Below are 115,343 nucleotides of genomic sequence, written 5' to 3'. Positions count from 1 at the left end.
AGCCAAACCTAGATAATCTATATTTCAAAATGATAATTCCCGATGCATTTGCCCCTAAAATTACTATTTTACCAAAATATCATGACATTTGATAAGATAAAAGATTTTTCTTATAGCAAGGGCAGTAAACGCTGTGAACGGGAGATGTTATATTCAGGACATCAGATCTTAGGAATCAGGCATAATTAATGTATTGGAAAAACTCCATAGATCATTTCTATCTGTTAGTTTCTTACAGTGTTACAGTGCCCTCAGCAATCTCCAAATTCTGGCTATATAATTCTGGCTATATTTTGATCTGTTCTCTTTTCACTCCTTCATTATTCCTCACTAATTGAAAGACAATTTGCAAGACCACTCTTCTGCGTCTAGCATGAAAATGGCCCCGTTCAAGCCCCGAAGTTTCACTTCTTTTTTGTAAACACCATCCTTGACCCCTCTTTCAGGTCCAGGATCCTGAATACTTCAAGCCCGTAATCCCCCAGCATCCCGATATATTCATTGAAAGGAACGCTGTTTTCAAAGCAGTATCCAGTACCTCCTTTCTTTGTGTCTTCAAAGGTCCAGAGGTTCCAGTCCAGGCTGAAGAGAGGGTCAAATTCGGTATTTTCGTCAGGGACCTGCAGGGTTACGAAAAAACCCCCCTCGTTCAGGGCTGAAGCGATTTTCGGAATAAGTTCGGGAGCCTTGCCGCCAGGGTTAAAGGACGAGAAGACCATGTCGTACCCGGTACCGAGTTCGTCCTTAAAGAAGTCTCCGGGAATTACGTCCACATTGGAAGCCCCGTATTTTTCAATATACTGCTTCGTTTTTATGGTTACAGGGGGAAGGTCGAATACAAAGGCTTCTAACTGCTCGTTCATTTTTGCAAAAGCAATGGAATAAAGTCCGTGTCCTCCTCCCATGTCCAGGAGTCTTCTGACCTTTCCCAGATCAACGCTTTCCATAACCGTACATACAGCTTCCTGGAGCAGGCCACAACGGGTGTTTTCAGCCATGCAACTTATAATCCCCCAGAAAAAAGGACCTTTATCTACAACTACCGGCCCCTGCTTAATAAGCTCAGGCAAACGGGTCCAGAGGGCAGCATTTCTGGACATTTCGGAAAGATATTGATGCTGAGAAAAAGGACTTTCCTTTAGGAGATAAGTAGCGGTAAGTTCCGAATTCACATACCGGGGCAAAACCGGGCTTTTTCCGGCTTTTTCCTCGCCCTCTTTTTCCTTCCCCTCTTCCTCAGCTACCTCCTCAACCCTGTCCAGCATCCCGAGCCTGACAAGAGCTTCACAGAAATGAGGGACTAACACCGGATCAAAACCCATTTTTTCGGCAAGTTCCCCTGCCCGAAGGGGGGTTTTCAGAGCTTCAAAAACTTCAAGTTCAAGAGCCGTACCGATCAACCTGTACTCTTTCAGTCCCCTGGTCGAGTTTTCCATGGTCTTGACGAGACGGTCCGAATCCACAGCTGGAGTTTCCATTAATTCGTTCTTTACTTTCATGTTCAATCTCCTTTTACACTTTCTTTTTTACGCTTTCTTTTCGTCTTTTCATTGAATGTAATTGCTAGCATGTAACTGCCAGATATGAAAGAATCAATTGGAAATCAATCGGAAACCGATGGTAGCAAATCGGAAATCAATTGGAAACTAATCGGAAATCAATTGGAGATTACCTGAAATCAATTATTTTTCCCTCTTCCATAACCGCGATCTCATCGCTCATCCACTTTACAACTTCCATATCATGTGAGATAAAAAGGAAACTGATCCCGTAGTTTTCCTGAAGGCTTTTCAGCAGGGAAAGGATCTGGGCCTGGACAAGCGGGTCAAGCATGGATGTGGGTTCATCCGCAACTATGAACTCAGGTTTCATGCCAAGGACTCTGGCTATTGCAATTCTCTGGAGCTGACCTCCGCTCAACTCCCGGGGATAGCGGAAAAGCAGTTCTTCACTCAGGGAAACTGCTTCGATAAGCTCCTGCACCCGTCCTTTTTCTTCGTCCCTTTCACAAAGCCTGTGAAGCCGCAGGGGTTCTGCAATGGCCTCATAGACCTTCATCCTCGGGTTCAGGCAGGATTCCGAGTTCTGAAAAATAATCTGCATTCTGATCCCCAGATTTTTCAGGGCACTGCCTTTAAAGCCCGAGATATCCTGCCCTTCGAAAAGGACTCGCCCCGAAGTAGGCTCAAGCAGCCTTAAAACCGTTCTCCCGAGCGTAGATTTTCCGCAGCCGCTCTTTCCGACAAGCCCTAGAGTTTCTCCTCTTTCGAGCTCAAAACTGACCCCGTCAACTGCCTTATGGACCTCTTTTTTGAACAATCCTGAATAATAGTACTTTTTCAGGTCCTCTACCTTCAACAGTTTCATGCTTCCTCCTCCACATACGAGGGAGCAGATTGTTCGGTAAGGGAAGACCGGGGAGCAGTTTCCTTTCTCCTGCCCATTTCGGAGAGAAAGCAACGGGTAAGGTGCTCATCACAAAATCCTCGAAGTGCCGGGTGGACCTGTGAACAGACCTCAAGCCGGAAGCTGCAACGGGGATGATACCTGCATCCCTGAGGAAGAGAAAGGAGACCCGGAGCCTGCCCTGAAACGGTCCTGAACCCCTTTCCGGGAAGCGAATGCAGCAGGTCAAGGGTATAGGGATGTTTGGGGTTGGAAATTACCTCAGCTGCCTTTCCGACTTCAACAATTTCTCCGGCATACATGACTGCAATTCTATCAACAAAGCTGCCGGCAAGCTCCAGGTCATGCGTGATAAGGAGCATGGAAGCATTTTCCCGCCGTATAAGCCCGTCAATAAGCTCTGCAATCTGCACCTTCGTGTCCGTGTCGAGTCCCTTTGTAGGTTCATCTGCTATCAGGAGTCCGGGCCTGAGGGCAAGTCCTATTGCAACCATAACTCTCTGCAGCATCCCGCCGCTGAACTGGTGCGGGTAGTCATGCCCTCTCAAAGAGTTTATTCCCACAAGCTCAAGCATTTCTCCGGCTTTCTCTTCTGCTTCTTTTTTTCCCACGCCTTCATGGTAGCGGTAAATTTCTGCAATCTGCCTTCCTGTAGAAAGGACAGGGTTGAGACAGGCTGAAGGGTTCTGGAACATGATTCCGATTTCCTTTCCCCTGAAAAGTCTCATTTTTTTTTCGGGGAGGGAAAGAAGATCCGTGTCCCTGTAAACTATTTTTCCTTCAATTTTCGCGTTACCTGAGAGCAGCCTCAAAATGGCCTTTCCCAGAGTGGTTTTTCCACACCCTGTCTCCCCGATAAGCCCCAGGGTCTCCCCCTCCCTTATCTCAAGGGAAATACCCTCATTGGCTTTTAGAGGTCCTTTTGAGGTTTTAAAAGTAACATTCAGGTACTCTATTGAAAGAAGAGGAGAACTCACCTTGCCAGCACCTCCTGATCTGCAGGCTGTCCAAGTCTTTCCCTCAAACCGTCCCCTGCAAAATTGAACGCAAAGACCGTGAAAATGATCATCAAGCCCGGGAAAAATGTGAGATGGGGAGCTGTGAATAGGTATGGGATCCCGGCTTTGAGCATGGAGCCCCATTCCGGAACAGGAGGCTGGATTCCCAGTCCGAGAAAACTCAGGGCCGAAGCAAAGATAATAACGTGCGCAATTTCAAGGGTTCCAAGCACGATTACGGGATCCATGCAGTTCGGGAGGATATGTTTTCTCATTATGTAGAAGCTTGAAGGTCTCAAAGCCCTTGCAGCCTCCACAAAAGCCCTCTTCCTGAGAGACAGCACCTGTCCGCGCACGAGCCTGGCGTAAGCAGGCCACTGGGTAAAAACAAGGGCTAGGACTACACTTGAAAAGCCAGGACCCATCAGCCCTGCAATCACAAGGGCAAGGATGATGTTGGGAAAAGCCATCACGATATCTACTCCTCTCATTATGGCTTCATCCAGCATGCCACCCCTGTACCCGGAAAGCAGCCCCAGGGATGTGCCTGCAATGGATGTTACCGCAACTACAAGAAGACCGATACCCAGAGAAATGCGTGTGCCGTAGATAACCCTTGAAAAAATGCAGCGCCCCAATTCATCGGTCCCGAAAGGATATTCCAGAGAAGGAGAAAGAAGCCTGCTGTCAAGTCTCTGGGCAAGGGGGTCGTGCGGAGCAAGGTTTGGGGCAAATAGGGCCAGAACGCAGAGGACGGTGATAAGCAGGATACCCGAGACTGCAAGTCTGTTCTTCCTGAATTCCCCGAAACTCAACCTTTTTTCAGCCAGGTATGCCTTTTCAGTTCTCACGGTTCTTTCAATCAGATCGGTCATATCTTATCCTCGGGTCAAGCACTGCATACAGGATATCGACTACAAGGCTGGAGAGGGAAAAGAGCACGGCAATAAAGAGGACACAGCCCTGGACCATGGAAAAGTCCCTCGCAAAAATCGAGTCGACAAGAAGTTTTCCAATGCCTGGCCAGGAAAAGATGCTTTCCACAATCACGGCCCCCCCCAGAAGGTATCCGAACTGCATTCCTGCAAATGTAATAACCGGGAGCAAAGCATTTTTCAGGGCATGCCGGAAAAGGACGGTGCGCTCGTCAAAGCCCCTGGCCCGGGCAGCCAGGATGTAATCCTGCCCCAGTACTTCCAGCAGGCTTGCCCGGGTGAGCCTTGCAGTAACCGCAGCCATTGAGCTGCCAAGGGTGAGAGCAGGAAGTACAAAGTGTTCCAGGCCTCCGTACCCGAAACTTGGGAAGAGGTGGAGGGTCAGGGCAAAAAGCCAGATCAGAAGAAGCCCAAGCCAGAAGTTCGGAACGGAAACCCCTACCAGAGAAACAAACATACAGCCGCTGTCAAGCAGGGTGTTTTTTCTGAGTGCGCCCAGGACTCCAGTGGGCAGGGCGATCAGCAGGGAAACCAGCAGGCTGACAATTGCAAGTTCTGCAGTTGCAGGTAGTTTCTGGAGGATTTCAGTAAGGACATCTTCGGAAGTCACAAGCGATTTTCCGAAGTCCAGCCGGAGCAGGTGCCCCATCCATATGAGGTACTGCATATGCACGGGAGCATCAAGCCCTTCTGCATCGCTCAGGGTTTCAATCTGGCTGGCACTCAGGTCGTCTCCGTACCTTGCAAGGGCGATAACCTCGGCAGGGTCGCCGGGAGCAAGGTACATCGCAGAAAAAGCTACAAGCGTAACTCCTGCGATTACGACGGAAACCATTGCCAGACGTTTTGCTATGTACTTCCACATGGGCATCTTCCGGGCTTTGCACCTTACGTTCTTTCCAGGTAGACCCCTGAAAGGTTCAGCCAGGGGTCTTCGGAACTTATGACATACCCGTTTACCGCAGGTCCGGTTGCAACGATCTTTTCCTCATGTACAAGGTAAAAAGCCGGAACTTCATCGATCACAAAAACCTGCAGGGAATGATAGAGCTCTTCCTGCTCCTGCGAATCAAGGGTCATATCGGCTTCGTCGACGAGCTGGTCATAGGTCTCATTGTTGTAATGCGAATAGGGGTTTCCGGAATGGTGTACGAAGAAATGCCTCGGGTAAGGTCCCCAGACGAAATAACCGCTCCTGAGTATCATATCAAAGTCTCCAGCGCTTTCGAGTTTGCTTATGGCTCCGTCATCAAGCACCTGGATTTCCACATCCATTCCTATTTCCTTAAGGGCGCCCTGCACAACCTGAGCCATGGGGTTATGCCTGGCTGCCCAGACCCCTTTACTTACTACAAGGGTCACATGCAGGGGTTCTCCATCCTTTTCTGCAATCCCGTCCCCATCAGCATCTTTCCATCCGGCTTCCTCAAGGAGAGCCTTTGCCTTATCAAGGTCCGGGGTATATGTCTCAAGGTCAGGGTCCGAGTACATCATTACAGGGGAATAGGCCCTTCCGCCTGCCGGCTCCCCGATACCTTCAAGCACTTCGTTTACGAGAGTCTCGGTATCGATTGTATAAGCAACACTCTGGCGTACCCTCGTATCATCGAAGGGGGACTTTTCGCAGTTGAACTGCAGGAAGTCCGTAAAGGTCGTGAGTTTCCTGTGTATCCGGATTCCCTCTTCAGCTTCGAGCCTTGCGACATCGTACTCAGGAACCTTGATGATCATGTCCACCTCTCCGGTCTCAAGGGCAATTACCCGCGTAGCGGCCTCCGGGATTACTTTGAACGTAACCTTATCAAGCAACGGCTTTTCTCCCCAGTAGGCTTCGTTTTTTGTGAGCACTATTTCCTGGTCCTTTGCCTGCGATTCAAACTCGAAAGGCCCGGTCCCAACGGGTTTGACAAAATTCCCTTCGGCATCAAGGCAGCTCGGACCCATTACAGGCCAGGCTACGTGGGTCAGGTAAAAAGGCAGAGGCATGGGTTTTGCCAGGACGAATTGCACGGTATGGTCGTCAAGAGCTTCCACACTCTGGACCGGTCTTAAAACGGCCTGCCTTACATAGGACTGGTTGGAGTAAGAGAAAACAACCGAATCCGCATTAAAAGGAGTCCCGTCATGGAAAGTCACATTTTCACGCAGGTGGAAGATCCAGGTTTTGCCGTCATCAGAACTTTCCCAGGACTCCGCAAGCCCGGGGATAACGTTCAGGTCCGAATCAAGCCTCACAAGGGTTTCATAGACCTGAGCCCAGACAAAACGTGCGTCTCCCGATGCAAACATATCAAGGTACCAGCTGTTGACATCCGTACCTACACCCACCACAAGGTCCTGAGAGCCTTCTCCGGACTCCGCACCTTCTGCAGTCCCTTCCGTTTCTTTATCTGTACAGGCGCTTGCTCCGATTACAACAAGCAGCATAAAAATGACCAAAATGAACTTAAAAACCCGATTCATAGACAATCCTCATTTTTTGTGGGAATAATTCAACAAACCGGAGGAATTCAAGCCATTAAAAAGACTCCAGATGCCCCGGTTAACCGTGCTCAAGCTACCTTGCAGCTCGTTTATTTCAACCTGCTAATTCTCTATGCATTTACATGTTTATTATTATTTTTTTAGAAAATTATAACATTTGATATGATAAAAGATTTTTCTTATAGCAAAACAGGTAAACACTGTGAACAGAAGGTGTTACACCAGAAAAATAAGACAGTAGTAATTAGGCGGTAGAAATCAGTTGTTAAAAATCATGCATTAGAAGAGATGTGTTAGAGGAGAATTGAACCGGCAACGAACCAGGTATGATTATGAATACGAACGTTGTGAGATATGCAATATATTCCTCGCCTGTGAACCATTGACAGGAAAAAGAATGGTTAAAATTATTGAAAGAAAAAACAAGGGTCGTCAATTGTTATATGGTTGATGTTTTGCAACCTTAAATGTCAGAAGGTCGCGCAGTTTCCACTTTGAACCAGTAATTCCACATTCTCTTGCAGGTGTATTGTTACATTTAACACCTCTTTCATCTTCATACGTTAATCTCCCATGCTCTCTACAGAAGTTAAAATACGTACAACCCATCTGTGACAAAAAGAGGGATTTTGTTCGAAATGCATCTGGTAACTAATCGGACTAATTTCATCTGCAACATACTGTTTTCTTGGGCGCCTCTGCTTTCATATGTTCCATTACCAATAACATTATCTTGACCTTTAAGCCCATAGAGGTCGCAATGTTCATTTTTTGATTCTACAATCTGCCAGGACATGAATGGTTCAGTATAACAAATGAGGTTGCATGGGATCAGAGATTCAAGGGATTTTTCTTTCCTGTATCAGAAACAGCTTTATAATCAGCCCTCCAAGAATGAATAAGAGTCTTAAAATCTAAACTGTCAGAATGGTTTATATTGACTTAAAAGTCTTAAAACCTGAACATAATTAGAAGTTAAATTTCTCAAAGGTTTAAAATGCTATGCAGGTCAGACTTACTCGAATATTTATAATAGTTTTGCCTCCGGAATATTCTTAATGTTTGGGTGGGTCCAGGAGTTTATCCAGATGTATGAACTGAAAATCGCTTTGAGGCAGGTACTATCCAGAAAAAAGCAGACCCTTTTTGCCATACTTGCCGTTGCTCTGGCGGTTGCAGTGATCACAGTGATGATGGCAATGCTTTCGGGCTTTCAGGATGAACTTATAAGCTCAAGCATAGAAAATAATCCACATATTGTCATCACTCCTCAGGATGAGAACGAAGAGTTCATACATCTCTACAGGCATACATCTGCCCGAATTGCCGAGAAAGAAGGAATTATAGCCGTATCCCCTAAATACCTGGGCCAGGTGGCACTGGAATACAGGGACAATGCTGAAGGGGTTTCTCTTCAGGGAGTTGACCCTGTGGCTGAAGAGAATGTGATGAGAGTGAGCAAGGATGTTGTAGAGGGGGATTTTATGACCCTTGTCCACACAAGGGACGGGATTCTGCTCGGGGATAAGCTTGCGGAAAACCTTGAGGTCCGTGTGGGGGATAGGGTGGATGCCGTTTTTCCGGGCTCGAAAACAACTTCATTTAAGGTTATCGGGCTAACCCATACCGGTACTTCTGCGGACGAGGTAACAACCTATGCAAGGCTCGATTCGGTACAGGAATTTTTTGACGAGCCCGGCGTTGTGAGCACCATCGGAGTCCGGGTTGCAGACCCCTACCAGGCTGAAGCCATTGCGGCCTCAATTGAAGAAGAAACAGGGCTTGATGCCGTAAGCTGGAGCGAAGCAAATGCTGATATTCTCAACCTCCTTGACACCCAGATGATCTTTGTGAATATCTTCTATCTTCTGATCTACGGGATTGCAGGCTTCGGGATTGCAAATACCCTTATCACCATCGTTGCTCAGAGGACAAGGGAAATCGGTATCCTGAAAGCGATGGGAGCTTCCCAAAAAAGCATAATGGTTGTCTTTCTTTTCCAGTCCCTGGTCCTCGGAGCCATAGGTCTGGTGCTCGGCATCATTCTCGGGTACATTGTGACCATTGCCCTGCAGAATTATGAAATCGAAGTCCCTCAGGAAATGTATTTCGGACTTCAGACCCTTCCTCTTGAGGTAAAGCCCCTTAATTTTTTATATGCTGCCTTTTTTGCTTTCATAGTAAACATAATTTCAGGTATCTACCCTGCAAGAAAAGCTGCAAAACTCGACCCTGTAAAAGCTATTGAAAGTGCCTGAATTCAAATAACTCCTATCATTTCCAGCCCTACGTAGACCATAAGAAGTACAAAAAGGTGTTTTAAATATTCCGGGTTTACCAGATGGCCAACTTCTGCTCCTGTTCTTGCCGCAAGAAGCCCGGGGACTACAAGTAATATCCAGTTCAGGAGATTGATATAGCCAAGAGAATAAGGAGGAAGCCCGGCCTGTCCCCAGCCATTGAGAATATATCCGGCTGACCCTCCGAAAGAGGTAAAGAGCATAATTGCCGCCGAGGTCCCGACAGCTTTTCTCATATCGAAATGCAGAAAAATCAACATGACCGGAATTCCGACTACTCCTCCCCCAATCCCGAGGAGACCTGAAAAAAAGCCTATGAAGAGACCGCCAAAGATATAAAATACCTGATTGGTGCGAATTTTCTCTTTTTTCTTTACAGCCGGGGTGGTATAAGTTTTCAGGGCTCCAATTATGATCACGACCCCGAAAATTGTACTCAGGGTTGAGGCCGGCAGGTAAGAAGCTACTGCTGCCCCTGCGAAACTGGCAATCGAACCGGAAATTCCCATAATCAGAGCCGGTTTCCAGAGCACTGCATGGTTTTTGTGATATTTCTGGGTAACAATTATAGCGTTTATCAGGATCACAAAGAGGCTTGTTCCGAGAGCCGCCCTTATGGCCAGATCCGGGTCCATCCCGGTTTCCTGCAAAAGCCAGTACTGGACAGGAGACATAATAAAGCCTCCCCCTATACCCAGAAGCCCTGAGATAATGCCTGCAAAGGCACCTGTAAAAATAAGAACGCCAAAATAAAGGGGGTCTGTAGGAGTCATTTCCATTTTGTTATTTTGTTTTTATTTCCTGATTTTTCCTGATTTAAACGTATATTTCCGGCTGTTTTCTACATGAAACTTTGGGTTTATTTAAGTTAACAGTATCGTACTGAAAATATGCAGGACTGCCACTAATGTTTAAATGGAAAAATCCGGAACTTGCAGAAAAGTTGTACTTGAAAGGATAAATCATGATTTAAAAGGGTAACTGTTTTTCTTAAATAATTTGCCCCTGAGAAGACTTTTAAGTTCCTATATTATCATCCACGATTGTTCTGTGTATAGGCCCTAATCTTTACAAAGAAAAATTGAAAGTTTTAACTGTGATATATTCAATATACAAAGTTTGCCTTTTAATTGGAATTCAATTCTTTTATTTTTGAAATTTGAATTTATTACAACATATTAAAATATCTTCCATTTCAAAACTTCTTGACTACATCAAAAAAATTAGAATGGAACTTCTTGACCGGTTCCGGGTTAAAGGAAAAATTTTTAATCGATACTTCAACAATCTTTCCTTCACCTCCGGTTTCAGGCATTACATTTGAATCCGGCACCGTTGCAGGTTCTTCAACTGGGATTGGAGGCGTTTCGGTTGGAGTTGCAGATATTTGAGTGTTATTGCCCATGTTGCTTGTACATCCTATTGCCATAAAGACGCTAAATAAAACTAGCAAAAGAACAAATTTTCTTCTCATCGTCTCCCCACTTAAATATCAGATCTATCAGATGTTTATAAATAATAGTTTGATTTGATAATAATTCCTACCAGGTTCTAAACATAATAACAAAAGACTCTAAAAATAAGGCTATTTAAGGTGTTCGGCAACTTGACAAAACGAAAAAGCATAAGCATAGCTCAACTGATATAAAGATGAGATATTTAAAAAGACATATTTAAAAATAATCGATCTACATAACCATTCAATATTAGATGGACTGAATAAAGGAATCCATGGAAGTTTTTTTCAAGAAACAGATCTTAAATGTTTCTTATTCTGTTTATCAGACTAAAATGCTGTAATTACGCCTTCATTTGTTTTCGAAAACCCTTATTCATCCATATTGAAATATTATCATATTTAATACTGCAAACTGTTTAGAATCAAAAGCAGAGTTTTGAACTGCCGCATCCATCATTTATTTGGTAGGAGTTACCTGGATTACTCCGGTCCTTTCTGTTGCGGTTTCAGTTTCATTATCTTCTTCCTCTGCAGCTGTCATTTCCTCTCCAGCTAGAATTTCCTCTTCTTCTGCGCCTCCTACGTCACTTACATTCATTTCTTCTGTCTCGTTCATCATCTCTTCGGTTGCAGTCATCTCTTCGGTTGCAGTCATCTCTTCGGTTGCAGTCATCTCTTCGGTTGCAGCCATTTCTTCGGTTGCAGTCATCTCCTCGGTTGCAGCCATTTCTTCGGTTGCAGTCATTTTTTCGGTTGCAGCCATTTCTTCAGTTTCAGTTATCTTTTCAGTTGGAGTTCCTGTTTCATTCGGTTGTTCGGTACCTGTACATCCTATTGCCAGGAATACGCCAAAAATAACCATTAAAACAAGCAATGCTTTTCTCATATTTTCCCCCCATTTATTGAGTGCTCTATAATTAATATTTCTGGTTTTATAACTATTACTGCCAGCTTCTGAACATAGTTTCGTTATTTAGTTCATTTTTTACTTGGCCAGATGACATGGAAGTTCATTCCGGAAACAGGAACTTCAAGATAATTTTGATCACATTTTCCTTTTAAGAGTTTTACCTGTCCTTAAATTCTAATAGCGGGAATTTCAATATTACTAAAAGACTCTTTTTAGGGGGGAGGTCATGAAAATCAAATCTATTAATCCTTATACTGAAGAAGTAAACTGGATTTTCGATGCATTATCTTTCGGAGACTGCGAAGAGCAGATCAAAAAGTCCAGAGCTACTTTTTCAGGCTGGAGCTCGCTTTCGGTTGAGGAAAGAACCAGGTATATTGCACGGGCAGCTGAGGTACTCCGACAGAACAAAAGGGCGTACGCCGAAATTATCACAAAAGAAATGGGAAAGCCTATCAGGCAAGCTCTTGGAGAGGTTGATAATTGCGCATGTCTCTGTGACTATTACGCGGAAAATTCAGCAGAGTTTCTGAAAGATGAAGTTGTGGAAACGGAAGCCGAAAAGAGCTATGTCACCTTTGAGCCTCTGGGAATTATTCTCGGGATCGCGCCCTGGGACTTCCCTTTCTGGCAGGCTTTCAGGTTTGCAGTTCCCGCACTGACTGCCGGAAACGTGTGCCTGCTGAAGCATGCAGGAAACGTGCCAATGTCGGCTCTTGGGATTGAAAAAGTTTTTACCGAAGCCGGACTGCCTGAAAATGTGTTTAAGACCCTGCTGATCAACTCTAAAACTGCCATGGAAATCATAGATGAGGATCTTGTTGATGGGGTTTCGATCACCGGGAGCCAGGTAGCCGGATCTGAAGTCGGAGAGCTTGCCGGAAGGTTGGTCAAGCCTTTCGTGCTGGAACTTGGAGGGTCCGACCCCTTCATTGTGCTTGAAGATGCGGATATAGACCGGGCTTCACAGTTTGCGATAGAATCCCGTTTCCTCAATGCAGGGCAGAGCTGTATTGCAGCCAAGAGGTTCATCGTCATTGAAGATGTTGTCGTGGATTTCATTGAGGCCTTCGAACTGTATATTCAGGAACTGAAAATAGGGGACCCCATGGATGAGGAAACTGACATCGGGCCGGTGGCAAAAAAGGAGTGTGTAGGCATCCTTGAAAAGATCCTGAAGGATGCAAAAAGAAAAGGTTCAGAACCTCATGTGTACGGAGAAGAACATGCGAAAGGTTTTTTCTTCAGACCGGCGCTTATCCCTGCTGCCAGTGCGGACATGAAGGCCTGCAATTTTGAGGTCTGCGGACCTATCGCACCCGTAATCATAGCAAAGGATGAAGATGAAGCTGTGGAAATTGCAAACTCCACGGAATTTGGATTTGGAGCTGAAGTCTGGTCTACAGACCTGGAGAGAGCTGAGCGGCTGGCAAAAAGAATAAGGGCGGGTTTTGTGACCATCAACGGAATGGTAAAGTCCGATCCAAGGCTGCCTTTTGGAGGAGTCAAAAAATCCGGGATAGGAAGAGAGCTTTCATATTACGGGCTTAAGCAATTTGTAAACATAAAAACCGTCGTGGTTAACAAATGAGAATAAATAAGCAGAAAACCCGGTTTTCAGGTTGTATAAGTTCAGCAATACCATATGCATTTAGCAGCAGCGATATGTGAATTCAACAAAAACGATATGAGTTCAGCAGCGGCAATCCAGGTTCAGCGATATCCGGATCGAAATGGATAACAGGGTAAAAGTTGATATTAAAAGTTGAATAATATTTTGGATAGATTAATAAATTGGGGTTTTTTATGAAAGCTTCGGACCTTTTTGTTGCCCAGCTAAAAGAAGAAGGCGTGGAATATATTTTCGGACTCCCGGGAGAAGAAAACCTTGACCTTCTCGAATCTCTTCGAAACTCGAATATCAAACTGATTATAACAAGGCATGAACAGGCTGCCGCATTCATGGCTGCAGCTTACGGAAGGCTGAAAGGAAGAGCCGGGGTCTGTTTTTCAACTCTCGGACCAGGAGCAACGAACCTTGTTACAGGCGTTGCCCAGGCGCAGCTTATAGGAGCTCCTTTAATCTCCATATCCGGACAAAAAGCACTGGTGGACAACTGGCAGGCCCGTTTCCAGCTTGTAGACGTTGTCGGGATGATGGAACCGCTCTGCAAAAAAGCTGTATCGATTTCCGACCCGGGGATGATCCCCACAGTAATCCGAAACGCCTTCAAACACGCGGAAGCCCAAAAGCCGGGAGCTGTACACCTTGAGCTTCCTGAGGATGTGGCTGGTGAAGAAACCGATGCAGTTGTGCAGAAAAGGAGCGAGATCAAAATTCCTTCTCCTGACCCTGAAGCCGTCGAAATGGCCGCAAACATGATCCGCGAAGCTAAAAACCCCCTTATAATCGTCTCTTCCGGAGCTAACCGGAAGGAGGTCACTGAAGAGCTCGAATATTTTTCCCGAAAAACCGGCGTCTACCTTGTGCATACACAGATGGGAAAAGGGGTTGTCCCTGATGACTGCCTCTATAGCCTCTTTGCTACCGGGATTCACGCAAGAGATTACGTAAACTGCGGAATTGACGGGGCAGACCTGATAATAACCGTGGGCTACGATATCGTAGAATACCCTCCCTACCTCTGGAACAGGTATCTGGACAAGAAGATCATAAATATAGACTTTGTGGACTCCATACCTGACAGGTATTTTAATCCGGATGTAGAAGTAATAGGAGACATTGCCTCCTCAATCCGGGAGATTGCTGCGAGAATTCCGGAAAAGAGAGAGTTTCCTTTTTTTGAAAACACAAGGGCCTTCATCGAAGAAAAAATCAATTCTCCTTTCAGGAAAGGTTATCCTCCCCTCCCTCAGGAGATTGTACAGAACGTAAGAAAGGTGCTTGAGCGCGAAGATATCATTTCGCTTGATAACGGGATATACAAGCTATGGTTCTCCCGACTTTACAAGGCCTATGCTCCCAATACCGTGCTGCTGGACAATGCCCTTGCTACAATGGGAGCAGGGTTCTCGGCAGGGATTGTTGCAAAACTTCTTCACCCCGAACGCCGCGTACTTGCCGTCTGCGGAGATGGAGGCTTCATGATGAACTGCCAGGAGCTTGAAACTGCAGTCCGCTACAGGGTCCCTCTTGTTGTCCTCATACTCAACGACAATGCCTTTGGCTTCATAAAGTGGAAGCAGAAGAAGCTGCATTTTGAAGACTTTGCCCTTGACTACGGAAACCCTGACTTTGTCCGTTTTGCAGAAAGTTTCGGGGCAACAGGCCTGAAGGTCGAAGAAGGCGAAGATCTTTCAGAAGTTCTCGAAAAAGCTTTTTCCCTGAACAAATTGGTGGTTATTGAATGCCCCATTGATTATTCCGTAAACTATGAGACCTTTTCAATAGAACTAGGAAACCTTGTGTGCAAATTCTGAAAAGTGGAGAAAAATGCAAAGTAAAACAATTGAAGAAACAAAAGCAAAAGTTCGGATAAAGTAAATGAATAAAAGGTTTTTGAGGTAACCTTAATTAAGGTAACCTTTTCTTTCAAGCCAGTCTACCTGGGGTTTTGTATACTTCCATATGACATCGGCTTTTGAATCCTGAATTTCCCAGGGGTTTACGATCACAACATCGCCTTCACGGACCCACATTTTCTTTTTTTTGGAACCGGGAATTCTGCCCATTCGAACAACCCCGTCCATGCACTGCAATGTAACTCTTTTTGAGCCAAGTAAACTTGCTACCGTTGCCAGGACTTCATTTTTGTCCTTACGGGGTGTTCTGACTCTTGTTACTTCCTGATTATTTCCCGGGCTTACGGACTTATTTGATCCTGATTGTCTTTTTCGAATAATACTTCTATAATTAGCCAGATTAATTCCTCCTATGTTTCGTTTCTATAATTTTTTTGATGGCTTATCGAGCCTATTTAGTCTTCTCACTTTATCCAGTTTCACCATCAGCTTTCGCACTGCAGTATTACCCTGGACGACGTGCTGTCAACCCCCTGCATCTTCCTCTCGGAATTACCTGTAAAAGAAAATCCCTAATACCATTCAAATCGAATACAACCATTCTAACTGAATGTTAGATGCTTGATTCAGGGTAAGCTTGCAGAAGAATGAAACAAAAGCAAAGGATGAAAAACAAAAAGTGAAAAATGAATTGAGTATTATGCAAATTGAACTGCAAAAAATACTCAATCCAGCTTATATATAATTACCTGTGTTTAGGGAAGCATTCTCTGCGATTTATTTCGTCTCCGCTTTCAGCGGAGATTCATCAGTTTAAATATAAGATTGTATAGAGCTTTTTGATTAAAAACAAAAATGAGTTTTTAATAGCAGATTATACGTATCTTTATTTTCAGCTCTAACAAGACATTCAAATTATATAAAGGTTTCTATAAAAGATAAAGCCATAGAAAATAAAATTTGTACATGTGAAAGAAGAAAAAAACTCTTCCGACTCAAACATTATACTTAAAATAACGATTGAAAACCTTAAAAGATTCGTACTGGAAAAAGAATCGATCCGCCTGCCTTCACAAACAGGCAGGACGGACACACTCTATAAAAGTAAGAATTCCGAAATGAGGTTCGGATTTAGTAGCGGTTCTCTCTGGGCTTCCTGTGGTTAGGAAGGCAGTCCCTGCAGTAGACCGGTCTGTCGGGATCAGGTTTGAAAGGAACCTGAGTTTCAGCGCCACAGTCGGAACATATTGCATTGTGCATTTCCCTCGGGCCTCCGAAACCTCCCCGGTTGTTGTCTCTTCCCCGGAAGGAATTTCTGTCATTAAAAGCCATTTTCTTTTCACCTCCGCTTACAACGGATAGTCATTGCTTAAAAATAAGATTGTATAGAGCTCTTTGATTAAAAACAGAAATTAGTTTTTAATAACAGATTATACGTCTCTTTATTTTTAATGGTTCTACTATACAGTCAAATTATATAAATTTTACTCATAAAAATTAAAAACAATCATAAAAATATTTTATATCTGAAGCCTCCCGCCTCTAATCCAAGTCTTCCAGATTCCTTTACTGCAATCAAACGATTGATATTTAAATCCGCAGACATTTCAATCCCCACATTTCAAAGAATAACAGAACCTGACTTTTAATTACTCAATTTATCTTTTCAGGTAGTGCCAGAAAGCCCATATTAAGGATGGGGACACATTTATATCCAAATTATTTCACGCAAATATCCGAATTATTTCACGCAATCTCTCCCGGATTTAATGTTTTTTCAACGAACTATCCTGGTTTTAAGTAGAACCGGTAGAAAAAACCTCCCTATAGTAGGCAGTGGCACTATCTGTAAGGGAGCATAATTCATCTTAAGCCGGGTGTAATACGTGAAACAGCAAATCCTGCAAGCAGGTACAATCGCATATCAGTAAAATTGTAAAAGATAGAAACAGAAAATGAAAAGAAGAATGAGAGGTTTAACCGTTTCGCTGGTTAAAACCAACTAATATCAAGGCAGTTATTTTTTTGTTAGTCAAATAGCACAATAATTTAGTCAGTTACTTAAGGTAGCCTTTTCGCTCGAGCCACTCAATCTGAGGTCTTGTATATTTCCAGATAACATCGGCCTTGGTATCTTGGATTTCCCATGGAGTGACAATTACAACATCTCCTTCACGAATCCACATCTTCTTGTTCTTGGATCCGGGGATTCTCCCCATTCGGACAACACCGTCCATACACTGTAAATTGACCCTCTTTGAGCCTAAAAGGCTTCCTACGGTTGCCAGTACTTCATGGTTCTCCCTGCGTGGAGTGCGTACCCTTGTTACTTCCTGAGTACTGGGTGCAGCTGACCCTTCCCTTCTCTTTCTCATATTGCTTCTATAATTAGCCAGGTTGATTCCTCGTTTGTTTATTTTGCTTTTGGATTTTTGATTGATTATTCGATTCCGAATTTTTGATCCGTTTTTGGTTATAAAGTTTTGATTTTGAATCCCGGAATTATATTCCGGTTTTTATTATCGATCTTAATTTCTTCTATACATTCTGGATGGATTGAACCCTTATACAATTATCGATCCCCGATAGACTTTTGGTTTGATGGTTCATAAATGGATAGGAAGTTAAAAACCTATACAAAACATAAAAGGCCTAAATTTAACATAAATCTGAAGCCTCAGAAACTACTTCTTAGAGATCCCGCCGACCCGATCCATGATCCCCCTGAATAAAATAGGTTTAAAAACTATCCACATTATAAATATTAATAAATTTCAACTGATATATAATCTTTGATTGACGCCTGAGTGACAATTTAAAGTGATACAACGCTCAATAAATAAATTCACAATGATTGAGGATTCCGATGTCCTTCACCTGAGTATAAGGCAAAAAACATAGATTAAAAAGTGGATCGGTGTTGCTGTAAGAGCTTACAGGACAACACCTTGTATTGAGAAATTTAAATTTAGAACTTTCTGTGGTTTGGAAGGCAGTCCCTGCAGTAAACCGGTCTTCCTTCAGTTGGCTTGAAGGGGACTTCAGTTTCAACGCCGCAGTCAGAACAGACAACCTTGTGCATTTCCCTGGGGCCGCTGTTGCCGCCTCTAAAACCTCCGCGGTTACCATCCCTGCCACCACGGCCACTGTCTCTTCCTCTGTAGTTTCCTCTGTCATTAAAACCCATTTTTGTTTCACCTCCGCTTTCAGCAGTACACATATTCATAAAAATATGATTGGATATAATTTATTATTTAAACCAAAAATGGAGTTTTCAATAACAGATTATATTTCTCATTATTTTTACTAATTCTACAACCTTTTTATGATATATAAAATTAATCTGCAGAATTAAGAAAACAGGGAGCCATGTCCCTTTAAGACAGAAGTTAAATTAAAAATTTGACCCGAAAATAAATGAGTTAAGTTGGAAACCCGACCATCAGCAGGTTTCTTATATAAAGTTTGAATGGAACCTGGGTTTCTACACCGCAGTCAGAACAAACTGCTGGGTACATTTCTCTGGGACCGCTGCTACTGCCTCTGAAACCTCCACAGCTGCCGTCATCCCTGCCACCCCGATTTCTGGACCCAAGACATTATAATATATAAATATATCTTAAGAGAGAAGAATTCTGAGAAAAACCTTCCATGACCTATAATTTATACCTTAATTTTATGATTCATGCTCGAGATCCGGTATATTTTTATATTCCAGTATACTTCCTAAAATAAATACTATGTATAAAGAACCAGGGAACTGATTAATAAATGGAAGTAAAATAATTCGTTGATGAACTACTATTACTTGCTGTTACTGGCAATAGCATTTGAAGTATGTGGGACTACCTGCATGAAACTATCCGAGGGTTTTACAAAACTGCTCCCTTCTGTTTTGATTTTCGTGTTCTATGCGATCAGTTTCTCTCTCTTCACGCTTGCCCTTAAAGGAATAGATGTAAGCATTGCATACGCAATATGGGCTGGCTTCGGGACTGCTCTTATCACCATTGTAGGGATTTTATGGTTCAGGGAACCTGCCACAGCCCTCAAAATGATTTCTCTTATCGTTGTAATTGCAGGAGTTATCGGGCTTCACCTGAGCGATAGAGTCACATAAAGGGCAGAATACCAATAGCTATAACACCAATATACTTGAATACCCAAACACTTTTCAAAAGGGGATTGTGCAAGCAAAAATCAGGTTTTGTAACCGAAGGAAAGTATACGGAAGCCCGAGTTCAAAGCTTTTTAGCCACAACTACAAACCCATTAACTACGTTGCCGACCATGGTTTTGAGTTTTTCAACTCTGAAATAGTCAATCTCAAACCCACAGTCTACCAGCAGGAAAACAAGTTCTTTTTCGGAAAAATGGTGCGCAATAAATTCAACGTCTCCTGTGTCAGGGTTAAGAGCAAGGAAAGAACCTTCTTCTTTTGTAACCGGAAAATCCTGAAGGTAGCGCTTTCTGTAAGGCTTGAGGTGCCAGTTCTGGGCAAATTCCACAAAGTAAAGGAAAGCTCCGGGTTTGAGGACTCGGAAAGCCTCCTGAATTATCCTTTTTCTTGCCCTTGGGTCCGGGACAGTGGTCAAAAAAGCCTGCATGACTGCAAAATCGAAACTTGAGTCGTGGAAAGGAAGGTTAGAAGCATTCCCAACCTTAAAGTCAGCCCTTCCTTCTTTCTTCTGATCATGTTCCAGGCTGGTTGCAGCTATATTTGAAAACCTGATAGCTTCGGAGTTTATATCTATCCCTGTTACAGCATATCCTTTGGAAGCAAGTTCAAAGCTGATTTTTCCAAAACCGCATCCGATATCGAGGATTTTATAGCCTTCCTGAAGATACCTGTAAACTACGGGGTAAAGCTCAAGGCTTGAGGGTATTTTCTTTAAGGGAACGGTTTCCCAGTATGATTTTGGCATAGTGAACCAATAAAGGTATAGGATAAAGAAGGTTTCGAAATCAATAAAACACTTTAAGATATCCACCTCCAAATAATTATACCTATTTATTCCTGTGGACGGAGGGCCGATTTCAACTGTGCGTGAAAAGGAGAAACTAAAATTCCATTTTGAGGATTCTGAAAGGCACGAATAGAAAAAATAAGATAATGAGGCGATATAGAAAACAAAACGAGGGAGATAATATAAGAAAAAGGGTGAAAAAAATAAAAAAGGGGTTTGGGGGTAGATTATTAATTTGGAATCGTAAAGAATAAAGATATTTCAGGCAACACCTGAATCCGCCCTACAGGTGTTGCCTGAAAAATGCTTATTGTTAAGGGTTAACCCGTTAACACGTACCTTGACACCGCCTCAGTACGTTTAATCTAGGGCCTTATCCCACAGCGTCCCCGTGACAACCTGTCCAGATACGATTTTTTGTGGGATAACTCGGCAGCTTCTGTTGAGAGTTTCCGGAAGGATCGGATCGTTGACATCAATATGGGTACAACAGACGCTACCGTTTCAGGATGATATGCCCTTAACATTCAGGTTTCTCTCAATGTTCTTGGAGTACATACTTTTTGGAGATTATTTCCTTCTGTTTTTTGAGACCTTTATTCCTTCGATTTTTTAAAGACCTTTATTTCCTTCTGTTTAAAGATCTTTGAATCCCTGGAGATTGTTTTCAAAGCCTTTCACTTTGTCTGAAAAACAATTTGGGATAGTACTTCATATTGTAAAATTAGAATATAAGTATACTTTTTGCAATAGTTTTGTTACCAGGAAGAATTGATACTTTTAAAACTTGATAATACTTTATTTTCCTTGATAAAAGATCTGCGAAATTTACATCAAAGAAAAAGCAAATATTAGTCCTTTTATTGAATATAAAGTCGGTATATTCAGAATTAAAGGGATATTAACCCTTTAATCTCATTTTTTATACATTTAAATCTGTGATAATAGCCTTATTGGAAATTAAGATCAATTAAGTTCCTTAAAAGTTTATAAATCCCTATTTGATGGTTAAAAACCTTAAAGAGCATGGCAGGATAGTTATACCCGGTATAATTCGTGGAAAGTACAAAATACTTACAGAAAACTTGCGGAAGACTTGCAGGAGACTTGCGGAAGGCTTCAAAAATTATAGAATAACCCTCCAGTAAACTGCGGCTTTGCTGTTGCAACAGATTTAAAGTGAATCAGAATCAAAGCGAACCAGTATAAAAATACTCCAAATTCTGGAAGAGAATTATTATAAGGCAAAGAACCAGCATAATATCCTGTGATGGAATCGGATGCGGGAACTTCCTCTGTAGACGGGAGGGCACTTTTTCCTCTGTATACCATAACATTCATCGGAACCCTAAGATTTGGCATCATACTTACTTTTCTTGTATTTCTTGTGACAAAATACGGAGGTAACGCCCTTGTCTACGGCGCACTTGCTTCCACCGATCTGCTTTTCAGCTTATCGGAGCCCCCATTCTGGACAGGTGGTCTGGCCTGCTGGGTATTTTTGGTTACCCTTCTCCTATTCGCGCTCTTTTTTGCAAGAGCTCTTGATGGCGTTACAGGAGGAAACGTATCTGTTGCCAATGCATACCTTGCGGACCTCACCTCCGAAAAAGAAAGGAATAAAAACTACGGCAGGATAATTGGGCTTATAAAATAATGGTGCAGGATGATGAGGCATTGGAATTATAACAACCACAGCATAAGTTCGTTTACTCATTCACCAGGGTACTCAGCAATCCAACCGGGAAGAAACGCATACATCTTTACCCTTGGTCTGATACTTATTTTCCTGACTTTCAGTGCAGCATCTGCATCTCCTCTAAATTCTGCTGTTGCCTCAAACACCAGCGATCCCACAAATTCAACTGAGCTTGAAGCCTTTATGGATGGGGCTGTAAATTCACATCTCAAGGCCGATCCTGTTCCCGGAGCAACCGTAGCTGTGGTCAAGGACGGACAGATCATCTTTGCCAAAGGCTATGGTTATGCAGACATTGATAAACGCCAGCCGGTCGTTGGAAATCAAACTCTTTTCCGTGTGGGCTCTGTCAGCAAACTCTTCGTATGGACGGCAGTGATGCAGCTTGCGGAGCAGGGAAAGCTGGACCTCGATGCCGATGTTAACACTTATCTCAAGGACTTCCAGATCCCTGCTACCTATTCCAGGCCTATTACCCTCAAGAACCTTATGTCCCATACATCGGGTTTCGAAGATTTAGCTATCAGTGGACGCTTTTTTGTGCACAACTCAACTGACATTATGCCGCTCGGGGAGTACCTGGAAAAGGGAATGCCTGCTCGAGTGCGCCCTCCCGGAGAATTAACCGCCTATTCGAACTACGGCTCTGCCCTGGCTGCATATATTGTTGAGCAGGTGTCTGGAATGCCTTTTGATAGGTATGTGGAAGAGAATATCCTGCTTCCGCTGGATATGAACAATACGACATTCGACCAGCCCTTGCCAGCCATACTGGCTTCGAATATGTCCAACGGATATGTCTATTCGAATAATGCTTACACAGCCAAGCCATTTGAATACGTACAGGTCTGGCCGGCAGGTTCTATGAGTTCCACCTCTGAGGATATGGCGAAATTCATGATTGCCCATCTTCAAAACGGGAGGTATGGCGATAAGCGTATACTGCAGGAGGCTACAGCACAGCAAATGCATAGCCGCCTCTTTACGAACGCTCCAGGGGTTAACGGTGTAACTTATGGATTCCTGGAGATAAATCCGGAAAATCCGAGAGTTATAGGGCATGGAGGCGACACTATCCTGTTCCACACCCGGCTGGCGCTGATACCGGAAAGTCAACTTGGCCTTTTTGTCTCCTTGAACGGAGAGGATGGTGAATCGGCAGCCAATGAGCTACTGCAGGCTTTTTTGGATCATTACTATCCCATGTCACCTACGCCGGTTCCAGAACCCATCCCCGGCTTTGAAAAGAATGTAAGTCTTTTCGCTGGCAACTATCGCCCAACAAGGAGCGCCTACACTAACTTTGAAAAATTAACCTCTATCTCCCAGAGGATACGGATATCTCCGGGTCCGAACAGCACCCTCATAATTTCCCAGCTTACAGGGGGATCAAAAGAATGGGTTGAAGTAAAACAGCTTACCTTCAGCCCGGCCGATGGTCTGCCTTCCCGGGAAGGCCTGGTCTTTGGCAAAGATAGCCAGGGTCATATAAAGTATCTCTTCATAAAACTGGATCCCACAGCAACCTATGAGAAAGTTCCCTGGCACGATGATCTCAGCATTAACCTTTTCCTGCTGGGAAGTTGCATTCTCCTTTTCTTATCGACGCTAATCTGGCCGATAAGCCTGATCATCAAGTGCTCCCCATCAAAGCCCAAAAAACCTTCCAGCACAGCCAGATTGTTTGCAGGCGGAGCCAGTATGATTAACCTCCTGTTCCTGACAGGGTTAACATTCCTTTTCCGGGATAAAACTGCAAATGTAGAATTTATATACTCTGTCTCTACCTTCCTGATACTCCTGTTAGCAATCGCCCTGATAGCTGCGATTCTGGCGCTGGGATCTGCCGTCTTCGCAGCTCTTGCATGGAAAGATAGCTACTGGAGTTATCCCGAAAGAATTCATTACAGTCTGGTGGTCCTGGCTCTGCTGACGTTTGTCTGGTGGCTCAATAACTGGAATCTACTCGGGTTCAAATTCTGATGTGCTCTCGTATCGATGAGAATGTGATGTCAAAAATAAAGAAAGGATTACCTGAATAAGCAGTGGAAGAGATTATCACTTTCCTTAACATTTTTTGATTACACCAGAATCCATTATTTCTTGTTCAAGCTGCTAACCATCAGGAAAATGACGCAGGATGGGATAGAATCTGGTCCGGAATCGAAAAGTCATATTAAAAGCAAAAATCTTAAATTATTTAATAACATTTCAAAGTGAGGATGTATCCTGCTGGCCCGTCCCTCCTGGAATTCATAATAGATAATTTTAACACTGAAAATCTGCCCGGAAAAATAAAAAATTTACTATACTTTACAATTGGCGTGTTTGCTTCTGCAATTATCTTTTTTTTCATTTTTCGCCTGCTTGGAATAGCTTTTTGATCAAAATAACGTCAGCAGATGATGTTTATATAGAAATGGAGCATAACTTTTTTATAGTGTTTTAAGAAGGGGGGTTTACTGGATATGCTGACTTTTAAATTTCTGCTTATTTCACTGAGTCCATTTTATAATTTTTTTGCAACTCAACCGAACAAATAGAAAAATATAAATTCTATTTCATATTATGGGTGACAACGAGTATGGAACCATATCAATCAATTGGAAGATCAGTAAATGAAAAAAGCCCTAAAAATATTTACCTACACATTTTTAATTATTTCTTTACTCGTTTTTATAACTGGTCTTTTGATAGTATCCTTTCCTATTTTTCTAAATACCTATGCCCATTTATTGTTTAAGTGGAGCGGATCTGAATCTAATAACTTTGATTATCAAGTTTATTCAAAAGAAGAATTTGCAGCAAAACATTTTAATACATCGCTAACTCCACAGGACAATTTTATTTCACTTTTCAAAGCGCATTATGGGGCTAAAAACTCTGACATTCGGGTTGTTACATTTAGTAAACTAAAAAATCCTAATAATAACTCGATCTCTACGTTTTATGGAATCATTTCCCAAAATGACTCATCTAGTTTAAACTCATCTAGCTTAATGTTTCAAGGTGAGATAAACGACTCAAAAATATTTAATTTACGCACCTATTCAAATGAGGAATTTGCTTCAGACTACAATACTTCGTTAACTTCTCAAGAGGACCTGATTTCACTCTATGAGAATTACTATGGTCTTGAAGATTCTGATATCACATTTGTCGTTTACGATATTCTGCATCCTCAGGACCGATCGATTCATACGTTTTATGGAATTTTTCAGAACCAGGACTGCATCTTTACGATCACCTGGAAAGAAAATCAAATCGTTGAAAACAATAGCAGACTTCTTAAAGATGACCAATCTGCCAGTATTATCAGTCAGAGAAGTCCAAAATAGAGGTCTGAAAAATGAAAATAGAATTAAATAACCCTAATACGAGACAAAAAAAACTATTTTTTTTATATGGATACTCGTGGTTATAGGAGGAATGATGTTGTACATCATTTTTCCGGATAAAATTAATCTACTTTTCCTTAAAAACTTAGTTAAAGATCATTACCTGGCTGTTCTTATAATATATTTCCTTTTATTATCTTTTAGAGGGCTTACCATGGTTCCCTCTACTCCTCTTCTACTAGCAGGAATTATTATATTCAACCCTGTCGAGCTTTTTATATTGAACATGCTAGGAATAATGGTTTCATCTACTCTTGTATATTATTTTTCTAGGTATATAGGCTTTGATTTATATTTTGAAATCAGATATGAAAAATACGTTAAAAAAATAAGAAATGGATTCAAAGACCATGGGATTCCGATCATTGTAGCCTGGAGTTTTTTCCCTCTTGTCCCAACAGACTTAATAATTTATGTTGGATCTACCTTAAGAGTAAATATATTTAAGTGCCTATTGGGAGTTTTTGTAGGAGAAGCAATACTAAATGCCTCATACATTCTTTCAGCACGTATGATATTACAGTTGTAATGTTCTTTTGTGACTCGTATAGAGGATAACAGCTTCTTTAGAGCCGTATTTTCATAAAACAAACGCAGGCTGAGAGGGTAGATTTTCAAAGATTACAATTCTTCTTTTTTTCGAGGAAAATCGGGTATAAACTGAATCCCTTTTGTTTCGTTATTATGCTTATGCGTGAAGGTACTCTTGCCATTTACTAAGCTTGTCCTGAAGCTATAAGCAGGATCTTGACTAAGGAAGGTTATTTGATGTGCATTTTTCGCCTGCTTAGAATAGCCTTTTTATCAATATGAAATCAACATCTGTTGTTTAGAAAGGAATGGATCACAACTTTTTAATAAATTTCCTTAACCCTTCCAACCTGCCCGTTCGCTAATTGAACTTTTATCCCATGCGGATGAGTCGAAGAATTGGTCAAAATTCTCTTTACAACACCACGGGTGATTTTCCCGGTTCTCTGGTCCTGCTTTAAGACAATTCCCACTTTCAGTCCTTCTTTAATATTTGCTCTGATACTGCCGTTGTTCATGACAGCAGGTAAATTCGCTATTATATAAATCAATTGGTAACTTAATTGATGTTCATTACTTTTTTTTTTCTCTGCTTTCAAGCCTATCAATTATCCTGGGCCAGATGGAAAGGGAAATTATCATGGTGATCACAAGAACAAAGATAGAACCTGCAGCTATGTCTACCATAGTGTAGGAGGCTTCTCCCTGATGCAGGTTGACTAACAGAGTCCCAAGCAGAAAGAGGTTCATCAACACCAACGAGGTGGCGATACTTGAGATAAACACGAGTCTGGTCCTTTTGTCTTTGGATCCGAATTTAACCATATAATTCACCATCAGCTACTGAGTATTGGGAATTTCCGATAACTTAACCTTCAGCCGGTTCATTGGAAGAATATTTAAAACATACATGCAGGAAAGTTCAAGAAGATATCCCTCATGCATTTGTTTTCCGGCTTTTCTTTTATTCAAACTTGCCCCTGATTTATTCAGCTTCAAAAATATCTGCCCTGAACTTATTTAATCCTGCTTCTTTTCATCAGCAGGGAATTGGTTGTTACGGAAACCGAACTCAATGCCATGAAAGCGGCGGCCAATGCCGGTGTAATCAAAATCTGATCGAAAATGGGGTACAGGATTCCTGCTGCAATAGGGATGCCTATCGTATTGTATCCGAAGGCCCAGGTCAGATTTTGCTTGATCTTATTAATGGTAAGCCGGCTCAGCTTAAGCGCTGCGACCACATCTTTAGGATCATTTTTTATAAGCACTATTTTTGCCGATTCCATTGCCACATCCGTACCCGCCCCCATAGCGATTCCCACGTCGGACTGAATGAGGGCAGGGGCATCATTAATGCCGTCGCCTACCATACCGACGAGTTTGCCTTCCACCTGGAGCTTTTTGATTTCGTTTGCTTTGTCTTCGGGCAGCACCTCGGCAAGCACTCTCGGGATCCCGACCTCATCTGCAATTGCCCCGGCTGTGATTGCGTTATCTCCGGTTATCATAACTACTTCGATGCCCATTTTCTTCAGGGTCTCGACTGCCTCTTTAGAGTTCTCCTTCAGAGTATCGGCAACCGCAACAAGCCCTATGGCTTCGTCCCCTGAAGCTACAAGCATTGCAGTTTTCCCGTGCTCTTCAAATGTGCGCATCTCAGCTTCCAGGCCCTCAAAAGGAATCGAGCTTTCTTCCATGAGTTTGCGGGTCCCGAGCAGAATCTTCTGGTTTTCAATGTAGGCTTCGATTCCTTTTCCGGGAATCGAACGGAAGTTTTTTGCCTCGGTAAGGCTGATTTTCCTGTCCTCTGCACCTCTTACGATGGCCTCTCCCAGTGGGTGCTCGGATCCTTTTTCAGCCGTTGCGGCAATAAAAAGTACTTCGTTTTCTTCGCGGCCGGAAACTGCAAATACGTCAGTAAGTTTCGGAGTGCCTTCTGTCAGGGTCCCGGTTTTGTCAAACACGATAGTGTTGAGTTTATGAGCCTGTTCAAGGGCTTCCCCGCCTTTGATCAGAATCCCGTTTTCTGCACCTTTGCCGGTCCCGACCATAATGGCTGCAGGGGTTGCCAGTCCTACTGCACAGGGACAGGAGATTACAAGGACAGTGATAGCTATAAGCAGGGAGAAAAGGAAGGGACTTATCCCTCCGAGGTCTGCGGACTCTCCTACCCCGTAACGCCAGTAACCGATGAAAAACCAGAAGAAGAAAGCCAGAAGGGCAATTATATGGACGGCTACGATGAAGTTGCCGGCAAAAACATCTGCGATCCTCTGGATTGGAGCCTTGCTGGTCTGGGCTGCTTCTACAAGCCTGATTATCTGGGCAAGGGCTGTATCGGCTCCGACCTTTGTAGCCCTGAACCTGAAAGACCCTGTTTTGTTAAGGGTAGCCCCAATAACCGTGTCCCCCGTACCTTTTTCAACCGGAATGCTCTCCCCGGTAATCATGGACTCGTCTATTGCGGAGCTGCCTTCAACTACAATCCCGTCAACCGGTATCTTTTCCCCGGGACGGACCACAACAATGTCACCGACAACGACCTCTTCCACAGTGACCTCTTTTTCTTCGCCGTCTACAAGGATCCTGGAGGTTTTAGCCCTTAACCCCATTAGTTTTCGGATGGCTTCCGAAGTCCGACCTCTGGCTCTTGCTTCAAGGTACCTGCCAAAGACTATGAAAATTATCAGGAAAGCAACGGTGTCATAATAGAGAGAGTTGTATCCCGGCCCCAGGTCAAGGAAAGTTGACGCTACACTGATAAGATAAGCCGATCCAGTCCCGGCAGCAATCAGCAGGTTCATATCAGTTACGCCATGCTTGAAGCCCTTGAAAGTCCCGACAAAGAACTGCCTGCCCGGAAAAAGCAGGACAAGGGTAGACAGTACAAACAGTACCATCGGGTTGGAAAAGATTGGGGGCACAAACGAGAGGAAAGGAAGCATCATGCTCATGTTTCCCAGAGAGATGGGAATCCCCAGCAAAAGAGCAACTATCAGGTTATTTTTCTGTCTTCGGATCTCAGCTTCCCTTGAGACCTGTTCTCTGTCTTCGTACTCCACGGTTTCGGCCTGAGCCGAAGCCCCATACCCGATTCCCTGAACTGCAGCAATTATTTCCCGGACAGAGATGCGGGAGGAGTCAAATTCCACAAAAGCTTTTTCAAGCGGAAAATTTACGGAAACCGAAATTACGCCATCGGTTTTATTGAGAATTTTCTCAATATTTGCAGCACATGAAGCACAGCTCATGCCCTGGAGGTTCAGGGTTACTTTATCTTTTTCGACTTTATATCCTATGGATTCGATAGCCTCTCCAATTTCCTTTGGAGAGATCATGGAGGGCTCAAAGCTAACCTTTGCCCTGCCGAGTTCCAGATTAACGGCTACGGAGTCAACACCCTCTTTTTTCTTCAGGACTTTTTCAATATTCAGGGCACAGGCCGAGCAGGTCATCCCGGAAACTCCGAGAGTGATTTCTTTGGCACCTGTTTTCTGGCCCGAGATGCGGGATACTTCTTTTTCCGCTTCTTCTGCCATGGGGCCCAGGGGACATGCTTCGGTCAGGGGACACGTCTGGGAAGCTTCTTCGACTTCTTCTTCCCGGGCAGGTTCAGGAATTTCTGCCGGGGTTTCCTCTTCAGCTTCTGCTTCTGGTTCTGTAGAATACCCGGCCTTTTGGACAGCCTCCTTGATATCATCAGGGCTTACCTTCTCAGGATCAAAAATAACAGTTGCACTCCCGGCTTCGAGATTGACATCTACGGACCCCACGCCCTCAAGAGAAGAAATAGCGTCCGCTACTCTTTTCTGGCAGTGACCACAGGTCATGCCGTAAACTCCTATCGTAATTTCCATCGGATATGCCACCTATTCTGTTTTTGAGGAACTCTCGGAGCTGTATAACTCCTCCAAGCTCCAATTTTTATCTATAACCAACTAATTTATAACCAACTAATTTATAACCAGCTAATTTATAACCAGCTAATTTATAACCAGCTAATTTATAACCAACTTCTTCAAACAGAAGCTTCACCCATATAATTAGAATTTGTGCCTTTTAATATAATTAGTCTTTGAAACAGATGATATATGTAATTTACATGATAATTACAAGGGTTCGTATCCTGCTTCTCGAATAGCGGTCTTAACTTCTTTCAGCTCTGCCTTCTTTTCATCATACTCGACAATTATCTGTTTTTTCTGAAAGTTCGCATCCGCTTTCAGCACGCCTTCAAAGACTTCAATTGTTTTTTACTATAATCACGCAATCCCTGCAAGATATTCCTTCAACATTTACGGTTTATCGATTCAAAGAACGGGGATTTACAGGTATAGAGCTTTAACCTGGATGCAAAAGACTCTAATTCCCAATAATTACACAACAACCGTGCCTGTATTATTGTATTTCCTTTTCTTTATGCATCCATGATAATGGATCTTTACCGTCCTCAAACATAGCTCCAAAAGGTTCAAATTTACCTATATTGCTGGCAGTGCCGAAATGCATCCCGCGGTCGGATCCTGTCATCATCAAGGGTTTAGCCTTTTCCATATCCCACGAACCGTCTTCCTTGTTATAGATTTTATCTTCCACCTCAAGATGTACAACTTTACCAAGAATCAGTAGATAAGGGAAGCCACCGTATACTTCTTCATGTATACTATGCAGTTTGCATTCCATCCATGCATAGCATCCTTCAATTCCTGGTGCTTTTACCTTCTCTGAAGGTCTTTCCTTTAAACCGGCCAATTCAAATTCATCAACGTTGAAAGGAACATGCATGGCTGTTGGTATCACTTTATCCACCATGTCAACACCAGGCATATTAAGAACAAACTCTTCCGTACTTTTGATATTAGCATATGTGTCTCTCATTTTCGCTGAAGCAACACAAACTAAATCCAGTGGTCGTAAAACAGGCATAACACAAGAATATGGGGCTATATTTCGAATACCATCTTCACTGATAGTGGATATAAATACCACCGGCAAGGGTATCAGCGATTCTCTTTTAAAATTTTCTAATATCATATTACCACCAGTTAAAGAATAGCTTTTAAATCGTTGAAATAAGGCTATTGAAAGTTTAAAAAGAGGACTTACGCACCAGGCACAAAAGCAAATAAGTAAACGCTGCAATTTAAAACACTGCATTTAAGCGTTTAATGGTTTAAAGCCCTCAACATTTCAGTTCAACTTTGTAAGTCCTATATTTCTAAGAAATCAGTTAATAATATTCACTTATTAATAATATTCACTTATTAATAATATTCACTTATTGAAATTGTCTTCTTTCTTTCAAGATTGGGGGCCTGAAACTAAAAAATCTGAAATCGATTCGATTTCCGGAAGTTCAACGTTTAGCTCCTCTCCGGCAAATCCCGCCTGAAAAACTTCCGGGCTCGATGGAATTGAAGCCAGGAGATTAGTTTTGCCTAAAGCTTCCATCATTAACTGAATTCCCACTTCATCCACACGATTAAGAATAAAATAGAATGGCTTCCCGGCTTTTTCCGTAAGTTCTCTTATTTTTTCGGAGAGCCGAATAGATTCATAAGACGGATCAAGTACCATTAATACGATGTCGCATCCCTCTTCAACCCCTCTTCCGAAATGCTCTATCCCTGCTTCCGTATCCACAAGAATCAGGTCTTCGGATGTAGTTTCAATATTAGTCAGTAAATTTCTTGCAAGTGCGCCCATAGGACAGGCGCAACCTTCCCCGAAATCGTGAATTTTGCCGATAGCCATTACTTTTATGTTCTCTTTTTCTACAGTGTAAGCCTCAGGAATGTCGGATATTTGCCATTTATTTTCAAAAAGACTTAAAGTATCGCCTCTCTGATATGCCCCCATCAATTTTTCTCCCAGGCTTCTTTTTCCCCCCAGATAATTCATGAAATCTTCGGGCATTCCAACCCCAAGCTGCCTGTGAAGCCCGAAGTTTGACTCGTCACTGTCCACTACAAGCACATTGTAACCTCTTTTAGCCATAGATTTTGCAAGCATGGCAGTGATCGTACTCTTGCCACTGCCTCCTTTACCACATATAAGAACTTTCATCCAGTCACCTCTACAAAAAATTTTACTTTTTTGCTTTTTCAAAAGGACAAACAATAATAAAACATCTTTAAATAATAGCACTTATTATTAATAATCACAATAATTATGATAGTATTAATAATATCAAGTTTATAGTGATAAAGTAACTATGAAAAAGAATAGTAATGGGATTTGCCTGTGCCCTCTCGAAGGAATCATCACCACAATATCCAAAAAGTGGGCTATACTAATTATCAGTGCCCTCGGAGATCATGAAAGGTTGCGATTCCACGACCTCATGGGTGCTCTTGAAGGGATCAGTCCCAAGACACTCACGGATCTGCTAAAAGAACTCCAGAAAGAGGGCTTGATCCAACGGGAAGCATTTGCCGAGATACCTCCGCGGGTTGAATACTATTTGACAGAAGATGGAAAAAAGCTTTGTGAGGCAGTTATTCCTTTGATACAATGGGTCGAGAATCGGGATGATATACATCAGAAAAACACGTAGTTATCCCGGGCATTTTCTTCAATATCGTGCAAACATCAGCCTTTCAAATAGCTTCCTCAATAGCTGTAGTTTCAATAGCTGTAGTTATATCTTCAGACTGACTTTTTGAGGGTCAATTAACAATTACACCTTCTAACTCTTATTTACCCCAAAAGTATACATCTTCATGAAAAAAATAGCATCTGCTACCCTTTTATGGCAGTGGCCACGGGTCATGCTGTAAACTCCTGGCGTAATTTCCATCGGATATGCCGCCTATCCAGAGTTTTCAGACTGCCTGTACGCTTAAAAAGCTGTTACAGTTTCCCGGATATTTTTATAACCTGCTTCAAGCAGGGTCATCCTTATGACATGCGAATCGGTTATCCGGCTGTCATAGGTTACATTTACCGTCCTTTCAGGGACGTTTACGCTTACGCGAGAAACCCCGTTAATAGAGGTAATGAGCCTGGTAACCGTGTCTCTGCAATACTTGCAAATCATATCATCTACTACAAGCGTTGTCTCCCCGATGAATTCACCCCCGGACAATCAGCTGCTTTAAAATAGACGCTTTACCCATGCTATAAAAGTCTGTACCTTTTACTATATAATGAATTCCTCGAACCCAAAAAATTGAGTCTTTTGAGACTCATTATTTTGAGGGTTAAACGCCTTATTCAAGATCATACGGGCTCATACCCGGTTTCTTTTATCGCAGCTTTGATTTTCTCGACGTCGGTCTTTCCTTCGTCGAACTCAACAACAGCCTGTTTGTTCTCAAGACTCACATCTACTTTCTGTACACCCTGTAAACCTTCAATTGCCTTTTCGACTCTCATTACACAGTGCCCGCAGGACATGCCTTCGACTTTTATTGTTTCCTGAGTAATTGTTTATACCTCCACTGATTTTACTGACTGATTTGACATAATAATTTTGTGGACTACTGCATGATTAAACAGATATATGTCCGGTCTGCTGCATAATCTTTTTCCTCCTCAAGCCGGACATACAGGGAAAAGTTGTCCTCTCATTAAACATAAGAGAGTAAAAAAGTAGGAGTTTGAAAAATCAAAAGTCTGTTTGTTCACAAGGCTCATATCTACTTTCTGTACGCCCTGCATACTTTCAATTGCCTTCGTGCTTTGACCTGAAGATAACTAACTTGCTTTCGCATCCCATCTTTCCCTGGTCCAAGTTCCTCATACCTGCACCCCCGGGACCCGATATACTTCTCCGGATGTTCATCAAATTTTGAGGAAGCTGGCCTTATTCCGGGTGTTTTTTTGATTACTTTCAGCCAGTTCCACCTGATAATCATTTTGATTTTCTGCTTGCATCGGAAATAAGCATATAACCGTCAGCGGAATTCATTTAGTGTGCCTGCCGGATAAGGTGAAAGTTCCTGGCCCAGCCTAATTTCCAGAAAAGCCTTTCATGCAGTACTTACTTGAATGTTCTTGAGGGATTCCGACTCATGAACAGCTCCCGAACAAACAGGGGACTCATTTATAGTTTTTTTCAGGCATCTGAATTCAGTTTCGTATGGAGAGACATATTCCATTATTTTCTGGCAAAATCCATAGGATCTGTTATATATTTCGCATTCTCCACACGTTGATGGCGTCTTGTCCGTTATTTCGCCTCCTTATATCACTTTAAATAATGATTTTTTTAAAATCACTGTGGAATCTTCAACTGGGTGTTCCATAGTGGCAAGTTCTTATATATAGCTTTACATCACACATTATTATTATTAAATTTCTTCGTTTTTCTCCAGATATCCTGTAATCTTCAGAAAGACAGCATTGAGTAGCAGAAAAGAGATTAATACCTTAATTCGTTTATCTGTTAGTGGTGAGATCCTGACAGAGAATATCAAAGCTACCGGAGAACAAATTTCTAGCGCTGCCCTTGATAACATTTACCAGCGTCGATCAGTGCGCAACTATTCAGATAAGGAAGTGCCCGACGAAATAATCAGGGAAATTATCCGGCAGGAACATATGCACCAATCGCCGTGAATAAGCAGTCGTGGCGGTTTCTGTCCGTAATGCTAATGTCATACTGAAATGGATAAATTAAGCTCAAAATTTGTTTTCGGTTTCTAGGTAACAATTTGACAAATAGACAAAATAATTAATTACAAACTAAGAATCAAAATAGAATCAGGTATGTACTGTCCGGACAGGAAGCATCTGTCCTTTGTCCGTCCAGGTACTTGAAAATAATTTTGTATCCAAACAACCTTTAATTCCCAACGTTTCTTGCTTGCCAAGAGGAGTAATTTTTAGATACTCCTTACTCGGCCTTGATGCGTTTGATGGTTGTAGGACGCTCTTTTACCAGGATCCTGTGTCCGCAGTACGGACACCTTATACCTGTATACTCGTAGTCAATTTCCACTTTCTGTTTGCATCGAGTGCACTTATATCCCATACAACCTCACGTACCTGAAAAGTATTTGTTTACTTTGCTTCAGCAACGTTCTTCATTGTGCGCAGCAGGGTCTGACCAACGCTTGTGTAGGGTATATATGTCCCGCCTGCGAAGGTGTGTCCGCACTTGCTGCATTTCCAGATCCCTGTGCCAATCCTTGTCACTGTAGGGCGGGCACATTTAGTGCATACATGCGGAGCTCGCATGCGTTCTTCCAGGTCTGCGACAAGCTTTCTGTCTTTTCTCCCGTACCTGGGACCAAACCTGCCTGCAGATCTGGAAATTCTTCCTTTCTTAGTGAATTTCTTTGCCATCGTTATAAACTCCTTAAATGTAAATATTGAGTCTGAAGGGATAGAACCCGGAACCCTCCTGCTGGCCGGTCACCCTGAGCCTGGGTTCTTCTATCACCCGGAGACGTGTACTTAGACCGTAATACTGGCATTTAATATTTATATTTAATTAATCCTGCCCGATTTATTCACCTTTTGCAAGCCCTTCAAGGTAGAGTCCCCGGATTTCGGCTGCCTTTTCGAGTGCCAGGTCTATTGCCTCGAACAGCTCTGCCTCGGTAAGAGGGGAATTGCCCATTTTCTGCATGCCTGCTACAGACCCGTCCGAACTTGAAACTATGGTCAGTTTCGTTTCGCGAACTGCTTCTTCATCAAGGGAAGGATCAACCATCAGTTTTGAACCGATCTTGGCAATAGTTATTCCGACAGGCATCTCTTTCATTGCAAGGGGCACATCTTCACCCAGTCCCTGCTGCTCATTCGGGACCATGGTGGTCATGAGGGCGGCAATTGCTGCAAGGCAGGATGCATCAATGATATTTCCGTCATCATTCAGGACATGGACGTCTATAAAGACAATCCAGACGGATTCTCCAACCGTTATGCAAAGCTTCTTTATATCAATTGCGCCTGATTCTCTGATCCCTCTGTCAACGACCCTTGCCATTTCGATTGCTTCTTCTCTGGGTGGCCCCGGCTCGAATTCGGGAGATGCTATAGGATTAAGTTCAAGGTTGGTAATAATCACGCCTTCGTCCTGAGAGTCCGCGAACGGAGTTCCGGTCTGAAGCTTCACACCTACAAGAACCTGGGTGTTTCCAAGGGTAACTTTTGCAGAACCTTCGGCTTTGGTAATAACGTTTGTTTCGAGCTTGATATCCCTGAAATCTTTAAACCCGCGTCCGTCCTGGCGCTTATCTTTGATCATCAGGTTGTAAATATAGTCCTTCTTAAGTGTGGCTATGATTTCACTCATCTTTTTCACCTCTGTCTTCGTCTTCAGAGGGGTCTTTTACTACCTTCCAGGGACCTTCGGATTTTTCTTCTTCAGGCTCTTCTTCTGCCTCTACTGCTTCGGGAGCTTCTTCAACTTCGACTTCGGCCTCTATTTCAGGCTCAACAATTTCTTCCGGAGCGGGGCTTTCCTCGACATCGGCTTCCTCTTCAAGTCCCTCGCTTTCAGCTTCAAGCTCAATTTCTTCTTCGGCTTCTCCGGAATCAGCTTCTTCTTCAAGAGGTTCCTCTGCAAATTCTTCTCCTTCGAATTCTTCCAGATCTTCTTCTAAGTCGTCCTCTAAGTCTTCTTCGGCTTCCTCTTCTTCGGCTTCCTCTTCTTCAGCCTCTTCTTCAGCCTCTTCTTCAGCCTCTTCTTCGGCTTCCTCTTCTTCAGCTTCCTCTTCTTCGGCTTCCTCTTCTTCAGCCTCTTCTTCGGCTTCCTCTTCTTCAGCTTCCTCTTCTTCAGCCTCTTCTTCGGCTTCCTCTTCTTCAGCCTCTTCTTCGGCTTCCTCTTCTTCAGCCTCTTCTTCGGCTTCCTCTTCTTCAGCCTTTTCTTCAGCTTCCTCTTCTTCGGAGTCAGGGATTACTTCGCTGCAAAAAAGGATATCAGGTTCAGAGGTTTCTTCGAGGGCCTCTTCGAGTTCTTCAGTTTCCTCAAAAGCCTCTTCAACAGCTGCTGCCTCGGAAGCGAATTCGGTTGGGGCAAGCTTTTCGGTTTCGCCTTCAACTTCGGGTTCTTCGGCTTCTGCCGCAGGCTCCTCAACAGGAGTCTCAAACTTCTTTCTCAGAACTGCCTGCTGAAGTGCAAGGATCTCTTTGCAGCCCTTCTTTACAAGCTCAAGCCCTTTCTTGATTTCTTCAGGCGTAAGGTGCCCGTCCATCTGGATAAGAGTAATTTCTCCGTCCTGGGTCATTGCTACAGGGAAGTCAGCTTCTCCGTAGTTGTCCTCTTCCTTATTCAGGTCAAGTACAATCTGCCCGTCAACCTTCCCGAAAGCACAGGAGGTAATAAGGCCCTTCATCGGGATTCCGGCATCTGCAAGGGCAATACTGGAAGCGTTAATTGCTGCTGTCCTTGTCCCTGCATCGGCCTGAAGCACTTCTACGAAAATGTCAATTGCTGTCTTAGGGTACAGCTCAGCCAGGATCACAGGCTCGAAAGCTTCCCTGGAAACCTTTGAGATTTCAATGCTCCGCCTGCTGGGGCCCGGACGAGCGCGGTCCTCCACGGAGAATGATGCCATATTGTATTTGTAGCGGATTACTGCCGAATCTGCGCGCTGGCTGCGGCGGGGATGAGCTTCCCTGGGGCCGAACACGCCTACCAGAATCTTATTCCTTCCCCATTCTAGATAACATGAACCATCGGCCCGTGAAAGTACACCGATCTCAATTTTCATGGGCCTTATCTCATCCGCACATCTCCCGTCAAGGCGCAGCCCATCGTCAGTGATTAATATTAAATTTTCAGGTTTATTACTCATACTCTAATCTCCAAACAACTCCTAAACCAAAATACTCTAGAGAAGCTTACCTAAAATTCTTTTAACTCTATCCGGAATTCAATTCTTCGGGTCCAGCAGTACATCGATCTTCCGGTATATCTCTTCGGAATGATCTTCCTTTGTTGCAGTCACACCTTCCGTCTCTTTTTTAAAAAACTCAACAGGCTTGGACTCTTTCTGTCTAATCCGTTCATTTTTCAAAAAATTATAGATCCGGTCTGTCAATCCGGAACGCTGGGCTTCAATTTCTATTTTCCGGAGAGCCTTACTCAAAAGTTCTATGTCCTCGTCCTTCCCATCGATCCATATTCTGCCGTTCTGGCCTACGAAAATGCTGCAGTTTGTCTCTTTCTTCAGCATGGATATCATGGAACCGCCGTGTCCTATTACACGGGGGACTTTTACAGACTCAACTTTAATTATCTGACCTGTTTTGAGTTTATGAAGGCTCGGGTCCCTCAGGGCAAGCTCGACTTTCATGGAGCTGTCTACATCTTTAACCCTGAGGATTACAGAGTCGCCTACGCCCAGAATTTCAGGCATTTCCCGGGATTCGACTCTTCTCGGATACTCGGATACGTGGAGCAGACCGTCATAAGGAGCTGCAATATCAAATATCCAGTTGGATGGAGTAACCACAATAACGATCCCTATCACCACATCATTTGCTGAGGGGATATACGCTCCCGCAAGTGGGATCACTCCAACTTTATCCTCTTTGAGGTTTTCAATACCGCAAAGCGAAGAATAGATCTTGTCGTTCTTGATATACGTCCCGTATCCGGCTTTTTTCTGGTTCTCGGATAACAGGTCACCAGGGATCACTATTTTTTTATCCATCCAACATCCTCTTATAAAAGTTTAGTCTGAGCCTCTCCCTTTGTGAGATGATTTATAAGAGCGTAAAAATCAGTCTGAACTCCCGCAGGAATCCTCACTACTGCAATCCATGAGCCGTCACTCTGCCATTCTTCCTTCGTAATGGTTCCGGCCTTGGAAATATCTCCATATGCCTTCGGGGCATATTCGGGAGGGATTTTCACAGCAATATTTATTTCTTCAAAGCGTATCGGGATAAGCGGGCGAATGGCTTTCATTGTTTTGGTTACCAGCTGATCCACGCTTTTTAAAGGGTCTATATGCACTTTTGCCTCTTCCATCGCTCTTTCTATCCGTGCGGGAGGGTGTGGTGCTCTAGTCTGAGGGTTTATAGCATTTCTGGAAATGGTATAGATAACCTTTTTCTTTTTCTCTTCAAGCATTCGTTTTCTCTGTTCAGCGGTGAGTTGAAGCTCTCCGCTTTTCAGGATCACGGCAGCAATCTCAAAGGGGTCGGTTGTCTCAAAAGAGTTGAGAATTTCGGACTCTGCTGCCCGGTCCCCTCTGTTTGCATCTTCGAAGATAGTCTCAACTGCCAGAATGTCTTCGAGGTTTACTTCATCTCCTCGCTTGTAGGCCAGAGCCCCTTCGGGCTCGACCAGGACTTCGAAATGTTTGCTGCCTCTTTTAAGCCGGGCAGTCACTGCCTCGTCCAGGGACACCATTTTCGAATACCTTCTCTTAAATGTGAGTTTGAGAATCAGAAACTCTCTGATTACTCATTCTTTAAATATTTATATGTTTTATTCTTTGTTTTCGGATTCCTTGTGTTTCTCAAGGATCTGCTGAACGTAGTTCTCGACTTCCTCAGGCCCCAGTTTTCTGAATTTTTTGTCCTCAAGGGACACGACACCCACTTCAAGGGTACCGGCGTCGAACTTGCCTTCAGCTGCTTTATAAAGTGCATCCATTCCGAGGATGATAGCAGCGTCAATATCCATATCTTCCCTGTAGTCAGCCTCAAAGACCTCAACAACTGCATTTCTGCCTGCGCCAATTGCTGTTGCCTTGTACTCGAGGAGAGCGCCGCTAGGGTCAGTCTCAAAGAGCCTTGGCTTATTGTCGTCAACGCCTGCGATCAGGAGGGCTGTTCCATATGGGCGAACTCCTCCGTACTGGGTGTAGGTCTGCTTGTGGTCGCAGATTTTTTTGGAGATTACCTCCACACCTATGGGTTCGTCATAAGAAACCCTGTTTACCTGGGCTTCTACACGGGCCCTGTCGACAAGAGAGCGGGCGTCGGCAACGAGTCCTGATGTTGCAGCTCCGATATGTTCGTCAATCTGGAATATTTTTTCGATTGATTCGGCTTCAACAAGCCTGCTAGTAATCCGCTTGTCAACCAGCAGCACTACCCCATCGGCTGCCTTGATTCCTACGGCTGTTGTTCCCCTTTTGACCGCTTCGCGGGCATACTCTACCTGGAAAAGTCTTCCGTCAGGGCTGAAAACCGTAATTGCCCTGTCATAACCCATCTGTGGTGCCATCTGCATATTCCGTATCTCCTTGCCTTATTTTATGTTCTATATTGTTTCAATTTTTCCCGGCGAGAAACCGGCTGTTTTTCCTTAGGGATTTCAAATCCGCAGAATCTTCAGCTAAACTACCGCATGCCCAAAAAAGGCTTTGGTCGGTAAGCGTTATTAAACCGATGCGGATACCCCGAAAGCTCAGGAGCTTAAAGTCCCCGACCCAGCGTTCAGGTAAGGAAATCGATTTTTGATTCCCTATAACGTATTTCTTCCTTATTAGAGTTTTTAGCCATTTACGCGAGACTTTCAATCCTTAAAGAGTTTTTTCCCGATGAAACCCGTAGAAAATATCCCGGTTAAAGGGAGTTTACAACCCTGCAAAGTACGCGTTTTTCGGGCTTAACCCGGACTCCCGTACTATAGTGACTTTTTGGCAGGGTCTGAAGGTCCATTCAAATGTTAACTATGTCTTTAGTAAAGTGTATTTACTCAGTTATAATGCTTATGAGGGTCTGGAACTTTTCCGGGGCTGAATTTCCGATTCAGGGCATGTAAAGAATAATTCCCATTCTACCCTTTCTGCACCTGAAATTGAAGATGCTCCTTATTCAGACCTCACCAACTTATGCATAAACTGTAATGAGTCGCGGCAAAGCTGCTCTTCTGTCAATCAGTTCTGCTCATCAATATTATACTTTGTTACACTAATACTCATTCAGTATAGTATATATTAGACAGCTTATTAGACAATTAAGTAACTTATTTAACTGCTTATCCGACAGCTCATATTCTGTTTCCTAACTTAGCAACTGCAGGTTTCAGCCTGAAAGTTCCAGCTGATATCCGGTTTTTACTTCATATAAACAAGACGAAATATAAACAAGACCACATATAAACCCTATGACTCCTATGACTCAATTCGGAATACAAAACAGAAGCATATCAAAATCAGATTAAATCGAAAAATAAAACTAAAAATAAAAAACTTGCCGGGATAAGTGTTATCCAGCGGCAAAATTAAAGTTTGAGAGAGGGTCTGAACACCTCAGAACAGTACTTATCGAAGATCTGGTCTTCAACCTTTTCGCATAATTTCTTATAATTTTTTGACTTGGGGTCGTGTTTGCTCATAGTCTTTTTGACTTCAGCGTTCATCTTGTCAAGAGTTTTCTGGTCGAAACCTTCCGTATTCTCCATAGTAAACATATAAATCATACTCTGGAACTAACTTAGTTAGCTGCTTAAGATCTTTTGCGTTATTCATAGTTCTATATTACGTATATTACGTATACAGCATAAACTGTATAATAATATTAATTGTGTAATACACTGGTGATTAATTCCCGGCTTTTAACTATTTTGAGAATAGTTTCAATTTATAGTTAAATTATATATTATATCTCTAATATATTAGCATTTTATATATTATCGTCTAATATATTAGTTTTCCCTTTAATCCAATTACATTCTTATTTCAAATGAATAGATCAGAGGGATCTGCCAGAGAATCCGCCACTGAAGCCTCATTATTTATACAAAGAATTCATCGAAGCCTGCATAAACGGTTGTTCAAGCAAATATTAACAATAAACCTTTATCTATTACTCATATAAATATTTTACATTAGAGAGCTCCTTCAGGACAAAATCCATAAGGTCCTTTCCAGAACATAAATGTCTACGGATAAAGACCTGAATGTCTACACATTTGTACATAAAATTATGGATATATAATAATACCTGTAGTCCATAGATGTGTTCACAGAAATTTGCAGATGAATAGCAGGGGAAACTAATGCCCAACACGAATACTTTTTAAGGAAATGGTTTATTTCTGCTGAGTTACGATATGTCTTTCGCAATCGAATCCCAATACCGTTTTATAGGGTTAATTTTATTATCTCTTCAGATAACTATAGGTATAGGGAAGTATTCGAATTAGAAAAGTATTCGAGTTGATAACAAAGTGCGACCAGTTTCACAAAGAGTGAACACGAAAAAGACTCACGAAAACAATACCGAGTTCGGGAAATCCACATCCGAACTTCTTATCCTGAAACCTGAAGGATACCCCCTGAGTGGCATGATGGAGGAATACCCTGTCATTGAAAACAGGGACGTCTTTGAATTCTATGCCCGGGAACAGTGGAACGGATATGTTGCCCGCAAAGGAGATTATCTTTTTGACAGGCGGATGTTTCCTGACTTTGCATACCGTATCATAGATGTGGAACCTGCAGAATCCATGATCGGGAACTCAACAGCTATTATCGTAACCGAAGAGGAAAACGGAATTTCGTCCTCTGCAGAGATAAAAAGTGATGTCATATTTGAAGACGTAATAGGGCAGGAACTTGCAAAACAGAAGTGCAGGCTGATCGAACGCTTTCTGGAAGAGCCCGAACGTTTCGGGAAATGGGCACCGAGAAACATCCTGTTTTTCGGACCCTCGGGTACTGGAAAAACCATGCTTGCAAAAGCCCTTGCAAACAAAACCGATGTACCCATTATTCCGGTCAAGGCTACCCAGCTAATAGGGGAATATGTAGGAGACGGAGCCCGTCAGATCCACCAGCTTTATGACCGGGCAGAAGAAATGTCCCCCTGTATAATTTTCATTGACGAACTTGATGCCATAGCTCTCGACAGGCGCTTTCAGGAGCTCAGAGGAGACGTAAGCGAGATCGTAAACGCCCTTCTGACAGAAATGGACGGGATAGTCGAACGTGAAGGAGTCTGTACCATCTGTTCGACAAACCGGGTCAACGCCCTGGACTCTGCTGTAAGAAGCAGGTTCGAAGAAGAGATCGAATTTGTCCTTCCAGGAGAAGAAGAAATCGTCCATATTCTGAGATCAAATGTGAAGACCTTCCCCCTGCAGGTAGAGAAATGTGATTTCCAGGCGCTTGCAAAGAAAGCCAAAGGGCTTTCAGGCAGAGACATTGTCGAAAAAATCCTTAAAACCGCCCTGCATCAGGCAATAATCGATGACAGGGAAATCGTCACGTGGAAAGACTTTGAAAAATCACTTGCGAAATTGACCCGGGAAGATTTCACTCCGGACCCGACCCACCTTTATGTATAAACCTGAAAATATGTGTGAAACACGGATAAAGTGCTTTTTTTCCCGCGCAGAATACATTCCAGACTAATTTTCCAGTCCGGAGAAGCTATTTTCCAGACTCTTGAAATTCATAAGAAGATTTGAAGAAAACTCTCTTATTGAAGCCTCTGGGATAGTTTTATGTATAGAAATCGTTATTCTTTATCAGAAACCATATTTGGGTAAGGTCTTAACCATACCCGGAACAAGATTTAAGAGGGATTCTCATGAATGAAATACGTGAAGTCGATCGCTTTGAGTGCAGGGTTATAAGCGTAATCCAGAACCTGACCTGGAAAGGTGTGACAGTTGAAGAAAAAGATACAAAAGGGAGGGTGTACTTCGGAAGAGTAAGCGGTGAAATCGAAATCAGCCCCGGTGACACATTTTATCTTGGAGTCAGGCCTCTCTACGAAATTGAAGACAAGACTATGAGGGTTACCCTCTACGACGCTGAAGACAAAAAACTGGACTGGACCCTTGTCTGAAGATCCCCGGCTCTTATCGTATGAAGATTGTTCCTACAGATTAATTTCTGTAAAGAAATTTAACCCAATTACTAAACCCTGCTTTTGGAAAGAAAACGTTTATTCGGGTCTGCCTACTCAGGCCTGTACGGGATCTCAAGTTCCATCAGGTCTTCGGCTACAATAACATTTTCAAACACTTTTTTTGAATCATTCAGGATAGGCTCCACATCATCGGTATAACGTGAACTTATATGGGTTAGGACCAGTTTCCTGACTCCGGCTTCTTTTGCAAGGGCTGCAGCCTCGCCTGCAGTTGAATGCATGGATTCTTCAGCCCAGTCTGCCATCTCATCGGCGAAGCTGCCATCATGGATCAGGACGTCGGTGTCTCTGCTTGCCTCAAGTATGGCTTCACAGGGCCTGGTGTCTCCGCTGTACACGATTGTCCTGCCGAGCCTAGGGGTTCCCATGACTTGTTCGGGTCTTACCACCTTTCCGCCCACTTCCACAGGATTTCCCTTTTGCAGTTTTGAGAAAAGAGGGCCGGGTGGGACTCCGAGAGCGACTGCCTTTTCCCTGTTAAAACGTCCGGGCCTGGGGTTTTCAATAAGGGCATAGCCAAGACTCGGCGTGCTGTGTTCGGTCTTTAAAGCCCGGACCACATATCCGTCCCCTTCGACAACGTCTCTGGATTTCAGTTCCGTGCCCCGAATTTCGTATTTAAGGTTGAAATAGCCAAGAGCCTTGAAGAGTTCGGTAAATTCCCGGGTCCCCGCTGGCCCGTAAATCATAAGAGGCTCTTTTCTGCCCATGAAAGACATGGTCTGGATCAGGCCCGGAATTCCCAGAAAATGATCGGCATGAAAATGACTGACAAAAATCGAGGACAGGCTCATCATCCCTGTTTTTGCCCGCATCATCTGCTGCTGGGTGCCTTCGCCACAGTCAAAGAGTAGAAGCTCCCCTTCTCTATTGACCATTACTGCTGACGGATTTCGGTTGCGGGTTGGAAGAGAACCTCCAGTGCCAAGAAAAGTTATGCGAAGCATACTGAACTCAGTAATACTTTAGAGGTATTTATTGATTACCACCTGAAAAGTACCAGGAAATTTATAATGTATTCAAACCGATTAAGTTGAACCAGATTAAGTTGAACCCGACTAAGTTAAGCCTCTGTATTCAGAAAGATTTTTTTTCGGTATATTCAAGTTTCCAGTGTCCAGATCCTTCCGTAGTTGCCAGGAATATTAAGCTGAACGTCCTCCCCCGCAGAAACTCCCATTAAATTATCCTTCCCGTGAAGTTCTTCCCTGTAGTTGCCCGCGGATGGAAACTTGAAAGATACCGCCTGCGCCCGGGCTCCGAAGTTCAATGCTACCAGGCTGAAAACTCCGTTGTAAGTTCGGGAAAACAGCATAAGATTTCGGGACTGATAGAGGGCATAATCATTGCAGAAGTAATGCTCTCCTCGGGAAAACTGAGGTTTATTCCTGCGAAGCTTAACAAGTTTCCTGACAAGATTGACCAGTGACCTGCCTTCGGAAGTATAGAAATATTCCCAGCGCACGGGTCTGTACAAAAGCACTCTTCCCCACCCTTCCTTAGGAAGGAAGTAATTTTCGCCAAATTCCTGCCCCTGCCATAACATAGGAATTCCTTTTGCCGTAAGCAGGCCTATCAGGTAAGGCTGTACCCGGTACCAGAGGGCACGGTTCCCTTCTTTTAAAAGTTCATTATCACCGGGAACGGTTCCAAAAGTACAGATAAAACGGGAATGGTCATGATTTTCCAGGTACTGCAGAGTCGTTTTTGTGAGTTTATCCCCGTTGTTCTGAACTTCTGCCGGATAATCAACGAGGCCAAAAAGGAAGCCCAGGTCGGTCAACTTCCCGGGATTCCCGGCTATTTCCCTGGCTGTTGACAGTGTCCCGTTTTGCCAGGTACAGTTACTGTGAGTTTTATTCAGGATTTCTACAGGTTTTTGAAGCTGCTCGGCACATTGGATGAGGTTTACGGATTCTCCTTCAAAAAAACGTTGCCAGTGATTGGAAGAACCTTTTTTTGCTTTAACCAGCTGGTAAGTGTCCCGTACAAGTTTCGTATAACCGTTGTCCGAATTATCTAGCCAGTACCCGGGCACGTAGTCGTATCTGAAACCATCTACATGATAGCTGTCAAGCCAGTGGTTGTTGACCGTCAAAAAGAAATCCCGGACAAATTTGTGGTTGAAGTCCGTACTTATTCCTAAAGCATTTTCAGCGAAAGGGCCCATGAAGGGGTTCTCGTCCTGAGGGTATCCAAGTTCGTTGTAAACATAGTAATACGGAAAAAGATGGCTTGTATGCGCATAAACCGAATCCACTATGACTGCAATGCCTTTCTGGTGAGCCGCATCAATCAACTTTTGCATGTCTTTTCGATTTCCGAAACGCTCGTCCACCCCGAAATACCCTATCGGGGCAAATCCCCAGTCCACCCTTTTCTCAACGTTTGAAAGAGGCATCAGTTCTATACAATTAATTCCCAGGTCTGCGAGGTAATCCAGATGGGCAATCGTCCCTTCTATATCATCCGCAAACTCGCTGATCATGAGCTCATAGAGGATAATGTCATTTACGAAAGGGGTTTTCCATGCCAGCTCATGTTTGTCCCACTCATAGGGTTCGTACCCGAGGGTGAAGGCGGATAATTTCCCGATCCCGAATTCCCTGGCGAATGGATCGATAATCCAGTCAATAAGTTCTGGCTTTTTCGAGGTTTTAAGGCAATACCGATAGACATACTTTCCAGGGGTTCCCCATGCAGAATAAGGTTTGAGCTTATCTTCAGCTTTGATATTTATCGTTGCAGACCAGTAATCCCCATAATCCGGGTCCTTCGAATGTTCCATTTCAAAGTCCATTGGAGGTATATCCTGAAGGAACTGGTCTTTTTCATGAATAACCCTCACAAGGAGCTCATTTTCTCCTTCTTCCGACACACCCGGTAAAAAAAGCCCGAAATTTATTCTCCCGGAAGTCTGTTTATCTTCCCGGGCCCCAAGCTTGTGGAGCGGTAGAAGTTCAGGTTTGTTTGGCAAGTTTTCCACTCCTTAACTATTATTGAAATTATGGTTTATATTCGGAATTAAAGTTTACATTAGAGAATACGTGCGCCACGATACAGATGCTGGAGCACCTGCGAACATAAAGGATAGAGGAATAATAATAAAAATACAGACATATAATGAGCAATAAGAATCCATATAATTTGTGAAACAAGATTTAGGAAAAATGCTCCTTATGATTTACTTCAAACTTCATATTCCGGCTAATGATAACAAAAAGCTGGAAAATATTCAGGTTGTGAAAAGAGAAGGATAGAGAGATTCTGAATTTATAGAGCTGGAACACAAAGGCAAACAGGTATAACAATACAAACAACAATACAAACAGGTACAATAATGCAAACAGGTGCAACACAAATGCATCACTTTTGACTCGATTTTCAGGATATTATATATTCTAAAAACTCGTTAACCTTCTCCAGATTACACATTTCTATTCAAAAATCATAAAGGAACCGTCTTCATATGTCAGAAAATTACGGAAAAGTTTACCTTGTGGGTTCGGGTCCCGGAGACCCTGAACTTCTCACTCTGAAAGCCCGCAGGCTTATAGACAACGCAGAAGTAATCGTCTACGACCAGCTTCCGGGAAAAGCTATCCTGGGTTCCATGCCGGAAAGGGCGGAAAAAATCGATGTTGGGAAATATGCCGGGAACCACACGATGACCCAGTCCGAAATCAATGAAGTGCTTGTCCTGAAAGCAAAGGAAGGAAAGATGGTGGTCCGGCTGAAAGGCGGAGACCCTTACGTATTCGGAAGGGGAGGAGAAGAAGCCGAGGTGCTTGTAGCAGAGGGCATCGAATTCGAAATAGTTCCCGGGATCACCTCTGCAATTGCAGTACCTGCCTATGCGGGAATTCCGGTAACCCACAGGGAAAGCACGTCGATGGTCACCTTTATAACAGGGCACGAGGACCCGACAAAAGAGGAAAGCGGCCTGGACTGGGAGACCCTGGCCAAGTTCGACGGGACCATTGTAATCTTTATGGGCGTAAAGATGCTCAGGCGGAATACCGGAGAGCTCATGAAATACGGGAAGGACCCGAAAACCCCTGTTGCAGTGATCGAGAGGGGAACCCGGCCTGACCAGCGGGTAACCGTAGGCACCCTTGAAAACATCGCTGACCTGGCAGAAGAAAGAAAAGTAAAGGCTCCTGCCATCACGGTTGTAGGCGACGTTGTCAACCTGCACAAGATCCTTGGAGAACAGCTGACAGGAGTGGATTTTTAATCCGTTGAAGTGACAGGAGAAAGAAGCATGACAGAAAAAAAAATTCCCGTACTTGCAATCATGAGGCCCGAAAGCTACAGGGAAAAGTCCGAGGCAATTGCAAGGGACTATGGCTTTGAGCCCGTCTATGCCCCCATGATCCGGCTTGAAGGCTTAAAAGACGAAGGATTCGAGCCTTTCGTGCGGAGGGTCATTGACGGGACTTCGGATTACGTTGTATTTACAAGCGCAAACGGGATAACTTTCACACTGGACAAACTCACGGAACCTGATAAAGAAGCCTTCATAACAGCCCTGAAAAAGACCCGGGTAATAGCAATTGGTCCGAACACGGAAAAAGAGCTGGTAAAAATAGGGATTGAAAAGCCTTTCCTCCCCGGAGATTACAGTTCCGAAGGAATCGTAGAAGCTCTCTGCTCCGAAGTAAAAGGAAAAACGGTTGACCTTGCAAGGAGCGCTTTTGGGGCTAAGGTTTTAATAGAAGGCCTTGAACAGTGCGGAGCAACCGTCTATGAGACTCATGTGTACACTCTCAGTATCCCTGAAGGAACAGTCCAGAAAGAGCTTATAGAACGCACCCTTGCAGGAGAAGTTGATGCCTTTGCCTTTACGAGTTCTATGATGGTCAAAGGCTTCATGAAGCATGCGGAAAAGTTGGGAGCAGGAGATACAATAAAAGAGACCCTCAGCGGGGCCGTTGTAGGTGCAATCGGAACCCCCACGGGAAATACCCTGAAAAAACATGGGGTCAATGCAGACGTAATCCCTGAGGAGTTCACCTTTGAAGCCCTGATAAAGGCTATGAAAAAAGAGCTATGAAAAGAGGCTATGAAAAGCCAGCTGAAAAATTGCTCTAAAACTCATAACTCAAATCATTTTGGGAACCACACGATACGGGAATGAGCTCATAAAACAGAGTTCTTCCCATAAAATCGGTTCGAAAAAACAATACTTAAAAGCTCATTAGGTCATTTGTCGTACCACTGTACGAATTTCTGGAATGACTCAAGCTCTCTCCTAAACTTTTGATTCGTCATTAAAGGGATGAAAAATAGTCATAGACGAATTAGAATAGACATGAAATTATGGATAAAGTATATAACTTTTGAAAGTTATAGACTTTAGATAAGAAATATAATTGAAATGTAATGTAAAGGAGGATAAGCAACGGACCAGATGCCAGCAAGGTGTGGAGAATGCGATATGTACAGCAGATCCTATGGATTTTGCCTGAGGATAATGGAATACGTTTCTCCAGACGAAACGGAATTCAGATGCCTGAAAAGTAAAACCGTCTCCGGACAGGGTGCGTTTTAACATCTTAAAACAATTTTTTTGTAAGCTCTTCACCTTTTTTGAAACTCGACTTTTTTTTGATTATGCTTTTTCAGCAAAGCATACTATTCACAAGGTAAAACCATGACCGATCAAATTAACCGGTGAAATGAAAAATGGATTGAATATTTTGACGAAAGCAGGAAGGTAACAACGCCTGACACCCCTACAATGCAGGCCTCCCGGATTGATTGACCACTTTGAAATAGACGGCAAGTCGGGTACGACATTTACAGGGTTGAAGGACAGTCAGATATATCAAATTCGAAGAGGTTTTATGCCATCGGCAAATAGATAATTTTACATAATTTTACAAATCGAAAATATGCAATCGAGAATATTTTTCTCGGTTGACTTCCGGATATTCGGCTTTTCCGGTCATATCCTCAAGTCCCGGCATTCTGACCTTAGATTTATAATCGTGAATGCCATATAATCATCCCATCTCTACAAATACAAAACAATCAGAAAGCTAAGTTAAAGTAGGCAACAATATCGAGTTGTTTACTGATTTCTGGAAAACAATCTCAATTTTGACGGATCGACATGATAGGCATCTCAAAACTTTACTGCGGAACCGTGGAACCTTCTGACGCCCTTCGCTATGGAAGGGACTCAAAGCGGCTTCCATCTCACCTGCTGCAGTTTTCAAAAGATAAAAAACCGGTGGTGGTCTGGAACATGACCCGCCGATGCAATCTGAAATGCGTCCACTGTTATGCCCAGGCAAAGGACATGGAATTCAAAAACGAGCTTTCCACCGAAGAAGGAAAAGCCCTTATCGATGACCTTGCCGCTTTTGGCTCCCCTGTAATGCTTTTTTCCGGGGGTGAACCTACAATGCGAAAGGACCTCCCCGAACTTGCTGCCTACGCCCGGGAAAAAGGCATGAGAGCGGTAATTTCCACAAACGGGACTCTCATAGATAAAGACCTGGCAAAAAAGCTCAAAGCCGTGGGCCTCTCCTATGTGGGCGTTTCCCTGGACGGCGTCAGGGAGACAAATGACAAATTCAGGGGCATGAAAGGGGCTTTTGATGCTGCCCTCAGGGGCCTGCATAACTGCCAGGAAGAAGGTATAAAGGTCGGGCTCCGCTTCACCGTCAACAAGCAGAACGTCCGGGACATCCCTGCCATCTTCGATCTGCTCGAGGAAGAAAACATCCCCAGGGTCTGCTTCTACCACCTGGTCTATGCCGGCAGGGGTTCGACAATGGTGGACGAAGACCTCTCCCCTGAAGAGTCCAGAAAAGCCGTTGACCTCATAATGGAACGGACAAAAGCCCTGCACGAGAAAGGCTTCCCCGCAGAAGTCCTGACCGTGGACAACCACTGCGACGGCCCGTACATCTACCTCAAACTCCTGAAAGAAAACCCGGAAAGGGCAGCCGAAGTGTTCGAACTCCTGTCCATGAACCAGGGAAACTCTTCCGGAATAGGTATTGGCTGCGTGTCCTGGGACGGCTCGGTGCACGCCGACCAGTTCTGGAGACACTACTCCTTCGGAAACATCAGGGAACGCCCCTTCAGCGAGATCTGGACCGACCAGAGTGACGAGCTCATGGCAGGGCTTAAGCACAGGAAGCCCCTTATCCAGGCTAATGCCGACCGCTGCGCAAAATGCAAATGGTTCGACGTCTGCAACGGAAACTTCCGGGTTCGAGCCGAAGCCGTATACGGAAACATCTGGGCAGACGACCCTGCCTGCTACCTCACAAAAGAAGAAATAGGATACGACGAAGCCTGAAAACAATTCAGGCTTTTTTTACCTTTGTATAAGAAGGGCACGAATACCCCTTAAGAAGCTGTCCGACAATTCCTATCAGTAATAAACAAATAGTAATAAACAAATCTTCCTTTTTAAATTAAATGTCTTAAATACTCTCTTTTTGTCATCTTTTTACTCTATAACTGAATTGTCAGACAACTCATTTAGAGTATGTGATCACTAACAATTTGATTTATTACATAGGATTCAGCAGAATATATTTAAAAACAAATATAAAAAATGATAATTATATATTGAATTAATAATAGTATTTCAGTAACGCTGTTTGATCACCAAGAGGTGTTGTGATAAATACCATTGTGTGCCGAAAATCTCTAAGAGGAGTATTTGGGAAATTAATGTTATACCCGAGTTTGTACTGGAAATCAAGAACCCATAGATCCTGAAGGGCAAGTGTATTCTTCCTTAGCTGTTTTTATACAGATTACCTGAAGGATGTGATGAAAGATTTCAAAGGGAATCTGGCTAACCGGTTAATCTGGATATCGACAGGATCGATAAATAATAACACTGTGCTATTATTACAGTACAGCACAACAGTGCTTCACTGTGCTATTATTACAGTACAGCACAACAGTGCTTACAACAGTGCTTAACAGTGCTTTAATCTAAACAGGTTAACGGGTCGGATACTACATAACAAATTACCATAGGAGATATAAATGGACATTGAGGATGTGAGGGGAAAGTACGAGGTCAAATTGATGGATCTGCCCAATGTCAAGGGTGTTTGGACTGGTAAAAAAAATGAAAAGGATGTGATTTTCGTGGGAGTTACACATAAGGTTTTGGATTCCTCACTCTGTCCCGAAGAAAAAATACCGAAAACACTTGAAGGATATGAAGTAGAGGTCGAAGAGATTGGTGACCTGACGGCGTACACCAAGTAGTAAGGATAGTGTCATAAAGTATTGAGGACGGTGTACGCCAGGTAGTGGGGGATGGAGTACACCGGGTAGTGGATGTCAGGAACTGGAACATCGTTGAGTAGCAGTTCATAATAATTTATCAATAAAGATAGCGAAGCGACTAATATCAAATCGATTTTTATTATTAATTGAAATTATGTCGGAGTGGGGAAAAATTATGGCAAAGAAAGTGGAATCGGCAAATATATGGATGATAAAAGAGAAGGATGCGGAAGCTACTTTGGTAGCGCATAGGGCTGAAGTTGACAAATTCCTGCATCCGGATAAGATACTTCCCAACGTAGTAGGTATGGCAGTCGGTGCCAAGGTGACGGATGGAAAACCTACAGGCGAATCTGCTCTGATAGTACTGGTCACACAAAAACTTGAAAAATCAATGCTGCCTGCAGGAGCTATAATACCTGAAGAACTGGGAGGGCACAAAACAGATGTGATGGCGATAGGCATACCCATGGCAGGAGGTGAACCAAAATCGGAAGCTTTCTCACCACTGGCATTGAATAACCGCGTCCGTCCGGCTAAAGGAGGATACAGCGTGGGACATAAAGATATCACAGCAGGTACCATCGCTACAGGTGTTTACGATATCCTGCCTGGAGGTAAGGTCAGCCCGCCAGTACACGGGATTGGCATGCCGCCCAAATACTACATTCTCAGCAATAACCATGTACTTGCAGCCTCTAATGCAGGACAGATCGGAGATGCGGTGCTGCAACCCGGAGCATTTGATGGAGGGAAAGATCCGGAGGACAGAATAGGTACGCTGTTCAGATTTGTACCCATCGATTTTTCGGAGCCCAGAGAATCCCAGAACAACACTGTGGACTGCGCACTTGCGCTCGCGGAGTTCAGTAATATCGACCGGGAAATTTACTGGAGCGGAGAAGTACGGGGGTGGAAGCAGAAAAATTTCGTAAAGGTAGGGGATCTTGTGAAAAAAACCGGGCGCACCACAGCCTTTACCACAGGCAGGATCACAGCAGTCAATGCAACTGTGGATATCAATTATGGTCAAGACAAGGTTGCACGGTTTAAAGACCAGATCATAACCACCTCAATGAGCGAAGGCGGTGATTCGGGTTCACTGATAACGACGCTGGATAATGTAGCTGTTGGGCTGCTGTTTGCAGGTTCCAGTACAGTAACTATTGCTAACCAGATTGAAAATGTCCGGGCACTGCTGAAGGTAGAGGTAGCCGAGCAAGTAATCAACTAAACCGCACCTCATTGCCTGAACATGCATAAGCATGTGCAAACAAAGCAAAAAGAATAATGGTAGGATTTATGGCAGGATTTACGCGCATTAGATACAAAACCATGTTCGGCAAACACTGCAGATTAAATTTACATTTTAGGCCGTTGGGAGCTAAATGCTATTGATTTCTCAGTTCAACCGCATAAGTCCTGATTGATTTATCTTTTCTATCAGTTACCCACATTGTTGCTTCTGCTTTATAGGGTTACAACTCCATTAATTTCTTTTTCAGACATTCATTTATTCAGGTGAGATTGATATTTAGCATATTTGAGGAAGGAATCGTAAAAAAGAGGAAGTAGTAAGGAAAAGGGTCGAGGGAGAATTGAGGGAGGCAGGGCAAATACATGAAACCGATCCATTCACTTCTGATATTTTCAGTTGTATTTACAGCCTTTTCAGGCTGTGTATCCGACAGAGGAGGTACGGGAGTCTATGACAACCAGACAGAAACGCTTTCTTATCAGGGGCAGCAGTTAACTCCTATTGCACAGCAGCGCAACAACGCCATCAAGGGCACCCAGTATATTGACAGGGAGAATTGCAGGCTGCAGGTTGACGGGCTTGTGGAAAACCCCCGGAATTTTACCTATGAAGAAATAACCGGGTTACCTCAAACTTCCAAAGTCGTTGACCTTAACTGTGTGGAAGGCTGGAGCTTTAATGCAAAATGGACAGGAGTTAAGATAGCTGAGATCTTTGACGAAGTAGGGGTTATGGACAATGCAACAACGGTTATTTTTTACAGCGCAGACGGGTACTCCACTTCCCTTGATAAGGACTATCTGCTGGAAAACGATATCATACTCGCATATAAACTAAATGATGTGACCCTGCCGCCTGAAAGAGGGTTTCCCCTGCAGCTTGTGGCTGAAGACAAGTACGGGTACAAATGGGCTAAGTGGATAGTAAGAATTGAGCTCAGCAACTCACCTTACAGAGGGTACTGGGAAGAATTCGGGTACAATAACATAGCCGATGTTGGGGGACCTGCCTTTGAAAGATGAAGATAGGACTCGCAAATAACCCGTCTTTGATGAGTCTGCCAAGTTCGCGAAACTTCATCCACGTAGAAATTCCGACAGATAAAAATGTTTTTGGAGGAAATTAAGGTATTCATCATATTCACTTAGGAGGGCCTGAAATATACCATTTCGGTATGTATGTTTCAAATCCATCATACCATGTCAAAACATCCTCGGCTTGTCTGAGCATTGTACGGACTTCTTCCTGCCCGTATGGAATTGACCAGGGAATTGATGAAAGCTGGTTGCTTGCAATATATAAAGCCATTAATCTGAAAAATAAAACAGGTACGTTATGATCGAAATATCCGTTTATACGTCCCGAGGCAAATGCGGTACTTATACCTGCGCACCAGGTAATACGATCGAATTCCTCCCACGGATCACCAGAATCAAGTCTGTCAAAATCAATAATCCCAAGCTCCCCGGATTTTGTAACGATCATATTCCCGGCATGATAGTCACCATGTTGAAAACACTGGGGGCGATTTTCTAATAGATATCGATTTTGTTCGATATACCCGATGATTTTCTCTGCTCCCCTCAGATGAATTCCACAGGCTTTATAATTAGTAATATTCCTGTCTATTTTGCGGTTGAAACGTTCCGACCAGGAAAGTTGATTTTTTGCGGCAGGAATTTGATGAATCATTTTCAATATTTCTCCTGCTCTAACCCCAAACCGGTATTGTTCTTTACTGCTTAGCCCGGGAAGAACGGTTTCTGCACCTTCCCCTTCAATCCAGGTTGTTAAAAAATACACAGACTGACCACTATTACAAATTCCAAAATCAACTGGATGCGACATTAAGATGTTAATATTATCAATCTGTTTTATTTTTTGAAAATCCTGTTTCTTTCTCTCATATTGCTATATGTTTGATATTCGAAGTAAAAATTCTCTACCGTCCGCCGTTTGGACATAATATTTCTTATCATTTGACCATCCTCGATTAATTTCCTCAACTATTTGCCAATTACAGGAGTCAGGTATTTCATTATGGATTTTAATCACGCAAACACCTCTTGAAAATAAAATATCCAGATATGGGAGTATCCAGATATGGGCTCATCGAATATCCGGATGAAGATTATATAAATCTCTCAAATGACTTTATACAGTCATGTTTCACAAAAATATTTTATTGGTATATAATATAGCAACTTCTCATCGATTTCATTCGATTTTTAAGTCCTTTTTACTGAACTCTGATGTAATCCCGACATCAGGACTTCGTTCTTCCGGGAAGGTACTCACCGTTAAGTTAGATTAAGAAAGGAGAAGAGGTAAAAATCCGTATCGAAACACCAATAAAAATATAAGATACCCGGGCTATAGTATACTCTTACCAGTATTGAAGATTCAAAAAGAGGAATCAAATCCTGTCCCGGACTCTGCTTTACTATGACAGGATTTGATTATTTCTGCCTTTTATTTACTGTATTTCATGCGTTATTTTCATGAATAATTAGTATGCGATTCATGAGAGCTACACTTCATGAGTGCTACACTTCATGAGTGCTACACTTCATGAGTGCTACGCTTGCTGGCCTGTATTTCATTGCATTACTGTTAAAAGGAAGAGAAACTGAGAGGCAAAGAGTATAGTTGTTAAGATTGAGGTTGAAAAATGGGGGTAATTTGAAGTGGCAGATCGCCATGTTAATACTTTGTATCCTGGGGATCCATTCAGGGACTGGCTTGTTGAAGAAGTTGTAGGGCACCGGATTCGCGATAAAAAGTGCCGCGTGAATGTTTTCAAGCACAATTCCTCTCACACTGTCTGCAGGTATCAGTTCAAAGGGGAACACTTCAGTGTAATGGCAAAATTTTTTTCCGAACCCACGGGGAAGCTAAAGGCTTACAACGCTTACAGAGGCATGATGAATGAATACCGGAACCTGAAAAAAGCAGCTTCGATAATAAACGTTGCAAAACCTCTTGCAATAAATAAAGATTTTAATTGTGTCCTTGTAACCGAACACGTACCCGGAAAACCACTGAAATGGTACCTTAAACGCGAGGAAAACCTTTATGAAAAGCTTGCTGCAGTGGCGCATATGCTCCGGCAGCTGCATGACAATACACAGTCATGCGCTTATAATAAAGAAAATGAGTTCAGGAACTATCATGACGTGCTGGATCACCTGAAACTGGATTACGGCACACGGGATACTTTCAACAAACTCCTTGGAGAATGGTGGTACAGTTCCTGGATTGACCGGGAGTGCGGCTGTATGGTCCACAGGGATGTTACCCCTTCCAATTATATTTTCTGCAGGGGAAAACCCTATGCACTTGATTTTGAGAGCTCCTGGTATGAAGCAAATCCTGTAAGGGATCTCGGAATCCTTACTGCGGAACTGAAAAACGAGTTCGAATTGCACAAAGGAGGAGGCTGGAAAGCCGAGCCGTATATAGGAAACTTCCTCTGGGAGTACAGCCGCGGAGAAAAGGACTTTTACCACGTTACCAGAATTTTGCCTTTCTTCATGAGTATAGGGCTGCTCCGTTCGGCAAGGCTTCACCAGGGCGAATACAGGAACTACCTGATAAAGGAAGCCCTTGAATGTTTAAATGCGATTAATAGAGGAAATTAAGGGAATAACAGAGAGAACCCTAAAAGAAGAACTCTGAAAAGAATAACTCTAAAACAGAACTCTAAAAGGAAATAGGGGACCGAGGGTAACATTAAGGGGATTGAAAACAATTATTAAGGGGATATGGGAGGCAAGAACATTTCAAAGAACAATGAACCGGAAACCGAAGAGGGCACTATAATCGTTCCCGCCGATCCTATCATAGCAGGGGAAGAGACATTTGAGAGCTGCAAGGTAAAGGGCGTTATTTTTGACTGCTACCAGACGCTTATCGATATCCACACCGAAGAACACAGGATCGAGACTTATGAGACCGTAAGTGCATGGCTTTCATACCACGGGGTAAAAATAAAGCCGGAAAAGCTGTGGGATACGTACATGCTTAAAGTAGAGGAAAGGATGGACGAATCCCAGGAGATATACCCGGAAGTCAGGGTTGAAGAGATATTTGCTGAGATCTGCCGGGAAAACTCGATCTGGAAAATAGACGAAAAAAGCCTGGGAATTGAGACCTCAAGGGTCTTCAGGGCAGCTTCGATAAGGAAACTTCGCCCTTTTCCCCAGAGCATAAAGTTAATCGAGCGCTGTATAAATGTTCCCAAGTGCATAATCTCAAACGGGCAGCGGGTCTTTTCCGAACTTGAACTCCGGTTCCTCGGGATCTACGACTACTTTGATTTTGTCATTTTCTCATCCGACGTGGGGTACAAAAAGCCCGACCTCAGGCTCTTTATGACCGCACTCAAAAAGATGGAACTCGAACTCGAACCCAAGTGTGTTATGTCCCTCGGGGACTCTTACGAAAACGAGATCCTTCCGGCAAGAAAGCTCGGTATGCGGGCAATGACCATTGAGGAAGCCTGGAAACATTACGGGATAACGGACTGATTTTAGATTTGATATTAAAAACGGGCTGATATTAATAGATTAATTTTAAAAAACGAATGGGAGCCCATTAGAGGGCTCTCCCGTATCCACAAGCCTCTTCTCAGCCTTTAAGACCAGCCATTTCCGGACACTTTTTTTCCGTTCCTGCCCTCAAATACATCTCTTCTTTCCGTAAAACTCCCGCCCGAATTCTCAGGCGATGCCCTTTAACTCTTTCCTTCGAACAGCCGGGTCCCACCAGACCACAGCAGACCGATATTTTCGGACACATGGGCCGTCACCGGAATCTCTGTACAGAGCATCTCGAATTGCCTCTTCAACCTCAGGTGTGATCTCAGTATATATCGAGTAGAAAACCCTGTACATCCTGAACATATTCTCAAATGTCCTCATACTTGTATAATCGATAACTCGTACCTGAGGCACCCTTCCGTGCTCGTATAGAAGGTTGTATATCACCGGGAATTCCGAATACTGCGGAGAAGGGACATCCCCCATGATCTTTTTCCAGAGTTCGGCTTCAAACCTCTGTCCGGTGCTTATGCTCCCGACTATGCAGCAGTGTCCCTGCGTCACCTCTTCCATCCTGCGGATCTGGGCCATAATATCACGGAACATCCAGATAACGGTTGAAGTGATGGTAAGATCATACCGGTCCTGCAGCTCCGAGCTGTTCACATCCTGCCAGATCTTCGGGATAACGGAATAGTTATTCACTCCTGCTTCCGCAGCATTTTGACGGATCATACGGATCATGCCCTCCGCAGGTTCAACAGCGGTCACGTGGTCAACTCTCCGTGCAAACGGGATGACAAACGTTCCGGGGCCCGAGCCAACCTCGAGGACCCTGGCATGTGGAGGAATGGCACCATGGAGATCAAGTGCGGCATAGACTGACTCCCCAAACTCGTACTGGTTAGTTCGCCTGGATTCCGAGTAATCCTCCGCCCGTTCAGTCCAGTCATTGATCTCGTAATCTCTGCGCATCATTTTCGACCTGGAATCATAACTGTCTTCCCAGAGCCTGACCCAGTCTATACCGGATAGAACAGGGCTGTCCATCATGCTAGTTCCCACCATAAAACCCCCATCCTGCCACTGACCTGATATAACCCGTTCTTAGCCCGACTCTGTACATAGTCCCGGATAAACGCGCTGTCGCTGGCATCCAGAGGACGGTACTTCTCTACAAGCTTGCTGGTATAACTAACTGCGGAGGCGACCGACCGGCTAAGAGTGTAATCGACCACATTGACATTCGGATGTACCCCGGCATCGTTGAGAAGGTTTAATATCGTGATGAACTGGTCAAAGTCGCCTTCATCAATCCCCATAATGTCCAGCAGTTTGCTTGTCTCAGTCGGAGCTTCAAAGCCGTGGGCAAGACAGCAGTAACCCCTGGAAACTGCTTCCATACGCCGGATCTGGGGAAGAATGTCCGGAAACTGCCAGAGGGCATGACAGCAGACGACCAGATCGTAGTTCTTCGCATATGCTTCCGCATCCACCTCCTGCCAGGTCTGCGGGATTACATCGATGTTAGAAAGCCTCCTTTCCTGTGCAGATGACATAAGTGCTGCTGCCATCCTCTCTGCAGGCTCGACTGCAGTCACCCTGCACCCCCTTTCTGCAAACGGGACCGTTATCGCACCCGGCCCGGATGCAATATCGAGAACATGCCAATCTTGTTTCAGCAACCCTTCCCGTTCAAACAGGTCGAGGATATTCCGGCCGTGATTACAATCACTTGCCAGAACCATATCTGAATAATCCTCCGCCCGCCGGTTCCAGTAACTAGTATTGGAAAGCCGATTCATCTCACCGATGCCTTCAGCCCAGACTGTCTCCCAGTCGATCTGTAAAGTCATAATACCTCTTCCTGTTTCACACATTAATGAATATTCGTATTAATATATAACAATTTATTTTTCAATTGTCATAGAATATATGAAAACAAATATAAATAGTAATATCGTACACTTCGTAATTTTCGCAACAAAAGTTAAGCGAAAGTATGGAAAAAATAGATCATGAACACCATTCTTGAGGTCAAACAGCTGCATGTACACTTCCCAACATCAGGCAAAGTCGTCCGGGCTGTGGACGGTGTGGATATCAGCATCACACAGTCCGAGATACTTGCCATCATCGGAGAAAGCGGGAGCGGAAAATCAGTATTGGGCCTTGCCTTTCTCGGACTGCTACCTGCAAACTGCACCGCTACTGGAACCGTAAGATATCGCGGTGCAGACCTCCTGAGCCTCTCTGAAAGCGAACTTGAAATGATCCGCGGCAGCAAGATTGCCTGGGTTCCGCAAAATCCCGCAGGAGCAATGAATCCTTCAATGACTATAGGAGCCCAGATCGGAGAGCCTATTTCTCTTCATGTGGAAAAGAACCGGTCCGTAGTTCGAAAAAAGGTCCTTGAACTTCTTCAGTTCATCCGAATAACACCTCCCGAAGAGCGGATCGACTCATACCCTTATTCTTTCAGCGGTGGAATGCTCCAGCGGTCCCTTGTTGCTATGGGAATTGCAGGCCTCCCTGAACTGCTCATCGCTGACGAACCGACCAAAGGGATAGACATAATGAACAGGCAGGCAGTCTCTTCTCTTCTCCGGATAGTACGCGAAAAAGGAATCACCCTGCTTGTTATCACTCACGACCTCTCGTTTGCCCGAAATCTTGCTGACAGGATTGCGGTCATGTATTCCGGACGGATCATGGAAATCAGGGAAAAAAAGAGTTTTTTTGAAGGGGCTCTCCACCCTTATGCCAGAGGAATGCTCCGCTCACTCCCGGAAAACGGCCTCCACCCTATAGCAGGCAGGACCAGAGAGACGGACAAATATGATGGAGGCTGCAGATTCCGATTCCGCTGCACGCATGCAGTAGAAAAATGTAGAGTCGAACCGCCGCTCATCTCTCTTACGGACGGGGCGGCTGTCAGGTGCTGGTTGTATGATTGAAGGAAGAGGGCTAACGAAGATATTCACCTCAGGGGGGAAGAACAGGATTACGGCTGTTGACGGGGTGGACATACGGATCGATTCCGGAGAAACACTTGCTCTTGTAGGAGAAAGCGGATGCGGCAAATCCACTCTCTCCAGACTGCTCCTCCTGCTTATTCCTCCTACCCGGGGCGAGGTTTTCTTTGAAGGACAGGCCCTGATAGGGTTAAAAGAAAAAGAACTCCGCCTGATCCGGAGAAAAATACAGATCGTGCCACAACAACCGGAAAGTGCACTGAACCCCCGCTGGAAGATAGCTGACTCTATCTGCGAACCCTTTCGCATCCATCCCGATGCATTACCCCCCGGGAAGCTGCCGGAAGAGGAGCTTGAGAAACTTATCGAGCTTGTCGGGCTTGAGCCGGAGCAGACTGCCCGATACCCCCACCAGCTCAGTGGCGGAGAACTGCAGCGGGCCGTTATTGCCCGAGCTATCGCACTGGAGCCAGCCCTTGTCATCTGTGATGAACCGACATCAATGCTGGACGTGTCCACACAGGCAGCTATTGTCCGCCTTCTTCAGGCCCTTCAGCACCGGCTGGGATGCTCTCTTCTCTTCATTACCCACGACCAGGGGCTTGCTCATGCGATAGGAGACCGGACCGCTGTAATGTTTGGCGGACAGATCGTTGAAGAAGGGCAGGATGTACTGGACAGACCGCTTCACCCATTCACCCGAAAGCTCACTTCAATCCCTGATTCGGCTTCCCTGCAGTGCCCGGAACCACAGGGGAACAGGATTCCGGGATCATGCGTATACTACCGGTTCTGCCCGGAAAAGACAAAAAACTGCCTTCACAGCCCTGAACTGAAGAAATATGATGATCGGAAAGTGCGATGTCATAACATTTCATACGTTTAACGGGCATGCAGGTCTGCCAGATCTACGGGGAGGAAAGTTGGAGACATGAGACAGAAATTACAGGAAAATCACGGAATTACCATATACATTTCCTTATTCGGTTACGACATATAAATACAGAAATTTTATAAATAAGTGAATTTTTGCGGCACTTGAAGCTGATACATAATTATTGGATGTGATGAGTTAAATGAAAAAAAAAGAGGGACTTCTCTTTATTCTGCTGGCTCTCGTGGTCATGGGAACGGGCTGTGCGGAACAGGAACAGCAAGAAGAACTCCAGACACTTTCGATTTCGGGCCAATGGAGTCCAAATACAATTGATCCTCACCAGTCAGGCTACATCGCCCAGAGACTCGGATATGCCGAAACCCTTGTAGGAGTCGATTATGAGGGAAAAATCACCCCAAACCTTGCCAAATCGTGGGAAGTCTCCGATGATGGGAAAAACTGGACCTTCGTTTTGAGAGAAGACGTTCTCTTCCATGACGGAACACCCTTTACAGCCGGAGTCATGAAAACCTCTCTCGAACGGTCCTTTGTCCGGTCAGAGTCAATCTTCGAAAAAATTCCCATATCAGCCATTGAGGCTCCGGACAACCGGACTCTGGTAATCCGCCTCGAATCCCCCTTCCCCGCACTACCGGCCTATCTCTCCAAAGCAGAAAGTGTTGCCCTTGCCCCCGGATCTTATGATGAAGATGGAAATATGCTAAAGCCTATCGGGACCGGACCCTTCATCTTTGAGTCCTGGAAACCGGAAGAAGAAGTAGCTGTCGTCAAAAACCCCGATTACTGGGGGCAGACTGCTTCAGTCGATAAGGTGATATACCGGATAATGCCTGAGGCACTTACGAGAAAGATGCTCCTTGACAGTAAAGAGATCCAGATAGCAATGATCCTTTCACCTGAGATTGCTGAAGAATATACGGAAAAGGATGGATATACCGTCCTGCAGCAGCCGATTGCCCGGGTAAGAATGCTTGGGTTCAACACGGAAAAGGAGCCTTTTGACGATCAGAAAGTGCGGCAGGCTGTCAATTACGCAATAGATCGAGAAGCAATAGTGAAATATGTCCTTCACGGATACGGAACCACCGCAGCAGGACTCTTCCCTCCGGGCTTTTACTGGGCTAACAAGGAAATTGCTCCATACACGTATGATACGGAGAAGGCGAAGTCGCTTCTTGAAGAAGCCGGGTGGACCGATACGAACGGAGACGGAACCCTTGATAAAAACGGAAATCCCCTGAAAATTACACTTATCACATACCCTGAGCGTGCAGAACTGCCCTCGATCGCCGAAGTACTCCAGCAGCAGCTAAAGAACGTGGGGATTGAGACCGAACTTCAGGTCCTCAATGTCGACGCTGCGAACTCTCTCAGAAATCAGGGAGACTTTGATATCTTCCTCGTTGGGAGGGGACTGCTCTTTGTACCGGATCCTGACGAAATCATGATGACCGATTACCACTCGAGCGGTACATCAACAGACGGCTGGGGAGCGTACCGCTGGTACAACGAAAGTGTGGATGGACTGCTCGAAGAAGCCAGAACTACTTCCGACATGGCTGTCAGAAAAGAACTCTATGACGAAGCCCAGGCAATTATTGTCGAAGAAGCCCCGGTTGCATATCTTAACTATTACGTCAATATCGATGTCACAACCTCGGATATAGAAGGATACCGGCTCCATCCGACAGAGTACTCACTCCACCTTGAGAATGTATCAATTGTTTAAGGGGCATTCCATACCCTCTCCCATATACGGGGTTTGAGCAAGATGATGCATACAATCGTATTGAACCGGCTGCTTCAAATGGTCCCGGTGATGATTGGAATCTCCCTCATCACCTTTGCGGTAATCTCCCTTTCTCCCGGAGACCCGGCCGAGATAACGCTCAGAGCAACCCTTGGTACCGAAAGTCCTCCGAAAGAGGCGGTAGCCCGACTTCATGAGGAGATGGGCCTTGACGACCCCTGGCATATCAGTTATCTGAAATGGGCTTCGCGGGTCCTGCACGGCGACCTGGGGTATTCCTACCAGACAAAAAGGAGTACCGTCGAAGAAATCGCACATGCCCTACCAACAACCTTCGAGCTTGCCTTTCTGTCAATAACCATCTCAGCTGCCACAGCCATTCCACTCGGGATCCTTGCAGCACTAAGACAGAACGGACCTCTGGACCATCTCTGCAGGCTTAGTTCTATCATCAGCCTCTCCAGCCCCGAATATTTTGTTGCGATAGTCTTTATGCTCGTGGGAGGTATCTATCTGGGGATTTTTCCGGTTGCGGGAACGGGAGGGATAGAATATTTTATCCTCCCCTCCCTTACTCTTTCAGTCGGCCTCTCTGCTGTAACAATGCGTATCATGCGGACGAGTATGATTGAAACGCTAGAGCAGGATTATATAAGGACAGCGCGTGCAAAAGGGCTTAACCGCAGAATCGTGATTCAACGGCATGCGCTCAAGAACGCATTGATCCCTGTTCTGATTTATATGGGTACCCAGTTTGGATGGCTCTTTGGCGGGTCCGTTCTTATCGAAAGCATGTTTGCACTTCCGGGGCTGGGAAGGCTTCTCGTGGAATCCGTTTCCTCGATGGATATCATGGTGGTCCAGGGCTGTATACTCACCTTCGCTGCAATTATCGTCCTGATCAATCTCGGTGTTGACCTTGCCCAGCTGTATCTTGATCCGTCAATCAGGGAGCAGGGGGAATAACATGGAGTATTCGTACGTGGACAAAAAATGGGCAGTTTCCGGCATGAGCAGGACGCTGGTGCTTCTTCGAAAGAACGCAACGCTTACAATAGGGATTCTGCTTTTTACCCTCATCACCATGCTGGCTGTAACAGCTTCGACTATTTCACCAAATGACCCTGCAGAAATGCATTTTGAAGAACGATTATCTCCCCCTTCGGTATCTTTTCCCCTCGGAACCGACCAGTTTGGCAGATGCATCTTCAGCCGCATATTATACGGGGCCCGGACCTCGCTCTCAATCGCAATTATTTCAACTCTGATCGTTGCTACCATAGGGATTATCGTAGGTATGTATGCAGGTTATTTCAGCAGATACGATGCATTCCTGATGCGAGTAACCGACATTCTGCTCGCTTTTCCCAATATAGTCCTTGCAATTGCTATTGTTGGGGTTGTGGGCCCCAGTCCTGCAGGTATTATCCTTTCCTTTTCCATTTCAGGCTGGGCAAAGTACGCGCGAATGATCCGGGGTTCTACCCTCTCGCTAAAAAATAGCGGATTCGTCGAGGCGGCCAGAGCACTTGGGGCATCTGATAAATACATTCTCTTCCGCCATATTCTTCCTAACAGCTGCGGACCCATCATTGAGATAGCAACACTCGGACTGGGATCCAGGATTGTTGCAATCTCCGGGCTTGGATTCCTGGGACTAGGGATTCATCCCCCCACACCGGAACTGGGAGCAATCCTGAAAGACGGAGTGGTATATCTTCAGACCGCCCCGATGATGGCCTTATCTGCAGGCGGAATGATCATGCTCTTCGTCCTTGCGACAAATCTCATAGGTTCCGAACTGAGGTCAATCGCCGATCCCAGGTCTGATACTATCGAGCTTTAACTGGCAGGAATACACTTTACGAGCAACTTTTTCTATTACTTTTTTCGCCAGAAAGCCAGGGTACCTTCGGAATGGTGAAACCTATCATTTTCAAGAATTTAGCCCTGAGTATAGACCTGAAGCAAAATATATAGATATAGAGAAATACCTTCAAAAAATTGAATCTAATAGGAGTATTTGCGAAATGAATATATATTTGAAGAATAGTATTTAGATTGTGAGAAGAAAGAGATAGATAAATTGAAAATACCAAAAAAATAAATGGAGAATTCCTATGCTCCAGAACGGAAAAATTAAAGGTTTAATCTTTGACTGTTATAAAACGCTCGTCGATATCAAAACAGATGAAGGAGGCCGGGAAACAAACGAAAGGGTAAGCAAATGGTTACTCTATCAGGGGGTGAGGATAGAGCCCGACCGGCTCCGGGAAGAATACAGATGGAAAGTTATAGGCAGGCTTGGAAACTCAGGCCAGCAGCACCCTGATATCCGCATAGAAGAGATTTTTTCCGAAATCTGCGCCGAAAACGCCTTCAGGGAAATCGACCCCTTCTGGCTTGGAATTGAAACGGCCAAGGTTTTCAGAACGGCGTCTTTAAAGAAACTGGAAGCTTACCCTCAGAGCCTGCGCCTGCTTGAGAAATACAGAAACATCCCAAAATGCATTGTGTCCAATGCCCAGAGGGTTTTTACGGAACAGGAGCTTCGCTTCCTGGGCCTGTACGACCGCTTTAATTTTGTAATCATGTCTTCGGACCACCGCATCAAGAAACCTGACACCCGGCTTTTCAGGATGGCTCTCGACGGCCTCGGGCTTGAACCCTGGGAAGTGCTCTCTATAGGAGACACTCCGGAAAATGATATCTATCCACCACAAAGCCTCGGAATGAATGCCATGCACATCCGGGATGCCTGGAGATATGCATAAAAAAAGATCATAGAAAAAGACGAAAGAAGTTTTTTCAAACCGAACTTAACCTTATCTTACTTTTTATATTATCCTTTCAGGCCTGGACTATTTTTAAGATCTTCAACAATTCTTTCACAATTTTACTCTTCAATTCTGCTTCATTACTTCAAATTCTCTTCTTTATTGTTTGAAGGCCGCTCTCCTGCTTCAAAGGGACAGGTTTCATTTTCGAAAATTACCTTATCCTGTACGGATGAAGTATTTGCTCTTATCTATTCGAAATGAAGAAGCCATGCCGGGGAATGGCAGGGAAGAAAAGCAGATAAATACAAATCCAGCGCCGAATAATGTTAAGGGATATTCCGGGGATCACCGGCTATTTGCTTTCAGGACAAAAGATTCCCCGGTGCAGATCGGATGTAAATTAGAAGTGATCGGATGTAGCTCGAATATATAATCCTGAGAGCTGTCCGACAGAAGAGATTTCCATCATCCAAAACCAGATATATTTAAATAATCGCAAGCACTCTAAAACCCAAGAAATTCTTACACTTATTTCTCAATCATGGAGTGTCCTTATGACAGAATCGGAAATTCCAAAAGAATATAATGCTAATGAGGTAGAGGAAAAGTGGATGGAGAAATGGAACCTCTCCATGTACCACTTCAACTGGGGAGAAGATACCCGCCCCCAGTACATTATTGATACCCCACCTCCCTATCCTACAGGCAATTTCCACATCGGAAACGCGCTTAACTGGTGTTACATCGACTATATAGCCAGATACAAACGCATGCGCGGATATAATGTGATGTTCCCCCAGGGCTGGGACTGCCACGGCCTGCCAACGGAAGTCAAGGTTGAAGAAATCCACGGAATTACGAAAAACCAGGTCCCCAGAGCCGAGTTCCGAAGGATGTGCAGGGAACTTACTGCAGGAAACATCGAAAAGATGCGCAAAACAATGCTGCGTCTGGGCTTTTCCGTGGACTGGAGCAACGAATTCGTTACCATGGAGCCTTCATACTTCGTAAAGACACAGAAGTCCTTTGTCAGGATGTACAACGACGGGCACATCTATCACGAAGACCACCCTGTCAACTGGTGTCCCCGCTGCGAAACTGCCATTGCTTTTGCAGAAGTCGAGTATGAGTCCAGGCAGACCAAACTTAATTTCGTCCACTTTGACAAAGTAGACATTGCAACTACCAGGCCGGAATTGATGGCGGCATGTGTTGCAGTTGCGGTTAACCCCAAAGATGAGCGCTACAGCCAGCACATCGGCAAAGAAATCACAGTGCCCATTTTCGGACAGAAAGTGACCCTGATTGCTGACGAAGCTGTTGAGCCCGAGTTCGGGACAGGCGCTGTGATGATCTGTACCTTCGGGGACAAGCAGGACGTGCGCTGGTGGGTAAAATACGGACTGCCTCTGGTAAAAGCCCTTGACAAACAGGGTCGGATGACAAAAGCTGCAGGCAAATACGAAGGAATGACCCTGGCCGAATGCAGGGAAGCTGTAATTGCCGACCTGAAAGCTGCAGGTTTCCTCTACGACCAGAAGTCCCTTGAACAGAATGTAGGGCTCTGCTGGCGCTGCGACACCCCCATAGAAATCCTGTCCGAACCCCAGTGGTTCGTAAAAATCAACCACGAAGGCATCTTGAAAGCTGCAGATGAGATTAAATGGTACCCCGAATACATGAAGGTCAGGCTCCAGAACTGGACAGGTACGATGGAATGGGACTGGTGCATCTCGAGGCAGAGGATCTTTGCAACCCCGATCCCGATCTGGTACTGCAAAAAGTGCGGGGAAGTCATGATCGCCGAAGAGAGCTGGCTCCCTATTGATCCTAACGAAAATACTCCAAAGAAAGCCTGTGCCTGCGGTTCAACCGAATTTGAACCCGAAACCGATGTGCTGGATACCTGGATGGACTCTTCGATCACCGCCCTGCACGTTTCAGGCTGGGAAAGCGAACACGAGCTCCGCCTACCTTCACAGATCCGCCCCCAGGGGCATGACATCATCAGGACCTGGGCTTTCTACACAATCCTGAGGAGCCTGGCCCTCGAAGGCAAGAGGCCCTGGGATTCCATAGTGATTAACGGGATGGTGCTCGGACCTGACGGGCATAAAATGAGCAAATCCCTCGGAAACGTAATCTCTCCCGAAGAGGTAACAACCCAGTACAGTGCCGATGCTTTCAGGCAGTGGGGTGCGGTCGGAGGTTCCACAGGCTCGGACGTAATGTTCCGCTGGAAAGACGTGGTCTCAGCTTCCCGCTTCCTGCAGAAAATGTGGAGTATTTACAGATTCTCGATGTCCCACTTAAAGGACTTTGAGCCTGCAGATGCCGAAAACTTCTCTCTAAACTCTCTCCATACAATTGACAGGTGGCTCCTGAGCAAGCTCAACAGGCTGGTTGAAACCGCCACAAAGGAACTTGACGACTACCAGTTCGATTCCACATTCAAAGCCATAAGGGGCTTTGCCTGGGAAATCCTTGCAGATAACTACCTGGAGCTTGTGAAAGGCAGGCTCTACGGAGAAGACCCCGAAGGCAGGAAAGCCGCCCAGTATGTGCTTTACACGACAACCAGGACCCTTTCCCTCCTGCTTGCCCCATTCATACCCTTCTTTGCAGAAGAAATGTATTCCAGATTTAGCGAGGAAAGTGTGCACACTCAGGCCTGGCCCGTTGTTGATGAAAGCCTCATAAGTGAGGAAGCCGAAGCCGCCGGCGAAATGATTAAAGAGATCACAGGTGAGGTCCGCAGATACAAATCCGACCTGGGGATGGCTCTCAATGCTCCACTGAAGAAAATAGAGATCTACAATGCAGAGATCGATACAGGGGATATTGCAGGAGCCACAAACTCTGAGGTCGGGCTTATGGCAGGAGCCCCCTCATTTGAGTATGTGCCTGTGGAAGTAAAACCCAACATGGGCTTCCTTGGACCGCGCTTCAGGAAAGAGGCCGGAGCCGTTGTAAAAGCTCTCCAGGCAGAAGACCCTGCTGCAATTGAAGCCCAGGCAGCTTCAGGAAAAATAACCGTTACCGTAAACGGCGAAGCAGTAGAAATCGAACCCGAGGCGGTCGAAGTCCGGAAAGAAGTAATCTCCGGAGGCCGCGAGGTAGACGTTCTTGATGTAAAAGGCGCAGTTGTCCTAATTGTCAGGTAAGCAAAAATCGGAGGTTTCCCGGGGGTTGCGATTACATCGCAACATCCCGTCGTCCGTTTCGGCAGAGAGAGCGGTCTTTCTATGAATTTTCTAGTTCCTTTTTTCGTTGTAGAAAAGAAAAATTCAGCTCTGTAAGGAGTAGAAATCAAAAAACAAAAGAGCCCGGTTTCGGATATCTGGATATATCGACTGATTAATACGGGACCACCTTTTTAATACATCTCGGAAAAACTGCGGGAGTGTTGGGTTATATCTGCTGTAATTTAAAATGCAGGTGCCGACGTTAAGAATTTTATTTGTCTGGCTGGCAGGCCGGATTTATTCCGGTGCGGCGCGGAAAGAAAAAAGCTGAAAGCTTCTTTCCTGGACTCCGGGACAGGTCAACAATTAATCAGGAACCAACAGTGGGAGATGGAACCGCTGTGGGGAGGATTCGATTAACCTGAAATTTCAGGTAAATTCCGATTGGAATTTACACTGAGGGCGGAATTTATATACGGATTCCGGATTTACAGGTCTTTCGAAACCCTCGGGACATGGGACATATTTTTAATTCGTTGATGAGTTTTACCTCTTTACCAGCATAAGGGAAAAAGAGAGGATAAGAAGCGCTGCATAGAACATTACACTTGGATCAAATCTGTTATACAAAGACAACCAGGTGTATACGAGCATTGATCCTGAAAAAACTGCTAAAACTATAAGTCCGATATATTTTGCATCCACCATTTTCCATCACTCACTTTTCATGTTATTGTACAATTTATTTTTGTTTTTTAAGTTGGGTTTCTTTTTCAGGTTTTATAACCCGTTTATCAGTTATGACCCGTAAATTGTCTGTATTTTTTCAAATCTTTGAGCACACCCTCAAGGTCGGCTTTAATCAGCTTCAAATCCAGATCTTCACCCCGCATATCATCCGTGAAATTTATTTTTTTCTCATTCGAAACTATGATATCGTTCCTGAGTGAATTTAAGAAAATGTCACTTTTGTCCTCGAACTTTATATCTGCAGTCTCGTCGTTAAAAGCAAAGGTATCTTTGTCAGATTCCTCCTCCAAGCCTTCGACTTTGATCGCAAATTCACTCCCGTCTAAATTAAAATCGTTATCGAATGATGAATCGAGCTCTGAAGACATCTCCCCGAAGAATTGCTCTGTCGTATCGGCTTCAAGACCTTTGCTTACAGGATTATTGCTCATTAAAGTGCCCGTATTGGATATTTTAGTCAGAAAGTCGTCATCCAGATCTAACTCGTCTTTTTTGGATTCGACCACTTTATCAAGCAGGTTAACTTTTTCAGCGTCACTTAACTTTGCATCTGTCTCCTCGTAACCGGATAAGGAAACAAGCTTTTCCCCATTTTTTTTGTTCCTGCGAAGCAGGGAAGAGGAAAATGAAGAAATTTTGTTGCTAAAGCTTGCAAAAAGCTTCTGAAGAGCGCCTTTTGCTTTCAGGAATACTGTTCCCACTTTTTCCAGGGAATTTTTGCCGGAGGTTTTTTTGACTGAACCGGAGTTTTTCCGGTTCGAACCTGACATTTTCCGGCTTGAGCCGGAGCTCTTTGGGATTAAACTTCTGAGTTTTTTGCCATATTCCGGAAAATGTTTCAGGCCTCCGGAGCTGAAAATTTTTATTTTCTGGCTCAGGTTCGTAAGAAGTTTAGACTCATCGGGATTTACTGAGGCTCCACCTTTATTTTTATATCTATCGTATAGAGTTGTGGTTCCCATTACGGCCAGAGCTACAAAAATACCTATGAAGATAGTGAAATTCGTTTCATATATGGTTACTAAGTCCAGATTCATACACCTCCCGCAAGACTATCAAGTACTCCATCAAAGGAGAAGGCCATTTTCACCAGTGGAGGAACTATAATCATCAGTATCCCTGACAGGGTGAACATAAACATGCCATAATAGATTGCCAGATACATCGGTCCCCCTTTCACCGCAACAATTGCGAATATGTTTGCAAGGGTCAGGATAATGGTCACTATCACAACGAACTGGCCCAGCAATTCGATGGGAACCCCCCCGAATATCCCCAGATTCATGCCCCCCATACCGCCGGGTATACCTTCAAGTTCGGACCCGCTTATATCAAACTGGGTAAAAAGGGACGATATGATAGTGGAAAAGATCGTCAGGATCTGGCCTATGAATAGAAGAAGGGCAACCATTGCCACATGCAGGGGGATTACCAGACTGGAAAATCCTTTGGCTATGCGCTCCCTTTTCATTCTCAAAAGAACCAGTTCAAGGTTGGACGAGCTCACAAGCTCGCCTACTACTTCTGCATTGCCCCCCAAATTTACGGCATCTACAAACACACTTGTCAATTTGTAGATCAAGTAACTGCCCGTCTCTCCTACAAACCTTCCCCAGCACAGCGCAGGGTCCAGCCCGGATGCCAGTTTCTTGTAAAGCTCCTGGCTCATATCCTTAAGCTCCCCGAGGTTTTTGGGATCGATCTTTAGAAGGGCTTTTGGTACCGTTAGCCCGGATCCGCTTACAATGGACCCGAGGCTCCGGATAAAGGTTGTAAAGCATTCATCCCTTTTGTTAATTTTACTGATATCTTTATTTGCCGCCATTCCGACAGGCATCAGGATGACCCCTGCCAGAACCATTCCGACTCCTTTAATGTCAATGAAAAAATCGGTTGAACCGATAAAAGCCGGTATAACAGTGAGTAATATAACAGCCAGGACAGCCAGGGTAATGGAAAGAGGAGCCCACTTATAGATGTAGACCTGCTCCTGCGATTTTATACTTAAGCTGTGGACTTTGGAATCTTTCGGAGAGGCTTTAAAAAGTAATCCTACCCCAAAAAACGCCATGAAAAATATGATGAACATTGTGGAATAAAGGGTATCTGCCGGGTCCCCAATATTATACAAAATGACTGAAAGTAAGATAATGATAGCTACGAGGGATGTGGAGACAAGCAGAGCTGTGTAAGCGTTTGACCATTCTTTGGTGGTTTCGAGGTCTCTTTCGAACTCGTCTTTTCTTTTTGTCTTAAATAATTTCCATTCTTTCGTAAGGAAATCGCTATCAGGTTCTCCTGCCGCTATGGCGTTTGATAACCTGTTAAGAAGTTCCCGCATTCTCTCATGCGTTACTTTTGTGGATATGAGCTCGCATGCATTGGAGTAATCATAGTGCCAGTGCTGGGCCAGCTCTTTAATCAGATTGAAATATTTACTCGGGCAGTATTCCTTCTTGTCCGAGATGCTCGTGAATATTTTGTCCCTTGTCAGATTGGCAGTTGAGATTGACGCCATATAAGTAAGGGAAAAGAGCATATCGTTACTCATATAGAGTTCTTTCTGGTAATGTTTGAATCTAAGAGCAAGCTGGTCTAAAAGGGGCTGTGATCCGGGCTTTTTGTTGAAAAGGTTTTTTATCGCAGAGCTTTCCATCCAAAACACCTTCAGAACTGAATCCTCAGCATCCCGGCTTTTGTAATCTTTGCGACCGTGTTAAAAAAGTCCCAGTAATTTACAATTCCTTCATTGTCCAATCTCTCCAGAATTCTTGCTCTTTTTTCAATTTCATCGTAAATTACCTTCTTTTTCTTGCCAGGAATCCCGAGCCTTGTGGCAATTTTATTCTCAAGGATGTACGAACTTCCCATAGCACTGAAAACATGCGTATCAGTAACAGGGTCCCAGGAAAAGGCTTCGATAAAGGAAATTCCGCCTTTATCCGGATTGTATCCGAGAACCTCGTTTATACTGAGGACTCTTCTCACAAGCTTGCCATCCGGTCTCCGTACTGCAGATTGGATGATGACAAAGTTGAGGTTGTCCACATACGTTTTAGGAATGTTTATAGGGTCGGCAGTAAGCCTCTGGATCAGTTTCTCAACGGTTGCAGCGTGGAACGTTGACATGACGGGGTGTCCGGTCTGCATGGCCTGGAATGCGACATTACCCTCAACTCCTCGGATTTCTCCTACAAGAATGTAGTTTGGCCTCTGCCTCAATGCCGCTTTGAGAAGGTCGAACATCGTAACATCCGATCCGCTGCCTTCTCCTATCCCCCCGCCCCTCGTACTGCCTCTTGTTGTCTCCCGGGTCCAGTTTTTGTGCGGGATCTGCAGTTCAGGCGTGTCTTCGATTGAAACCAGTTTTGACTCGGGATTTACAAACGCTGTAATCCCGTTCAACGTGGTAGTCTTACCACTTGCGGTTTCTCCGCATATGAAACCGCTCATTCCTTCTCCGATCAGGATCCACAGGTAAGCTGCCATCCTGTAATCCAGGGTTCCGCCTTTTACGACCTGAAGAATACTGAAAGGAATGTCAGCAAACTTTCTTATGGTAAAATTACTCCCGTTTTTACTGATATCGTCCCCGAAAACAATATTAATTCTTGACCCGTCCGGGAGTGTGGAGTCCACGATGGGGTTTTTGAAAGTGATGGGCTTTCCGATCCTTTCTGCGAGCCTGACGATATACTGATTGAGAGCGTCATTATCGTTGAATTCTATGACACTCCTGAGCCCCTTGAACACCTTATGTTCAATAAATATGGGCCCGAGACCATTGCAGGTAATATCTTCAATTTTATTGTCATTTATGTAAGGGTCAAGGAAACCCACACCGATTTTATCCCTTATAATTGAGTATTTCAACGCTTCGTACTGTTCCTTTGTTACATAAATGTGATTTTTCTCGGGATCCTCCTTTGATGGAAAAAACTTTGCCCCCAATTTTTTGATCCCTGAATCAGCACCTGCAGAGGAACTGTCAACCTGCTTTTTATTGCCTATTACACAAATGGCATCGAGGGCTTCTCTCAGTATCCTTTCTTTTTCTTCTATATTTTCAGGGTCGAACTCAATTCCTGTAAGGTAATCTACAAGCCTGGATTCCAGTTCTTTAATGAGACTCCCGACTCCTGTAAGCAGTATGGGCTCGATCGGGATATAGAAGTTCCTCACGTCGTTTTTGTTCGGGTAAATGTGCACATATATCTGGTCATTGACCTTGTATATGAGGTTGGGGTCCTCTATTTCACCGTGTTTGGATTCAAGCCCGGAGACATATCTGGGTATGCCCATCGTATCTATGGGCAGAATATGCAGGTACTCCAGAAGATGCAGGTTTTTTTCAACTTCCGCTTTCATTTCCGGAGGGAGGAGTTTGTAAAGGTTGCACGTTTTCAGGTTTGAGTGGTCATGCCCTTCATACTTTTTTGGTTTAAACGGGAAGTTGGTATATATTCCTGCATTAAATGCATGCCCGTGTTCAGTACTCAGCTTTTCCTCAATGCTATCCATGTATACCCCATGCGTGCTGGTCAGAATTTTCCTTATACTTTGGCCTGTGAAATTGGAATTATCTTTAAACCGAACCCTGGCTGGACTTCAAAACTCACTATATTACCCGTACTTTTCCTGGCGCCTCTTATTTTTGAAACTTCCATGACGCTAATATAGCGGTCAGTGAGCTGTTCTTTTCTTAAAAAAAGGTGACAATCGCATGCAGACCGTATTCTGACAAGTGTGTCTTCCTTGAAAGCATGCTGGTGCAGAGTTATGAAGATCGTGTATCCCCTGTCGCACAAATTTTTCAGACTTGTGAGGAATTCAAGGATATTATCCTCAGCGGAATAAGTAGTAAACATCGTGAGAGAATCAATAATGATAACTTTTTCCCGGATATTTTTTATGTGAGATGTAACGAGGTGCAGAGTACCTTTCATCTGTTCGGACGTCCATTCCACACCTTCGAGATGGACAGGAAAAATCCTGAAATAGCCCCAGCTGTAAAAGTCCGAGATATCTAGGCTCAGGCTGTCCATCTGAGCCAGCATACTTTTAATAGTATTCTCGGTTGAATAGTAGGCAATCCTGTGAAGCTGGTTCAGACCTCCATACACCATTTGCTGGCAGAGTACACTCTTTCCGGTATCGTTTTCTCCTTCAACTAGCACAAGGGAGCCGAGAGGGATCCCCTCACCCAGTTTTTTATCAATTTCGTCATTGCCGCTCGAAATAATATTTTTTTTATCTTCATTTTCTTCCATTTTATACACCTGCCTCGTGCTCTGCGGAAGAGACGATACCGTTTTCAGTGATAATTTTTACAATGAAACTGTCATTGGAGTCAAGGTCAATCAATAATTCAATGTTAATGCTTTCATGCGGGTCCAGAATCTCCGGATTAAGGATATCGATATCAGGTGTTACACTGTATTGAGATTCGTTTAAATAGGACACCTGGCCGTCTTTGACCAGGAGGATGTCCCAGAGGTCGAAGTTGCTTAATTTGGTCTCACCGGTATTCGCAACAGTGAAACTGGTATGATTTGTTGAGACGTTGAAGACTATATTCCGGATCTCAATACGGGTCTGGAGCCTGTCCATCATTGTTTGATGGGCTGAAACGTAGCCGTGATAAGAAGACTCAACAAGAGTATTGGTCCCCATTGTCAGAGTACCTGCAACAACCAGAACCGTTCCGATTACAAAGAACGCTACGATTATTGTATCAAAGCCCATGATATCACGTTGAAAAGGTATCTGATGTTGATACCCCGTTGTACAGGAAAAATGTAAGTTTGTAAATGTCACTTGGAAGGGCATCAAGCGCTATTGTTACTTTGATAGTTTCTCCGCGATTCCAGGTATCTCCGTCTCCGTTTTCAAGAGTGTAAGCCCAGGACGGAGCTGAAGCAGCTTCAAGTCCGGGGTTCCAGTAACCTGAGGAAGACACGATAAAGACGTCACAGTACTGCAGCTTTGAAAGAGGTATATCTGAAGACCCTACGTTTTTTATCCAGACACAAACGTCGTTCCCATCGGGATAAATGAAGATGATATCGATATCGGTTTTAAACTGGTCTTCCATACTGCGGGCAACGGAGCTATAAGATTCGGACAGACCATATACGGAAGGAAGGACGGCATTTACAAAAGCCACTGCAGCTATAACACTCACAATTACGAGTATTGCTGAAGTTATCACTTCCTTTGACATTTTTTTTTCACCATATCGTTTTCGTTGAGAAAGTAATGCATTATTAAAGAATCAGGCGACAGACTTTCTGTCCCCGACCACCTTATTTGCTATCGAGGAGATGCCCCAGTACCTTGGAGTCAAGAGACAGGTCTTCCGGGTAAAGAATATGATAAAGCCTGTACAGGTCTATCACTGCATCATCAAGGTTGTTGTTTTTGTCCAGGATCTCAATGATTTTAGCAATAATTTCTTTAGTCTCCTCTGGAATATACCCCAGAAGGCAGAAGACATCAATTAATTCCGTTATAGCATCATGGTCATATTTCTCGACCATGTCCTTGCTCCAGACAATAGTCCTGTAGAAGGAAATCGGATCGATAATTTTGGAATCACCTTTTTTAGACTGTTTTTTAGCAGCCTTTCTCAGATCCTCAAAGAGATTTTTTGGAACCTGTTCCATTTCCAGGTCAACTTCATCGTCCTCATCTTCTTCAATTCCTTCGTTTTTTTGAAGCTGGGGATGATCTTCTATTGATTTGGGATTTACTATGGCACCGGAAATATTAGCAATACCCTGAATATTCTGGAAAGGATTTTCAAGCACCCCCATCGTTTCCCTTATGTCCATGAGAAGAGTCTTTATGGAGCCTTTGATCTCGGTTACCTCTTCTTCAAGGCTTGCAACCCTGGACTCTATAGTGTCGCTTTCAGCTGAAGCTACAATACTATCAATCATGGACTGGTCAAAGGATTCCCCACTATTCATCATATCACCCAACTGTAGCGTTAAAAAATAAAATAATGGCACTCAAGGGAGTGTCATTATTGCTTGAATTTTAGTTTTAGACGAGAGTCATTATTTCACTGATTGATCCGGGTGCAGTCCTGTGAATGGTGTAAGATGCCCCCTGAGGTGGTTTGATTTCAAGCTGGAACTCGTTGTAAGGTCCTATCCCGTAACTACTCGTATTAATGCCTAAATCAAATTTCTCAGCGCTGTCTATAAGATTATCTACGTTAGCGTTATACTTGGCGGATATGTTGAATCCATTTCCAAGTGTCAATTCAGTTGGTGCTGTATCCGGATCTGAATAAACTATAAGAGTTTTATCCATATCAACCGATGAACCGCCTGAAGTCAGCTGCAAGCATAGTGTAACACTATCAATAGAATAATTTGCAGGGCTGGCTGCAGTAGTGTTACCTCTGGCAATTACATCTCCACTTAATTCGACACTGCTACTTGCCTGCTGTACACCCGTGTGTACGACTTCCTGACTTTTCTGGGTAGTATAAAAGCCCGCCCCGAGCATAACGTAGCTGAAAACCGCAGCTACGACTACAAAAGCTACGAGAACAATTGCTGCTTCAAGTCCAGTGAATCCTTTTTCATCTTTCGAAAATGTGTTCCACATTACAGATCACCTCAGTAAACCGGATAATAGTTGTCCGTGACAAGTGCAGCAGGCAATGTCCTGGAAATTGTAAGAACTGCACCCTCTGGGGGTTTTACCTCAATCTTGAATTTTTCATTCACAGTAGGTAAAGTACCAGTCCCAAGAAATGTATCTAAATCAATTACGACTTTATACTTTTCACCTTTTTCAAGCAAGTTGTCATCGTTGGTGACAATTGTACCGTTATACACCCATCCGTATGTGTTACCCCAGGCACCATCATCAGGAATGGCAGCCGGCCCTTTGGTAACAGGAGTTGCAGTTTTGTCAACAGCATATTCCTGTGTTACGAAATCATCGTCATCCGTGTAGGAAATAATTGTCTTATCCAGATCTACGGCTGTTCCCCCTGCAGTATTCGTCATATAAAATGTAATCTGACTTGCATTGCCTCCATCATCATCTCCTCTAACAATCACATCACCGGAAGGTGCAATGCTACTGCTTGCCTGGGTCACACCCGTGTGCACTACTTCCTGACTTTTCTGGGTTGTATAGAACCCCGCTCCCAACATGACGTAGCTAAAAACCGCTGCTACGACGACAAAAGCTATCAGCACAATTGCAGCTTCAAGCCCTGTAAACCCTTTTTCATTTTTGATTAATCGATTCCACATAATGAATCACCTCAATATTGTGTGATTATTATAACAGCAAATATAATATCAAGAATTATTATAAATCTTTCGGCAGTTATAAGGATTACTTTAAATAAAAAATCAAATAGTATACCGGAGAGTTGAAAGGGCTTCCTTGAAGAAATGGAGGATCTAAGGAGATTTGTACAGAGGGAAAATTGAAGATGTTTTAGCTCTAATGATACCTTTTTTAAGAGAAGATTGCCGACTGGAATGGAGAAAAATAGTTATCGTTAATTAGATTTGGAATGAACGAAGATCAAAAACAATTTAATATTATATTTAGAAAGTAAAAAATTAAAAAAATAAAAGAGTTTACGGCAGAATAATCAACTGATATATAAACTTCTTCTAATTCGATCATTCAGAGATGGGTCTAATTCAGATACGGATATCACAAAAAATATATTAATTCATCTGATATTAGTGCCGCAACAGCGTCCTGAATATAAGAAACAAGCCTGACCAACATCCAATTATACTTTTTTAAAAATCTTTTCTTTTACGCTTACAGGAGTAAACAGTTCCCTTATTTCAGCGGGTAAAGTTTCGGACTTTCCGATAACAAGATAGCCTCCTTCAGAAAGAGAATTATAGAAATCAGTTAACATTTTTACTTTCTGATTCTCATTAAAATAGATCATTACATTTCTGCAGAACACGGTATCAAAATGCTTTGAGATCGGAGCTTCGCTGGTCAGGTCATGTTTCTGGAAGCGGATAGAAAGTTTCGGAATGTTTCTTACTTTGAAGTCCTCTCCGAAAGGCTCAAAGTACTTACGTACAATGGAAAGTTCCAGGTTTTTCAATTGCTCTTTACGGTATATCCCCTGGGAAGCGTCCTTCAGGCATTTTTCGTTGATGTCGGTTGCATAGATGGAGACGCTCCAGTCTTCCGGCAAAACTTCTCTGGAACAGATGCCGATTGAATACGGTTCTTCCCCATAGGAACAGGCTGCGCTCCAGAACCTGACTATGTTGCTTCTGGACTTATTTTTCCGCTCCATTATTTCGGGAAGGATTTCTTTCCGGAAAAACAGGAAAGGGGTTTTATCCCGCATAAACTCGGTAACGTTTACTGTAAGGGCATTTATAACTTCCTTTATTTCGTTTTGATTTCTTTCCAGAAGCCCCTTGTACGTTGCATAGTTATCCGCACCTACGGCTTTCATCCTCAGGTCGATCCTCCTTCTGAGATAACTATCTCTGTACCCGGTAAGAACGATTCCCGAGGACTTCGAAATTTTTCGTACAAGGAAATTAAAGTCTTCATCCAAATTTACAACCACAGTACTTCCCCTTTGGTATATTTGACAATCATGCTCCCGTCCACAGGATTGAAGAAAACGTTCCTTCCGACTTCCCCACCCACATCCTTTGCCAGAATCGGGATATTTCTTTTAACCAGAGCTTCCTCAACGGATATGGCGTTTCGGTCCCCGATTTTGAGGATATCCAGGCTCATGTGCTTAAATACCTGGGCTCCCCCTGCAAACTTTGCAGTAATCCGGTTTTTTCTTGCTCCCATCCTGATCATATCTTCAAACATATTTTCTATGGCTGTCTCGGCATACTTTGCTTCCCCGGTATTCGATGCCCCCGGAAGCAGCACGTGGGCTATTCCGCAGATGCCTGTTGAGAAGTCAGAAAGAATAACTCCAATACAGGAACCAAGGCCCATAACTTTTAAGAGGACATTTTTCCCGATTTTGTATTCTCCGATTCCGGCAGAGAGTTCCCCGGCAAGGTTTTTAACGGTCAAATTTGATTTATTCCCTGCCAGATGACTTTTTGCGGCATCAACCATGTCACACCCCCGGCAGGAATCCCTAAATAGACAGGTTTTTGAAAGCGAACAAAAAGACTTAACCAGCACAGCTCCGCTGGTTAAGAAAATAGCTTTCCCACTCTCATTCGAGATGAATAAGATATCCTCGTTCATAGTTTCCCATAATCTTCATCATGTCGTCAAGCAGGCAGGCTTCCGGAAGCAGGGCTAAATAAACCTCTATATTCGAATAAGAGCTAAGAGAAGTCTCAAACAGGATAACATGGTTACTATTCTTAGCCATCTGCGAAACTACGGAATCAATCACTGCCGTAGGGACATCTTCCGCGAAATTTGGGGGGGACGGGAGTAAGGTTATGTCCATAAAGTCAGCGGATGCATCACAAAAAGAAGAGGACAGGATGTTTCCGACCTCCATAATTGTGGAAGCATACATTTCCTCATCCAGATCTTCCATACAGAATAAATCGCCTGCAATTTTTCTTGCTGACTTTTCAGGAAACATAATGTACAGATACCCGGATTTTTTTTCTTCAAGGTCCTGCAGGGCTATAATCACGCCTGCAACAATCTCACCAATGAATTCACTGGAGATATTTTTTATTTCTCCCACCCTGACCTCCGGAACTGAGAGGTAGACATCTTTATCCAGTAGTTTAGAGAGAGATGTGGCAGCATGTCCTGCCCCTATATTTCCGAGTTCCTTCAAAACATCCAGTTCCACTTCACTGAGATTACCTATATCAGTCATCGATATCACCCTTTATAAGCATTGAAACATCTATAATCGGAATTACACGCCCATCCCCCAGTATTGTGGCTCCGATAAATCCTTTTGAATTTGAGAAAATGTTTCCTAGCGGTTTAATAACAATTTCCTGCTGGTCTATAATCGAATCAACTATGAGGCCAACTTCTTCATTTTCTTTTTCAACAATTATGGCGATTTCTTTATCCGCTTTTTTGCATTCAACATGGAAAATTTCTTTTAGTTCTGCAGTTGGTATCAGCTTATCCCTTATGTAAAGCACAGGGGTTTCTTTAATGAGCTTATAATCACTGCTGTCAACACTCAGAGCTTTCACAACGTTGGAAATCGGGATAGCATATGTCTCAGGCCCGACCTCCACCAGGAGGGATTTGATTATAGCAACAGTAGGAGGCAGATCGATTCTGATTCGGGTAAACTCTCCTTTCTTTGAATAAACCCTGACCTTCCCGCCCAGTTTCTCAACAGCAGTTTTCACCGCATCCATACCCACACCCCTGCCTGAGATCTCTGTTGGGGATTCCTTTGTCGAAAATCCCGGGGCGAAAATTATCATCCGAATTTCTTCTTCACTGAAATTTTCCACATCAAATGCCGAGAATAAGCCTTTCTCAACGGCTTTCTTTTTCAGTAACTCAACATCTATACCTTTGCCGTCGTCTTCGATCTCAATTATTACGTTGTTTTTCTCTCTTCTGGCGGAGAGTTTTATGTGTCCCACTTCATTCTTCCCGGCTTTTTCCCGCTCTTCGGGATATTCTATACCGTGATCAACGGCATTTCTGACAAGGTGGACCAGAGGATCGCTAATTTCGTCCAGGATCGTCCTGTCCAGTTCCGTGTCCTGACCTTCAATTTCAAACTCGATATTTTTGTCGAATTTTCTGCTCAGGTCCCTGACCATGCGCGGAAACTTACTGAACACCCTCTCAATTTTTACCATCCTTATCCGCATCACTTCGTCCTGCAGGCTTGAGATGGACTTATCCAGCGTCCCGGTCGCTTCCTCCAGTTCCGGGAGGTTATACTCCTGGGAGATCTGGAGCAGACGCCCCTTGTTTATAACAAGCTCCCCGACAAGGTTCATTATATTATCGAGATTGGAGGTCCTTACCCGGATAGTTTCCTGCCTCTGTGTTTCCAGCGGCACTTTTGCGGATGCTGCCGATTCGGATAAGTGATAGCTTGATCCGGCTTCCGGCTCCTCGCTTTCCCAAGCCTCCTGCGGCTTTGGCCCAGGGAAATGGGTGGCTTCGGATTTCTCTACGGGGGGCCGGACTTTATCAAGCAGCAACTCCGGATCGGAAATTTCCGTATCAGAAAGACTCGCGTCAGAAATAATCTCATCAGGAATAATCTTATCAGGAACCGGTCCATCAAAAGCCATATCAAGAACAGGCTCATCAAGAACAGGCTCATCAAAAACAGGCTCATCAAAAACAGGCTCATCAAAAACAGGCTCGGAAATCCCGGCTTCTTCCGGCTTCGACTCCTGACCAGGAACTGCAGGACTCACTTCCGGATCGGTCCCCGGAACCCGGACTTCCCGAGACTTCGGAACCTCAGGGGAAGATTCATTGCATTTTTTATTTGGAAGTATCCCCGCGGATTCGGTAATTTTAAAACAATTTATTGACCTGCTTATTCTGTCCGGAATGCAGCGCAGTCTTAATGCCAGACTGTAGATACAGGAGTGAAGCGAATTTGATTTTTCTGCAGTTGAGACTGCCGGCTCTTCAATCACAGGGAATGAAGTTAAAGGGGTATCGGAGAGCTTTTCTTCCGCTACAGGACTGTTAAATGCAGGACTGGTAGCTTTAAATTCTTCATCACAGACAGTACCAGGCAGTTTAATTTCGGAAATATCGAAACTTTCTATCTCCGAAATTCTGTCCATCGCCCCTTCGACTTTGTCGCGGTCTCCTGAGAGGAACACTTTCAGGTGACCGTCAAAAGTATTATCCAGTTCATTTTCATAGGGGTCCGTGCGAGTTATATTGCAAAAATCCCTGAGGGATTCTATAACCAGTGCTGCCCTCAAATCCTTCATAACACAGTCTTTAGCAAGGGTCAGATCCAGAACGAGATTGCAGGCATCCTGATTGCAGTCGATTCCATTTTCCCCGTTATCAGTGTATTCGGATGGTGCTATAATTTCCTCTGTTTGCGGCACTAATGCAGTCATCGTATCCGCGTTCTTCTTTTCAATGGAGAACGGACAAAGTGACCCCTGCTCATCATCCTTCATTTTTTCGTAATTTTCGAAAACTTTCAGGAGATCGTCTATTTTGACAGAATCATTATCTGCACTTTCTATTTGTTTGACGATCTCTGTAATTCGGTCAACTGTCGAAAGCAGGATGTCAACCAGTTCCCCGTCTATCTCTATGTCTCCGTTTTTTATGCCACAAAGGACTTCTTCCATACTATGGCAAAGATGTTCAAGGGAGACATACCCGAGAAACCCGGCCATTCCTTTTATGGTGTGGGTTATCCTGAAGATTTCATCAATTGCGCCAATTTCTCCATTTTCCAGATCCACAAAGGATTGATTGAATACATCGAGACATTCGTATACTTCCTGAAGGAAATCGCTTTTATAAGCTGCCATGTCACTTTCCATTGCACTTCGCCTCCAGTTTCGTCACAATTTCTTCAGGGATTTTAAAAATGGGTTTAACGAAATCAATTGCTCCGGCCTCTATTGCAGCCTTTGGCATCCCGAAAATAACACAGGTATCTTCGCTGCAAGCAATAGTGAAACCGCCTGCATCCCGTATCTTTTTAAACCCTGAAGCCCCGTCAAACCCCATACCCGTAAGAATAGAGGCAACTATGTTCTTTCCATATACTGCAAGCATACTTTCGGCAGTTACATCAACCGCAGGCATTACGGCATGGACAGGCTGACTTTTTATGAGTTTGATCCTGGTGACATCCAGAGCCTTTCTAACAGTCATGTGACAGCCCCCCGGTGCTACATAAACAACACCTGCCGCTACTTTTTCATTATTTCGGGCTTCCTTTACTTCCAGCTCCGACATAAAATTCAACCTTTCTGCCAGCTGCCTGCAAAAACCGCCTTCAGGCATATGCTGGACAACAAAAACCGGAGCAGGCAAATCACCAGGGAGCCTTGGAATCACCTGTTCAAGAGAGGAGGGACCGCCTGTAGAGGACCCTATGAGAACTCCAAAGTCGCCGGCACATTTCCATTTCCCCCTAACGACCTCCCCTTTGAATACTCTCATATTAATTAATCTCAATATGTTTGGGTTTGAACTGTGAATATTTCTTATTTTATTAATAAGCTCTTTTTCGGCCTTATTCACATCATGGTGAGAATCGGATTTTGCAGTAAAATCTATTGCTCCGAGATGCAAAGCCTCCAGCGCCTCTTTTGAACCCTCTGTTGTCAGGGTACTGAACATGATGATGGGAACAGGATTCGTATTCATAATGGTTTTAACAGCCGTCAGCCCATCCATGACCGGCATGTTAACGTCCATTATAACTATGTCAGGGTGTAATGTTTTTGCCTTTTCTACAGCTTCTTTTCCATTACGCGCATCTCCGACTATCTTTATGTCCTGGCTGCTTGCAAGCATGCTTCTTATTGCCATCCGCATGAAGGCAGAGTCGTCAACAATAAGAGTGCGAATCATGCTCTATCTCCAAGATTTATGCACCGATTACTTTCTTTATCTCTTCAATGACTTTAGGAGCCTGGAAGGGTTTTATAATGTAGCCTCTTGCTCCAAGTTTTATCGCCGTTTTTACTATACTCTCCTGCCCGATGGCAGTGCACATCACAACTTTAGCTTCTTTATCAAGGGCTTTTATTTGCTTTAGGGCATCAATTCCTGTCATTTCAGGCATGACGACGTCCATTGTCACGACATCCGGTTTGAGCTCCCTGTACATTTCCACGGCTTGTTTCCCGTTTTCGGCTTCTCCTGCAATATCAAATCCGGCACCAAAAAGAATATTTTTAAGAAGTTTCCTCATAAAAGCTGTATCATCAACAATCAGGACTTTTGCCATAAGTATCCCCCGGAAAAATTATCTCTTGGATATTTTATCAACCATACTTACCCCATGAGGGGTCAATTCGATTTCTTTTCTAATTTTTACAACCTTAGCCAGGCCGGAATCGACAAGGCGGTCATAATAAGTATTCAGCTCATCAGTTGACATCCCTACGATGTTTTCAATCGATGCGAAGTCCAATCCGGAATATATCAGAGTGAGAATCTGCATTTCATCATCAGACAGGGTAATTGGAGGTATATGTTTTTCAAAAAGTCTCTGCAGATAGCCTTCAAGCATTTCCAGCGTACTTTCCGGGCAGAGAACAAGGCTTGTTACTACATTACTTTTTTCAACATGAGACAGGACAAGAATTTTTCTCTGTTTCCCACCTACGTTTCTGAGATCGGTTTTAACGGACCCGAGATTTTCAATAGGAATTCTCTTCTGGTTCCTGACGGACAAAAACCAGAATCCTTCATCGGTTACGCTGAAATACCCTTTTTCCCACCTGGCACTCGAGGAAACTACACCACCTACAGTAGCAGACTCCAAAAAAAACACTGCAAATTTATCTGCTTTGAGGTGGAATGCAATGAATTTGAAAACCTGTTGATGAAGATTGAGAGGAAGTCTAAGGATGACTTTATTCTCTTTCTTAATCCGGATGCAACTAACGCCCTCCACTTCAACTTCTTCAAGGTCTTCTATCTCCTTGAGGGGGATGTTCCTTTTGCCTATAACAAGGTTGTTGTCGGTAACTACCAGCTCTACATCCGCCCATCCACCATCATAAGTTTTAATAGGAACCCGAAGGTGGACTTTTTCGGTCATCCCTTGATCTCCTTCAGCTCGTCTTCACTGAACAGCTCTTTAAGGTCCATCAGGGTGAGAAGCCCATCCTCAAGTTTTCCCACGCCTTTCAAAAACCTGGAATCGTCTCTCAAAGCTAAAAACCTGGGAATTTCTTCGATATTCTGGGAAGAGAGATATTTGACTTCACTGACACTGTCAACCATCATCCCAATGGTTGCATTATTGTATTCGACAACAATAATCCGGGTATTTTCATCATTTTTTTTGGATTCCTTGCCCAGTCTTTTCCTGAGATTGATAATGGCTGCAATTTGCCCTCTGAGGTTCAGGACTCCTTCTACAAAGCCAGGCACGTTTGGAATTCTGGTGATTTGAGTCGGCAGGATAATTTCCTTTACCTGGGAAATTTCAACTCCATATCTTTCTTCACCAAGATTGAAAACAATCACCTGAATCGTATTGTTCACATTTACAATCTGACTATGGTAGCTCATTTTTCATCACCTGAAAGGGTTAAGGAATTGCAGAGTACGGACTGCTGCACCCCATTATCCCCCTAATTCAAACAGCGTCGGACTCGGCATTCAGTATATTTTCGTACTCTTTTTCCTGTCGAAATGCTGTGGTTTTCCAAAAGAAGGTTGATTGCTTGTCTGCTCCCCCGACACTTTGAAGTTTTCCAGAAGAGTGTCGACGGTTTTCTGGGCAAGCTCGCTGACGCTCTGTACCGAAGTGCTTACCTGCTGCATGGCAGCTGTCTGTTCCTCAATAGCTGCAGAAGTTTCTTCGCTGCTCGCTGCATTTTCCTCAGCGGTAGATGCAGCTTCACTGATGCTCTTCTCAATGTTATCGATCTTATTCAGGCCTTCGTCCGAAAGCTTGTCCAGTTCGACAAGCATGGAGTTTATGGTGGCAACTGCAGCGGCAATCTCATGACTCTTGTTCAGAGCCTGTTTGATGTTCTTGCTCCCGGTTTTAGCCTGGACATCAGCGGCATTGATGGCTTCCGTTACTTTCTTGGTCTCTTTCTGGACGTTTGTGACAATCCCGTTTATCTCATCAGTGCTCTTCCTTGAGTCTGCAGCAAGTTTTCGGACCTCATCGGCCACAACGGCAAAGCCTCTGCCGTATTCCCCGGCTCTTGCGGCTTCAATGGCGGCATTCAGAGCAAGGAGGTTGGTCTGGTCTGCAATAGATTTGATTTTCCCGGTAACGGCTCCGATGTTGTTAACGGCGTCATCCAGAGAGTGAACAATGTTTCCAAGTTTGAAGATTTCCGCAACAAACTGTTCCACTCCTTCAAGAGCCATGTTATTGAGCTCCTGGGCTTCTTCACTGGTCTTCCCTGCCTGGGAAGCATAGCTTGAAGACCCGGTGGAGGATTCACTGAGCTTTCTGAAAATATCCTGAGAAGCTTTTACATCAGTTGCTGCTGTTCCGGCATGCCTGGAGAGGTTCTCCGAACCGGTTGCGATCTGCTCTGCGGCCGTTGAAATCTGCTGCATGCCCGTATTCATCTGGCTGACAGCTTCTTCGGACTGCCGGGCTTCTTCAAGGGTTGTGAGCATATCTTTAAGAATAATTTCAATAACTGATTTCAGATTGGCTACAAGCTTATTGAACTCATCAAAGGTTTTGCCGAAATCGTCGTCCTTGAACTTTTCGAGATGGACTTCGAGGTCCCCCTTACTGATTCTTCGGATCCCCTCACCAAGGTCCTTCAGACAGCTGTTAGTATAGTGCAAAAGTTCCGCAATTTCCTGTTCTTTCTCTTTCATCTCGGTCATATCGGTCATAACCATGAGACAGCCGATAATGGAATCAGCCTCATCTTTTACAGGCACTGCAGAAGTTATTACATATATCGTCCTGTCTGCGCCCCTGAATTTGACGGAACCTTCAATGTTATAGACCCCTGTCCCAGTATCCAGCACTGCTTCAGCAATTGATTTGGATTTCCCGTTACCATGGACAAGAGTGCTGCTTTCCACGATGTCAGAAGGAGTGAGTCCTATCATCTCTTCTGCACTTTTATGATTGCAAATTTCTACAAAGTAGTCGTTGATAAATCTGATTTTTCGAGACGAATCGATTAAATATGCCAGAGAAGGCTTGGGAATACTGTTAACAATCATCTTTTGAGATTCATCCCGTTGCTTAATCTGATGAGTTACATCCAGAAATACTCCGTCAATATAAGCCAGGTTTCCGGCCTGATCGTTCACAAGATGAGCCAGCTCCTGAATGAACACTGTACTGCCATCTGTTTTTTTGATGCGGTATTCTACCTGGTAGGCAGTCCGATTTTTCATAGCCTTCTGCACTGTTTTCTCGATCAGTGGAGCATCTTCAGGATAAACAATATCAGACCAGGATATTTTTTGTGAAATGAAATCCGTCCTGGGATGTCCTGTCAACATTTCTACATTTTTACCAATGTACTTGACCGCCCAGGATGAATCAACAGATGTCCTGAAAATAGTAACGGGGAGGTTATCTATTAGTGAGCTTACCTCTTTTGCTTTAGAATCTTCATCTTCAACTAAATTTTTAGATAAGTTCCTTTGCCCTGTATTTTCCAAATCAGTTACAATTGAAGACATTTTTAATCAACCCTCGAACCATTTATATATTAACTATGATTATAATTAGAAGAAGTATATAAGTCTATAGGTGAAAAAAACCGACTTTCTTCCAGCCAAAATCCCGTATACTGTATGAGTAATTATTCATAGAAAAAGGCAAAAAAGTGAGTTATAAGTATAATTATAAGTTATATAATAACACACACGAAATTTAAAAATATATATGTGTATATATAAAACAAGATTCAAGAAGGGATAAAGCGGAACTAAAAAAGTACCTCGCAGAAATTTCCGGAAACAAAAAAGAGTGCTTATCAGATAGCCATAAATCGGTGCTTATCAGATAGCCATAATTTCTGTTTTACGCATACTTATGATACATTCTGTTGTTTTTACTTTTCTATTCAAGAACTGATTCCTCCGGTATGAAACATCAACCATACAAAAACAGATAAATAGTCTTTATAAACCCTGATAATCATCCAAATAGAACTTTAAAAATTTGAATGCTATAATCGTCTTCAGGCCTTATAAATTTTTTGAGTGTGCCTGCTTCAGACCTCTTGAGATTCAAAATGCAACTGCATATTTTCAAACTGCAATAGAATTAGCTAAATTATGTACAAGCGTATGGATTTTACAAATTTCTGAGGGAGTTGGCAAATTTATATAAATGCAGGGAAAAAGTGAATATAACCGCAGATTCAATGTGAAACTTTATATACATCCAGGTAATCTGTTTCAGAAAAGTATTGTTCAGACCTGGGGTTCTTATGACAAAAGTCGAAAAGGTATTACTGCTACTCAAAAACATGGTGTATGAAAGCACCAGCCCGCAGGAAACTCTCAAGTTCGCGAAGTATTATAGAAGTAAAGGGCTCGACGTTCTGGTAATTCTGTGGGGACCTATGGGAGTGTTGCTTGCAAAGAAAGATAAAACGAGAGGGTCACCCAAGTACGATGCCTCAGTTCAGGAATGCATAGAGATGGGAGTAGAGTTCCGATGCTGTCAGCTTGCCTCAGATATGATCGGCCTTAAGAAGGAAGAATTAATCCCTGGAATTGAGTTCATTTGCTCAAAAGATGTAGCTGAACTTTTTCTGACGTACAGAGAGGAAAACCAGTTGATTATAAACTTTTGAATCTGAGAATGGAGCCAAAAATCAACTTTAAGGATGAGTCAAAATTCCTTAAAATACCATAAAATTCATTTAAAATTTATTCACATTTCATCAAAATTTTTTTAAACAATCATTTAAAATAGATTTTGATTATTATCTTTCAAAGATCTTCCTTTAAAACCACGTTTTTAAAAACATTTTTGAATTATTCTTAAAGCTGTATTTTATTATAAGGGTACTCTTGCTAACGAGTATTTTATTATAAGAGTATTTCTGCTAACGATTAAGAAACTAGTTTTGAAAACTACTGCTTCAAAACAGGCAACAATTTTTATGTTTTCCGGGGTATCTTGATGGACTATGTGAAGTAGTCTGAAAACTGTTTTTGAGGAATGAGTTATATGCTAAAATGGAGATATTTAGGATAAAAATGGATCCTAATACAAAGACACCATATTCAAACGTGTAAAATATTCGAATTAGCTTTCTTACTGTAATATGGGACATTAATTTTAAGAAAGAGAATAAAAAGATCAACCGGTGATTTCATGTTTTTAAATGATTATGAACTTAGTGAGGAAGAAAAGCTTCTTTTACAGAAAGTTCTTGATGGAGATATAGCCTTTCGTAAGATCGAAGAGTTTGCAGACCCGCTAACAGCCGTAAAAATTCGGAGACTTGCTATTCAGGAGTATGCAAAACTCGAATTTGAACACATCCAGAACTTCTCTTTAGATGTAGAAATTGTGACAAAGAAAAACATTGAAAACATGATAGGAGCAGTCCAGATCCCTCTGGGGGTTGCCGGCCTTCTGAAAGTAAACGGGGAATATGCAGACGCGGAATACTATATCCCTCTGGCAACAACGGAAGGAGCCCTTGTTGCCAGTGTAAACCGCGGCTGTTCGGTCATCACAAAGTCAGGCGGGGCAAATGTCAGAGTTTTTGAAGATGAAATGACCAGAGCCCCGGTTTTCAAGCTTGAGAGCCTTGACAGAGCCAGGAAATTTTACGAATGGGTAAAAAGTCCTGAGGTTTTCGAGCAGATGAAAGAGGTTGCTGAAAAAACTACCCGGTTTGGAAAGCTGCTCTCGGTAAAGCCTTTCGTGACCGGGACGTATGTTTATCTCCGGTTTTCCTATGACACAAAAGATGCTATGGGCATGAATATGGTGACCATAGCCACCGATACGGTGATGCACCTCATAGAAGACGAATTTGGCGCACAGCCCGTGACCCTTTCAGGCAATATGTGCACCGATAAAAAACCTGCGTCCATAAGTACTATTCTCGGGAGAGGAAAGACCGTAGTTGCCGAAGTAACTATCCCCGAAGAGATAGTCAAGGAGACTCTCAAGTGTACCCCTGAGTCAATGTTTGAAGTGAATTACAGTAAAAACCTGCTTGGTTCGGCAAGAGCTGGATCCATGGGATTTAATGCCCACGCTGCAAACATCATCGCCGCGGTCTACCTTGCCTGCGGGCAGGACGCTGCCCATGTCGTTGAAGGCAGCACCGCAATTACGAGTATGGAACTTACAAAATACGGGGAGATACACTGTTCAGTCACCCTGCCAGCCCTTCCTGTCGGTACGGTAGGCGGAGGCACTGGCCTTGGAACCCAGAGGGATTGCCTCAACATCCTTGGGGTGGCAGGAGCAGGAGATACTCCCGGGATAAACTCACGAAAGTTTGCAGAAATCGTAGCTTCCACGGTGCTTGCAGGAGAGATTTCCCTTATAGGCGCTCAGGCAGCCGGACACCTGGCACGCGCACATGCACAACTCGGACGCGGAAAGTTCTGAAGCTCCCGATGAAAGCAAAAGGAAAAAACTCAACCCGATCCATTCAGGAAAATAAAAACACACCCTGAACCGGAACTGCAACCAGAAATCCCTTTCCTCAAAAAACAGCATGGAGGGGATCACATTTTTCTTTTTTTCTTTGCTTTTTTCTTACTTCGTTTTTTACTGATTCCGATTTTCAATAATCATTTAACAATTAAACTGCAATCGGCACTTCTACTGTCTTCCGATTAAAGAGTTATTCATAAAATATTATACATCAGGTTATTATTAAATTTTTAGCAAAAGTAGAAATGCTTATCACGAAGGGGATTTCTAAAATAAGAATGGAGGCAGGTATGACCGATCCTGTGGACATTCTGGCCTGTGCGGTCACTTCAATAATTTGTTTTTTCATATTATACGCTTTACTCCAGACGGAGATATTGATACTGGGTATTGCTTTAGTAGGCTGTATTCTCGTTGGGAAGATCTTTTATTTGTTTTGAAACTTGAAGATTTTTGATTCAAGACGGTATGTTCTTTTCAGCCAATCCCAGCCTCATTTTCCAAAAAATACGATAAGAACCTGTTCATCATCTTTCATTCATGAAACTGACTCTTAAAGGGCATTTTTGAGTTCAGGTTCAGCCTGTTTCGGCTCCAAATCAACTTTTTGTTATCCTTCCCCCACTTTTTAGCCAGGCTCAGCCCTTTAGCTCTCCTTAATCCTTTCTAATTCGAATCACTCTCTAATTCGGATCACTCCTTGGTTCTGCTCCACTCTTATTCTCGCTTATTCTCAGATTCCTCATCCACGTTTTCCTCAACCACGTTTTCCTCAACCACGTTTTCCTCAACCATGTTTTCCCTATCCCATTCTGATTTCTCCCCACTTTCACCAAGATAGTCACTTAGTGCGAGGAGAATAATTCCGATGAGAACCATGAATGAGGCAATAATTTTATTGACTGTAATCAGTAGAGCTCCAAGAAGTATGAGGGAAAAGCCAAGCAAAACACCCCGGCCTTTAGCAAAGAAGTCTTTTACCGCATCATTTGACAACACTTTAGCTCCTTCTCCTGTGCCAATATTCTTCAAAAACACTTTGTTCTTAGAGACTTCATTCCAGATAAGCAGAAAATTTTCAGAAAATCGAGCTCTAGAGACAGCGGACAGAGGACCAGATTCTCTCATTCTGTTCATTTACTCATATGTGAACTTATTTTATTAGTACTTTAATGTCACGTTTTAGCACAGATTTTCACCGAATTTCGAGATCAGGCTATGAAGCAAGATTATTTAAGGTTTAATATTAATACTACTTAGGGGCTGAAGAGGGTGAAAGCCTGAAAAAGGCAGGGGAGAATGGAAAAAGAAAGAAAACAAAATCCAAGGAATTTCTGTTTTACTGTAATTATTTCGGAGAGGTTGCAAACTCGGTTTGTTTTATACACTCTCATAACTCTTAGAGAATCCTAAACTTACATTCGAAATGTGGGAATTGACTGAAATTCAAAAATATAAAGGAAGTTTGGAGGTAAAGTTTCTGGACTATACACTTCGAATAGGGGGAGAGGCAGGCCAGGGGCTGCAGACCATAGGAGGAGCCCTTGCAAAAATCTTTTCCCGAAAAGGATACCATGTATTCACCCACCAGGATTACATGTCCAGGGTGCGCGGCGGACATAATTATTACCAGATCCGCTTTTCAGACAGGAAGGTATCGGCCTCCAGGGATATGGTCGACATTCTTCTCGCCCTTGATCTGAACACGATTGAAATTCACAAAGAAAGCGTAAGAGATGACGGATTTATCCTGTATGACTCCGAGACCATAAAGAAGAAGTTTGAAGAACCGGAGTTCATAGATGTTCCCTTCAAGAAAATAGCCCTTGATGTCGGAAAAAGCGGTATCATGGCAAATACCGTAGCAACAGGGGCAGTGCTTGGCCTGTTAGGCCTGGGGCTTGAGAATCTGAAGGATATCCTGAAAAGCACTTTCAGGAAAAAAGGAGAAGAAGTAATTGAGAAAAACCTGGCCTGTGCCGAGGCAGGGTACAATTACGCACTCTCAAACTGCCCCCGCTGCGAAGGCGCTGAAATTCAGGAGCCGGAAGAAAAAAAATTCATGCTTATAGACGGGATTCAGGCTATAGGGCTGGGAGCTCTCATGTCCGGCTGCAAATTCTATTCTGCCTATCCCATGACGCCTTCAACAGGGATTCTGAATTACCTTGCTTCAAAAGCCGAAGAACATGGCCTTGTAGTAGAACAGGCTGAAGACGAAATTTCAGCCATTAACATGGCAATAGGAGCCTCTTTTACAGGTGTAAGGGCAATGACCGGAAGTTCGGGAGGGGGATTTGCCCTGATGGTGGAAGGACTCTCCCTGGCAGGGATGACCGAAACGCCTCTCGTGATTGCCGAAATACAGCGTCCGGGGCCTGCTACGGGTTTACCTACCCGCACCGAGCAGGCAGATTTGCTTTTCATTCTGTATGCGGGACACGGCGAGTTCCCAAAGGTTATCTTTGAACCGGGGACTCCAAAACAGGCTTTTTATCTCACGAACAGAGCTTTCGAACTTGCTGAGAAGTACCAGATCCCGGTATTTATCCAGTCCGACCAGTACCTTGGAGACTCGGAGTGGACTTTTGAAAACTTCGATTTCGAGCACCTGATCTACAATGATTACCGGTTGAGAGAAAAAGACCTGGAAGGGGTAGAGGAATACAAGCGCCACAGATATTCGGATACAGGTATCTCTCTGCTTGCCGTTCCGGGAGAAGCAGGAAAGCATCTGGTAGTAGCAGACAGTGACGAACATGATGAAGAAGGGCACATTATAGAAGACGCTGAAACCCGCATCAAAATGGTCCGGAAAAGACTGCTAAAAAAACTTTCACTGATAAAAAAAGAAATCGAAGCCCCGTTTCTGTACGGAGACCCCTCTCCGGAAATAGTGCTTGTGGGACACGGCTCGACATACGGGGTGATAAAAGAGGTTGTGGACATCCTCTCCAGAGACAGGAAGGTTGCCATGATGCATTTCAGCCAGGTCTACCCACTCCCCGAACGGGACAGATTGGATTACATCGAGCTTCTTGAAAAGGCAAAGCTTGCCATCTCCATTGAGAATAACGCCACAGGACAATTTGCAAAGCTCATGAGGGCCGAAACAGGCTTTGGCTTTACCCATCAGATCTTAAAGTACGATGGAAGACCTTTTACCATTGAAAACCTGAAGGAGGAAGTAGATGCCTACCTCTGAAGATTATAAAGGCCAGGTTCCTGCCTGGTGCCCGGGATGCGGAAACTTCCAGATCCTCTCAGCCGTCAAACAGGCGCTTGTCGAACTCGACATTGAGCCCTGGGAAGTCCTTATGGTTTCTGGAATAGGCCAGAGTGGAAAACTGCCCCACTACATGAAGTGCCACACCTTCAACGGGCTGCACGGAAGGACCCTTCCTGTTGCCACGGCTGCAAAACTTGCCAACCATTCCCTGCACGTGATTGCAGTTGCCGGGGACGGAGACTGTTACGGGGAAGGAGGAAACCACTTCCTGCATGCCATCCGTAAGAACCCGAATATTACCCTTTTAGTGCACGACAACCAGATCTACGGGCTTACCAAGGGACAGGCTTCGCCTACAACAGCCAAAGGGACCCGTACAAAAGTCCAGCCCTCAGGCGTTCCTGCCGAGCCCCTGAACCCTCTTGCTCTGGCAATTTCCCAGGACTGCAGTTTCGTAGCCAGGGGATTTGCAGGAGACCCGGAGCACCTTAAAGAGCTGATAAAGACTGCCATAACCCACAGGGGCTTTTCCCTTCTGGACATTCTTCAGCCCTGTGTCACTTTTAACAAAGTGAATACTTTCAAGTGGTACCGGGAGAGAATCTACAAACTCGAAGCCGAATATGACCCTTACGACCGCATGAAAGCCTTCGAAAGGGCCCTTGAATGGGGAGAAAAAATTCCAAACGGCATCTTTTACAAAAAAGATAAGGATACCCTGGAAGAAATGTTCCTGACAATTCGTGAAGAACCGCTTGTGAGGCAAAAGTTTTCAATCGAAGACGTAAAGTCCGAGATTGAGAAATTTTATTAAACCTCACTTAATTTTTGTTTTGTACTTTCTTTTTATTTTTCAACCATAGTATGAATTTTTTTGTCATTTGGATTTTAAACTCGGTCTGGGAATCTCATGATTAGTATTTAAATTCTGTTCAGGATTCTGATTTTTTCCTTGAAGTTTTCCGCCAGAGACCTTTGCAAGTTTAAACTGGAGCCAAATTTTAAATAAATACTAATATATCGACTTTATTTTTTTTTGGTAAAAGTTAATAAGTTAGAAGAGTGTAGTATCTTTTGTAAAATTATTTGTATGTATATAGGGGGGTCATTACACTAGGAACCAAAAGCATCAGCTCCTGAACAGATATCTCCTCTAACAAACTACAACCCAGAAACATAGAAAATCAGGCGCTGGGGAATGGAACCTTTTGACTTTTCTATATGCCTTCATTCGAAAATAAGGGATGGAGTGAAAACCGAATGAAAGGGATTTTTAGCATCTTTAGAAAAGACGATAAAGCCTTTACAGGGCTAGAATCCGCAATAGTGCTGACAGCTTTTGTAGTGGTGGCAGCAGTTTTCTCCTATGTAGTTCTCGGAGCTGGGTTCACTACCTCTGATACCGCCAAGAAAACTATTGATGAGGGTGTCAAACAGACATCTTCTTCAGTTGGACTTGCAGGGGATGTGATTGCAAAAGGTACTCCTGGAGCTACTCCTACTGTAGATAATATAACTATTACCCTCCAACTAACAGCAGGCCAATCTCCGGTGGATATCGGAGCTGACAGTACGACAGGAATGATGGTCGTAGCTTATTCCGACAGCTTTCTCTATGACCCGGAAACCGTCTGGACTCAGACTTTCATAGGAGACAATGATGCGGATGATGTACTTGAACAACATGAAAAAGTGCAAATTATCATCGATGTCCCTGAGGGATCAAAGCTGCAGAGCGGAAACGTAAGTAATGTGGTTAACACAGAATTCAGAATTGAGGTAAAACCGAAGATCGGTGCAATAGTGCCCATCACCAGAGTTACTCCTCCGCAGATAGATGCTGTAATGAACCTGAGGTGATCCCTAATCTAAGGGGGTATTTCCTCCTTCTAGTAGCGAAAAAGTAATATTCGGATTCAGGTGGTTGAATGGAGTTGGACAAAAGAGTAAGCGAAATTGAAACCGAACTGAAAATAATGAAAGGGGAGATTAAGGGGTTACTCGTGGATATAAGGGACCTGGTGAGTAAAAAAGAAAATCCTTTCTGCAGCATTCAGAGACTTGAAGCATCGAAGCTTAAGATTCCGGAAACAGAAGAATGCGAAGGTAAGCAGCCAGATGTGACCTGCAATGGAGAAAACGAAATGAAGCCTGTGGCAGGAATCTCGGAATTAGGAAATCAAAATGTAAAAAACAGTGAAAATTCTCTAAAATTGGCCGGTTCCCTTCAGGGGAATTCTGTACAGGATGTCCATAAGCAGGAAATGCACAGGCTTGAAATTGACAGAAAAATTGATACATGCACACTGGTTGAACTTATGCGCTGGGTGGATTATGCTGTAAGAACAATCGGGCACAGAAACCTTGAAGAACTGCTTAACCTCTACACTTTTACCGGACATCTCCCTGGGGAAACCAAGGAAGTTATAAAAAATATTGCAGAGCTTTCAATTGAAGAACCAGCAGGAGAAGACGGAGTCAACATGAAGGACAACATCATGGTGCTTTCGCAGCTAAGTGCAATCCTGAACCCTGAGGACTTCAAAAAGAATATTCAGCCATATTACGAATCCTCTTCGGGCTGGAAAGGGAAAGAAGAAGAGAAAAAAGAAGGGCTTGTCTTTAACTGAGTTTGAAACAAGAAAAAAATGATGAAAAACTTAAAAATCAAAACTTGCCGTCTCCAGCCATCCGGCATTAAGCGGAAAAAATAGGTGGCATATCCAGGAAAACCAATATCATCTTCATAATCAAGAATCATCTTCATAATCAAGATCACACATGAGGAAATATGATATTCATCAGCACAATTTTCATCAGCAGTATCTAAATTATTTCATATGATGCAGGTTCAGATCATAACAAGATCATAGAAAATCATACATTAACCAGTTTGATGAACTGTATAATCAGAAATCATCATCGATTCATCCGGTTTGAAAAACCGGGAAGTAAAGCGGGGGGTAGAAAATTGAGTGGGGAATCGATAAGCTCTGCGATCCTTACAACAGCATCCGTCATCTGCGCATTTGCGTTTGTTTCAGCGGTGTATCCCTCGGTCATCTCGGCAGGAGACCCGATAATGAGCCGATCGGACGCTATGGGAGACCAGATCCTGATAGATATGGAAATCTTGCATGAAACAACCGGGGCTGAAGGCACCGAGATTCATGTCTGGATAAAGAATGTGGGCTGCAAGGAAATATCTTCAGGCATGATCCATGAATCGGACCTCTTTTTCGGGGAGGCAGGAAACTTTGAACGCATACCCTACGACGAAAAAGGAAATTCAGCTCCGGGCTGGAGCTACCATATAGAACAGAACGGAGATGAGGACTGGGATAAGGGAGAGACCCTGCTTATAAAAATCAAACCTGAAGACCTGCCTGTGAGCGGAGAGAAATACTTTCTCAAATTCAGTACGTATAATGGGGTCTCCGAAGAGACCTATTTCACGGTGTCATAATGGGGTTCGGTTCAATAATTGCAGCAATGATTTCGGTTGCAACCATCCTCATGGCATCGTATGTCTGCTCGAAAGGAGGATTCTACATGACAGACGTGCTTGCAGGTTCGGTCATTGAGATGCAGGAAAACAAAAATGAGATGGTAAAAACGGAAATAGAGATCAAAGGTGTCTCCACTGACAGGGTGGATATTCTGGTCTCCCTGCAGAACACAGGCTCAACAAAAATAGGGGACTTCACTTACATGGATGTAATCGTTACCTACCAGAATGAATCGGGGAACATGAAGACGGTCTGGATCCCCTACCAGGAAAGCGAAATTCTTTCCCGGAACAGGTGGACAAAAGCGAATATTGTTCCGGATCTTATAAACCCGGGAGTTTTTGATCCGGGAGAGAAAATGGAGGTACATATCAGGCTGGATTCCTCAGATCCTATTGGAAATTCCAGTGTAAATTGGCTTATGGTAACTGTTCCCAATGGAGCAAAGGCTTCACGGTATTTCAGTGGATAATGTTTTTGGCGGATAATTCGGCAGCCTTCTGTAACAGGACAGATCCTGAAAGGGTTATAAAGCGGAACAGAGGGAGACGGCTGCTAAAAAATTATGGGAATTTACCGGGGACTTCAGAGAAGGGTGGAGAGAGAAATGGAAATAAGTAAGGGCGAAGGAGCACTATGTGAAAATGAATCGTTCTACGAAGAAGTATTCAGCGACCTGAAAGAGGAAGAAAAGGCATTACCGGAGTTTATATCTTCCGGAAACCTGGAAATAGACAGAAAGCTGGAGGGAGGCGTGCCCACAGGTTCACTCTGCCTGCTTGAGGGGGGAAACGATAGTGGAAAGTCTATTTTTCTGCAGCAGATGATGTGGGGAGCCCTGAACCAGGATAAAAGGGTCCTTGCATTAACAACCGAGAAGACCTCAAAAGAACTCCTGAACCAGATGGAGAGCCTGAAACACGGGATTTCGGACTACTTCATAATAGGCAGAGCAAAAATATTTGAAATTAATGCGGGTTATATCGAGGAAAAAACCCAGTTGAGCGAGAGCCTGCTTCAGGTAATGCTTGAATGCATAAAAAGGTGCGAAGAAGAACTGATCATTATAGACTCCCTGACAATCTTCGCGGTTAATTCTTCGGAAAACGCAGTGTTAAACTTCTTTACCGAATGCGTAAAGCTGTGTGATAATGGAAAGACCATTCTCATAAGCGTGCACGGGTATGCATTCCCCAAGGCTGTGCTTTACAGGCTGAGGTCAGTTTGCAGTACCTGCCTTGAACTCAGGATAGAGCAGGTAGGGGACCAGTGGATAAAAACTATGGAAATTCAGAAACTAAGGGGTGCTAGGAAAACTAGCGGAAATTTGTTGAGTTTTGATGTGAACAGTGAGTTCGGATTGAAAATCGTTCCTGTTTCAAAAGTAAAAGCCTGAGAAAGAAAATCCGGAAAGAGGGTAAGAGGAGAAAAAACCGAATGAGGAGTGGAGATGGAAACTCTGCCTTTTGACCCGTTGCCTGCACCGAAAAATGGAGGGCGTTCCAGAGAAGAAACTTATTCCAGCCTTTCTTCAGAAATGAAGGAGTTCGTCAGCAGGGAAGAAAACTATCATATCCTTGATTATATCTGCAGGCTTCCGACGGATGAAATCGGGTTTCCGGAATTCTATCCGAGAATTTCGAGGACCATGAAAAGAATCAAGCACCCCAACCTGATATATCCTGCCGGGAAAGGGCTTGCAGTCCACATATATCCTGATAGGGAAGACGTAAGAAACTATTACATCCCCATAGAACCCTGCCTTTTCCAGAGGCTGGACAGTAAACTTGAGGAAATAGAGAAGTTACTCATTGATGTGATACACGACAAGGATATTACCACAAAAGACCCCGAAGAAAAAAGGAGACTCCTCGAAAAAGCTCTTGAAAAGGCCTGCGAAGTAAAAAAGGAATTAAAGGAAAATCTCGGGACACCGGAAGGAAAAGAATCCAGGATTTTCGGGAACCTGAAGAAAACCGGCAAAATCTTCAAAACGAGAAAGTTACAGAAAATTTCCGTAACGCCTGAGGAATTCGATGCGATCAAATACATGATGATAAGGGATAAGGTGGGGATGGGATTGCTCGAACCTTTACTGCTTGACTCGAATATAGAGGACATAAGCTGCAGCGGGCTCGGCAGGATCTTTGTTGAACATAATGTATTCTCCTCCCTTAAAACAACAATCTCTTTTGAGGAAATAGAAGAACTCAATTCCTTTGTCATACAGATTTCCGAAAAAGTAGGAAAACCGATCACCTATAGGGACCCGATAGTTGATACCACGCTTCCGGACGGCTCAAGGATTAATATCGTATTCGGGGAAGACGTGTCAAAGCGGGGGAGCAATTTTACCATCAGGAAATTTATGGGAGTTCCTATTTCAATTCTCGAACTTATTGAATTCGGAACAATCGACTATACAATGGCTGCATACATGTGGATGATGCTCAGGGCAGGGATGAACTGTTTCATTTCAGGAGGAACTGCCTCCGGAAAGACCACAATGATGAATGCGGTAACTACTTTTCTTCCTCCCGAAGCCAAAATAGTCTCCATTGAAGATACCCCGGAACTGCAGGTGCCCCATAAGAACTGGACCCGGGAGGTCACAAGGACTACAAGGGACGACAGCGGCTCGGACATCTCCATGTTTGACCTGTTAAAGGCCGCCCTTCGCCAGCGCCCGAATGAGATTACTATAGGGGAGATCCGGGGGGTTGAAGGAAACATTGCTTTTCAGGCAATGCAGACAGGACACTCTGTAATGTCCACCTTCCATGCCACCTCGGTTGAGAAACTCATCCAGAGGTTGACAGGAGATCCCATAAATGTCCCCAGTAGTTATGTGGATAATCTGAATGTGGTTCTGATTCAGAGTGCCGTAAACGTCCCGGGAAAAGGGATTGAAAGAAGAGTCCTGAGCATAAACGAAATCGTAGGCTACGATTCCGAGAACCAGGCTTTTAACTTTATGGATATCTTCAAATGGGACCCTGCTACGGATACTTTCAAGTTTACAGGGAAAAACAACTCTTACCTGCTGGAGCATAAAATTGCTCCTCGAATGGGAATTCCTGAAAACCAGATCCGAAAAATTTACTATGAACTTGACAGAAGGGAAAAAATCCTCCGGAAGATCCACCAGGCAGACATTACCAATTTTTATGACCTATTCAATACTCTGATCCGACTTGAGGAGGCGGGACTAACATCATGACTTTTTTGCAAACAGTTCCGTACTTAAACCTGAATAAAGCAATACAGGAAGTTGAAGGCTACTTTAACATCACCGGAAAGCTGAAAAGCACCAGAGTTGTTGAAAGAGTTAATGACGATATGCTCTTCCTGCTGACATATATGGCTGCGATTTCAACTGCGGATATCGAAAGGGACAGGATCTTCGATTATACAGGCCGCCAGCAAGAGTACGAAGCTTCGAAATATTTCAGGCAGATCCATATCCTTGCCTCGAAATGGGGGTACGAATATGCAAAATCCTGCAAGTATATTTCTCAGAAATTAAAGGACGTATATATTTCAAAATTTATTGAGAGAATGGCAAATATCCTTTCTTCCGGAGAACCGGAAAAAAATTTCCTGAAGCAGGAGAAAATCATAAGGGAAGAGATCTACTCCAATGAGTACGAGCGAAGTATCGAAGCCCTGAAAAAATGGACCGATGGCTATACCGCCCTGATGGTATCCTTAACCCTCGTTGTTACCATAATTCTGGTTTCGGTCATGATCTATAACATCACGAATATAGAAACAATTGCTTTTCTACTACAGTTTATAATTCTTTTCATAAGCGGGCTTGCCCTTTACATAATATATAAGGCAGCTCCTGCCGAAAAAAAGGTACATGCGCTCCGCCTCAAATCAAAGGAACAGGATAAAATAAGGCTATTGAGTAGGGTTCTGCTCCCAATAGGAGCAATTGTTCTCATTGCCCTCATCATGCAAGGAACTGAACTGAAATTTATTCTGCTCGGAGTGACCGTTTTTACACTTCCGATAGGAATTGTTGCTATGGAAGATGACCGGAAAATCAATGAAAGGGACAGCAGTTTTCCGGCTTTTGTAAAGACCCTCGGGAATCTTGCAGGAACCACAGGAGTCACCATCCGGAGTGCAATGGAAAACCTTGATAAGGAAACCATAGGCTGTCTCAAGCCCGGAGTCGAAGAGTTGCATTCCAGCCTTTCTATGGGGTTTAAGTCAAAGCTCTGCTGGGAAAAATTCATAGGAGAAACAGGCTCCGAACTGATCAACAGGTGCTCAAGGATCTTTACCGATGCAGTAGAACTGGGCGGAGACCCTGCGGAGATAGGGAACATAGTCTCTACTTCAAGCCTGGCTATCGTCCTCCTCAGGATGAAACGGCAGCTGGTCAGTTCAGGCTTCAAGGGGCTTGTCATGACACTGCATGCTGTTATGGTAGGGCTTCTGGTCTTTGTATTGGAGATAATTTCAAAATTCAGTGGACTTATTTCCAGGATGAACGAATCTTACATATCCACGGAAGGAGGATCGGGGGGGATTTCTGCAATGGGGATGAGCATGTTCAACGTAGCCGAAAGTATGCCCATGCTATACAGGTTAACCTTCTCAGTAATAATTATCCTCACCGTTTCAAACACGCTTGTGGTAAAGATCGTAGAAGGTGGAGGAAATTACAAACTCTTTTTCTATGGGGGCCTGATGTCCGGAATTTCAGGAATCTGTATGATCCTTATCCCTCCGGTTGTGTCGAATGTATTCACATTCCAGATATGAAATGTTTTCATTTGAGGCAGAAAGCAAAGTTTCTGAAAATTCCCGAAATAATTTATGAAAAAGTTTCTGAAAAAGGATTGAAGTTAGAATAAATCAAACCTTGTTGGAGGTAATTGGATGAACAGTTTAAAGGAACTGGGAGTTAAGGGGTTAAAAGAACTAAGGGACAGCGGATTAAAGGATCTGAAAGCGAGAGAATTGAAGGATTTAATACTCAAGCCTAAAACAGCTGATGTAAATATCGAGGATATGGAGGATTTGACAAAAAGTAGAGAAGAAGTTAAGAAAAAAATCAAAAAACTTTTGGAAGAGAAAAAGGAGATCGAAGCCCGTATTGAAAGGGTCCGAAAATTAGGGACTGAAAATATAGAAGAAACATCAGAATTCCCCTGGCGGGAAGAGATTTTTCCCCCGCTTCCCAGGAAAGTATCTGTAAAAATGTCCAGGCTTCATGAAGTTAATAATGATTCTGTTCATGCGGTAGAGCCCGGAGTTTCAGAGGTAAAAGCCGGGGGACTGGAAATAGTGGTCAAAGGAATAGTCGAGAAACCTGAATATAAAAAACTTGAAGATAAAAAATCCGGAGATATTATAGAGAAAACAGACAATACTAAAGAAACTGCCATAATAAGTGAGACAGAAGAAACTAACCAGGAAAACAGAGCAGGAGAACAAGGTAAAGATAAGACATTTCAGGAAAAGGAAGAAAAAATAAAAAATGTTTATCCTTTCTCAGCGGCAAAATTGAATGAAAATATAATTTTCAGCGGGGATTCCAGCCCTATTTTCAGGGACAAAAAAAAGCCAGAAAGCAAAAATAACACCTCAAAAAGTCTTTTTGAAAATGACCTGATTGAAGAGCTGCTGAACAGTGAAGACCTGAACCCTGAAGAAGGGCAGGGCTTTATCAAATATCTGGAAGAAACGAAAGTTGGAGAATTAGTTACCGACTTGAAAAATGTAAAGGCTCTGCTGGTCCGGGCAGGACATGAAGGGTAAAATCTTGAGGAAATAAAACAGGTAAGGAAAAACAGACGAAAAACAAAAATGAAAGAGAAACAGTGGCGAGCACAGGCCCGGCACCTAAATAATTAAGAAAAAGTTATGGACGTTTACCCATTAACAGTCATTCGTGGCTGTGAATATGGAAAAGCCCTTCTCTTGCTTTGCTAAGGAGCTCGTTTGCTTCCTCAACTTTGCTGGCAGCCTCAAGGATATCTTCGGAAGCTTCGAGAAAACCATCTTTTTTGGCTTTCTGAGCCCATTCCTTAAAACTCTTTATGTGGCTGTCGTTATGTTCGATCCAGTGTTCAATTAAATGGGAAAGATTATCATGGCTAAGTTCTTCGGTTATAGCAATTCCCTCCTATTCAAGAGTATAGAATTCATGGTATAAATTTTAGCTGGATTTAAGATGAATTTTCATATTGTTAATACGGAAAAAGAGCCGGAAAATAAAAATAAAGAGGAAGAAAAAGAAAATAAAAAAGGAAATAAAGATATAAAAAGAAAAGACTGTCGGTTCAAACTGTCCTTGGATCGGTTATTTCTCCTGTCAGGGCCGAGGCTGCTGCGGTTGCTGGAGATGCAAGATAAATAAAACCTCCTTTTCCCATCCTGCCCCTGAAGTTCCTGTTTGCGGTTGAAACACAGACCTCGCCTTCCCCGAGCACTCCCTGATGGGCACCGAGGCAGGGCCCGCAGCCCGGGGTTGCAAGAGTTACCCCGGCTCTAAGCAGGGTTTCCATTGTCCCGTTTTCGATTGCTGCAAGGAGAGTGGTGCGGGATGCAGGGATCACAATTGTCCTTACTGCAACCTTTTTTCCTTTCAGGATTGCTGCTGCGACCTCGAGGTCTTCAAGCCTGCCGTTCGTGCACGTCCCGATAAATACCTGGTCTACATGAGTGCCTTCAACCTCTCCCACGGGCTTTACATTATCCACCTGATGCGGGCAGGCTACCTGGGGTTCGATATCCCCGGCATCGTAGGCGAACTCTTCCATATAAACAGCGTCAGGGTCGGCATAGACAGGCTCATAAGGTGCAGCTGCCCTATTTTTCAGGAATTCAAAGGTCTTTTCATCAGGAGGGACAATCCCGGTTTTTGCGCCCATCTCAATTGCCATATTGCAGAGTGTCATCCTGCCGGCAACCGTAAGTTCGCTGATAGCCTGCCCGTAAAACTCAACTGCTTTGTAGGTCGCTCCGGCAATTCCGGTTTTTCCGATCAGGTAAAGGGTCAGGTCTTTTGCATAGACCCCTTTCCGAAGGCTCCCTTCAACCGTCATCCTGAAGCTTTCCGGGACCTTAAACCAGAGTTTTCCCGAAGCAAAGATTTCAGCCATATCGGTAGCTCCTACCCCTGTTGCAAAAGCCCCGAAAGCCCCGTAAGTGCAGGAATGCGAGTCAGCCCCGACAACAAGCTTTCCGGGCAGAGCAAAGCCGTTTTCCGGAAGGACCTGGTGACAGATCCCTTCTCCGACCTCGTAGAAGTTAGGGATTCCCTGCTCCTTTACCCATTCCCTGATCTCTCTCTGCAGGATGGCTGAAGTTTCATTATTCGCAGGTGCGATGTGGTCAAAGGGGACTACGATCCTTGAAGGGTCCCAGACCTTTTCCATCTCCATTTCCTTAAAAGCATTTACGGCAAGCACCGATGTGCCGTCATGGGCCATTGCATAGTCCACATCTGCCAGCACAAAATCGTTAGCTTTTGCCTCTTTTCCCGCTGCCCGGGAAAAGATTTTCTCACTGATTGTTCCCATAAATAAGCCTCTTTTCCGATAATCAATTGACAATTTCCGGTAATCAAATAACAACGAATAGATGGTGAAGAAATTAGGGTTTCAGAACTCACTATAGTGAAATATATTTTATGCCTGAAAGAACCCACTATAAAGAAATATGTTGTCACTTATGTCAATTCAAAATATATAGAGAACGTCTATTCCATACCACAAAAGTTCTTTCATATAAAAGGGCTTTCTTATAAAAGTAATTTCATGAGGGTTCAGGCAATCAATGCCTTGGTTTTTGCAGTAATCTCTTCTAAAATCTTTTTTTATCGGACTTTATTCGCATCTTTTAGCAATATTTCAATAATGGGTGCTTCACAAAAAAAATCAACTAATTAATGAGGAATCATTTCCCAAATGTCCGGGAAATCCAATCTTTTATTTCATCTCTTATCTGGCGGAATACCTTGAGTTGCTCTTCCTCTGAGCCCACAGCTGCAGCAGGGTCTTCAAAACTTTTGTGAATTACTTCTCTTGCTTTGGGGGCTTCGGTTGGAAGCTCCAGATTCGTGCTACAGATAGGGCAGGACACTTTAGCCCTATCGCAGACCGTGACCGCCATGTCAAAAATTGTATCCTGAAATTCTTTGGGGGTTTTAGAGTACTGACCGGAGATATCGATGCCAATTTCCTTCATGACCTGAACAGCGTGAGGATTAACATTTGTGGCTTTAACGCCAGCACTGTAAGCCTCGTATCTTTCTCCATAAATAGCCCTCAAAAGACCTTCGGCCATCTGGGACCTGGCTGAGTTGTGGGTGCACAGAAAGAGAACTTTTTTCTTTTCATTTGATCTTTTATTTGATGTCATTAAATCACTACCGCATATGATAACAAATTAGCATTATGATTGTTCTTGTAAGCTGTTTTTAAAGGTTATTCTTGAAAAGTTGTACAATAAGAATTTGTAAAACCATTAGGGGCCATAAGTACAGGTTTACCTGTGGAACTATATTAAAATCCGAAGTTCTACAATATCAGAATCCAAGGTTCTACAGTAAGCATCAAAAAATAGATTTCAGGCTGCAGGGAAGCTAGACCTACAACCTGTAGAGACAGTATGTAAGGATTTATGCTTTCGCGCTTTAGACTTTTTAGACTTTATACTCACCAAGTCACTTAATTCCAATATTTTTGTGTGGAGGCCACGGATCTGACCTTCACTTAATTAGTAGACACCGGTTTATATATATTTTTTGGAGGTATTCTATATAGTACTACTTGAAACTATAGGGTGTTGCTTAATGTGAATCTGATCGCATATCTGAAATTTATATCCCAAGGTACCCCTTGAGATCTCATACATATTTGCGCTCATATATTCATTTAACTTGTTAACTGTCCGTTAATTATTCATTACTTCCAGATTTATTTTGAAATTCCCGGCGTAAAAGATTATAGACAACGAGGAACTTTGGGTATTTAAAACAACAATTAGAGTTAACCTTATATATAGTCCTTGTCTATATAGATCATGCTAAAGTTATTAGAGCTCCTTCAGGAGGATTATTTATTACCAAAGATAGAAGAAAAATTCAGTTTACCGGAAATTCTACCTATATAGTATCCCTTCCCATAAAATGGGTCCGGGATATAGGGCTTAAACCCGGAGATACACTTACCCTAACAGACATGCCTAACAAAACCCTGCTGGTTTCCTCAAGTGTGATTCCGAAGGAACGCTCTGCCCTTAAGGCATCTATAGATTATCTCCACACCGAAAGCGCAGAAAACAACCTCAGAATTATTATTTCTCATTATCTTGCGGGTTATGATTCTCTTAAACTGACTACCAACAAAGGTTTCAGTGCCTATGACCGAAAGTTTATCAAAGACTCAGTGCGTCAAAAATTGATAGGACTCGAACTTGTAGAAGAATCCAGGAATGAACTTGTCTTCCAGTGTCTCCTGAACTACAGTGACCTTCCCCTCAATCGTGTAATTAAAAACATGTATGGGCTTGTCCTTTCAATGCTTGAGGACTCCATGGCAGCTCTTCGTAACCACAATACGGAAATTGCAGAAGACGTGATCCAGAGAGATGATGACGTCGATCGCTTTTATCTTCTTGCTGTCCGCCAGCTCAAAGCTTCACTTGATGATGTAGAACTCGCCGAAAAAATAGGGATTAGAAGTTCAAAAGATTGCCTGGGATACAGGCTTATTATAAAAAGTATCGAGCGCGTAGGGGATCATGCGGTCAAGATAGCTACAAATGTCTTAAAAATGGATGGTGGAATAAGTGCTGACGATCCCATCTTTAAAATGGCCGGACTCTCGCTAAATGTTTTCGAAAGTTCAATAGACTCAATGGCAGAAGATGACCTGCAGGCTATCAACAAAATTGTTGTGAATGCAAAAAATGTTTCTCAGTTTGGAGTTTCCCTGGAGTCACGAGGGGACGGAAGTCCACGTAATATTGCACTTAGCATGATTCTGGAGAGCTTGCGCAGGGTAGCCGAATATAGCGCCGATATCGCAGAAGTTTCAATCAATATGAATGTAAAGAAGATCTGAACCTGAAAATTTTGGGTTTCAAGACTTTTTTTCAATTATATGCTCGTTCACTTCACTACTGTGATATGACATAAAATAGTCTATTGACCACATCAATATCAATAATAGGTTTTGAAGCAAGACCTTCAACCGCTGTGCTTCCGACATGTTCGACACCAATTATAAGGTCGCCAACACAGTCAGAAATCATCGATTTTATTTTCAAAAATTCGGCTTTCCACTCAGGATCGTAAGGCACAACCCTTACAATGTCTCTCATCTTTACGTCCATACTTATTCTCTAAAATAAAAAAAATAATACTTCAAAACCCGAAACCTTGAACTGAAACCGTTTTTATACGGGTCCCGGTGAGTTATTCTTAAATTGATTTTGCCCTGATAACTACAAATGACGGAATTCTATAATGATACTCCTGTTCCGGATATAATTCTATTAATTCTTCTGGAGGAACCGGTTCTCTAAAAGAACTCACGTACATCCCGGCTTTTTCAAGTGCAGCCATATATTTTGATAAAGGTCTGTGGTAGTGTAGGGTTTTACCCCAAAAATTTAATTCTTCTACTCTGTCATCCAGGTAGTTCCCGATTTTTTTATACATTTTTATATTGTTTTCGTCCTCTTCCCAGTCACTTAAAAAGAAACAGGGGTGTGTTATCGAGAAAATGAAATATCCGGGTTTTTTCAGTACCCGTGCTGTTTCAAAAATAAATGATTCGATATCAGGAATATCCATCATCAGCATATTCGCCACAACAATATCAAAGAATTCATTTTCAAAAGTTAATTTTCCTGTCAAATCCATTTTATGATACTGAAGATTACTATGGAAGTGCTTGCGCTTTGCTATATTTAACATCATATAAGAATTGTCGATAGCTGTAACTATTGCTCCCTTTCGTGCAAGTTCTGACGAAAAAAAACCGTCTCCGCATCCTGCATCAAGGACATGTTTTCCGGCTACATCGCCTAATAATTCCTTGACAGCAGCCAAATATATCCGGGCATGAAAATTTTTTCCCTGATGGTTTGCCGCACTATATTTTTCAGCAACAATATCCCAGTGGTTTATACTATCCGCTTTCATGAATCTTATTTCCATATCTCATTTATATTTACCGTAAGCGCCGTTCCAGCTGTCCGCTATCTGGAGGAAACTGGCATATCCGTTTCTGATGTATTCAAGAGCCTGTTCTGCTTTTAATTCCTTGCATGTTCCTCAATATGTTCCACAACAGCCAATTGTTTATATAGTCATAAATCCCGCCGCGTTCCGAAGCCTGATAAACAATGAATTCGTCCTTGTTTAGCTTTTTTTGCCAGTAAGGGCCCAGACATCAGTGAGCCGACCCTGTGGCAGAGTCTCCCCATATTCCGATTTCCGGTGTGAAAAACCTCGATACGAAATCGTATTCTCCGACTTCGGCTCCGGCTTTCGCTGTAATAATTACTCCCCTTGCCGGGACTTCCAGCAGTTTCGGGAAATCCGGTTTAATTGCTCTTACTGTTTCTTCGGATTCTACTTCTACCAGGTAAAATATGTTCTTCCCGACATAGCTTGCTTTAACCCCCAGTGCTTCCCGCAGCTCTGCCGGGGGTTCGGTTTTTTCTTCAGGTAATGCCGGAAAATTTAATTCGATCCATCCCTCGTTCATTTTTGCCGTCAAAAGCTCTCTTTTTGTACTGAATTTTGCCTCCCGGTCTTGAAAAATATATTGTTGTAGAAGTACCAAGAAGCAAGAAAGTATAGCTTTTCAATTATTTTAAGAATATTTCCTGTCGGTGTTACGCTAAATACTTGATATGATTCTTTTCTATTTTTCTGATTCTCATTTCAGAGTGAACCCCAAGTTTAGTCTTGTCGTCTTCATGCAGCAAACTGTTGATGATTATTACAATGGGAGCACGGAGGGTCACGAATGCCCTTCCTTTAGGTCGGGGATGAAGTGAACCTTCACCTCTTCGTTTTTTCTCATATCCTCTCCTCAATTTACTTTTGGATCATATCCTGCAAAAGCGACGATCTGGTCTGGATGCTGAAAGTTCTCCACGTCTCCAAGTTCCGCCCAGCTCATAGCTGCCATTAAATCGCTAATTCCAGAAATTGTCTGAAGGTAATGTTTATCTTTCACCGTTTCCCAGAGAGCCAAAATCCTGGTTTTTACTTCTTTTATCTGGCCTTCCATGTATTCAATCAGGCTAAGCCAGACTCTGTGAACACAGAGCTGTAACATGTTAAATTGCCGGAGAGCCGTAGGAGCAAGAGTGGTAGTCCTATCAAGCCGGACAGCGCACTGCAGAGCCGCAACTCTGCCATCAAAACTTTTTATTACCTTCCCTCCAATTAAGCTTCAGATGATCATAGGTGTAATGGGGCCGGAAGGCTCTTATTCGGAAAGGGCTGCAAAGCTGTGGGCTCAGAAAAATAGCTTGAAAGACGCTGAGTTTCGTTACTTTGCAGATATAGAGGACGCTTTCCTGGCTGCAGTTAAGGGAGATGCAGACATCTCCGTAATCCCTGTAGAAAACTCCATCGAAGGTTCCGTAGGAGTCACCCTCGACCTACTCCATGAAAACGAGGCTGTCATAATCGGGGAAATTGTTGTTAAAATCGAGCACTGCTTGCTCTCCAAAGGCGGGCCTGAGAAGATCCGGGTCATCCTCTCCCACCCACAGGGGCTTGCCCAGTGCAGGCATTTCCTGAAAAGGCATTTTCCTGAAGCGGAACTCCGGAGCACGGGCAGCACTTCCCATGCGGCAAGGCTGGCAGGGGAGTTTGAGGAAATGGCTGCGATAGCATCCCCAGAGGCGGCAGATCGTTACGGGCTCAAAATCCTGCTCTCAAATATCCAGGACAGAAAGGAAAACCACACCCGTTTTATTATTATCCGTGCCGGGAATAAGATTTCACCGGAGCAGACTATGGGCGCTGCAGGTGTTGAAGGGGAATCGGCTCTTGAGTCCTGCCGGGGTGCAGAGCCTGAGTCTCGTCCCGAAACCGCAAAGGAAAAGGTTTACCAGTCGGCCTGCAAGACATCTCTTATCGTATACCTGGAAAAAGACCGTCCCGGAGCATTGTACGAACTTCTGGGAGCTTTTGCAAAGAGAGGGATCAACCTTACTAAAATCGAGTCAAGGCCTTCCAAAAAGGAACTTGGAGATTACTACTTCTACATCGACTTTGAAGGCCATACAAGCGATGCACTTATAAAAGATGCCCTAAAAGATATAAAATCAAAAGCAGGTACAAAGTCAAAAGCCAATACTTTAAAAGTACTGGGTTCCTATCCGGCCTTCAGGGATTTCATATAACCCGGACTTTTCAGGTTTGGAAATCGTTTTTCGGGTTCAGAAAAGGATTTCCATGTTCAGAAAAGAATTTTCAGGTTCTGAAATAAATTTTAACATGAATACATTTCCGGAAAATACTTGCGGAAGGAACTTGTGGAAGGGACTTACAGAAGGTATATTTGGAAATAACTATACAGAAGGAACTTGAAGAAGGAACATATAGAAGGAACATATAGAAGGAACTTGCAGCTGGAACGTGTACCTTTATATAGTACCTTTATATAGTATCTTTCTATAATATCTCCCTATAGTATCTTTATCTGTCTTTGTGCGTCTTTATATAACATTCTTATGAATAATTAAACCGGGATCTCCGGTTGCAGAAGGGAGCAGGATGGCTCTGGAGCTTGAAAAAATCATAAACAAACACGAATCGGTTCTGAAAAAATACAGAGGACTCTATGTTTTTGCAGACCTTCTTGCAACGTTTCTGGTTCTCTATACCCTTTTTGTGCTCTTCAACATGAGGGATATATTTTTAATGTTTCCCGCCTTCGAGCCCTATACCGGTTCAAAATATAGTATTCTTGGTTCTGAAATTATCTTTGAGACGCTGGGGTTGATTGTTCTTTCCTTTGCCCTCTCGCTTATTCTCACGGCAGTCAGGTATTACAGGGCTGAAAAGAAAGATGCCATTACCCTGATTGAAGAAAAATATCCTGTACTCAGGGAGAGGATGAGGACAGCCTATGACAACCGGGATATGGATAATATAATCGTCCGCGACCTTATAGGCAGCGTCGTAATTGATTCGAAGCCTGTGCAGTCTTCTGCTTTCCTTAACAGGAAAAAGCTTGCAAAAGATGTCCTGCTAACCGTGTTTGCTGTTGCGGTTCTGGTATATGTCGCCCATACCGGGTATCAGACAACTTTAAGTCCTACCGACATGGATGAAGTGATCGATAAAATCCTCTTCCCGGGTAGTTCGGACCTTGTTTCCCTGGAGGAAAACGGCGGGACGTCGGGAGAACAACAGAGCAATAAAGATCTATTTGGAGAGCCGGCTGTTATCATAATTGAAGGCACGGAAGTGGACTTGGAGATCCCTCCTGGCGCAGGGGAGGGTTTTATGAACCAGGAAGAAGGGGAAGAGAGAGACAACGCATCATTCATTCAGTCGGATCTCTACAACCCGGAAGCCATTGCTTCCCAGTCTTATTATGAGAACCTGCCCGAAGGGTACAGGAGTGTAATTCAGACTTACTTTGAACAACTTGCAGAAGAATAATATGAAAAATTTACACTAAGATCATGAAACATTTATATCAAAATTGATATCAAGATTGTAAAATATTCATATTAAGTCGGGCTTAACCACATTCGGTTTAACCGAAGGTTATTGAGCGCAGTTTTGGAAATTACAGGATTTAATTACGGGCTGTATTTAGACTTACAGACTATATTTGGAACAACAGCTGTTTTGAATGACATTCTGTTGCAGAAACGGATAATGTTAGCAGGAAAGGGCATCGGAACCCGTGAAAAACAGCGATTCAAAGGGTGGAGCAAATATGAGTGAGGATAATATCGATTCAGGGCAGGCCGGCACGACCTATCAGAACACGGGAAGGATTTTTACAAGTTTCTTTGAAGAAATAGGGAATGTCATAGTGGGCCAGAACAGGGTAGTGGAACAGATTATAATTTCAATCCTCTGTGAAGGGCATGCCCTCGTGGAAAGCAACCCCGGGCTTGGAAAGACCCTTATGATCTCCACGATTGCAAAGGCGATGAACCTGAAGTTCAGCAGAATTCAGTGTACCCCCGACCTGATGCCCTCTGACATCACAGGAACAAACGTGATTGAAGAGAAAGGCGACAAAAAAGAATTCAGGTTTGAACCCGGGCCTGTTTTTGCAAACATCGTGCTTGCAGATGAGATCAACCGTGCATCCCCCAAAACCCAGTCCGCTCTGCTCGAAGCCATGCAGGAAAAACAGGTAACAGTCGGAAACGATACTTTTCTGCTTGACCGCCCCTTTTTTATCCTTGCTACCCAGAACCCCATAGAAATGGAAGGCACATATCCTCTTCCCGAAGCTCAGCTGGACCGCTTCCTCTTAAAGGTCCTTGTAGACTATCCCTCATTTGAAGAGGAAATGGAGATTATAAATCGTTATACAAAGTCCGAAACTCCGCAGATCACAAGGGGCCTGGACAAGTCTACACTTCTTGATTTACAGAAGCTTACCCGGCAGGTTCCGATCTCCGAAGAACTCCAGCAACGTGTCCTTTCTATTGTGTCAATGACCCGCAAGGATAAGGAACGCATCGAGTACGGGGCTTCTCCCCGCGCATCTATCGGCATGATCCTTGCAGCAAAAGCAAGAGCTCTGATCCAGGGCAGGAACTTCGTGAGCAAAGAGGATATCGATTACATGGCTTACCCGGTTCTCCGCCACAGGTTGATCCTTACCTTTGAAGCCGAAAGAAGCGGGATGACCCCGGACGAAGCCATTGAGGAAATTCTAAAGAAAGTCAAATGAAACGGGTAGTGATTCGGCAAGTAGATTCTAAAAATACATTCAATAAATAAAATTTGATAAATGAAATCCTAAGGGCCTGTAACTCGGCAGGTTCCAGGGATTGAATGTGTGAAATGTAATATGAGGTTAAAATCCCCTGCAAAGTACAAAGCCCCCGGGATTATTCAGGTCCGGCAGAACCGGGCTTTTCAGTTGAAGATCAGGAATGACTCGCACAAAACAAAAAATCGAAACGGATTTTTTCAGGCAGCTTGACCGCTTTACCTTTTCGGTCCGGAAGAGAGTATCGACAGTCTATGCAGGAAACCGTCCGTCAACCCGAAGCGGGCACGGAATCGATACTATCGGGTTCAGGGAGTATGACTCAAGCGACGCTTTGAAGGATATTGACTGGAAGGCTTATGCGAGGACTGAAAAGCTCTATGTGAGGCAGTTTGAAGAAGAAAAGACCCTTACAACCCATATCCTTCTGGACGCCAGCAAAAGCATGGATTATCCCGAAAAGGGAACTTCGAAGTTTGAGTATGCTGCCATGCTTGCTGCAGGTTTTGCTTACCTGGTAACCAAATATAACGACAGGTTTGCCATATCCACGTTTACGGAAGAAGTTGATATCAATAGGCCCCGCAGAGGCAGGAAGAACCTTATGCGGACAATCGATCGGCTCAGCGCACTTGAACTATCCGGGGGTACTTCCATCAGTGAAGCCGTCATGAGGTATAGCCAGGTGATCAGGTCAAGGTCCCTTGTAATCCTGATTTCCGACTTCATGCAGGATCCAAAAGCAATAGAAACAGCCCTGTACAGGCTCTCGGATCACGACCTCATCGTTATACAGGTGCTTGACCCCACGGAAAAAGCACTTCCTCTCCAGGGAAACAGCAAGCTTGTAGACCTTGAAACAGGGGAAGATATAAGGACATATATCAGCGAAAAGTTCAAGGAACGTTATACTCAGAAACTGGACGACCACACTGCAAGCATTAAAAAAACCTGCATGAAGGTCGGAGCCGAGTTCTACACCTTCACAACCGACACCCCTATCTTTAATGCTTTTTACTATACGATCAGGAGAAGGAGACGCTAATAAATGCCTTTTGAAAACCCCCTTGCTCTTGCTGCCCTCCTGAGTATCATTCCGCTTATAATCATTTACATGCTCCGCCCAAAACCAGCGGTACTTTCGATTCCCTCCCTGATGTTTATCCTCAAGCTTGAAAGGGAACGAAAAAGGGTTTATGCTTCGCTTACGAAAATCGTGCGAGATCCCCTTTTCCTTATTCAGCTCCTTATGCTGATCTTGCTCTCCATCGGGGCTGCAGGCTATTATTACACCTCAAACGAGCCCCTCAGCGGAGAGCATACGGTGCTCATCCTTGATACTTCGGCAAGTATGCAGGTAGAGTCACGTTTTGAAGATGCGGTTGAAATTGCTGAAGGCTATGTGAGCAAGAAGAACAGCATAATCCTTGCTTCCAGTACTCCCCTGCTTGCCCTTGAGGGCGAAAGCGCTTCAGCTGCCGGAGAAATCCTCGGGAAAGTTAAACCGGGAGCTAGCACTGCCGACCTCTCTGCAGCCATTTCCACAGGTATGCGTCTCCTCGCTGATGAGGGGGGCAGGATCATTGTTATTTCGGACT

The 115,343-nt window shown here is 43.7% G+C and carries 108 protein-coding genes and 3 pseudogenes (2 of these 111 only partly in view); 48 read left to right on the top strand and 63 right to left on the bottom strand.

Annotated elements, in window-relative coordinates:
• On the top strand, window positions 1-92 hold the 3' portion of the coding sequence (locus tag MSSIT_RS23515) for a hypothetical protein (RefSeq protein ID WP_156157451.1). Its footprint begins 82 nt before the window's first position; the window shows 92 of its 174 coding nt (coding positions 83-174); its start codon lies off the left edge, out of view; the stop codon is at window positions 90-92.
• A gap of 312 nt (window positions 93-404) precedes the next feature.
• Here MSSIT_RS23515 and MSSIT_RS14430 read toward each other — a convergent pair whose 3' ends face one another.
• The 7 genes and pseudogenes from MSSIT_RS14430 to MSSIT_RS24975 all read right to left on the bottom strand — a co-directional run.
• Window positions 405-1,499 (bottom strand): methyltransferase, encoded by a 1,095-nt coding sequence (locus MSSIT_RS14430; protein ID WP_048173261.1) that lies wholly within the window; start codon window positions 1,497-1,499, stop codon window positions 405-407.
• Window positions 1,500-1,668: 169 nt separating this feature from the next.
• Window positions 1,669-2,367, bottom strand: coding sequence for an ATP-binding cassette domain-containing protein (locus MSSIT_RS14425; protein ID WP_048173259.1), 699 nt, complete (start codon window positions 2,365-2,367; stop codon window positions 1,669-1,671).
• Entirely contained in the window at window positions 2,364-3,383 is a 1,020-nt protein-coding gene (locus MSSIT_RS14420; protein ID WP_231589845.1) for an ABC transporter ATP-binding protein, read from the bottom strand. Before MSSIT_RS14420 ends, MSSIT_RS14425 begins: the two co-directional genes overlap by 4 nt.
• Window positions 3,380-4,279 carry a nickel ABC transporter permease subunit NikC gene (gene nikC / locus MSSIT_RS14415; RefSeq protein ID WP_048173258.1) on the bottom strand — a complete coding sequence of 300 codons (900 nt, stop codon included), beginning with the start codon at window positions 4,277-4,279 and terminating at the stop codon, window positions 3,380-3,382. Before nikC ends, MSSIT_RS14420 begins: the two co-directional genes overlap by 4 nt.
• Window positions 4,263-5,204, bottom strand: a complete 942-nt coding sequence (nikB, locus tag MSSIT_RS14410; protein WP_048173256.1) for a nickel ABC transporter permease — start codon at window positions 5,202-5,204, stop codon at window positions 4,263-4,265. The genes nikC and nikB overlap by 17 nt, the downstream gene beginning before the upstream one ends.
• Window positions 5,205-5,227: 23 nt before the next feature.
• The gene (locus tag MSSIT_RS14405; protein ID WP_048173255.1) at window positions 5,228-6,802 is read right to left on the bottom strand and encodes an ABC transporter substrate-binding protein; all 1,575 of its coding nucleotides are present in this window, start codon (window positions 6,800-6,802) and stop codon (window positions 5,228-5,230) included.
• Between the two features lie 453 nt (window positions 6,803-7,255).
• Window positions 7,256-7,515: pseudogene (locus MSSIT_RS24975) on the bottom strand (hypothetical protein); the annotation flags it as partial.
• Between the two features lie 396 nt (window positions 7,516-7,911).
• On the opposite strand from MSSIT_RS24975, the gene MSSIT_RS14400 reads away from it, so the two are divergent.
• Window positions 7,912-9,081, top strand: coding sequence for an ABC transporter permease (locus tag MSSIT_RS14400; RefSeq protein ID WP_048174875.1), 1,170 nt, complete (start codon window positions 7,912-7,914; stop codon window positions 9,079-9,081).
• 2 nt (window positions 9,082-9,083) lie between these two features.
• Here the strand turns inward: MSSIT_RS14400 and MSSIT_RS14395 are convergent, their stop codons facing one another.
• The 3 genes from MSSIT_RS14395 to MSSIT_RS14385 form a co-directional block, all read right to left on the bottom strand.
• Complete coding sequence (locus MSSIT_RS14395; protein ID WP_048174873.1) at window positions 9,084-9,896, bottom strand: sulfite exporter TauE/SafE family protein; 813 nt, start codon at window positions 9,894-9,896, stop codon at window positions 9,084-9,086.
• A 422-nt stretch (window positions 9,897-10,318) separates the two neighbouring features.
• Window positions 10,319-10,597 carry a hypothetical protein gene (locus MSSIT_RS14390; RefSeq protein ID WP_187151767.1) on the bottom strand — a complete coding sequence of 93 codons (279 nt, stop codon included), beginning with the start codon at window positions 10,595-10,597 and terminating at the stop codon, window positions 10,319-10,321.
• Window positions 10,598-11,039: 442 nt separating this feature from the next.
• The gene (locus MSSIT_RS14385) at window positions 11,040-11,468 is read right to left on the bottom strand and encodes a hypothetical protein (protein ID WP_048173253.1); all 429 of its coding nucleotides are present in this window, start codon (window positions 11,466-11,468) and stop codon (window positions 11,040-11,042) included.
• 250 nt (window positions 11,469-11,718) lie between these two features.
• Between MSSIT_RS14385 and MSSIT_RS14380 the strand changes: the two genes are divergently transcribed.
• Both MSSIT_RS14380 and MSSIT_RS14375 read left to right on the top strand, forming a co-directional pair.
• Window positions 11,719-13,083: an NAD-dependent succinate-semialdehyde dehydrogenase gene (locus tag MSSIT_RS14380; protein WP_048173251.1), complete on the top strand. Its 1,365-nt coding sequence runs from the start codon at window positions 11,719-11,721 to the stop codon at window positions 13,081-13,083.
• A 215-nt stretch (window positions 13,084-13,298) separates the two neighbouring features.
• Window positions 13,299-14,933: an acetolactate synthase large subunit gene (locus MSSIT_RS14375; RefSeq protein WP_048173250.1), complete on the top strand. Its 1,635-nt coding sequence runs from the start codon at window positions 13,299-13,301 to the stop codon at window positions 14,931-14,933.
• 90 nt (window positions 14,934-15,023) lie between these two features.
• Here MSSIT_RS14375 and eif1A (MSSIT_RS22455) read toward each other — a convergent pair whose 3' ends face one another.
• The 5 genes and pseudogenes from eif1A (MSSIT_RS22455) to MSSIT_RS23505 form a co-directional block, all read right to left on the bottom strand.
• Window positions 15,024-15,353 carry a translation initiation factor eIF-1A gene (gene eif1A / locus MSSIT_RS22455; RefSeq protein ID WP_082089020.1) on the bottom strand — a complete coding sequence of 110 codons (330 nt, stop codon included), beginning with the start codon at window positions 15,351-15,353 and terminating at the stop codon, window positions 15,024-15,026.
• A 753-nt stretch (window positions 15,354-16,106) separates the two neighbouring features.
• Complete coding sequence (locus MSSIT_RS22450; protein ID WP_048065096.1) at window positions 16,107-16,307, bottom strand: CxxC-x17-CxxC domain-containing protein; 201 nt, start codon at window positions 16,305-16,307, stop codon at window positions 16,107-16,109.
• A 725-nt stretch (window positions 16,308-17,032) separates the two neighbouring features.
• Window positions 17,033-17,350: a translation initiation factor eIF-1A gene (gene eif1A / locus MSSIT_RS14355; RefSeq protein WP_048173243.1), complete on the bottom strand. Its 318-nt coding sequence runs from the start codon at window positions 17,348-17,350 to the stop codon at window positions 17,033-17,035.
• Between the two features lie 593 nt (window positions 17,351-17,943).
• Window positions 17,944-18,162, bottom strand: a complete 219-nt coding sequence (locus MSSIT_RS14350; protein WP_048174870.1) for a CxxC-x17-CxxC domain-containing protein — start codon at window positions 18,160-18,162, stop codon at window positions 17,944-17,946.
• A gap of 235 nt (window positions 18,163-18,397) precedes the next feature.
• Window positions 18,398-18,559: pseudogene (locus MSSIT_RS23505) on the bottom strand (CxxC-x17-CxxC domain-containing protein); the annotation flags it as partial.
• Between the two features lie 209 nt (window positions 18,560-18,768).
• Here MSSIT_RS23505 and MSSIT_RS14345 point away from each other — a divergent pair.
• On the top strand, window positions 18,769-19,095 hold the full coding sequence (locus MSSIT_RS14345) for a DMT family transporter (RefSeq protein WP_048173242.1): 327 nt from the start codon (window positions 18,769-18,771) through the stop codon (window positions 19,093-19,095).
• Window positions 19,096-19,216: 121 nt separating this feature from the next.
• Here the strand turns inward: MSSIT_RS14345 and MSSIT_RS14340 are convergent, their stop codons facing one another.
• A complete protein-coding gene (locus MSSIT_RS14340; RefSeq protein ID WP_048174868.1) occupies window positions 19,217-19,900 on the bottom strand; it encodes a class I SAM-dependent methyltransferase in 684 nt (227 codons plus the stop codon).
• 1,312 nt (window positions 19,901-21,212) lie between these two features.
• Between MSSIT_RS14340 and MSSIT_RS14335 the strand changes: the two are divergent.
• The 4 genes and pseudogenes from MSSIT_RS14335 to MSSIT_RS14320 all read left to right on the top strand — a co-directional run.
• A pseudogene (locus MSSIT_RS14335) lies at window positions 21,213-21,581 on the top strand (MFS transporter); the annotation flags it as partial.
• A gap of 27 nt (window positions 21,582-21,608) precedes the next feature.
• Window positions 21,609-23,624 (top strand): serine hydrolase domain-containing protein, encoded by a 2,016-nt coding sequence (locus MSSIT_RS14330; protein WP_082089019.1) that lies wholly within the window; start codon window positions 21,609-21,611, stop codon window positions 23,622-23,624.
• A 635-nt stretch (window positions 23,625-24,259) separates the two neighbouring features.
• On the top strand, window positions 24,260-24,979 hold the full coding sequence (locus MSSIT_RS14325) for a hypothetical protein (RefSeq protein WP_048173238.1): 720 nt from the start codon (window positions 24,260-24,262) through the stop codon (window positions 24,977-24,979).
• Window positions 24,980-25,193: 214 nt separating this feature from the next.
• The gene (locus tag MSSIT_RS14320; RefSeq protein ID WP_231589843.1) at window positions 25,194-25,568 is read left to right on the top strand and encodes a VTT domain-containing protein; all 375 of its coding nucleotides are present in this window, start codon (window positions 25,194-25,196) and stop codon (window positions 25,566-25,568) included.
• A 325-nt stretch (window positions 25,569-25,893) separates the two neighbouring features.
• Here the strand turns inward: MSSIT_RS14320 and MSSIT_RS14315 are convergent, their stop codons facing one another.
• The 6 genes from MSSIT_RS14315 to MSSIT_RS14290 form a co-directional block, all read right to left on the bottom strand.
• Window positions 25,894-26,169: a YwbE family protein gene (locus tag MSSIT_RS14315; protein ID WP_231589842.1), complete on the bottom strand. Its 276-nt coding sequence runs from the start codon at window positions 26,167-26,169 to the stop codon at window positions 25,894-25,896.
• Window positions 26,144-26,395, bottom strand: a complete 252-nt coding sequence (locus MSSIT_RS14310; protein ID WP_048173235.1) for a hypothetical protein — start codon at window positions 26,393-26,395, stop codon at window positions 26,144-26,146. The genes MSSIT_RS14315 and MSSIT_RS14310 overlap by 26 nt, the downstream gene beginning before the upstream one ends.
• A gap of 191 nt (window positions 26,396-26,586) precedes the next feature.
• Entirely contained in the window at window positions 26,587-29,430 is a 2,844-nt protein-coding gene (locus tag MSSIT_RS14305) for a heavy metal translocating P-type ATPase (protein WP_048173233.1), read from the bottom strand.
• A gap of 252 nt (window positions 29,431-29,682) precedes the next feature.
• Window positions 29,683-29,802, bottom strand: a complete 120-nt coding sequence (locus tag MSSIT_RS25760; protein ID WP_048173232.1) for a COP associated protein — start codon at window positions 29,800-29,802, stop codon at window positions 29,683-29,685.
• Window positions 29,803-29,971: 169 nt separating this feature from the next.
• The gene (locus tag MSSIT_RS14295; RefSeq protein WP_048173230.1) at window positions 29,972-30,607 is read right to left on the bottom strand and encodes a flavin reductase family protein; all 636 of its coding nucleotides are present in this window, start codon (window positions 30,605-30,607) and stop codon (window positions 29,972-29,974) included.
• Window positions 30,608-30,874: 267 nt separating this feature from the next.
• Window positions 30,875-31,639 (bottom strand): ATP-binding protein, encoded by a 765-nt coding sequence (locus MSSIT_RS14290; protein WP_048173229.1) that lies wholly within the window; start codon window positions 31,637-31,639, stop codon window positions 30,875-30,877.
• A gap of 148 nt (window positions 31,640-31,787) precedes the next feature.
• Here MSSIT_RS14290 and MSSIT_RS14285 point away from each other — a divergent pair, with 148 nt between their 5' ends.
• Window positions 31,788-32,129, top strand: coding sequence for a winged helix-turn-helix transcriptional regulator (locus tag MSSIT_RS14285; RefSeq protein ID WP_048173227.1), 342 nt, complete (start codon window positions 31,788-31,790; stop codon window positions 32,127-32,129).
• A gap of 285 nt (window positions 32,130-32,414) precedes the next feature.
• Here MSSIT_RS14285 and MSSIT_RS14280 read toward each other — a convergent pair whose 3' ends face one another.
• Both MSSIT_RS14280 and MSSIT_RS14275 read right to left on the bottom strand, forming a co-directional pair.
• On the bottom strand, window positions 32,415-32,660 hold the full coding sequence (locus MSSIT_RS14280; protein ID WP_231589841.1) for a heavy-metal-associated domain-containing protein: 246 nt from the start codon (window positions 32,658-32,660) through the stop codon (window positions 32,415-32,417).
• Between the two features lie 134 nt (window positions 32,661-32,794).
• On the bottom strand, window positions 32,795-32,986 hold the full coding sequence (locus tag MSSIT_RS14275) for a heavy-metal-associated domain-containing protein (protein WP_261789147.1): 192 nt from the start codon (window positions 32,984-32,986) through the stop codon (window positions 32,795-32,797).
• Between the two features lie 933 nt (window positions 32,987-33,919).
• Between MSSIT_RS14275 and MSSIT_RS14265 the strand changes: the two genes are divergently transcribed.
• On the top strand, window positions 33,920-34,135 hold the full coding sequence (locus tag MSSIT_RS14265) for a hypothetical protein (protein ID WP_048173222.1): 216 nt from the start codon (window positions 33,920-33,922) through the stop codon (window positions 34,133-34,135).
• A gap of 277 nt (window positions 34,136-34,412) precedes the next feature.
• Here MSSIT_RS14265 and MSSIT_RS22440 read toward each other — a convergent pair whose 3' ends face one another.
• The 8 genes from MSSIT_RS22440 to MSSIT_RS14230 form a co-directional block, all read right to left on the bottom strand.
• Window positions 34,413-34,550: a DNA-directed RNA polymerase subunit P gene (locus MSSIT_RS22440; RefSeq protein ID WP_011021777.1), complete on the bottom strand. Its 138-nt coding sequence runs from the start codon at window positions 34,548-34,550 to the stop codon at window positions 34,413-34,415.
• Window positions 34,551-34,579: 29 nt separating this feature from the next.
• Complete coding sequence (locus tag MSSIT_RS14260; protein WP_048173220.1) at window positions 34,580-34,864, bottom strand: 50S ribosomal protein L37ae; 285 nt, start codon at window positions 34,862-34,864, stop codon at window positions 34,580-34,582.
• 163 nt (window positions 34,865-35,027) lie between these two features.
• Window positions 35,028-35,828, bottom strand: coding sequence for an exosome complex protein Rrp42 (gene rrp42 / locus MSSIT_RS14255; RefSeq protein ID WP_048173218.1), 801 nt, complete (start codon window positions 35,826-35,828; stop codon window positions 35,028-35,030).
• Window positions 35,812-37,323, bottom strand: coding sequence for an exosome complex exonuclease Rrp41 (gene rrp41, locus MSSIT_RS14250; protein WP_048173217.1), 1,512 nt, complete (start codon window positions 37,321-37,323; stop codon window positions 35,812-35,814). Before rrp41 ends, rrp42 begins: the two co-directional genes overlap by 17 nt.
• Window positions 37,324-37,401: 78 nt before the next feature.
• A complete protein-coding gene (rrp4, locus tag MSSIT_RS14245) occupies window positions 37,402-38,184 on the bottom strand; it encodes an exosome complex RNA-binding protein Rrp4 (protein ID WP_048173215.1) in 783 nt (260 codons plus the stop codon).
• A gap of 11 nt (window positions 38,185-38,195) precedes the next feature.
• Entirely contained in the window at window positions 38,196-38,888 is a 693-nt protein-coding gene (locus MSSIT_RS14240; RefSeq protein ID WP_048173214.1) for a ribosome assembly factor SBDS, read from the bottom strand.
• A 78-nt stretch (window positions 38,889-38,966) separates the two neighbouring features.
• Window positions 38,967-39,716, bottom strand: coding sequence for an archaeal proteasome endopeptidase complex subunit alpha (gene psmA / locus MSSIT_RS14235; RefSeq protein ID WP_048173212.1), 750 nt, complete (start codon window positions 39,714-39,716; stop codon window positions 38,967-38,969).
• Between the two features lie 996 nt (window positions 39,717-40,712).
• Window positions 40,713-40,910, bottom strand: coding sequence for a hypothetical protein (locus MSSIT_RS14230; protein WP_156157450.1), 198 nt, complete (start codon window positions 40,908-40,910; stop codon window positions 40,713-40,715).
• A 750-nt stretch (window positions 40,911-41,660) separates the two neighbouring features.
• Here MSSIT_RS14230 and MSSIT_RS14225 point away from each other — a divergent pair.
• Entirely contained in the window at window positions 41,661-42,779 is a 1,119-nt protein-coding gene (locus MSSIT_RS14225; RefSeq protein WP_048173209.1) for an AAA family ATPase, read from the top strand.
• Between the two features lie 245 nt (window positions 42,780-43,024).
• A complete protein-coding gene (locus MSSIT_RS14220; RefSeq protein ID WP_048173207.1) occupies window positions 43,025-43,285 on the top strand; it encodes a hypothetical protein in 261 nt (86 codons plus the stop codon).
• 113 nt (window positions 43,286-43,398) lie between these two features.
• On the opposite strand, the gene rnz is transcribed toward MSSIT_RS14220, so the two are convergent.
• Together rnz and MSSIT_RS14210 are read right to left on the bottom strand one after the other, a co-directional pair.
• Window positions 43,399-44,316: a ribonuclease Z gene (rnz, locus tag MSSIT_RS14215; protein WP_048173206.1), complete on the bottom strand. Its 918-nt coding sequence runs from the start codon at window positions 44,314-44,316 to the stop codon at window positions 43,399-43,401.
• A gap of 155 nt (window positions 44,317-44,471) precedes the next feature.
• Window positions 44,472-46,355, bottom strand: coding sequence for an alpha-amylase family glycosyl hydrolase (locus MSSIT_RS14210; protein ID WP_048173204.1), 1,884 nt, complete (start codon window positions 46,353-46,355; stop codon window positions 44,472-44,474).
• A gap of 483 nt (window positions 46,356-46,838) precedes the next feature.
• Between MSSIT_RS14210 and cobA the strand changes: the two genes are divergently transcribed.
• The 6 genes from cobA to MSSIT_RS14180 all read left to right on the top strand — a co-directional run bounded on the left by cobA (window position 46,839) and on the right by MSSIT_RS14180 (window position 53,920).
• Complete coding sequence (gene cobA, locus MSSIT_RS14205) at window positions 46,839-47,606, top strand: uroporphyrinogen-III C-methyltransferase (RefSeq protein ID WP_048173203.1); 768 nt, start codon at window positions 46,839-46,841, stop codon at window positions 47,604-47,606.
• Window positions 47,607-47,633: 27 nt separating this feature from the next.
• On the top strand, window positions 47,634-48,425 hold the full coding sequence (locus MSSIT_RS14200; RefSeq protein WP_048173201.1) for a uroporphyrinogen-III synthase: 792 nt from the start codon (window positions 47,634-47,636) through the stop codon (window positions 48,423-48,425).
• A gap of 1,062 nt (window positions 48,426-49,487) precedes the next feature.
• Entirely contained in the window at window positions 49,488-50,687 is a 1,200-nt protein-coding gene (ahbC, locus tag MSSIT_RS14195; protein ID WP_048173199.1) for a 12,18-didecarboxysiroheme deacetylase, read from the top strand.
• Window positions 50,688-51,391: 704 nt separating this feature from the next.
• Window positions 51,392-51,619 carry a hypothetical protein gene (locus tag MSSIT_RS14190; RefSeq protein ID WP_048173198.1) on the top strand — a complete coding sequence of 76 codons (228 nt, stop codon included), beginning with the start codon at window positions 51,392-51,394 and terminating at the stop codon, window positions 51,617-51,619.
• A gap of 196 nt (window positions 51,620-51,815) precedes the next feature.
• On the top strand, window positions 51,816-52,874 hold the full coding sequence (locus MSSIT_RS14185; protein ID WP_197080281.1) for a chymotrypsin family serine protease: 1,059 nt from the start codon (window positions 51,816-51,818) through the stop codon (window positions 52,872-52,874).
• 386 nt (window positions 52,875-53,260) lie between these two features.
• Window positions 53,261-53,920, top strand: coding sequence for a molybdopterin-dependent oxidoreductase (locus MSSIT_RS14180; protein WP_048173196.1), 660 nt, complete (start codon window positions 53,261-53,263; stop codon window positions 53,918-53,920).
• 118 nt (window positions 53,921-54,038) lie between these two features.
• Here MSSIT_RS14180 and MSSIT_RS14175 read toward each other — a convergent pair whose 3' ends face one another.
• Window positions 54,039-54,746, bottom strand: a complete 708-nt coding sequence (locus MSSIT_RS14175; protein ID WP_231589839.1) for an aminoglycoside phosphotransferase family protein — start codon at window positions 54,744-54,746, stop codon at window positions 54,039-54,041.
• 839 nt (window positions 54,747-55,585) lie between these two features.
• Here MSSIT_RS14175 and MSSIT_RS14170 point away from each other — a divergent pair.
• Window positions 55,586-56,539: a phosphotransferase gene (locus tag MSSIT_RS14170; RefSeq protein WP_048173194.1), complete on the top strand. Its 954-nt coding sequence runs from the start codon at window positions 55,586-55,588 to the stop codon at window positions 56,537-56,539.
• A gap of 123 nt (window positions 56,540-56,662) precedes the next feature.
• Window positions 56,663-57,427, top strand: coding sequence for an HAD family hydrolase (locus tag MSSIT_RS14165; RefSeq protein ID WP_048173192.1), 765 nt, complete (start codon window positions 56,663-56,665; stop codon window positions 57,425-57,427).
• 192 nt (window positions 57,428-57,619) lie between these two features.
• On the opposite strand, the gene MSSIT_RS14160 is transcribed toward MSSIT_RS14165, so the two are convergent.
• Both MSSIT_RS14160 and MSSIT_RS14155 read right to left on the bottom strand, forming a co-directional pair.
• Window positions 57,620-58,507 (bottom strand): class I SAM-dependent methyltransferase, encoded by an 888-nt coding sequence (locus tag MSSIT_RS14160; protein ID WP_048174860.1) that lies wholly within the window; start codon window positions 58,505-58,507, stop codon window positions 57,620-57,622.
• Window positions 58,489-59,295, bottom strand: a complete 807-nt coding sequence (locus MSSIT_RS14155; RefSeq protein WP_048173190.1) for a class I SAM-dependent methyltransferase — start codon at window positions 59,293-59,295, stop codon at window positions 58,489-58,491. Before MSSIT_RS14155 ends, MSSIT_RS14160 begins: the two co-directional genes overlap by 19 nt.
• A gap of 162 nt (window positions 59,296-59,457) precedes the next feature.
• On the opposite strand from MSSIT_RS14155, the gene MSSIT_RS14150 reads away from it, so the two are divergent.
• From MSSIT_RS14150 to MSSIT_RS14120, 7 genes are all read left to right on the top strand, one after another.
• Window positions 59,458-60,396, top strand: a complete 939-nt coding sequence (locus MSSIT_RS14150) for an ABC transporter ATP-binding protein (RefSeq protein WP_048173188.1) — start codon at window positions 59,458-59,460, stop codon at window positions 60,394-60,396.
• Entirely contained in the window at window positions 60,389-61,300 is a 912-nt protein-coding gene (locus MSSIT_RS14145) for an ABC transporter ATP-binding protein (RefSeq protein WP_048173186.1), read from the top strand. The genes MSSIT_RS14150 and MSSIT_RS14145 overlap by 8 nt, the downstream gene beginning before the upstream one ends.
• Before the next feature lie 190 nt (window positions 61,301-61,490).
• Window positions 61,491-63,041, top strand: a complete 1,551-nt coding sequence (locus tag MSSIT_RS14140) for an ABC transporter substrate-binding protein (RefSeq protein ID WP_048173185.1) — start codon at window positions 61,491-61,493, stop codon at window positions 63,039-63,041.
• 42 nt (window positions 63,042-63,083) lie between these two features.
• Window positions 63,084-64,028 carry an ABC transporter permease gene (locus tag MSSIT_RS14135; protein ID WP_082089017.1) on the top strand — a complete coding sequence of 315 codons (945 nt, stop codon included), beginning with the start codon at window positions 63,084-63,086 and terminating at the stop codon, window positions 64,026-64,028.
• Window position 64,029: 1 nt separating this feature from the next.
• On the top strand, window positions 64,030-64,908 hold the full coding sequence (locus tag MSSIT_RS14130) for an ABC transporter permease (RefSeq protein ID WP_052721663.1): 879 nt from the start codon (window positions 64,030-64,032) through the stop codon (window positions 64,906-64,908).
• A gap of 274 nt (window positions 64,909-65,182) precedes the next feature.
• Window positions 65,183-65,836 carry an HAD family hydrolase gene (locus MSSIT_RS14125; RefSeq protein WP_048173182.1) on the top strand — a complete coding sequence of 218 codons (654 nt, stop codon included), beginning with the start codon at window positions 65,183-65,185 and terminating at the stop codon, window positions 65,834-65,836.
• A gap of 560 nt (window positions 65,837-66,396) precedes the next feature.
• Complete coding sequence (locus MSSIT_RS14120) at window positions 66,397-69,006, top strand: valine--tRNA ligase (protein ID WP_048173181.1); 2,610 nt, start codon at window positions 66,397-66,399, stop codon at window positions 69,004-69,006.
• 567 nt (window positions 69,007-69,573) lie between these two features.
• Here the strand turns inward: MSSIT_RS14120 and MSSIT_RS24255 are convergent.
• From MSSIT_RS24255 to MSSIT_RS14030, 19 genes are all read right to left on the bottom strand, one after another.
• Window positions 69,574-69,735 carry a hypothetical protein gene (locus MSSIT_RS24255; RefSeq protein WP_187151764.1) on the bottom strand — a complete coding sequence of 54 codons (162 nt, stop codon included), beginning with the start codon at window positions 69,733-69,735 and terminating at the stop codon, window positions 69,574-69,576.
• 86 nt (window positions 69,736-69,821) lie between these two features.
• On the bottom strand, window positions 69,822-70,814 hold the full coding sequence (locus MSSIT_RS14115; protein WP_197080280.1) for a hypothetical protein: 993 nt from the start codon (window positions 70,812-70,814) through the stop codon (window positions 69,822-69,824).
• Complete coding sequence (gene flaJ / locus MSSIT_RS14110; protein ID WP_048173179.1) at window positions 70,811-72,433, bottom strand: archaellar assembly protein FlaJ; 1,623 nt, start codon at window positions 72,431-72,433, stop codon at window positions 70,811-70,813. Before flaJ (MSSIT_RS14110) ends, MSSIT_RS14115 begins: the two co-directional genes overlap by 4 nt.
• 11 nt (window positions 72,434-72,444) lie before the next feature.
• Window positions 72,445-74,298 (bottom strand): type II/IV secretion system ATPase subunit, encoded by a 1,854-nt coding sequence (locus MSSIT_RS14105; RefSeq protein ID WP_048173177.1) that lies wholly within the window; start codon window positions 74,296-74,298, stop codon window positions 72,445-72,447.
• 32 nt (window positions 74,299-74,330) lie between these two features.
• A complete protein-coding gene (locus MSSIT_RS14100; RefSeq protein WP_048173176.1) occupies window positions 74,331-75,047 on the bottom strand; it encodes an ATPase domain-containing protein in 717 nt (238 codons plus the stop codon).
• Between the two features lies 1 nt (window position 75,048).
• Complete coding sequence (locus MSSIT_RS14095) at window positions 75,049-75,522, bottom strand: flagellar protein FlaF (protein WP_048173174.1); 474 nt, start codon at window positions 75,520-75,522, stop codon at window positions 75,049-75,051.
• A 4-nt stretch (window positions 75,523-75,526) separates the two neighbouring features.
• Window positions 75,527-76,000: a hypothetical protein gene (locus tag MSSIT_RS14090; RefSeq protein WP_048173173.1), complete on the bottom strand. Its 474-nt coding sequence runs from the start codon at window positions 75,998-76,000 to the stop codon at window positions 75,527-75,529.
• 82 nt (window positions 76,001-76,082) lie between these two features.
• Window positions 76,083-76,751 carry a hypothetical protein gene (locus MSSIT_RS14085; RefSeq protein WP_231589838.1) on the bottom strand — a complete coding sequence of 223 codons (669 nt, stop codon included), beginning with the start codon at window positions 76,749-76,751 and terminating at the stop codon, window positions 76,083-76,085.
• Between the two features lie 73 nt (window positions 76,752-76,824).
• A complete protein-coding gene (locus tag MSSIT_RS14080) occupies window positions 76,825-77,397 on the bottom strand; it encodes an archaellin/type IV pilin N-terminal domain-containing protein (protein ID WP_048173170.1) in 573 nt (190 codons plus the stop codon).
• A gap of 11 nt (window positions 77,398-77,408) precedes the next feature.
• Complete coding sequence (locus MSSIT_RS14075) at window positions 77,409-78,056, bottom strand: archaellin/type IV pilin N-terminal domain-containing protein (RefSeq protein WP_048173168.1); 648 nt, start codon at window positions 78,054-78,056, stop codon at window positions 77,409-77,411.
• A gap of 497 nt (window positions 78,057-78,553) precedes the next feature.
• Window positions 78,554-79,366, bottom strand: coding sequence for a CheR family methyltransferase (locus MSSIT_RS14070; protein ID WP_048173166.1), 813 nt, complete (start codon window positions 79,364-79,366; stop codon window positions 78,554-78,556).
• Window positions 79,357-80,019, bottom strand: a complete 663-nt coding sequence (locus tag MSSIT_RS14065; RefSeq protein WP_048173165.1) for a chemotaxis protein CheD — start codon at window positions 80,017-80,019, stop codon at window positions 79,357-79,359. Before MSSIT_RS14065 ends, MSSIT_RS14070 begins: the two co-directional genes overlap by 10 nt.
• Complete coding sequence (locus MSSIT_RS14060) at window positions 79,988-80,617, bottom strand: chemotaxis protein CheC (RefSeq protein WP_048173163.1); 630 nt, start codon at window positions 80,615-80,617, stop codon at window positions 79,988-79,990. The genes MSSIT_RS14065 and MSSIT_RS14060 overlap by 32 nt, the downstream gene beginning before the upstream one ends.
• Window positions 80,610-83,258 (bottom strand): chemotaxis protein CheA, encoded by a 2,649-nt coding sequence (locus MSSIT_RS14055; RefSeq protein WP_048173162.1) that lies wholly within the window; start codon window positions 83,256-83,258, stop codon window positions 80,610-80,612. Before MSSIT_RS14055 ends, MSSIT_RS14060 begins: the two co-directional genes overlap by 8 nt.
• Window positions 83,248-84,300, bottom strand: a complete 1,053-nt coding sequence (locus MSSIT_RS14050; RefSeq protein WP_048173160.1) for a protein-glutamate methylesterase/protein-glutamine glutaminase — start codon at window positions 84,298-84,300, stop codon at window positions 83,248-83,250. Before MSSIT_RS14050 ends, MSSIT_RS14055 begins: the two co-directional genes overlap by 11 nt.
• 16 nt (window positions 84,301-84,316) lie before the next feature.
• Entirely contained in the window at window positions 84,317-84,679 is a 363-nt protein-coding gene (locus MSSIT_RS14045; protein ID WP_048173159.1) for a response regulator, read from the bottom strand.
• A gap of 18 nt (window positions 84,680-84,697) precedes the next feature.
• Window positions 84,698-85,498 (bottom strand): CheF family chemotaxis protein, encoded by an 801-nt coding sequence (locus tag MSSIT_RS14040; RefSeq protein WP_048173157.1) that lies wholly within the window; start codon window positions 85,496-85,498, stop codon window positions 84,698-84,700.
• Window positions 85,495-85,974, bottom strand: coding sequence for a chemotaxis protein CheW (locus tag MSSIT_RS14035; RefSeq protein WP_048173155.1), 480 nt, complete (start codon window positions 85,972-85,974; stop codon window positions 85,495-85,497). The genes MSSIT_RS14040 and MSSIT_RS14035 overlap by 4 nt, the downstream gene beginning before the upstream one ends.
• A 90-nt stretch (window positions 85,975-86,064) precedes the next feature.
• Window positions 86,065-88,083: a methyl-accepting chemotaxis protein gene (locus MSSIT_RS14030; RefSeq protein ID WP_048173153.1), complete on the bottom strand. Its 2,019-nt coding sequence runs from the start codon at window positions 88,081-88,083 to the stop codon at window positions 86,065-86,067.
• Window positions 88,084-88,838: 755 nt separating this feature from the next.
• On the opposite strand from MSSIT_RS14030, the gene MSSIT_RS14025 reads away from it, so the two are divergent.
• Entirely contained in the window at window positions 88,839-89,207 is a 369-nt protein-coding gene (locus MSSIT_RS14025; protein ID WP_048065599.1) for a DsrE family protein, read from the top strand.
• A 527-nt stretch (window positions 89,208-89,734) separates the two neighbouring features.
• Window positions 89,735-90,991 (top strand): hydroxymethylglutaryl-CoA reductase (NADPH), encoded by a 1,257-nt coding sequence (gene hmgA, locus MSSIT_RS14020; RefSeq protein WP_048173151.1) that lies wholly within the window; start codon window positions 89,735-89,737, stop codon window positions 90,989-90,991.
• Window positions 90,992-91,756: 765 nt separating this feature from the next.
• Here the strand turns inward: hmgA and MSSIT_RS14010 are convergent.
• Complete coding sequence (locus tag MSSIT_RS14010; protein ID WP_156158865.1) at window positions 91,757-92,176, bottom strand: hypothetical protein; 420 nt, start codon at window positions 92,174-92,176, stop codon at window positions 91,757-91,759.
• A gap of 328 nt (window positions 92,177-92,504) precedes the next feature.
• Here MSSIT_RS14010 and MSSIT_RS14005 point away from each other — a divergent pair, with 328 nt between their 5' ends.
• From MSSIT_RS14005 to MSSIT_RS24245, 11 genes are all read left to right on the top strand, one after another.
• Window positions 92,505-94,244 carry a 2-oxoacid:acceptor oxidoreductase subunit alpha gene (locus MSSIT_RS14005; RefSeq protein ID WP_048174853.1) on the top strand — a complete coding sequence of 580 codons (1,740 nt, stop codon included), beginning with the start codon at window positions 92,505-92,507 and terminating at the stop codon, window positions 94,242-94,244.
• On the top strand, window positions 94,231-95,082 hold the full coding sequence (locus tag MSSIT_RS14000; protein ID WP_048173146.1) for a 2-oxoacid:ferredoxin oxidoreductase subunit beta: 852 nt from the start codon (window positions 94,231-94,233) through the stop codon (window positions 95,080-95,082). The genes MSSIT_RS14005 and MSSIT_RS14000 overlap by 14 nt, the downstream gene beginning before the upstream one ends.
• A 446-nt stretch (window positions 95,083-95,528) precedes the next feature.
• The gene (locus MSSIT_RS13995; RefSeq protein WP_052721768.1) at window positions 95,529-96,128 is read left to right on the top strand and encodes an archaellin/type IV pilin N-terminal domain-containing protein; all 600 of its coding nucleotides are present in this window, start codon (window positions 95,529-95,531) and stop codon (window positions 96,126-96,128) included.
• A 68-nt stretch (window positions 96,129-96,196) separates the two neighbouring features.
• Window positions 96,197-96,898: a hypothetical protein gene (locus tag MSSIT_RS13990; RefSeq protein ID WP_048173144.1), complete on the top strand. Its 702-nt coding sequence runs from the start codon at window positions 96,197-96,199 to the stop codon at window positions 96,896-96,898.
• A 341-nt stretch (window positions 96,899-97,239) separates the two neighbouring features.
• Window positions 97,240-97,734, top strand: coding sequence for a hypothetical protein (locus tag MSSIT_RS13985; RefSeq protein ID WP_048173142.1), 495 nt, complete (start codon window positions 97,240-97,242; stop codon window positions 97,732-97,734).
• Window positions 97,734-98,249 carry a hypothetical protein gene (locus MSSIT_RS13980; RefSeq protein WP_048173140.1) on the top strand — a complete coding sequence of 172 codons (516 nt, stop codon included), beginning with the start codon at window positions 97,734-97,736 and terminating at the stop codon, window positions 98,247-98,249. The genes MSSIT_RS13985 and MSSIT_RS13980 overlap by 1 nt, the downstream gene beginning before the upstream one ends.
• Window positions 98,250-98,384: 135 nt before the next feature.
• Window positions 98,385-99,173 (top strand): ATPase domain-containing protein, encoded by a 789-nt coding sequence (locus tag MSSIT_RS13975; protein WP_048174850.1) that lies wholly within the window; start codon window positions 98,385-98,387, stop codon window positions 99,171-99,173.
• A gap of 54 nt (window positions 99,174-99,227) precedes the next feature.
• The gene (locus MSSIT_RS13970) at window positions 99,228-100,997 is read left to right on the top strand and encodes a type II/IV secretion system ATPase subunit (RefSeq protein ID WP_048173139.1); all 1,770 of its coding nucleotides are present in this window, start codon (window positions 99,228-99,230) and stop codon (window positions 100,995-100,997) included.
• Window positions 100,994-102,556 (top strand): archaellar assembly protein FlaJ, encoded by a 1,563-nt coding sequence (gene flaJ, locus MSSIT_RS13965; RefSeq protein WP_048173137.1) that lies wholly within the window; start codon window positions 100,994-100,996, stop codon window positions 102,554-102,556. The genes MSSIT_RS13970 and flaJ (MSSIT_RS13965) overlap by 4 nt, the downstream gene beginning before the upstream one ends.
• Before the next feature lie 117 nt (window positions 102,557-102,673).
• Window positions 102,674-103,555, top strand: a complete 882-nt coding sequence (locus MSSIT_RS13960; RefSeq protein WP_048173136.1) for a hypothetical protein — start codon at window positions 102,674-102,676, stop codon at window positions 103,553-103,555.
• Between the two features lie 133 nt (window positions 103,556-103,688).
• Window positions 103,689-103,874: a hypothetical protein gene (locus MSSIT_RS24245; protein WP_048173134.1), complete on the top strand. Its 186-nt coding sequence runs from the start codon at window positions 103,689-103,691 to the stop codon at window positions 103,872-103,874.
• 205 nt (window positions 103,875-104,079) lie between these two features.
• On the opposite strand, the gene hacA is transcribed toward MSSIT_RS24245, so the two are convergent.
• Complete coding sequence (hacA, locus tag MSSIT_RS13950; protein ID WP_261788844.1) at window positions 104,080-105,354, bottom strand: homoaconitase large subunit; 1,275 nt, start codon at window positions 105,352-105,354, stop codon at window positions 104,080-104,082.
• Between the two features lie 343 nt (window positions 105,355-105,697).
• A complete protein-coding gene (locus MSSIT_RS13945) occupies window positions 105,698-106,162 on the bottom strand; it encodes an arsenate reductase ArsC (protein ID WP_048173131.1) in 465 nt (154 codons plus the stop codon).
• Window positions 106,163-106,863: 701 nt separating this feature from the next.
• Here MSSIT_RS13945 and MSSIT_RS13940 point away from each other — a divergent pair.
• Window positions 106,864-107,868 (top strand): phosphate signaling complex PhoU family protein, encoded by a 1,005-nt coding sequence (locus tag MSSIT_RS13940; protein ID WP_082089014.1) that lies wholly within the window; start codon window positions 106,864-106,866, stop codon window positions 107,866-107,868.
• A gap of 55 nt (window positions 107,869-107,923) precedes the next feature.
• Here the strand turns inward: MSSIT_RS13940 and MSSIT_RS13935 are convergent, their stop codons facing one another.
• The 4 genes from MSSIT_RS13935 to MSSIT_RS13915 all read right to left on the bottom strand — a co-directional run bounded on the left by MSSIT_RS13935 (window position 107,924) and on the right by MSSIT_RS13915 (window position 110,052).
• Window positions 107,924-108,139, bottom strand: a complete 216-nt coding sequence (locus tag MSSIT_RS13935) for a GrpB family protein (protein ID WP_082089013.1) — start codon at window positions 108,137-108,139, stop codon at window positions 107,924-107,926.
• 88 nt (window positions 108,140-108,227) lie between these two features.
• Window positions 108,228-108,953, bottom strand: coding sequence for a class I SAM-dependent methyltransferase (locus MSSIT_RS13930; RefSeq protein ID WP_048174847.1), 726 nt, complete (start codon window positions 108,951-108,953; stop codon window positions 108,228-108,230).
• Between the two features lie 250 nt (window positions 108,954-109,203).
• Window positions 109,204-109,521, bottom strand: coding sequence for a PhzF family phenazine biosynthesis protein (locus MSSIT_RS21385; RefSeq protein WP_156157445.1), 318 nt, complete (start codon window positions 109,519-109,521; stop codon window positions 109,204-109,206).
• 330 nt (window positions 109,522-109,851) lie between these two features.
• A complete protein-coding gene (locus MSSIT_RS13915; RefSeq protein ID WP_187151760.1) occupies window positions 109,852-110,052 on the bottom strand; it encodes a transposase in 201 nt (66 codons plus the stop codon).
• Between the two features lie 169 nt (window positions 110,053-110,221).
• Between MSSIT_RS13915 and pheA the strand changes: the two genes are divergently transcribed.
• The 6 genes from pheA to MSSIT_RS13885 form a co-directional block, all read left to right on the top strand.
• A complete protein-coding gene (gene pheA, locus MSSIT_RS13910; RefSeq protein WP_048174845.1) occupies window positions 110,222-111,178 on the top strand; it encodes a prephenate dehydratase in 957 nt (318 codons plus the stop codon).
• 52 nt (window positions 111,179-111,230) lie between these two features.
• A complete protein-coding gene (locus MSSIT_RS25390; RefSeq protein WP_269430789.1) occupies window positions 111,231-111,365 on the top strand; it encodes a hypothetical protein in 135 nt (44 codons plus the stop codon).
• 186 nt (window positions 111,366-111,551) lie between these two features.
• Entirely contained in the window at window positions 111,552-112,445 is an 894-nt protein-coding gene (locus tag MSSIT_RS13905; protein ID WP_048173123.1) for a DUF7502 family protein, read from the top strand.
• A gap of 283 nt (window positions 112,446-112,728) precedes the next feature.
• Window positions 112,729-113,703, top strand: coding sequence for an AAA family ATPase (locus tag MSSIT_RS13895; RefSeq protein ID WP_048173120.1), 975 nt, complete (start codon window positions 112,729-112,731; stop codon window positions 113,701-113,703).
• 205 nt (window positions 113,704-113,908) lie between these two features.
• Window positions 113,909-114,790: a DUF58 domain-containing protein gene (locus tag MSSIT_RS13890; RefSeq protein WP_048173118.1), complete on the top strand. Its 882-nt coding sequence runs from the start codon at window positions 113,909-113,911 to the stop codon at window positions 114,788-114,790.
• Between the two features lie 3 nt (window positions 114,791-114,793).
• Window positions 114,794-115,343, top strand: the 5' end (the start) of a protein-coding gene (locus MSSIT_RS13885; protein ID WP_048173117.1) for a vWA domain-containing protein. Its footprint extends 1,328 nt past the window's final position; only the first 550 of its 1,878 coding nucleotides appear in the window; it begins with the start codon at window positions 114,794-114,796; its stop codon lies beyond the right edge, outside the window.

The organism is Methanosarcina siciliae T4/M (genome assembly GCF_000970085.1).
GTDB lineage: Archaea > Halobacteriota > Methanosarcinia > Methanosarcinales > Methanosarcinaceae > Methanosarcina > Methanosarcina siciliae.
Note: the sequence above shows the minus strand (reverse complement) of the source record. Positions and strands in the feature narration are given on the sequence as shown.

Excerpts from the sequence above, each read along its gene's own strand:
- MSSIT_RS13930 (WP_048174847.1), bottom strand. The coding sequence starts at position 108,953 with ATGAAAGCGGATAGTATAAACCACTGGGATATTGTTGCTGAAAAATAT.
- MSSIT_RS13905 (WP_048173123.1), top strand. The coding sequence starts at position 111,552 with ATGGCTCTGGAGCTTGAAAAAATCATAAACAAACACGAATCGGTTCTG.
- MSSIT_RS14430 (WP_048173261.1), bottom strand. The coding sequence starts at position 1,499 with ATGAAAGTAAAGAACGAATTAATGGAAACTCCAGCTGTGGATTCGGAC.
- MSSIT_RS22440 (WP_011021777.1), bottom strand. The coding sequence starts at position 34,550 with ATGGGATATAAGTGCACTCGATGCAAACAGAAAGTGGAAATTGACTAC.
- MSSIT_RS14040 (WP_048173157.1), bottom strand. The coding sequence starts at position 85,498 with ATGACCGAAAAAGTCCACCTTCGGGTTCCTATTAAAACTTATGATGGT.
- MSSIT_RS14395 (WP_048174873.1), bottom strand. The coding sequence starts at position 9,896 with ATGACTCCTACAGACCCCCTTTATTTTGGCGTTCTTATTTTTACAGGT.
- MSSIT_RS14045 (WP_048173159.1), bottom strand. The coding sequence starts at position 84,679 with ATGGCAAAAGTCCTGATTGTTGATGATACAGCTTTTATGAGGAAACTT.
- MSSIT_RS14035 (WP_048173155.1), bottom strand. The coding sequence starts at position 85,974 with ATGAGCTACCATAGTCAGATTGTAAATGTGAACAATACGATTCAGGTG.
- MSSIT_RS14320 (WP_231589843.1), top strand. The coding sequence starts at position 25,194 with ATGGTTCCCTCTACTCCTCTTCTACTAGCAGGAATTATTATATTCAAC.
- MSSIT_RS14090 (WP_048173173.1), bottom strand. The coding sequence starts at position 76,000 with ATGTCAAAGGAAGTGATAACTTCAGCAATACTCGTAATTGTGAGTGTT.
- MSSIT_RS14190 (WP_048173198.1), top strand. The coding sequence starts at position 51,392 with ATGGACATTGAGGATGTGAGGGGAAAGTACGAGGTCAAATTGATGGAT.
- MSSIT_RS14000 (WP_048173146.1), top strand. The coding sequence starts at position 94,231 with ATGCCTACCTCTGAAGATTATAAAGGCCAGGTTCCTGCCTGGTGCCCG.
- MSSIT_RS14165 (WP_048173192.1), top strand. The coding sequence starts at position 56,663 with ATGGGAGGCAAGAACATTTCAAAGAACAATGAACCGGAAACCGAAGAG.
- MSSIT_RS13890 (WP_048173118.1), top strand. The coding sequence starts at position 113,909 with ATGACTCGCACAAAACAAAAAATCGAAACGGATTTTTTCAGGCAGCTT.
- MSSIT_RS14100 (WP_048173176.1), bottom strand. The coding sequence starts at position 75,047 with ATGGAAGAAAATGAAGATAAAAAAAATATTATTTCGAGCGGCAATGAC.
- cobA (WP_048173203.1), top strand. The coding sequence starts at position 46,839 with ATGTCAGAAAATTACGGAAAAGTTTACCTTGTGGGTTCGGGTCCCGGA.
- nikB (WP_048173256.1), bottom strand. The coding sequence starts at position 5,204 with ATGTGGAAGTACATAGCAAAACGTCTGGCAATGGTTTCCGTCGTAATC.
- MSSIT_RS14310 (WP_048173235.1), bottom strand. The coding sequence starts at position 26,395 with ATGGTTAAATTCGGATCCAAAGACAAAAGGACCAGACTCGTGTTTATC.
- MSSIT_RS14325 (WP_048173238.1), top strand. The coding sequence starts at position 24,260 with ATGAAAAAAGCCCTAAAAATATTTACCTACACATTTTTAATTATTTCT.
- MSSIT_RS21385 (WP_156157445.1), bottom strand. The coding sequence starts at position 109,521 with ATGAACGAGGGATGGATCGAATTAAATTTTCCGGCATTACCTGAAGAA.
- MSSIT_RS13990 (WP_048173144.1), top strand. The coding sequence starts at position 96,197 with ATGGAGTTGGACAAAAGAGTAAGCGAAATTGAAACCGAACTGAAAATA.
- MSSIT_RS14055 (WP_048173162.1), bottom strand. The coding sequence starts at position 83,258 with ATGGAAAGTGACATGGCAGCTTATAAAAGCGATTTCCTTCAGGAAGTA.
- MSSIT_RS14220 (WP_048173207.1), top strand. The coding sequence starts at position 43,025 with ATGAATGAAATACGTGAAGTCGATCGCTTTGAGTGCAGGGTTATAAGC.
- MSSIT_RS14065 (WP_048173165.1), bottom strand. The coding sequence starts at position 80,019 with ATGAACGAGGATATCTTATTCATCTCGAATGAGAGTGGGAAAGCTATT.
- MSSIT_RS14350 (WP_048174870.1), bottom strand. The coding sequence starts at position 18,162 with ATGGGTTTTAATGACAGAGGAAACTACAGAGGAAGAGACAGTGGCCGT.
- eif1A (WP_048173243.1), bottom strand. The coding sequence starts at position 17,350 with ATGAGAAAGAGAAGGGAAGGGTCAGCTGCACCCAGTACTCAGGAAGTA.
- MSSIT_RS14140 (WP_048173185.1), top strand. The coding sequence starts at position 61,491 with ATGAAAAAAAAAGAGGGACTTCTCTTTATTCTGCTGGCTCTCGTGGTC.
- nikC (WP_048173258.1), bottom strand. The coding sequence starts at position 4,279 with ATGACCGATCTGATTGAAAGAACCGTGAGAACTGAAAAGGCATACCTG.
- MSSIT_RS14125 (WP_048173182.1), top strand. The coding sequence starts at position 65,183 with ATGCTCCAGAACGGAAAAATTAAAGGTTTAATCTTTGACTGTTATAAA.
- MSSIT_RS14160 (WP_048174860.1), bottom strand. The coding sequence starts at position 58,507 with ATGGTGGGAACTAGCATGATGGACAGCCCTGTTCTATCCGGTATAGAC.
- flaJ (WP_048173137.1), top strand. The coding sequence starts at position 100,994 with ATGACTTTTTTGCAAACAGTTCCGTACTTAAACCTGAATAAAGCAATA.
- MSSIT_RS14115 (WP_197080280.1), bottom strand. The coding sequence starts at position 70,814 with ATGAATCTGGACTTAGTAACCATATATGAAACGAATTTCACTATCTTC.
- MSSIT_RS13915 (WP_187151760.1), bottom strand. The coding sequence starts at position 110,052 with ATGGAAGGCCAGATAAAAGAAGTAAAAACCAGGATTTTGGCTCTCTGG.
- MSSIT_RS14375 (WP_048173250.1), top strand. The coding sequence starts at position 13,299 with ATGAAAGCTTCGGACCTTTTTGTTGCCCAGCTAAAAGAAGAAGGCGTG.
- MSSIT_RS14260 (WP_048173220.1), bottom strand. The coding sequence starts at position 34,864 with ATGGCAAAGAAATTCACTAAGAAAGGAAGAATTTCCAGATCTGCAGGC.
- MSSIT_RS14285 (WP_048173227.1), top strand. The coding sequence starts at position 31,788 with ATGAAAAAGAATAGTAATGGGATTTGCCTGTGCCCTCTCGAAGGAATC.
- MSSIT_RS14200 (WP_048173201.1), top strand. The coding sequence starts at position 47,634 with ATGACAGAAAAAAAAATTCCCGTACTTGCAATCATGAGGCCCGAAAGC.
- MSSIT_RS14175 (WP_231589839.1), bottom strand. The coding sequence starts at position 54,746 with ATGTCGCATCCAGTTGATTTTGGAATTTGTAATAGTGGTCAGTCTGTG.
- psmA (WP_048173212.1), bottom strand. The coding sequence starts at position 39,716 with ATGCAGATGGCACCACAGATGGGTTATGACAGGGCAATTACGGTTTTC.
- MSSIT_RS13935 (WP_082089013.1), bottom strand. The coding sequence starts at position 108,139 with ATGGACGTAAAGATGAGAGACATTGTAAGGGTTGTGCCTTACGATCCT.
- MSSIT_RS14080 (WP_048173170.1), bottom strand. The coding sequence starts at position 77,397 with ATGTGGAACACATTTTCGAAAGATGAAAAAGGATTCACTGGACTTGAA.
- hmgA (WP_048173151.1), top strand. The coding sequence starts at position 89,735 with ATGTTTTTAAATGATTATGAACTTAGTGAGGAAGAAAAGCTTCTTTTA.
- MSSIT_RS14130 (WP_052721663.1), top strand. The coding sequence starts at position 64,030 with ATGGAGTATTCGTACGTGGACAAAAAATGGGCAGTTTCCGGCATGAGC.
- rrp41 (WP_048173217.1), bottom strand. The coding sequence starts at position 37,323 with ATGAGTAATAAACCTGAAAATTTAATATTAATCACTGACGATGGGCTG.
- MSSIT_RS14240 (WP_048173214.1), bottom strand. The coding sequence starts at position 38,888 with ATGGTGTCCCTGGACGAGGCAGTGACTGCCCGGCTTAAAAGAGGCAGC.
- ahbC (WP_048173199.1), top strand. The coding sequence starts at position 49,488 with ATGATAGGCATCTCAAAACTTTACTGCGGAACCGTGGAACCTTCTGAC.
- MSSIT_RS24255 (WP_187151764.1), bottom strand. The coding sequence starts at position 69,735 with ATGGTGGATGCAAAATATATCGGACTTATAGTTTTAGCAGTTTTTTCA.
- MSSIT_RS14385 (WP_048173253.1), bottom strand. The coding sequence starts at position 11,468 with ATGAGAAAAGCATTGCTTGTTTTAATGGTTATTTTTGGCGTATTCCTG.
- flaJ (WP_048173179.1), bottom strand. The coding sequence starts at position 72,433 with ATGGAAAGCTCTGCGATAAAAAACCTTTTCAACAAAAAGCCCGGATCA.
- MSSIT_RS14010 (WP_156158865.1), bottom strand. The coding sequence starts at position 92,176 with ATGAACAGAATGAGAGAATCTGGTCCTCTGTCCGCTGTCTCTAGAGCT.
- rnz (WP_048173206.1), bottom strand. The coding sequence starts at position 44,316 with ATGCTTCGCATAACTTTTCTTGGCACTGGAGGTTCTCTTCCAACCCGC.
- MSSIT_RS14330 (WP_082089019.1), top strand. The coding sequence starts at position 21,609 with ATGATGAGGCATTGGAATTATAACAACCACAGCATAAGTTCGTTTACT.
- pheA (WP_048174845.1), top strand. The coding sequence starts at position 110,222 with ATGATCATAGGTGTAATGGGGCCGGAAGGCTCTTATTCGGAAAGGGCT.
- MSSIT_RS14135 (WP_082089017.1), top strand. The coding sequence starts at position 63,084 with ATGATGCATACAATCGTATTGAACCGGCTGCTTCAAATGGTCCCGGTG.
- MSSIT_RS14105 (WP_048173177.1), bottom strand. The coding sequence starts at position 74,298 with ATGGATAGCATTGAGGAAAAGCTGAGTACTGAACACGGGCATGCATTT.
- MSSIT_RS13960 (WP_048173136.1), top strand. The coding sequence starts at position 102,674 with ATGAACAGTTTAAAGGAACTGGGAGTTAAGGGGTTAAAAGAACTAAGG.
- MSSIT_RS14060 (WP_048173163.1), bottom strand. The coding sequence starts at position 80,617 with ATGACTGATATAGGTAATCTCAGTGAAGTGGAACTGGATGTTTTGAAG.
- MSSIT_RS14145 (WP_048173186.1), top strand. The coding sequence starts at position 60,389 with ATGATTGAAGGAAGAGGGCTAACGAAGATATTCACCTCAGGGGGGAAG.
- MSSIT_RS14400 (WP_048174875.1), top strand. The coding sequence starts at position 7,912 with ATGTATGAACTGAAAATCGCTTTGAGGCAGGTACTATCCAGAAAAAAG.
- MSSIT_RS14025 (WP_048065599.1), top strand. The coding sequence starts at position 88,839 with ATGACAAAAGTCGAAAAGGTATTACTGCTACTCAAAAACATGGTGTAT.
- MSSIT_RS14230 (WP_156157450.1), bottom strand. The coding sequence starts at position 40,910 with ATGATTTATATGTTTACTATGGAGAATACGGAAGGTTTCGACCAGAAA.
- MSSIT_RS13980 (WP_048173140.1), top strand. The coding sequence starts at position 97,734 with ATGGGGTTCGGTTCAATAATTGCAGCAATGATTTCGGTTGCAACCATC.
- MSSIT_RS14075 (WP_048173168.1), bottom strand. The coding sequence starts at position 78,056 with ATGTGGAATCGATTAATCAAAAATGAAAAAGGGTTTACAGGGCTTGAA.
- MSSIT_RS14185 (WP_197080281.1), top strand. The coding sequence starts at position 51,816 with ATGGCAAAGAAAGTGGAATCGGCAAATATATGGATGATAAAAGAGAAG.
- MSSIT_RS14340 (WP_048174868.1), bottom strand. The coding sequence starts at position 19,900 with ATGCCAAAATCATACTGGGAAACCGTTCCCTTAAAGAAAATACCCTCA.
- MSSIT_RS14155 (WP_048173190.1), bottom strand. The coding sequence starts at position 59,295 with ATGACTTTACAGATCGACTGGGAGACAGTCTGGGCTGAAGGCATCGGT.
- MSSIT_RS13945 (WP_048173131.1), bottom strand. The coding sequence starts at position 106,162 with ATGACATCAAATAAAAGATCAAATGAAAAGAAAAAAGTTCTCTTTCTG.
- MSSIT_RS14085 (WP_231589838.1), bottom strand. The coding sequence starts at position 76,751 with ATGATGAATAGTGGGGAATCCTTTGACCAGTCCATGATTGATAGTATT.
- MSSIT_RS13995 (WP_052721768.1), top strand. The coding sequence starts at position 95,529 with ATGAAAGGGATTTTTAGCATCTTTAGAAAAGACGATAAAGCCTTTACA.
- MSSIT_RS22450 (WP_048065096.1), bottom strand. The coding sequence starts at position 16,307 with ATGGCTTTTAATGACAGAAATTCCTTCCGGGGAAGAGACAACAACCGG.
- MSSIT_RS14095 (WP_048173174.1), bottom strand. The coding sequence starts at position 75,522 with ATGGGCTTTGATACAATAATCGTAGCGTTCTTTGTAATCGGAACGGTT.
- MSSIT_RS14290 (WP_048173229.1), bottom strand. The coding sequence starts at position 31,639 with ATGAAAGTTCTTATATGTGGTAAAGGAGGCAGTGGCAAGAGTACGATC.
- rrp4 (WP_048173215.1), bottom strand. The coding sequence starts at position 38,184 with ATGGATAAAAAAATAGTGATCCCTGGTGACCTGTTATCCGAGAACCAG.
- MSSIT_RS14050 (WP_048173160.1), bottom strand. The coding sequence starts at position 84,300 with ATGATTCGCACTCTTATTGTTGACGACTCTGCCTTCATGCGGATGGCA.
- MSSIT_RS25390 (WP_269430789.1), top strand. The coding sequence starts at position 111,231 with ATGTTCAGAAAAGAATTTTCAGGTTCTGAAATAAATTTTAACATGAAT.
- MSSIT_RS14180 (WP_048173196.1), top strand. The coding sequence starts at position 53,261 with ATGAAACCGATCCATTCACTTCTGATATTTTCAGTTGTATTTACAGCC.
- MSSIT_RS14030 (WP_048173153.1), bottom strand. The coding sequence starts at position 88,083 with ATGTCTTCAATTGTAACTGATTTGGAAAATACAGGGCAAAGGAACTTA.
- MSSIT_RS14405 (WP_048173255.1), bottom strand. The coding sequence starts at position 6,802 with ATGAATCGGGTTTTTAAGTTCATTTTGGTCATTTTTATGCTGCTTGTT.
- MSSIT_RS14345 (WP_048173242.1), top strand. The coding sequence starts at position 18,769 with ATGAACTACTATTACTTGCTGTTACTGGCAATAGCATTTGAAGTATGT.
- MSSIT_RS14390 (WP_187151767.1), bottom strand. The coding sequence starts at position 10,597 with ATGAGAAGAAAATTTGTTCTTTTGCTAGTTTTATTTAGCGTCTTTATG.
- MSSIT_RS14295 (WP_048173230.1), bottom strand. The coding sequence starts at position 30,607 with ATGATATTAGAAAATTTTAAAAGAGAATCGCTGATACCCTTGCCGGTG.
- MSSIT_RS13895 (WP_048173120.1), top strand. The coding sequence starts at position 112,729 with ATGAGTGAGGATAATATCGATTCAGGGCAGGCCGGCACGACCTATCAG.
- MSSIT_RS14150 (WP_048173188.1), top strand. The coding sequence starts at position 59,458 with ATGAACACCATTCTTGAGGTCAAACAGCTGCATGTACACTTCCCAACA.
- MSSIT_RS13970 (WP_048173139.1), top strand. The coding sequence starts at position 99,228 with ATGGAAACTCTGCCTTTTGACCCGTTGCCTGCACCGAAAAATGGAGGG.
- MSSIT_RS13975 (WP_048174850.1), top strand. The coding sequence starts at position 98,385 with ATGGAAATAAGTAAGGGCGAAGGAGCACTATGTGAAAATGAATCGTTC.
- MSSIT_RS14120 (WP_048173181.1), top strand. The coding sequence starts at position 66,397 with ATGACAGAATCGGAAATTCCAAAAGAATATAATGCTAATGAGGTAGAG.
- MSSIT_RS14380 (WP_048173251.1), top strand. The coding sequence starts at position 11,719 with ATGAAAATCAAATCTATTAATCCTTATACTGAAGAAGTAAACTGGATT.
- MSSIT_RS14425 (WP_048173259.1), bottom strand. The coding sequence starts at position 2,367 with ATGAAACTGTTGAAGGTAGAGGACCTGAAAAAGTACTATTATTCAGGA.
- MSSIT_RS14305 (WP_048173233.1), bottom strand. The coding sequence starts at position 29,430 with ATGGAAATTACGATAGGAGTTTACGGCATGACCTGTGGTCACTGCCAG.